The following is a 112,456-nucleotide window of genomic DNA, read 5'->3' as shown; positions in this document are numbered from 1 at the left end:
CAAGCTGGTCATCAATTCCGACCAGCCGTTCCGTTCGCTCCGCCTGCGCTCCACGGGCTATGACATCGAGATGCTGGAGATGCTGGTGATCTATGGCAACGGCTCGCGCGACAACTTTGTGATCCGCCAGGTGATCCCGTCGGGCGCCGTGACCCGTCCCATTGACCTGCGCGGTGAACAGCGCCGCATCAGCCAGATCAACTTCCTCTACCGCTCGACGGCGATCGGCACCGCCAAGACACGGCTGTGCGTGGAAGGCCTCGCCGCCCGCGACAGCCGGGGCGGCGACGGCGAGGAAGATTTTGGTGACGGGCAGTAAGGGTTGATCCGTTACGCCTCGTAGACGACGCGGCCGTCGCAGATGGTCATCACCGGCTTGACGGTGGCGATTTCGCCGGCCGGCAATTTTTCCATGTCGGCATTGAGAACAGCGACGTCAGCGAGATAGCCTTCGCGCAGCATGCCCTTGCGGGCTTCCATGAATTCCATGTGCGCACCTGCAAGGGTGAAACCGTGGATCGTGTCCATCAGGCTCTGGGCCTGGTTGGGGCAGTCCGGCTTCAGGGGACGTGCGGTCATGGCTGCCTGCATGCCGAGGAACGGGTCGAGCGGGGCCACCGGCCAATCCGATGAGAAGGCAATGGCGGCACCCGTGTTGCGGAGCGTCTGCCAGGCATAGGCATAGGGCAGCTTGTCACCGACGCGGCTGAGGATGGGTTCGGGTGGGGCGCCGGGCACGCCGATTCCCGCGATGGGCTGCAGCGAAGCGACGACGCCGAGGGCGGCGAGGCGCGGAATATCGGCAGGGTCGATCAACTCGATGTGCTCGATCCGATGGCGGGAGTCGCGCTTGCCGTTGACGCGCTGTGCATTCTCGTAGGCATCGAGGGTGGTGCGCACGCCGCCATCGCCAATCGCATGGGTGGAGACCTGCAGGCCGTGGGCATCGGCGCGGGCCACGATGGCGAGCATCTCGTCGTGGCTGTAGAGCGGCGCACCCTTGTTGCCGGGATGGCCTGGATAATCCTCCAGCATCTGGGCCGTCAGTGTTTCCATGACACCGTCGATGAACAGCTTCACGCGGCCTGAATGCACCATGTCCGTCTGGTAGTCGCGGCGGAAATCCACCGCTTCGTCAACGTCGGCCAGCTTCATGGTGTTGCGGAAGTGGAAGGGCACTTCCAGCCGGGCGTTGAGTTCGCCGCGTGTTTCGAGATCGTGCAGCAGCTCCAACTGGTAGCGGTTGCCATCCATGTTGTGCATGGTGGTGATGCCGAGGGCATTGGCGTGGGCGATGCCGGTGCGGATCGTTTCGCGGTCGGCGTCGCGTTGTGCAGGGTCACCTTGTCGGGGTCGCGCCCGGTGACAATGCCCAATGACTCGCGCCCGCCGCTGGCTCCCATGGCGAGGATGGGGGCGAAGGCTTCGAATTCGCGCAACTCGCCGGTGGCCAGACCATCCGCGCCCATGACGATTTCATTGCCGGTGTTAAGCGTCCGCCCGTTGAGGATGCCAGCCACCTCCAGCGCCTTCGTGTTGGCCCAGCAGGTGTGATGATCAAAGCAGCCGATGGCGAAGGGAACGTCCGCCACGATGCGGTCCAGCAGGTGGCGGGTTATGGGCGTGCCCGCACCGAAATGTTCATGCGTGGCCCCGATCACATGGAGAAAAACCTGACGCGGATTGCGGGCCCGGTAGTCACGAACCGCCGCGGCAATCGCATCGAAGCCGTGGATGCCATAGATGTTGAGCAGCGGCAGTTCGGCGGCACCGATGAAGAGGTGCACATGTCCCTCGATGACGCCGGGAATGACCGTGTTGCCCTTGTTGTCGTGAACGCGCGTGGTGGCACCCTTCAGTTCCATCACCGCCGCGGCGCTGCCCACGCGGAGGATGGAATTGCCACGGATGGCAAGGGCCTCGGCGAAGGGCTTCTCCCTGTCCATGGTGATGACGCGGGCGTTGGTGATGATGAGATCGGCAATCATGGGTGGTGTGTTCCTCTGCGGTGACTTTGCCGCCTTGACCTGTCTGCTTCAAGGGCGCAGCATGGAGCCAGTTTCAACAAGCGGAAGGAGGTGATCTGATGTCGAGTGATTTCACTGTGAAGGAAACCTTGGTTCGGATTGCCCACCTTGGAGGCCAGTGCTTCTAAGGGGGAACCTGACGCGGGTTCAGATCGTACGGCCCGCGTTTCCTGCCACAGGATGATTACGGAAGGGCCGCCAGAAATGGCGGCCCTTTTCGTTCAGGCCTTCAGCACGTCCATCTGGATGGGGCCTTCGGCGCGGCCGTGGATGAACTGGTCGACGTAGGCGCTGCCGGACATGTTCACCTTGTTGGCTTCGCCCTGCCAGATGATCTGGCCCTTGTGGATCATGGCGATGTCGTCGGCGATCTTGCGGGCAGAGGCCATGTCGTGGGTGATGGAGATGGTGGTGGCGCCGAGGCGCTTCACGCAATCCACGATGAGGTTGTTGATGACGTCGGCCATGATCGGATCCAGACCGGTCGTCGGTTCGTCGAAGAAGATGATCTCGGGGTCGGCTGCGATGGCGCGGGCGAGGGCGACGCGCTTCTGCATGCCGCCGGAAAGTTCCGCCGGATAAAGCGCGCCCACATCGGCGGACAATCCCACCTGGGCCAGCTTGTCGGTGGCGATGTCGCGGGCCTGGGCGCGCGCCACCCCGCGGCCCTGGATCAGGCCGAAGGCCACGTTCTCCCAGACGGGGAGCGAGTCAAACAGGGCCGCACCCTGGAACAGCATGCCGAAGCGGGAGAGGAAGGCGTCACGGTCCTTGCCACGCAGGCCGATCACGTTTTCACCACCGACGGTGATGTTGCCGGCATCAGGGCGGATGATGCCGAGGATGCATTTCAGCATCACAGACTTCCCCGTCCCCGACCCGCCGATGACCACCAGCGAACGGCCTTTCTTCACGGAGACCGACAGGCCGCGCAGCACCTTCTTGGGGCCGAAGCTCTTCTGCACATTGTCGAGGACGATATGGCCTTCCATCATCAATCCCCGAACAGCAGCGAGGTGAGCAGGAAGTTGGCGGCGAGGATCAGGATCGCTGATGAGACCACCGCGTTTGTAGTGGCACGGCCCACGCCCTGCGCACCGCCCTTGGAGTTGAAGCCGTGGTAACAGCCCATGAGCGCGATGATGAAACCGAAGACGGCCGCCTTGATGAGACCGGAGGTCACGTCGCTGGTGTGCAGGAAGTCGGCGGTGTTCTTGAGGTAGGCGTACTCATTGAAGCCAAGCGAACGCGTGCCGACGATGTAGCCGCCGAAGATGCCGATGGTATCGCCGATGCCGACCAGCAGCGGCAGCGAGATCACGGCGGCGAGAAGGCGGGGGCCGACGAGATATTTCTGCGGATTGGTGGAGAGCGTCACCAGCGCGTCGATCTGTTCGGTCACGCGCATGGTGCCGAGTTCGGCGGCGATCGAGGCGCCGACACGGCCAGAGACCATCAATCCCGCCAGCACCGGTCCCAGTTCGCGGGTGATGCCCAGCGCCACGATGCTCGCCACCAGGCTTTCGGCATTGAAGCGGGACGAGCCGAGGTAGATCTGCAGCGCCAGGGCGCCACCGGTGAAGAAGGCCGTCAGCGCAACGACCGGCAGCGAGGTGTAGCCGATGCGGAAGAACTGCAGCGCGATCTGGCGGATATAGTAACGCGGCGTCAGTCCCTGCAGCAGGGCAACACGGGCGAAAAGAGAGATGCGTCCGGTCTCGGTCATCACGCCGAGCGCCATCCGACCTATGCCTGCGAGTGGATTCATGATTCCCCTGGATTCGCCGTGCCTGAGTACAGTCTGGCATAGCGGCTTCCGAGCCTTGTGAGCAACTCATAGGAAATGGTGCCGGCCCAGCCTGCCGCCTCGTCGATGGGAAGGCGGGGGCCGAGGATTTCGGCGCGGGTGCCGCGCGTCACCTTCGCCTTGGGAAGGGCGGTGACATCCACGCCCATCATGTCCATGGAGATGCGGCCCACGATGGGGCAGCGCTTGCCAGCCACAACGACCTGTGCCGGGCCATCCTTCTGGCGCGAGGAGAGATGACGCGGCACGCCATCCTTGTATCCGGCACCGAGGATGGCGATGCGGCTGTCGCGCGGCGCCTTCCACGTGGCGCTGTAGCCGACGCTCTCACCCTTCTTCACGTCGCGCACCTGAAGCACCGCGCCCTCAAGGGTCGCCACCGCCTTCATGGGGTTCTTTTTTCCGGGCGTGGGGTTACCGCCATAAAGGGCGATGCCGGGGCGGCAGAGGTCGTTGACGTAGTCTTTGCCGAGGAAAATTCCCGAGGAATTTGCGAGGCTTGCTGGAACATCCGGAAGCAATTTGCGAAGTCGCCCGAAGCGCTGCATCTGCACCTTGTTCAGCGCATGGGGCGGATCATCGGCGCAGGCGAGGTGGCTCATGAGGAGGGCGATGCCAAGGCCCGAACGGAGGCCCGCATCTTTCACGAGGACGTCGAATTCCGGCAGCGTCAGGCCGAGGCGGTTGATGCCGGTGTCCACATGGATGGCGCAGGGCAGGGCACGGCCATAGCGGCGGCCAAAAGCAGCCCACTCGCGGGCTTCCTCAAGCGAAATCAGAGCCGGCCGCAGATCATTGCGGGCATAGAATTCGGCCTGGCCGGGAAAGAGTCCGTCGAGCACGTAGATGACCGCCTGCGGCAGGAGGGCACGCAGGTCTTCGCCTTCCTTGGTGCGCGCCACGAAATAATCGCGGCAGCCTGCGTCCCACAGGGCGCGCGCCACGGGTTCGAGGCCAAGGCCGTAGGCGTTCCCCTTCACCGCCGCGCCGCAGGTGGCCTTGCCGGCCTTCTTGCTGAGCGCGCGGTAATTGTCCTGCAGGGCAGCGAGGTCAATCGAGAGCACGGCGCCGGCAAGATCGGTCGGAATGGCATTGGTCATCATGGCGCGCCGCCCTTACGGCAGGGCTGGACCTGTTGCAACCGCTGATCTGGCTGCACCCGCTATTCGCCGTAGCGCTCCCGCAGATGGGCGATGAAGTGCCGGGCTGTCAGCGGCTCGCCGGTTGCGGCGGTGATGAGATCGGGAGTCGAGAGCGTCGATGCCTTCGACCAGATGTTGGCGCGCCGCCAATCATTGAGTGCCGTCACGTCGCCGCGGCGCAGGGCGTCGTTCATGTCGGGGTGGACGCGGTGGATGGCGGCGGCCTGTTGCGCGGCAAGGAGTGCGCCCAGCGTGTAGCTGGGGAAATAGCCGAAGGCACCCGACGGCCAATGCACATCCTGCATGGGGCCGTCTTTCATGTTGTCGCGGGTGGAGAGCCCGAGATAGACCGTCATCTTCGCATCCCAGGCCGCGGGAATGTGCTGTGCCTCCATGCGGCCGGCGATCAGGTCCTGCTCCAGTTCGTAACGCAGGATCACATGCATGGGGTAGGTCACCTCATCAGCATCGACGCGGATGTATCCGGGCTTCACCTTGTGGACGTGTTGCATGATGTCGTCATGCGTCCAACCCAGCAGTGCTTCCGCACCCAGGTGCTGCTGCACCACGGGCAGCGCCCAATGCCAGAAAGCGGGATTGCGGCCGATCTGCTTCTCCACGAAGAGGCTCTGGCTTTCGTGCACGGTCATGCCGCGCGCCGAACCCACGCTCCAGTGAGACCATGCCTTTGGCAGGTTCTGCTCATAGAGGCCGTGGCCCGTCTCATGCAGCACACCCATCATGGCAGAGAGGAAATCGCCCTCGTCGTAGCGTGTGGTCATGCGCACGTCAGTCGGTACGCCGCCGCAGAAGGGATGATGCGACACATCAAGACGGCCGTGATGGAAGTCGAAGCCCACGGCGCGCATCATCGCTTCGCCCAGCGCCTTCTGGTCGGCGATGGCGAAGCGGGAGGTGAAGGGTTTCGGCGCGTGGCGGGCGTGGCGCTTCGCCTGCACGTCGAGTGCCTGCGGGACGAAGGCGGTGAGGAAGGCCTTCAACTCGTCAAACACGGGTGTGATCTCGGCGGCGCGGCTGCCGGGGTCGAACTGCTCGATCAGCGCGTCATAGGGCGCGAGCTTCAGGACATCGGCGCGCATGGCGGCTTCCTCGCGGGCGAGGGCAATCACGTTGCCAAGCGCAGGGAGGAAGGCGGCCCAGTCGCCCGTCGGACGCAACTGCCGCCAGAGCTGTTCCGAGCGGATGCGCGCTTCCGTCTGTTTCTGCACGAAGGCGGAGGAGAGACAGGTGAGGTTGGTGTAACTGCGCTTCTGTTCGCCAAGCGCCGTGCGTTGCCCGGGCGACAGGTCTTCGGCTTCTGCGGCGGCAAGCCAGTCGCCGACCTGAGGGGCAGAGGCCAGTTCGTGATAGAGGCCCGCGAGGCCCGCCATGGCCTCGGCGCGCTTTTCACCGCCACCATCCGGCATCATCACTGCCTCATCGACGCCCAGCATGGACTGCGCGTGGGACAGGGCTTCGAGTTTCTTCAGATGGGCATCGAGCTTGGCAAAGGACATGGCGCTTCCGTGATGTGGGAATGCAGGCTCTTTAAGGCCATTGCGCGTATGCGTCCATCCAGTCGCTCCGGGGGGCGATGGTTTCGGTGGCGCGGGATGACATGGCGTCGGGCTGCGACCCGGTGGCCGCTTCCATGGCGAAGAGGGCGGCGCCCAGGGCCGTGAGTTCGGGCTCGTGCAGCACGGTGATGGTTTCGCCGAAGATGCTGGCACGGAGTTCCATCAGGGCGCGCGAACGGGCCCAGCCGCCGGTGGCGTACATGGGGCCGTCGGCGATGCCCACACGTTTCATGGCGCGGAAGAAATCCCGGGCCTCCACGCTCACAGCTTCGAGGACGCGGCGGTGACGGTGTTCGCCCGTGTCGGCCAGGGCCTCCGCAATCGTGGGAGCCTTCGCCGCAGGTGCGCCCGGCAACACGGGCTGCGCCAGATAGGCTTTCACGGCAGCGTCATCGCCGAAGGCCTGTCGCAGGGGCGCACTGAACTCGATGGGACCAATGACGGAAATGCCAGGCCCGCCGCGTACAGGAAGCGACAGGTCGATGCCCGCCGTTGCTGCGGTGGACGTCGGCGTCGTGGTCTCGGCAAAGAGCGCGTTGGCGGTGCCGATGGAGTCGATGCGCGCCAACGGGTCCAGACGCATGATGGCGTTGGAGGCGATGGGGTGGTCATGCCCACCCACCACGATCAGCGTGTTGACACTGCCTGCGCCTGCCTCACGCAACGGTCCCGCATGCAGCGTGCCGATCACCGTTCCGGCTGTCAGTCCTTCCGGCAATGGCGGCGCTTCAGCCTTGCGCAGCAGTTCCGGAATCCAGTCACGGGTGAAGACATCATAAACCCCTGTGCGCGGCATCAGCGTGGCGCAGATATAGGCGCGCCGCGCCCACCAAACAGCGGGATAATCCGTCAGCGGCACCCAGGGATCATTGCCGCGCACTGCGTCGGGGCGGTGCTTCCTCAGCCACAGCCATTTGGCGGCGGCAGTGGAGAACCCGAAGTTGATCTGCGGGTGGGCGCGGCCTTCCTCGCTCGCCTTCAATATCCCCGCTTCGGCTCGGTCGCGGTGATCGAACCAGGGAATGGCCAGACCGCGCGGCGTGAAATCCGGCGCCACGCACAGGCCATCCTCGCCGATCCCCGTTGTGGCGATGGCGGCGATGGGCTTTCCCTTGCCCACCGCGCGCCAGCCTTCGATGATCAGGTCTTCGAGTGCGGCGACAAGTTCGAGCCCTTCCGTCACCACGCCATGGCCGTCGTGACGGCGTGGCGAGGGCACGGACTTCACCCACAGGTTCTGTCCCTCGTCATCGAGGAACAGGACCTTGATATTGGTGGAGCCGACGTCGACGCCGCAATACATGGCGGGCCGCTCCGTTCTACCAGAGGCGCTTGAACTTCGCGCGCGAGGCTTTTGCCATCTCGGCGATGAGCCACGACGTTTCCTCGGCGGGGCGCTGCCAGACCTTGCGGCCGACGACGACACCTTGCGCGCCGGCGGCGATGGCGTCGCTCACGTCCTTCAACGTCGAGTTGGCGTCGCCCGACAGGGGGCCGCCGGCAACGACGACCGGAATATCGAGTTCATCGCAGAGCTTTGCCGTCGCATCAGGGCCGGGGAAGGTGATCTTGATGATGTCAGCGCCAAGGTCATAGGCGACGCGGGCCACTTCCATTTCAGCGGTGATGATTTCAGGCGTACGCGGATGATTGAGGAACACCGGTTCCACCATCACCGGCATATCCCACTTCGCGGCGGCGGAGACGACGGTGCCAATGCGCTGGCAGTACAGCACCTTCTCGGCATCGTTCACGTTCCACGGCAGCAGCAGCTTCACGCAATCAACACCAAGGCGCGCGGCGTCCTCAACCGAGGCCACAAGCGTGCCCGTGCCCGTTGCGGGCGCGGAGGTGGGCCAGAAGGCGTCGATCGCAAGGATGCGCGCCATGGCCGGGTTCTGCGCCATGTCCACTTCGGTTGCTTTCACGATTCCGGTGGACACCATGAATCCCGTCACGTCCTCCTTGAGGAAGCGGCGCAACACCTGGGCTGGCGCTTCCAACTGCGGCACGCGGCCCCAGACGAGGCCATGGTCGATCGGCACCACGAGGGCGGCACGGTCGGGGCGGAAAACACGGTTCATGCGGTAGGAAGTGGAAAGGCGGCTGGCCACGTATGGAATCCTCAGGAGAGTTGGTCTTGCTCATGCAAGTGTTCGGCAAAAATCGCAGAGGAACCCCGCAGGTTCAAGCGCGATTATCCGTCATGAATGTGAGCGAAAGGCGGCTCAGATTTTTGGCAGCGGTTTGAGCGCAGGGCCGCTCAGCACCTCGCCGGTGGGTGCGTATTGTGAGCCGTGGCAGGGGCAATCCCAGCATTTTTCGAAGCTGTTCCAGCGCACACCACACCCCGCATGTGTGCAGGTGGCGGAGAGACGGATCACGTCGCCATCTGGCGATCTGTAGACGGCTTCGCGTGCCAGGGCACCGTTGCGCAGGACCGCGCCTTCACCCGGCGCGATCTCGCCGGGCGATGCTACCTCGCCGGGTGCGAGGTGTTGCACCAGTCCCGCCACGACTCCGGCCTGGTCCGCGAGGTAGTGGGCGATGGTCCGCCCCGTCAGTGGTGCGCGGGAGGGATCGAGGATCGGCGCAAAGCGCGCATGCTGGCCCGCGATGAGCGGCGCAATCACCAGTGCACCCGCCACCGCATTGGTGATGCCCTGTCCCGCATCGCCCGTGTGGAGATAGATATTGTCTTCGCCCGGCGCGCGTCCGGAGAAGGGCATGTAGTCCAGCGTTTCGAGAATCTGCCCGGACCAGCGGTGGCTCACCTCGCCCATTGCCGGATAGTGGGCGCGGGCCCAGTCTTCCAGCCGGGCGAGGCGTTGCGCCATGTCGCTCTCCGTGCCGGTGCGGTGGTCTTCGCCGCCGATGATCAGGCGATCCCATATGTCATCCAGCGGCTGGATGCGCATGTGGTGATAAGGATCGAGCATGTCCCAGAAGAGCACGTCATCGACACTGCCCTTGGGAATGGGGGCCGCGATCACATAGGTGCGGTCGGGCCGTTGCTTGCTGTGAAAGGCGCGGCCGGCATTCACGGGTGAATTTGTGGCAAAGACGGCATGGGTGGCCGAGATCACCGCACCGGTGCCGGTCTGAATGAGGATGCGGCCATCGCTCTTGTCGTGAGACTCGTAGGCCGTGTACGCAAAAAGTCGCGTGCCGTGCTCCTGCAGGACCGTGGCGAGGCCTGAGAGATATTTCAGCGGATGAAAGCGGGCCTGGCGGGGGAAGACCAGCGCGGGCCCCTTGCCCAGCCCCGTTGCGGCACTCCGGTCTGCCCAGGTGACATGCATGCCAATGGAGAGGCAGGCCTCGTATTCGTCCTTCAGCTTCGCCTCTTCCTCGGGTGTGGTGGCGGCCATCCAGCCTTCGACGCGCTGGAAATCAACCTCAAGTTTCTCCGCCGCACAGATCGCCTCCACGCGATTGATCGCCGCGACCTGGCTGTCGAGGAGGAGCCGCGCGGTGTCGCGTCCGTGGATGCCGATGAGATTGGTGTAGAGATCATCGAGACTGGACGAGAGATGTGCGGTGGACCTTGCTGTCATGCCGAGTCCGATGGGACCGCGGTCGATCACGATCACCTGCCGGCCAAGACGCGTGAGTTCATAGGCGATGGAGAGCCCCGCGATTCCGCTTCCGATCACGGCAACATCGCAGGCCGCATCGTGCCCCAGTGGAGTCGCCTCCAGAACGGGCCCGTGTTCCATCCAGCACGATATGCTTCTTTCGCTGCAAACACTGGCCATCAGACAGCACAATGCAAAGCTTCAGGAAATGTTTCAGCCCATGCGGAAAAATATGAGACGGGCAGCCTTGCGAAGGACCTTGAGCGTTGCAGGCTGTCCATGACACAGTGCTCCTGTTTTGGCCGCACCGAGGGGAGTTCCGCATGCGGATGATTGATCTCAGTTCCTGGCAAGGCGTTCTCAGCACACTCGCCGGGCTTGCGCTGGTGACGCTGATTGGTGTCGGCATCCGGCTGCTGCTCATGGTCACGGTGCAGCAGCGGCGCGAGCGCATGAACCGGCAGATCAACGAACGCCTGCGCACGCTCATCGCCGCCTACAAGATCCTGGGTGGTTCGATCACGGGAGAGTTGCGGGTTGATCCGGCGCATCTGCGCGACAGGCTGGCGCGTCCCGAAACGCCCGTGGATGAACCGTTGGCACCTGACGATCAATCCGGCGGAGGGGGAAGCGGTGGCGACAGGGCGCGCCGCATCCGGGATGCGGTCGAAGGAGCCTTATCCGACATCCTGCTGCTGGGCACGGAAGAGCATGTGCGCCTTGCCCATAAGGTCGCGGAGGAATTGCTGGCGGGGCGGCCGGTCCATACGCATGCGCTGGTCGTGTCTCTCCGCGCCTTCATTCGCGATGCGCTTGACCTCGATCCGGTGCCGACGGACCTGGAATTGCCCATGCAGGGTCCTGCGCGCATCATCGCACAAGGTGGACGGGGACGGGGTGGCGGTGAGCGGGAGGAGGGCAGGGGTGGACGCGGCGGCGGCTCAGGTGGCGCCGGCGGCGGTGCTGGCGCGATGATGGCGGGCGGCGGCCTCGGGGCCGGGATCGGCGCAGGGCTGGCGTCGGATCATGGCGATGACAATGCGGACGCCGCGCAGACGAAAGGGCCGTAGATCTTTCGCGCGCTCAGGCCAGCAGACCAGGCCAGCAGAAGCCGCTCACGCCTTCTCCATCATCTCCACGAAGCGCTTGAAGAGATAGTGGGAGTCCTGCGGACCGGGCGAGGCTTCGGGATGGTGCTGGACGGAGAAGACCGGTTTGCCCTTCACCTGCAGTCCGGCGTTGGAGCCGTCAAAGAGGGAGACGTGGGTTTCTTCCACGCCGGCGGGCAGGCTGTCGCGGTCCACGGCAAAGCCGTGGTTCATGGACACGATCTCTACCTTGCCGGTGGTGTAGTCCTTCACCGGATGGTTTGCGCCGTGGTGGCCCTGGTGCATCTTCAATGTCTTTGCGCCCAGGGCGATGGCGAGCATCTGGTGGCCGAGGCAGATGCCGAAGACAGGCGTGCCGGAGTCCACGAGCTTCCTGATTTCGGGCACCGCGTATTCGCCGGTTGCTGCGGGATCGCCAGGACCATTGGAGAGGAACACGCCATCCGGCTTCATCGCGAGAATGTCGTCTGCTGCGGTGGTGGCCGGAACAACGGTCACGTCACAGCCGGCGGAGGTGAGGCAGCGGAGGATGTTGCGCTTGAGGCCATAGTCGATGGCGACCACCTTCTTGCCGCCCTCGGCGGTGGTGTAGCCGGTCTTCCAGTCCCACAGCTTTTCATCCCAGTCCATGCGCTGCGTGACGGAGACATCCTTGGCGAGGTCCATTCCGACAAGGCCCGGCCACTTGGCGGCCTTGCGCTTCAGGGCGGCGATGTCGAACTTGCCCTTGGCATTGTGGGCGATGACGCCGTTGGGCATGCCCTTCTCGCGGATGAGGCTGGTGAGGGCGCGGGTGTCGATGCCCGAGAGGCCGACGATGTTGCGGGCCTTCAGCCACTTGGTGAAATGCTTGGCGGCGCGATAGTTGGCGGGGTCCGTCACCGGGGCCTTGACGATGCAGCCAAGGACGGCAGCGGAAGCGGCGAGGTTGGTGGTCTCGATGTCGTCGTCGTTGGTACCGACATTGCCGATATGAGGGAAGGTGAAGGTGACGATCTGACCCGCATAGGACGGATCGGTGAGCACTTCCTGGTAGCCGGTCATGGCGGTGTTGAAGCAGACTTCGCCCACGGCATCGCCCTCGGCGCCGAAGCCCTGGCCTTCGATCACCGTGCCGTCGGCCAGGACGAGCACGCCCGTCACCACGGGGACATCCCAATCCCCGAAGGGGGCACCAGACTGCGGGCGTGACTTTGCGTTGGCCTTTGCGGCCTTCTTGGCGGTTGCCATGGTCGAGTCTCCGGGAATTTGGCGCTGGTTAAGGGAGCAGGGGGCAGGCGTCAAGTTTGCGCTGCACCTGCGAAGGCGGTATGGAGGCGCTTTCCACGCATTTCCAGACGGGAGAGAGCGCCGATGAGCCTCCGCGACACACTGAACGCCGACCTGAAGGACGCCATGAAGGCCGGGGACAAGCGCAAGCTGGCGACCATCCGCCTGATGAATGCCGCCATCAAGGACAAGGACATCAACGCCCGCACCGAAGGCCACGACAGTGAAAAACTGCCCGACTCCGCCTTGCTGGATGTTTTCGCCAAGATGGTGAAGCAGCGTCAGGATTCGATCGCGGCCTACGACCAGGGCGGGCGTCCGGAACTGGCCCAGCAGGAGCGCGAGGAGATGGCCATCATTCAGTCCTACATGCCGCAGCAGCTGTCCGATGATGACACACGCGACGCCATCAAGGGCATCATCGCGGCGGTGGGGGCGGCCTCGGTCAAGGACATGGGCAAGGTGATGGCCGAACTGAAAGCCAAATATTCCGGCCAGATCGACATGGGCAAGGCCGGCGGGCTCGTAAAGTCATTGCTTGGCTGAGGCAACTTTCCGCCATTCCAGGTGTTTAGATGTGGTGACGCCATTTTACGGAATGGCTTTGCTCAAATGCGAATGAAAGGACCAGCATCATGCGCAATACATTGATTGCATTGGCCACAGCCGGAACAATGGCGCTGGGCCTTGGCGCGTCGACCGCCGAGGCCCGGGATCACCGCCATCATCGTAACCCGGATGTCGGTGTCTATTTCGGCTTCCCGTTCTTCGGGGCCTATGACGACTATGGCTACTACGGCGACGGCAACTACCGTCACCGCGGCAATTACCATTGCCATTGGGTGAAAGTGAAAAAGAAGCATCACAAGTGGCGGAAGGTCAAACGCTGCCACTATGGCCACCACCGGAACCATAACGACTGGTAGCCGCCTTTCGATTTCACTTTTATCTGATTTGGAGGCCGCGCCTGCCCGCGCGGCCTCTTTTCGCATGGATCGGGGCGTTCATCTGACGTTCAGGTTGTTTTCGCGAAAGTGGTACCTGTCGTGGGCTCATCAGGGCCTGCGGGCCACTTTCAACGGAAGGACCCAACACATGTTTCGCAAGACTGTTCTCGCCATCGCCGCTGCCGGCACGCTTGCCCTCGGTATCACCGGTGCGGCCTCGACGGCTGAAGCCAGGCATCGTCATGGCCACGTTGGCATCTATATCGGCGTGCCGATGTTCTATGGCCATGGCCATCACTGGCATTGCCACTACAAGAAGGTGAAGGTCTGGAACAAGCATCACACCAAGAAGATCTGGGTGACGAAGAAGACCTATTGCCACCGCGCCTGGCACTGACACCCCATCACGGCGACACGGAAGGGCCGCGCACCAGCGCGGCCCTTTTCGTTTGGCCTCAAATGATCTTGGTCGTGACCTTCACGTTTCTGCGGATGGCGTGCGAATAGGGGCACACCACATGCGCCTTCTTGGCAATGGCGGTGGCCTTGGCCTTGGGAATGCCCACGAGCTTCACCTCCAGCTTGACCTCGATGCCGAAGCCCTTCTTGTCGCTGCGCGGACCGAAGGCGACATGGGCCGTCACGGAATTGTCCGGGTTCCATGGCAGCGCCTTTTTCTCCTTGGAATTGACGAATTTCATCGCGCCCAGGAAGCAGGATGAATAGCCGACGGCAAAGAGTTGCTCGGGGTTGGTGCCTTGGCCCGTTCCACCCAGTTCCTTGGGCCCGGCGATGATCAGGTCCAGCATGCCGTCATCCGTCTTCGCCGTGCCGCCGCCCCGGCCTCCAACCGACGTTCCGTGGGCAGTGTATTTCTTGGTGATTGCCATGTTGCGGTTCCCTTGGTTTGCGCCCGCAAGGCTACACGTGTGTTTGAGATTGGCAAGGGACGGGCCAGACGTGTTATTTGCCGCCCATGCGCTTTCCACCGACCTTCCTTGACCAGATCCGTGCGCGGGTGAATGTTTCATCCGTGATCGGCCGGCATGTGCAGTGGGACCGGCGCAAGACGCAAGCGGCGAAGGGCGACTACTGGGCCTGCTGCCCCTTCCACACCGAGAAATCACCGAGCTTCCACGCCGACGACCGCAAGGGGCGCTATCACTGCTTCGGCTGCAAGGCGAGCGGCGACATCTTCACCTTCCTGGTGGAGAAGGAAGGCCTGCCATTTCCGGAAGCGGTGGAGCGCCTGGCCAGCGATGCGGGCCTGCCCATGCCCGTGATGTCGGAGGCCGAGGTCGAGCGCGAGAAGACGCGGGCCAGCCTCTATGACGTGATGGAGATCGCGGCGAAGCTGTTTCAGGCGGAACTGCAATCCTCGCACGGCGCGAAGGCGCGCGGCTATCTGGCCGACCGCGACCTGGCGCCGGCCGTGCAGAAGGAATTCGGCATTGGCTATGCGCGCGACGACCGCTCGTGGTTGCGCAATGAACTCGCGGCCAAGGGCATTCCGCTTGACCAGATGATCGAGGCGGGGCTCGTCATCGTGAAAGAGGACAATGCGGTCGGCAATGACCGCTTCCGCGACCGCGTGATGTTTCCGATCCGCGACGGGCGGGGACGGGTGATCGCGTTTGGCGGGCGGGCGCTGCGCCCGGACGTTCCTGCGAAATATCTGAACTCGCCGGAGACGCCCATCTTCCACAAGGGCGAGGTGCTCTACAATTTCGACAGGGCGCGCGGGGCGGCGCACCAGAACAGCCGCCTCATTGCCGTTGAAGGTTATGTCGATGTGATCGCCATGCACCGCGCCGGATTTGCCGAGGCCGTGGCGCCGCTCGGCACGGCGCTGACGGAAAACCAGCTCGGCCTCTTGTGGCGCACCGTGCCGGAGCCCATTCTCTGTTTTGACGGTGACGGCGCGGGCCTGAAAGCTGCCTACCGTGCGCTCGACCTTGCGCTGCCCTTGCTCGCTCCCGGACATTCGCTGCGCTTTGCCTTCCTGCCCGAGGGCAAGGATCCGGACGACCTGTTGCGCGCGGAAGGGGCTGATGCGGTGAGGGCGGTGATTGCGGCGGCATCACCGCTCGCCGATGTGCTGTGGAACCGGGCGCTTGGTGAAAACGACAGGAGCAGCCCCGAACGCAAGGCCGCCTTCGAGCGGGACCTCAAGGCGCTGGTGGGCGGGATCAAGGACGAGATGGTGCGGCGGCACTATCTCGATGACCTCCGCCTGCGCCTCCAGACCCTCTGGGGCCAGGGGCGACCCCAGGTTGGAGGTGGCGCGCGGATGGGACCGGGCCGCAGCTTCCAGCCCCGCCTCAAGCCGGGGCAGCGGCCGTGGGAAGTTCCGCAAGCCGCCTCGCCGCAACTCCGGGCAGCGGCTTCGGCCAACACGGCTGCGGCTGCGGCCGAGCGGCGGGAACGGATGATTATCCTCTCCGCCATCAACCACCCCGAGCTTTTGCATGACTTCTGGGAGGACTTTGCCGGTCTGGATTTTACCGCCCGGGCGCTTGACTCCCTCCGTACACTGATTCTAGACGTTGCCTCCTCCGAGGAAGTCCTTGACCGGGCGGCCTTGAAGACCCACCTGAGTTCAAAAGGATTTGGTCCGGACCTGGACCGCCTTGAAGATCAGGCGAAGCGTCTGAATGAGTGGTTCCTTGGTCCCGCGGCTGCACCAGATGATGCCCGGACAGGCCTCCGCCAGATGATCGCCCTGCACCGGAAAACCGTCACACTCGACCGCGAGTTGAAGGCTGCTGAAGCCGCCTTTGCGCGCGATCCGTCGGAGGACACCCAGGCCGCCCTGTTTGCGGTTCGAGACCAGTTGTCGTCGGCCCTCGGGTCCGAAGCCTTGATCGAGGGCTTCGGGGCCGCATCGGGCCGGGGCGGGGGAGAGGCGATGTAACGCCGCAGGCCCCTGCCATGGTTAAGAACCGTTTAAGGGGCAGGGCTTTAGGTGACTGCCGAATCACTCTACCGCAGGTGAGCGAATCACCCGCCTTGAAGGACTTGAGACTGAATGGCCCGCACGCCCGCCAAGACACCTGCCGCTGCCCGCCCCGCGAAGCCGCCGGTGGAGCCTGATGCGCCGACCACGCCCGACGATGCCAGCGCCGAGCCGGAAGCCCCGGAAGCGGGAGCGGATGCGCCTGTCCTCGACATGAACGATGCCGCCGTCAAGCGGATGATCAAGCTCGCCAAGGCGCGGGGTTATGTCACCCTCGACGAACTGAACGCCGTCCTCCCCTCTGACGAGACCTCGCCGGAGCAGATCGAGGACATCATGGCGATGCTCAACGAGATGGGCATCAACGTGGTGGAGAGCGAGGAAGAATCCGAGAACCTCACCGCCAAGGTGGAAGAAGAAGCGTCCGGCGAAACGGCGCTGATGAAAGTGGAAGCGCCCAAGCTTCCCGCCGACCGCACCGACGATCCCGTGCGCATGTATCTGCGCGAGATGGGTGCGGTGGAGCTGCTCAGCCGCGAGGGCGAAATCGCCATCGCCAAGCGCATCGAAGCCGGCCGCGAAGCGATGATCTCCGGGCTGTGCGAAAGCCCGCTCACCTTCCAGGCCATCATCATCTGGCGCGATGAACTGAACGAGGGGAAGATTCTTCTCCGCGACATCATCGACCTCGAAGCAACCTACGCCGGCCCGGACGCCAAGCAGAACCAGTCGGTTGCCACGCCGCAGCCCTACGTGCCGCCCAAGGAAGAAGTGCGCAAGCAGGCGGAAGCCAAGCGCGCCGAACTCCGCCGCAAGGAAGAAACACGCAAGGCCACCCAGCCGGCCCGCCGCCCGCTGGCCGACGATGACTACTCCGATGTTCTCTCGCCGGAAGATTTCGACAAGCCCTCGGCCGCCGAAGAGGATGATGACGACGAGGGTGATGACCTCGGCGTTTCGCTCTCCGCCATGGAGAACGAGCTGAAGCCGAAGGTTCTCGAAGTCTTCGACGAAATCGCCCGCCTCTACAAATCGCTGCGCAAGCTGCAGGACCAGGAAGTGACGGATGGCGAGGGCCTCTCGCCTTCGCAGGAGCGCCGCTACAAGAAGCTGCGCGAGGAAATCGTCGGCCTCGTCAAGTCGCAGTCGCTGAACAACGCCCGCATCGAGGCGCTGGTGGACCAGCTTTACGACATCTCCAAGCGCCTCAACGTGCTCGAAGGCCGTTTGCTGCGGCTCGCCGAAACCTACAAGGTGCCGCGCGAAGAGTTCCTGCGCGAATATCAGAGCAACGAACTCGACGGCGAGTGGCTGAAGCGGGTGGGCCGCCTCACCAAGCATGGCTGGAAGAAGTGGGTCAACGACGAGAAGGAATCGATCAAGGTCATCCGCGACGAGATCTTCGAACTCGCCTCCGCCACCGGCCTGCAGATCCAGGAATTCCGCGGCATCGTCGCCAAGGTGCAGAAGGGTGAGCGCGAGGCGCGCATCGCCAAGAAGGAAATGGTGGAAGCAAACCTTCGCCTCGTCATCTCCATCGCCAAGAAATACACAAATCGTGGTCTGCAATTCCTGGATTTGATCCAGGAAGGCAACATCGGCCTGATGAAGGCGGTGGACAAGTTCGAGTACCGCCGCGGCTACAAGTTCTCGACCTATGCGACGTGGTGGATCCGGCAGGCGATCACGCGTTCGATCGCCGACCAGGCGCGCACCATCCGCATTCCCGTGCACATGATCGAGACCATCAACAAGATCGTGCGCACCTCGCGTCAGATGATGCACGAGATCGGGCGCGAGCCGACGCCGGAGGAACTGGCGGAAAAGCTCTCGATGCCGCTCGAAAAAGTGCGCAAGGTGATGAAGATCGCCAAGGAGCCGATCAGCCTTGAAACGCCGGTGGGTGACGAAGAGGATTCACACCTCGGCGACTTCATCGAGGACAAGAACGCCATCCTGCCCATCGACGCCGCCATCCAGGCGAACCTGCGCGAAACCACCACCCGCGTGCTGGCCTCGCTCACGCCGCGCGAAGAGCGCGTGCTGCGCATGCGCTTCGGCATCGGCATGAACACGGATCACACGCTGGAAGAAGTGGGCCAGCAGTTCAGCGTGACGCGCGAACGCATCCGCCAGATCGAAGCCAAGGCGCTCAGGAAGCTGAAGCACCCCTCGAGGTCAAGGAAGTTGCGCTCGTTCCTCGACAATTGACGGCCGGGAGAACCTACTTCCTCACCCAGCTTTCGCTCTTGCACAGCACCGCCAGCACGCAGCCGGCGATGGTGAGGGTGTTGCCGTTGATGGCGCCTTTGCCGGTGTAGGTTTTGTCGGATTCGAGATCGGTGAGGGTGCCCTTGTAGTGGCCGTCGCCGGTGGGGCTCAGTTTCCCGGCGCTCTTGCCGGCGTTGGGGCCTGTCACGGGTGAAGCGCAGAAGCCGCCGCCGCAAGGCGAGAAGGCGACGATGATGCCGTTGGGCCGCTTCCACTTGCCGACGATGGGATCGCCCGCCTGGGCTGTTCCGGCGCTTGCCAGCAGTGTGGTGGCGAAAATGACAAGTGCCTTGCGTGTGCGTGTCATGGTGGTCCCCCGTTCTGGTTGCGCCAGACTAGGCACGAACCGCGTCGACGGTAAAGTGGCGGCTCGGGGGTACTGCTTGATCCTGGTCAAGGCAGCCGGACGATGCAGGCGTCATTTTTACAGCATGGTCACACGTTTCCCCTCGGGCCGCGAGCCCCACAAACCGGCAGCTGCCCCTCAGCCTGCTCCCGCCGCTGCTTCTGAAAAGCCGAAGCTTCCGGAACCCTCGTGTGGGTGCGGATGCAGCCACAAGAAGGCTGACGACGCCAAGGCCTGAGTTGCGCCGCGCCATACCCCGTCCGCGCCAAAGCGGATGGAAGCGGGGCATGTGCCGCATCGGCAAGACCTGAAACTCGCTTCCACGGGCAGGGCCTGGAATTGCCGCCGCTTCCCGAACATGCAATGTTTTCCCCGCGGGACGCGCAGCCTGAACCGCGATCGTCGGCCTATGGGCCCCAGAAAGTGGGCGGCACCGTCCGCCCACCCATCGCTGAGGCCCTTGTATCTGTAACTCATGTAGTTATATATATCGGCGAAAGGAAACTCGATCATGACCACGCGGATGCCGACCTATTTCATCTCTCACGGCGGGGGCCCATGGCCCTGGTTGCCGGACATGCGGCAGATGCTGAAGAGCCTTGAAGTTTCACTGGCGAACATGTCGAAGGAAATCGGCGTCACGCCCAAGGCGATCCTGATGGTGTCCGGCCATTGGGAGGAAAAGGACTTCGCGGTGATGTCGGGCGATGCGCCGGGCATGGTCTATGACTACGGCGGCTTTCCGCCCTTCACCTACGAGATCAAATATTCCGCGCCGGGGGCACCTGCGCTGGCGAAGCGCATTGCCGAACTTCTGACGGCGGCGGGGTTGCCGACGCACCTCGATCCCGACCGGGGCTTCGACCACGGCGTCTTCGCGCCCATGCAGGTGATGTATCCCAATGCGGATGTGCCCCTGCTGCAGGTTTCCATGCGCCATGGCTATGATCCCGAAGAGCACCTTGCGCTGGGCCGTGCGCTTGCACCCTTGCGCGATGAAGGCGTCGTGATCGTCGGCAGCGGCCTCAGCTATCACAACCTCAGGCTCTTCGGTCCCGGCGCGAAGGAGCCATCTGCGGCGTTCGATGCCTGGCTCGACGATGCGATGCAGTCTGATCCCAAGACGCGTGTTGCGAAGCTGAAGGCGTGGGAGCAGGCCCCGTCTGCGCGCATCTGCCATCCGCGCGAAGACCACCTCATTCCACTGATGGCGGCGGTAGGGGCGGCGGAAAACGAGAAGGCGACGCGCGTCTATCATGACGCCAATGTCTACGGCGGCGTCACGGCATCGAGCTATCGCTTCGGCTGAGCGGAACGGGGTGGCGCGGACTGTCAGTTTCGCGTCAGCCACACTGGATTACAGAAGAGCCTGAAATGATTGGGTTCTTCTGTAATCATGCAAGTATCAATTCAACGCCCTGATGTGCCCGTGTGGGATTTGCCGGTGCGGCTGTTCCACTGGGCGCTTGTGGCGTGCGTGACGGTCGCGCTGGTGACGGGGCTTTTCTTCCCGGCGAACTGGCTTTCCGTTCATGTCTGGGCCGGTGCCGGCATTGGCGGACTCATCCTTGCGCGGCTTGTGTGGGGCCTCACCGGCAGCACCTATGCGCGCTTTGCAAATTTCACACTCTCGCCATCGGCCGTCATCACCCATCTTCGCGACATCCAGTCGGGGCGTGTGCATCGCGAGGGCGGGCATAATGCGCTGGGCGCCTGGATGGTGGTGACGCTGCTGGTCACGCTGTCGCTGATCCTGCTCACCGGTGTGCTGATGCTGGGTGGTGCCTTCAAGCAGGGGCCGGGCAAGGGCTTCATCTCCTTCGCCACCGGTGATCTCATGCGCGAGCCGCATGAGCTTCTGGCCTACGCGCTCCTCGCACTCGTTGCGGCCCACATTGCGGGCATGGCGTTTGAATCGCGCCGCAGTGGCGAGAACCTGGCGAAGGCCATGGTGACGGGCCGCAAGGTGGCAGGCTTCGTTCCGGCAACACGCAGCTTCAGTGCACGCGCAGGTCTTGCTGCGGCGATGGTGGGGCTTGCGGGTGCGGGTGTGGTGGGGGCTGTCGTTTTCGCCAACGCCCTGCCGCCGAAGGGCGTGCGCGCTGTTGCAGTGGATGCGGGTTGGAAAACGGATTGCGGCGATTGTCACATGGCCTTTCACCCCACGCTGCTGCCCGCGCAGAGCTGGACCAAGCTGATGTCATCACTCGATGATCATTTCGGTGAAGACGCGAGCCTTCCAGCCGACAAGGTTGCGGCCATCACCGCCTTCCTCACCGCCAACAGCGCGGAAAATTCCGACAGCTTCGCCGCCAACCGCTTCCGCCGTGTGAATGCGGAGCGTCCATTGGAAATCACCGCGACGCCATTCTGGACGCGCCGCCACAGCGAATTGGCCGATGCCGTATTCAAGGCACCGCCTGTCAACAGCAAGCAGAATTGTGCCGCCTGCCATGGTGATGCGGAGACAGGCACTTTCGCACCCCAACAGATTTCAATCCCACAGGAGACAAAACAATGAAATGGATGATCCTGCCGCTCGCCCTTGCGGCGGCTGTTTTCGCCACGCCCGCCTCGGCAGGCCCGCGCGACGATATTCTCGCTGCTTATGCCGCAGCGGCCAAAGCCGCTGATGGTGGATTTGCGGGTTTCGATGCGGGCCGCGGCAAGGCGTTCTACGCCCAGCAGTTCACCGCCTCGGCGGAATCGCCATCCTGTTCCAGCTGTCACACAGCCTCGCCCCTGAAAGCGGGAAAGACCCGCGCGGGCAAGAGCATTGATCCGATGGCCGTCTCGGTCACACCGGACCGCTTCACCGATGCCGCGAAGGTGGAGAAGTGGTTCGGCCGGAACTGCAACACCGTTCTCGGGCGTGAATGCACCGCCGCCGAGAAGGGCGACTTCATCACCTACCTGTCCGGACTTTGAGGAGAATTCACATGCGTATCCTGCTTTCTGCGGCCTGTCTTTTCGCCGTTGCAACCGTGGCTCTGGCGGACGGCGCCCGTGGCGTCGTCACCGACGAGTTGACGAAGAAGGAGTGCAGCGCCTGCCACATGGCCTATCCGCCCGGCTTCCTGCCGGCGCGGTCATGGGAGGCTCTCACCGGCAATCTCAAGGATCACTTCGGCGAGGATGCCTCGCTTGCGGCGGATGCGACCACCGCCATCCGGGACTACCTTGTGGCCAATGCGGCCGATGCTTCGGACAAGATGCGCGGCTTCCCGCGTGGTATCCCGGCAGACCAGACGCCGCTCCGGATTACCGAACTGCCGCGCTTCAAGGGCGAACATGGCCGCTTCTCGGACGCCACCATGAAGAAGGTGGGCAGCTTGAGCAATTGCGTGGCCTGCCACCAGGGCGCCGAGAAGGGCTATTTCGAAGACGATTGAGACGCAACTGCGGGCTCCGCGCCCTGCACCCGCGCCATGGCGGTCTCAGGCATGTCCTCTGCCAGGGACCGCCGCCCGCTGACACGGGTGGGAGCAGGCCGCCGGTACCGTGCCTACTTCTTCTTCCCGTTGCCCGGCCGCAATGTCTTTCCGAGGATGTGTTCGTCGCGGCCGATCACGTGAGCAGTCGTGCCGACGAGCAGGGGATCGGGGCCGGCCACGATCTTCTTGTTCTTCTCGGGGTAGGGCAGCGACGACAGGAAATACTGCATGCAGGCGATGCGGGCGCGCTTCTTGTCGTCTGACTTGATGATGGTCCACGGCGCATCGGCGGTATCGGTGTAGAAGAACATCGCCTCTTTCGCCTCGGTGTAATCGTCCCACTTGTCGAGCGAGGCCTTGTCGATGGGCGACAGCTTCCACTGTTTCAAGGGATCATTCTCACGCGACTTGAAACGGCGATGCTGTTCATCGCGCGTGACCGAGAACCAGAACTTGAAGAGATGCACGCCGGAGCGGACCAGCATGCGTTCAAGGTCGGGACACTGGCGCATGAACTCCAGGTATTCGTTGGGCGTGCAGAAGTTCATGACGCGCTCCACACCGCCCCGGTTGTACCAGGAGCGGTCGAAGAACACGATCTCGCCGCCTGACGGCAGGTTGGCGATGTAGCGCTGGAAATACCATTGGGTGCGCTCGCGTTCGGTGGGCTTTTCAAGGGCCACCACGCGGGCGCCGCGCGGATTGAGATGCTCCATGAAGCGCTTGATGGTGCCGCCCTTGCCCGCGGCGTCACGGCCCTCGAACAGGATCACGATGCGTTCGTTGTTCTCCTTCACCCAGCTCTGCACCTTGAGCAGTTCCACCTGCAGTTCCTCCATCTCCTTTTCATAGGTCTTGTTGGAGATTCGGTTCTGGTAGGGGTAGGCGCCTGTTTCGAAGGCATGGCGAATGGCTTCCGGGTCATGGCGAAGCTGGCTGGGCGAGAGGCGCGGCAGCCGGTCCATGCCTGGCGGCGGCGCGGCGGGGGCGGCCTCTTCGGTTTTGATCTCGGCGGCTTGCGGTGCTTCTGGCGCGTTCATCGTGACGTCGTTCATGGAATCCCTCCTCGCAGTTACGACGGGGAAGGCTCCCCGAACGAAACTCGAAGTGTATGACTGAAACGCCGTGCAACCTTGATTCATGTCAAAGTTCCTCCACGGGCCGGTGCCAGAATGTCAGCATGGTTACACATTCTTCTTCCGCGCCCGGACCGGCTGATGCGGCCTCCACGCTGCCCTCGCTGTTCCAGTCTGGCGCGCTGGCGACGCTTGAGGACAGTGCCCGCGCGCTCATTCTCAAGCAGATGATCCCCCTTCACTTGCATGCGGGCGAGCGGGCCTTCCGTCCGGGCCATGCGTGCAGCAACTACATCGTGGTGAAACGCGGCTCGGTGAAGGTTTCGGTGCTCACCGAAACCGGACGGGAAATCGTGCTCTACCGGGTGCAGGATGGCGAGACATGCATTCTGACGACGGCAGGTCTGCTCTCCGGTGAACACTACGATGCGGAAGGCGTCGCGGAAACGGAGACCGATGCCGTCATCCTCCCCAAGCCCGTGTTCGAGGACCTGCTGGCGACGTCACCGGGCTTCCGGCGGTTCGTCTTTTCTTCGTATGGAGAGCGTGTGCAGGCGCTGATCGGGCTGGTGCAGGAAGTGGCGGTGCGCCACGTGGACCGGCGGCTGGCGCGGCATTTGCTGCGGATGGCGCGGAACGGTGTCGTCGAGGCCACCCATCAGGTGATGGCACAGGACCTCAATTCCGCCCGGGAGGTCGTGACCCGCCTTCTCCATGATTTTGCCGACAAGGGCTGGGTGGAAATCGGGCGCGGCCGCGTTGTCCTGAAGGACGAGGCAGCACTTGAACATTTTGCCGATGTTTGGTGACGAAGTCACTGACAGCGGCGGAACTGCACGCTAAGGTTTGGCACAGCGCATAAGGTTTGCGCAGTTGGAGATTGACGCAGAATGAAAAAGAACGTGGGAAAGATTGATCGCGCGCTCCGCGTGCTGTTTGGCCTGGCGCTGCTGGCCTTCGCCTTCTTCTCGGGGCACCCCTATGCCTGGATCGGTTACATCGGCATCGTGCCGCTTCTGACGGCCGCCATGGGCGTGTGCCCGGTCTACAGCATCTTCGGTCTCTCATCCTGCCCGATCAAGACAGGCTCCCGCGCCATGCGCTGAGGTTTGGACAGATCATTCGTGGACGCCGGGATAGCTGTTTCCCGGCGTTTTCTTTTGCTCATCAAGCCGGTTCCGTTTGGCGGGCCGCCGCGTTAGACTCGCCACTGGCAATGGGAGAAGAGACATGTCGATCTGGAGCAAACTGTTTGGGGGCGGGCGCAGCGAGGCTCCTGCGGTGGCGAAGACAGCCGAGTACAATGGCTATGCCATTTCCGCCGAGCCCTTCAAGGAGGGCGGCCAGTGGCAGCTCGCGGGCCGCATCAGCAAGGACGGCAAGGAGCACCACTTCATCCGCGCCGACAAGTTCAGCGACCGGGATGATTGCGCCGACATCGCCCTTGCCAAGGGCCGGCTGATCGTGGACCAGCTGGGCGACAGGATGTTCAAATGAAACGCCACGGGCAGCTTGCCTCCCGCGCCGTGCTGGCGGCGCGCATCTGGGCCAATGGCCTGTGGGCGCTGGGCATCGTTGCCGTTTCACTCGTGGTTGGCATGGCGGGCTATATGGCGCTGGGACCCATGGGACCGGCGCAGGGCTTCGCCAACGCGGCCATGATCCTTTCGGGCATGGGTCCGCTGGACAAGCTCGACTCCACCGCCGGATACGTCTTCGAAGGCATCTACGCGCTGGTCTGCGGCCTGCTGTTCTTCGCCGTCGCCGGACTCGTGCTCGCGCCCATGCTGCACCGGCTCCTCCATCGCTTTCATCTGGAGGATACGGCAGGCGAAGAGGACGCGCCGCGCCGGCGCTGAGCGCTTACGGGTTGACGCAGAAAGGTTGCGTCACCGTGCAGCGCGCCGGACCGACGATCTGGTTGCCGTTGGCGTCAATGGCGACAGCCCCGCCCACGCATTCGCTCGACCGCTGGTCGAGCACCAGCTTGCGGCGATACTGGTGTTTGAGGGCGCGCACCTTGCGGTCCACCATGCGGGTCGCCTTCGGATTTGCAAGCATGGGATTCTGTGATTGCGCGGTTTCCTGGATCACGCCGCAAAAGGCGACTGCCTGCGGAGCCCAAAGCAGGCTTGCCGACGTCATTGCAGCCAAGATGATTGCAGGGGTGCGAAGTTTCATTGCCATCCTCCATCGCGCCCCCGCGATGAAGATTGGCACAGCTCAACGCGCCTGTCTTGCGTCGTCTTTGTTGCCGATGACGTAGTTGAAGCTCACCGAAATGCGTTCGCCCTCGGCGCGGTTCAGCGGAACCTCGTGACGCAGCCAGCTTTCCCACATGAACATCGTGCCCGGCACGGGGCGGAAGCTGACATGGGACTGGAAATCCTGCGGGGCATTCTTCTTGCGCGGCGGCACCGCCATCATGCGGGCAAGGCGTGGATCTTCGTAGACGATGGGACCTGCGCCTTGTGGCACCTTCACGTAGTAGGTGCCGCTGATGACGCTGTTGGGATGGATGTGCCCGGTATGGCTGCCGCCCTCCGGCAGCACGTTCACCCAGAGCGAGTCGCACACTGGGCGGCCGCCCTTGATGTCCCAGTGCAGGTGCCGGGCGAAGGCCAGTGCGTGGCGGTCGAGGATGCGTTCCAGCTTGGCGAAGACGCGCATGCGCCGGGAGAGATCGTTCAACGACCCATAGGACGTGTATCCGGCATAGCCGTGCTTCTCGCACCATTTGATCCCGGCCATGTCGTCGCGGCTGAGCGACAGGGCAGCCACTTCCAGTTCGGCCGTCAGGGTGCCGGGGCCGGCCTTGTCGGCGCGGTAGATGTGGGTGGGGAAGAGGGATGTGATGGTACTCATGGTGGCAGCGCATAGCGCGACTTTGACACGCCTGCCAAGCGGGCTATCGTCGCGGACGGGGCAAACCGGAGACTTTCATGAAGCGACTTCTCATCGCCGGCCTCTGCCTGATGCCCATGGCGGCCCACGCCCAGGAGGCAGGCACGGACGGGGGCGTTGCCTTTGCCGCCGCCATCGCACCCGAACAGGCCTTCGAGGTGTGCCTCAAGGCCGATGCCATCACCGCCGCACAATGCGCGATGCAGAAATGCAAGGACGCATCCGGCGGCAGCGACGAATGCATCATCACTTCGGCCTGTGGACGCGGCTGGTCCGGCTCCATGGGGGTCACGACCGGCGAGGTTCACTGGACGGAAACCGTGTGCGGCGCGCCCAACGAGGCTGCCGTCCTCGCCGCACTCACGGCCTTCTGCAAGGGGCAAGCCAAATATGCCACCGAATGCTTCCTCGCTTCCGTGTGGGATGAGAAGGGAAAAGGAAAAGACCATCGAAAAATCCCTGAACCCGAAGAAGCTGAAGTGAGGCTTGAAGGCTGCGGCGGTTTCTGATTAGTGCGGCGGCACAAGGAGAATCCGATGTCCGCCGCCCAGACCCGCAAGCTCATCACCCGCTACTACGACGCCTTCAACGCCCAGGACGTGGACGGCATGCTCGCCTGCCTCGGCGCGGGGTTCGTGCATGATGTGAGCCAGGGCGAAGCGCGCAAGGGCAAGGACAAGTTCGCGGCCTTCCTCGCCCACATGAATGCCTCCTACAAGGAAACGCTCTCCGACATCGTCATCATGACGAACAGCGATGGCAGCCGTGCCGCCGCCGAGTTCAAGCTGAAGGGCAAGTATCTCAAGACCGATCCCGGCCTGCCCAAGGCCAAGGGCCAGAGCTACAAGCTGCGTGTCGGCACGTTCTTTGAACTGAAAAACGGCAAGATCAGCCGTGTCACCACCCACTACAATCTCAAGGACTGGACCCGGCAGGTGCTGGGGACGTGAGACTCGTTGCGCATGCTTCGACGCTCGCGTGCCGCGAGCACCTCGGCATGGGGGATGATCAATTTGTCCTCACTCTGAGTTGCCCGCGCAGCGGACGTCGAAGGGCAAGCGAGCGGCACCCATGCTGACCTACGCCTCCCTCACCGGACCTGACGTCGCCTCTGTCATCGAGGATGTGGCGCGGTTGCGCATTCGCGTGTTCCGCGATTTCCCCTATCTCTATGACGGCACGCTTGCCTATGAGCGCGACTACCTCGCGCGCTTTGCCGCCAGTGCGGGCGCGGTCGTGGTGGTGGCGCGCGACGGTGCGGATATTGTGGGTGCCGCCACGGGTTGCCCGCTGGCGGCGGAGCATGAAGCGTTCCAGGCGCCATTCCTTGCCCGCGGGCTGGATGTGGCCAGCATCTTCTATTGTGCCGAGTCCGTGTTGCTGCCGGACTATCGCGGGCAGGGGGCAGGGCACCGCTTCTTTGACCTGCGGGAACAACAGGCCCGTGCGCTGGGTGCCAGCCACGCCGCCTTCTGCGCCGTCGCGCGCCCTGAGGATCATCCGGCGCGGCCTCCCAAATATGCCCCGCTCGACCCGTTCTGGCGCAAGCGCGGCTATGCGCCCGTGCCGGGGCTCGTCACGGAATTTTCATGGCGTGATCTGGACCAGCCCCATGATACGTTGAAGCCCATGCAATTCTGGATGAGAGACCTGTGAGCCGCACCGTCACCATTGCCGCCGCGCAATATCCGCTGGATGAAATCGCCTCGCTGGCGCAGTGGCGCGCCAAGGTCTCGCGCTGGTGCGAGGAGGCCGTGGAGCAGGGCGCGCAGATCCTCGTCTTCCCGGAATACGCCGCCATGGAACTCTCGGCCATCGGCGGGCGCGGACTCGATCTGCAGGGCAGCATTGAGGCCGTATCGGATTTCACCGGCGAGATTTCCGCCCTCACCTGCGACCTGGCGCGCACGCATGGCGTGATGATCGTCGCCGGCAGCGGTCCCTGCGTCAGCAATGGCACGCGAAACAATATCGCCCAGCTTGCCGGACCCACCGGCAAGCCCGCCAGCTTCACCAAGATCATGCCGACGCCGTGGGAGCGCGACCCGTGGCGCATCAGCGGTGGCCGTGACCTTTCGGTATATGACATCGGCATCGCCAAGGTGGGCCTGCTCATCTGTTACGACATCGAATTCCCGCTCCTCTCGCGGGCGCTGGCGGAAGCGGGGGCGGAGATCATCCTCGCGCCCTCCAACACCGAAACCGAATGGGGCTACTGGCGGGTGCGCACCGGGGCTGCGGCGCGGGCCCTCGAAAACCAGGTCTACACCGTGCATTCACCCTGCGTGGGGCCCGCACCCTTCTGCACGGCGGTTGAAAACAATGTGGGCATGGCCGGTATTTTCGCGCCGCCCGACAGGGGCTTCCCGGCCAATGGCGCCATGGCGCTGGGCGAGATGAACGCGCCGCAATGGGTGACGGCGACGCTCGACCTCGACCTGCTGGCGCAGGCGCGGGCGAACGGCGGCGTGCGCACCTATGCCCATTGGCCGGAACAGCCGGGCGCTGCCGCGCTGCCAAAAGCCCGGTTGATTGATCTCCGCTGATCTGGTGAGGAACAAGACATGACATTCCCCAAGCACCTTCTCGATGGCTATCAATCGTTCCGCGGCGGCCGCTACGCCGATGAAAAGGAACGCTACGCGCGTCTTGGCACGGGCGTGCAGAAACCCACTGTCATGATCATCGCCTGCTGCGATTCCCGCGCCGCGCCGGAAACGATCTTCGATGCGGGCCCCGGCGAGATTTTCGTCCTGCGCAATGTCGCAAACCTCGTGCCTCCCTACGCGCCGGATGGCCGCCACCACGCCACAAGTGCGGCCATCGAGTTCGCCGTCATCGCGCTCGGCGTGAAGCATGTGGTGGTGATGGGCCACGGCCGCTGCGGCGGCATCCGCGCCGTGGTCGAAGGCGGCGATCCGCTGTCGGCGGGAGATTTCATCGGCAAGTGGATGTCGGGCGTGAAGGACGTGGCGGAAACCGTGCGCCATGACCACGACCACAAGGACGTGCAGACGGCGGTGGAACATGCCTCGGTCGAACATTCCCTCGCCAACCTCCGCACCTTCCCGTGGCTCCGCCTGCGCGAAAACAAGAACGACCTCACCGTGCACGGCGCCTGGTTCGACATCTCGCTGGGTGAACTGCATGTGTATGACGAGATGGCGCGGAGCTGGGCGCTGATGTGAGCTGGCGCAGCGTGGATCTCACTCCGGCAACATCACCTCAACTCCCGGAAACGCCGCGGCCAGGGCTATTCTCGCGGCGAAGCAGGCCTGCAAGTCCCAGCCGTTGACGATGCCCAGGCGGAAGCCGCCCGGTGGCATGGGGTGGGCTTTGCCGTCCTTGGCTTCGTGATAGGTGACCTGCAGGCTGGAGACGTGCGGCATGGCTCGGATGCGGGCCTGCACCTCGGCCGGCGGGTGCGGTGGCACCGCGCCGTGACGGGCGAAGAGTGGCACCGAGTAGCCTTCGCGCGTGTGGGGCTGCTGCAAATCCCACACGCCCTTTCCGTATAACTCCACCACGGCATCAAACCAGGCGCGGCCATAGAGGTCGCACCACTGGTCGGCGAAGCGGATCTGCGCCTCGATGATTTTGCCGCCGATGGTTTCGATGTTGATCATGCCGGTGTAGCCGGGGAGTTCGCGCGCCACCCACTGCGTGAGGAAGCGGGTGAGGGGGCCGTCGTCCTCCGCGCGGATGATCCAGTGCTTGAACATGCCTTCGGTCCAGGCAATGCCCTCGGCATGGCGGATCCAGGCGACGGCGCCTTTCACCACCGCGGCGTCGGTGGAGATGTGGGGGCCGGTGAACAGGTCCATCCACATCATGTCTGGCGTCATGTGGCGGCGGAAGTCCGCTTCGCTTTGGAGCACGCAACTGCCCAACCCCATGCCCTTCAGGTTCACGCGGGGCTTGGCGAAGACGGGAAAATGTCCTGGCACATCGGTGGCCGTGCCGCTCTCCACGCCCTGGCTCCGCGCCACGTGGAGCTTGTCGTAGATGTAGCGATAGTCGGGAAACCACTCCCAGCAATCAATGTCGTCAATGGGAACGTGCACGTCCGCGGGGCAGGGCACGGCGTCGAAATATTGAACGCGCCAGGGGTCTCGGACGTGGAAGGGCATGGCCTGAAACTATCAGGCCATCGCATTTGTTCCAGTCGCGTTTACTTGATCGACCACACGATGCTGACATCGATTGTCAGGGCCTGCTCACCCTGGGCCACCGGAACGGGGGCGGCATCGGCGGCCATGGCTGATTTCATCATGGGCATGGGCGGGCGGTATCCGCCGCCTTCGCTGAGCGACACGATATCGCCGAGGGTGAAGCCACCGGCGGTGGCATAGATTTCGGCTTTGTGACGCGCGTCCGCCACGGCGTTCTGGCGCGCGGTATCCAGCATCGCGTCGGGCTTGGAGACCGAGAAGGCAATACCGTAGACCTGGTTGGAGCCGGCCGTCACGGCCTTGTCGAGCAGGTCGCCCAGTGCGGCGATCTTGCGCACGGTCACGGTCACGGTGTTGGAGACGTCGTAGCCCGTCACCTTCGGCTGCTGCGTGCCGCCCTGGCCATAGTCATAGCGCGGCGAGATGTTGAAGTTGGACGTGGCGATGTCGCGGTCCTCGATGCCCTGCTGCTTCAGCAGCGCCATCACATCGGTCATCGCCTTGGTGTTGGCGGTCAGCGCCTCCTGTGCCGTCAGCGCGTTGGACATCACACCGAGGGTGATCGTCGCCATGTCGGGAACGGCGCGCACTTCGCCCGTGCCGGTGATGGAAATCGTGCGGTTCAATTTGGCCTCGTCAGCAAGGGCGGGAGTGAAGAGCAGGGTGGCGGCGGTCAAAGCGGCAAACAGGCGGGTCAGCATCGAAGTTCGTTCTCCTTGGCGGAAGCAGATAGGAATAAATTGCGGCAGCAAAAGGGCGGACCGGATCAGCGGAACGGCGGCTCGTCGAAACTGCGCAGCTTGCGCGAATGCAGTCCGGCGCGGTCGACACGCAGGCGGTCCACCGCCGCCAAACCGATCAGCAGGTGTTCACCCACGGCGCGGTCGTAGAAGGCATTGGCCGCACCGGGCAATTTGATTTCACCATGCAGCGGCTTGTCGGACACGCAGAGAAGCGTGCCGTAGGGCACGCGCAGGCGGTAGCCTTGGGCCGCGATGGTTCCGGATTCCATGTCGACGGCGATGGCGCGCGAGAGGTTGATGCGCTTCCGCTCCGGCGTCCAGCGCAGTTCCCAGTTGCGGTCATCGTTGGTGACGACGGTGCCGGTGCGCAGCCGCGATTTCAGGGCCTCCCCCTGTTCGCCCGTCACGTCTGCGGCAGCGGCCTGCAGCGCCACCTGGATCTCGGCGAGTGCGGGAATGGGAATGTCCGGCGGCACCAGTGAATCGAGGATGTGATCCTGGCGGAGGTAGGCGTGGGCGAGAACGTAGTCGCCGATCCGTTGCGACTGGCGAAGCCCGCCACAGTGGCCGATCATCAGCCAGCAATGGGGCCTGAGCACCGCAAGATGATCCGTGATCGTCTTTGCATTCGAAGGCCCGACACCGATGTTCACCAGCGTGATGCCATCATGCCCATCCTTGCGGGTGAGGTGATAGCCCGGCATCTGGAAGCGGTGCCAGGGGCTGCCGTCGATCACCTTCAGCGCATCCGGTTCACGCATGTCGCGGGCAATGACGCCGCCGCCGGGAAGATAGAGCGCTTCGTAGGGCCCGTCCTCGCGCAGGCGCGCCAGACTCCACTGCACGAACTGGTCCACATAGCGGTGATAGTTGGTGAGCAGGATCCACGGCTGGACGTGGGACCAGTGCGTGCCGGTGTAGTGCTGCAGCCGCTTCAGCGAATAGTCTATGCGTACGGCATCGAACAGCGCCAGCGGCAGCGGATCGCCGCGCTCCTGGGCAAAGGTGCCATCGGCAATCTCGTCACCCACGAGGGAAAGCTGCGGAACAGGGAAATGCAGCGCCAGTTCCGCGGCCGAGACACCGCCCGCGCCGAGGTCGTCGCCCTTGTCGAGCACGTAAGGATAGGGGATCTCCTGCGTCGAAGGCCGCACCCGCAGCCTGGCGCCGTAGTCCCGCACCAGATAACGGAGTTGTTGCAGCAGATAGGGCGCGAAGTGCGTGGGCTGCGTCACGGTCGTGGCATAAACGCCGGGTCCGGTGAACTTGGCAAAGGCGCGCGAGATGTTCGGTTGCAGGCCCTGCGACTCATAGGTGACGAGGAGTTCGGGGTAGCAGAAGGCCGCGCGCTCTTCCGCCGTGGGCACGGTGCGCGTCTTGAAATAGTGGTCCAGCGCATCCTTCAGGCCTGTCGTTGCTTCGGCGTGGAGCGCGATGAGGGCGTCGACGGCGGCCTCGGGAGTCAAATCCTGATATATCATCAGCGGCCTATAGCACGGCTTGTTGCGGGTTCAAAAACGGGCGGCACCGGCCCTTCCGCGCCAGCCGGACTGGCCTTCTCCCTGCAAATCGGTTAGTGAGCGGCGTCCCAACTGTCCGGGGCAGGTGGGGCCTGTAGCTCAATGGTTAGAGCTGACGGCTCATAACCGTCTGGTTGCAGGTTCGAGTCCTGCCGGGCCCACCACATTCCCCCGAACCCATCACAGATCCGGAAACAGCATGTCCTGTTTGGGCGTGTCGTCGGTTTCGAGGACCTGGTCGCAGGGGCAGGCCATGGTCCAGAACACGCCTTCGGGGCGGTAGTCGAGTGTCACGTCAGCGGCGAATGACGTCTGGATCATGCGTTCGGTGACGGCGGTGCCGAAACCGCGGCGGCGCGGATGCACGACGCGCGGTCCGCCGCTTTCCGTCCAGCTCATGCGGAAGGTGCAGGGCACATCGGGCTTGCCGGTGTCTTCCATTTCCCAGCGCACGTGAATCTCGCCCTCCGGGGTGGCGAGGGAGCCATACTTGCTGGCGTTGGTGGAAAGCTCGTGCAGGGCCATGCCCAGTGGCTGGGCGGCGGAGGCGTTGATTTTGAGATCGGGGCCTTCGAGGAAAATGCGCTTGCCGATGAGGTCTTCGAAGTGCGCGAGTTGCAAGCCGATGAGCTGGTGCAATTTCACGCCGGTCCACGCATTGTTGATCAGCACGTCATAGCCTGCGGCGAGCGCATGGATGCGCGCCTGGAAGCGCTGCAGGAAATCGTCCGGTGCATCGGCAACGGTGTTGCGCGCGACGGCCAGGACCACGGCGAGCAGGTTCTTCTTGCGGTGGCTCGATTCCCGCATGAGCATGCGCAGGCGCTGCTCGTGGGTCTTGCGGAAGGTGATGTCGAGAAAGATGCCGGACAATCCTGTCGGTTTCTCGCCCTGCTGCTGAATGATGCGGCCCACGGTCAGGAGCCAGCGGTCGCCTACCTCGGGGTGGCGCACGCGGTATTCGCTTTCCCAGGTGTCCGATGTTGCGGGGCTGTTCAGGCGTTCGAGCTGGGCCCGCACCCGCTGCTGGTCGTCCGGGTGAATGGCATGGATCCAGGTGTCGATGGTGACGGGATCACCGGGCTTGATGGCGTGGGCGTCCTGGAAGCGGGTGTCCCACACCGGCACCTGCGTATCCAGATCGAGCGACCATGTGCCGGAGCCGGCCGCGTCGAGGGCGAGTTGCAGGCGCTGTTCGCTCTCCCGCATGCGCATGGTGCGCTGCTCGACATTGCGTTCCAGGTTGCGGTTCGCTTCCTGCAGGCTGGCCAGTGTCTCCGCATATTGCTGCGCCAATGCCGCCACGAGCAGCGATACAAGGGCGGAGATGCCGAGGAAGGATTGCACGAAGACGATGCGGAGTTTCACCGTGTCTGGATCGGCGAAGAGTCCCAGACGGTGCGAACTGATGTAGCTCGCGGCGATGGAAAGGACGGTGATCGCCACCGTCACGCCGGCAAAGCGCGTGCGCACCGCCAGCCACACGAGCAGCGGCAAGGCGGCATAGGCAAAGTGCTGGAAGGTGTAGGCGGCGGTGAAGAGCACCACTACAACACCGGCGATCAGCAGGACCGGTTCGACGATACGCACCGCATCAATGTCGTGACGTGTCTTCCAGAGTTGCGCGGTCACCAGCATGAGCGGCGCAATTGCCAGAATGCCGGTGCTGTCGCCGAGCCAGACAAGCCCGAAGGTTTCCACGAAGGAATGCTTCATGGCGAGGAAGGCATCCACACTGGCGATCACGGTGGCGGACACAACGGGGGCGACGCCGGCGCTGATGATGAGCGACAAGCTGGTCTGGAAGGATTCGATCCTGCGCGGCCGTTCCGAGAGTTTGCGGAACAGCAATGCACCGAGCAGCACTTCCCCCACGTTTCCGAGCGCATAGATCATGGTGTAGTGGGCGGGATTGTGGAACCAGAATGCGTTGGCCGAGAACTCTCCCGCGACGCCGACCATGAGCCACCAGGGCCAGCTTGCGCTGCGGGTGAGGAGCAGGGTGCCCATCATCAACCCCGCGGGCGGCCAGAAGGTGATGTCGATGCCGGGAATGATGGCGAGACCCTGGCCCACCCACGCCGCGTAGAGATAGGACAGGTACAGCAGCACAAGGCGCTGCAGACCGGGGAAGGCGGCGCGCGCCTCGGCCCAGCGCTGAGACAGGTTGCGCTGCGATGCAGATGGGGAGTCTGTGGAGCCGGAGGAACTCAGCTTCGCCTCGCGAGGTATGTTGAGTTCGCCGGATGATATTGAAATCCTTGGGCGCGGCAATGAAAATACTTTTGCTTTCGGGCGCAAAAACCGCGCAAGACGTGGAACCCGGGCGCCCCACCGGGCGTTTTGCGCCGCTTTCGGGCGCGGAGAATTTTGCAGCGCAAAACCTGTTTTGACCGCGTGGACAGCATTTTGGGGGAGTGCAATAGTCCAGGCAGGGCGCATCGCCTGCCAGGGAGAAACGCAATGTCCAACCAATTCATCTCGCTCAATCGCCGGCTGCTCTTGAAGGCCGGTGCAACCTTGCCGCTGGCAGGGTTGCTGCCGCAAGCCGCACGCGCCGACGGACCGATCAAGATGGCGTCGGTCTACACGGTGCCCGTGGAGCAGCAGTGGGTGAGCCGCATTCACAAGGCCGCGAACACGGCGAAAGACCGGGGCGATATTGAGTACGTGTTCTCGGAAAAGGTGGCGAACACGGACTACGAGCGCGTCATGCGCGAATATTGCGAGGCGGGCCATCAGTTGATCGTCGGCGAGGCTTTTGCGGTGGAAGATGCCGCGCGCGCGGTGGCGAAGGATTATCCGGACCGCGCCTTCCTCATCGGCTCGTCCTTCAAACCTGATGCCGCGGCCAATCCCAACTTTGCGGTCTTCGACAACTACATCCAGGACGCGTCCTATCTGTCCGGGATTGTTGCCGGTGCCATGACCAAGTCCGGCAAGATCGGCATGGTGGGCGGCTATCCCATTCCGGAGGTGAACCGGTTGATGAACGCCTTCATGGCGGGTGTGAAGGAGACGCGGAAGGATGCGACATTCCTCGTCGCTTTCATCGGCTCGTGGTTCGATCCGCCCAAGGCCAAGGAAACGGCGCTGGCGCAGATCGATGCGGGCGCGGACCTGCTCTATGCCGAACGCTTTGGTGTTTCCGATGCGGCGAAGGAGAAGGGCGTGCTTGCGGTAGGCAACGTCATCGACACGCAGGCCGACTACCCCGACACGGTCGTTGCTTCGGCGCTGTGGCACTTCGAACCGACGCTTGATGCGGCCATCGCCGCCATCAAGGGTGGCAGCTTCAAGGCCGACGACTATGGCCAGTATTCCTTCATGAAGGCCGGCGGCTGTTCGCTGGCGCCGCTCGGCACATTCGATGCCAAGGTGCCGGACGATGTGAAAAAGCTTGTGGCGGAGAAGGAAGCGGCCATCAAGGACGGCAGCTTCACCGTCGCAATCAACGACAACGAACCGAAGTCGTCGTAACGCCTGCACTGGCACCTCCTCCGCGACGGGGGAGGTGTCGCCCTGATGTCCGCGCCCGTTCTTTCCATATCCCGCGTCAGCAAACGTTTTGGCCCGCTCCTCGCCAACGACGCGATTTCGCTTGAGGTGGGGCCGGGTGAAATCCTGGGGCTACTCGGCGAGAATGGCGCGGGGAAGACCACGCTCATGAACATCCTGTTCGGTCACTACGTGGCGGACGAGGGTGAGATACGCGTGAACGGCAAGGTGTTGCCGCCGGGAGAGCCTCGCGCGGCACTGGAGGCCGGCATCGGCATGGTGCACCAGCACTTCACGCTCGCTGACAATCTCACGGTGCTGGACAACATCATCCTGGGGACGGAGCCGCTGTGGCGCTGGCGGTCGGATCATGGCGCGGCGCGGGCGCGCATCAGGCAACTCAGTGAAGACTTTGGTCTCGCCGTTCATCCCGATGCCGTGGTGTCCACGCTCTCCGTCGGTGAGCGGCAGCGCGTCGAGATCCTGAAGGCACTTTACCGGCAGGCGCGCATTCTCATTCTCGATGAACCGACGGCGGTTCTCGCCCCGCAGGAGGCAACGGCACTCTTCGCCACGCTGAAACGTTTCGTGGCGCGCGGCCTCTCGATCATTTTCATCTCGCACAAGCTGGGCGAGATCATGGATGCCTGCCACGGCGTTGCCATCCTGCGCAGCGGAAAGCTGGTGGCGCAAAAGGACATTGCAGATGTGACGCGCGCCGAACTGGCCGAGTTGATGGTGGGGCGGCTTGTTCCGCAGCCGAAAGCGCTGGCGCGGGAGCCGGGTGCTCCGCTGCTCGATCTCGCGCATGTGAGTGCACGGCGGGGCGCGGCGTCTCTCCGGGATGTGATGTTGCGGGTGCGTGCCGGTGAAATTGTCGGCATCGCGGGCGTTTCGGGAAATGGGCAGAGCCTGTTGGCCGATGTGGTGGGTGGCCTGCTGCCCCCGGAGACCGGGACCGTTGAGGTGAACGGCGTGCCGCTGTCTGCGATTTCGCCCCGCCTGATGGTGGAGCGTGGCGTGGCCCGCATTCCGGAGGACCGCCACGCGGAAGGGCTCATCGGTGACATGAGCATCACGGAGAATGTGGTGTCGGAGGCGTATCGCAGCCGCTTCTCGTCGCATGGTCTCATCGACTGGGCAGCGGCGGACGCGTTTGCGCGCACGGTCATTGACAACTACGGCGTCAAGTGTCCGGGGCCCCAGGCGCGGGTGCGGCTTCTCTCGGGCGGCAACATGCAGAAGCTGATTCTCGGACGGGTGATGAACGCCAATCCATGCGTGGTGCTGGCCAATCAGCCGACACGCGGGCTGGATGTCGGCGCGGTGGCTTACGTGCATGAGCAACTGCTGAAGGCGCGGAGCAATGGCGCCGGTGTGTTGCTGATTTCCGAGGACCTGGACGAGTTGCTGGCGCTGGCTGACCAGATTGCCGTCATCTACCAGGGGCAGGTTTCACCTCTCATGGCGCGACCCATGGTCGACATTGGCAGGCTCGGACTGATGATGGCGGGGCAGGGGTTCATTCATGTGGAGCAAGACCATGCGGCTTGAACCGCTGGAGAAGCGCTCCACCTCGCGCATGATCGCCCTGCCGGTGCTGGCGCTCATTTTCGCGATGGGGGTTTGCGCCGTGCTGGTGATGCTGTCGGGAGCCTCGCCTTTCCAGGTGTTCGGGCTGATGGTGAAAGGTGCCCTGGGTTCGCGCTTTGCGGCACTCGAAACATTGACACGCGCCACGCCTCTCATTTTCACGGGTCTCGCTGCGGCAGTGGCCTTCCGCGCCAAGCTCTGGAACATCGGCGCGGAGGCGCAACTCTATATCGGCGCCGTGATGACGGTGGTGATGGGAACGGGGCTGCTGCCTCTGCCCTGGCCGATCCTGTGGCCGGTGCTGATGATCTCCGCCATGCTGGGCGGTGCGCTGGTTTTGTCCGTTCCGACGTTCCTGAAAACGCGGTTTGGCGTCGATGAAGTGGTGACGACCTTGCTCCTCAATTTTGTGGCGCTGCTGTTTGTCAGCATGCTGCTGGAAGGCGTGCTGAAGGATCCCATGGGACTGGGGTGGCCGCAGTCGAAGAAGGTGGTGGCGGATGCAGTGTTGCCGCGGCTTGTGGCGGGCAAGCGGCTGCATCTTGGTTTTGTGATCGCCATCCTTGCGGCCGTGCTGGTGTGGATCATCGACCGGCGCTCGGCATTGGGGTACGAGATGCGCGCCGTCGGCCACAACGCGAAAGCGGCGCATTTCGCAGGCATTCCCGTGAACACCGTTCTCGCCAAGACGGCGCTGCTCTCTGGCGGACTGGCGGGGCTTGCTGGCTGGTCGGAGGTGACCGGCCTCAAGGGCAATCTCACGCTCGATCTGTCGCCGGGCTTTGGGTACACGGGCATTGTTGTCGCCATGCTGGCGATGCTGCATCCCCTCGGCGTGATTGCTGCTGCGATCTTCGTCGCCGCCGTGTTTGTCGGCGCCGACGCCATGAGCCGCACGGCGGGCGTGCCCAGCTACATCGCTCAAGTGATGGTGGCGATTTCACTCCTCTCCATGGTGTCGGCGATCATGCTGACGCGTTATCGCGTGCGGTGGAGGTGAGTGATGGAAGCGCTGGACATCCTGTTTACCGCATCCCTGTGGGCCGCCGTCATTCGCATCGCCTCGCCACTCATCTTCGGGACGCTGGGTGAATTGATCTGCGAGCGGGCGGGTGTGCTCAATCTTGGCATCGAGGGCATCATGACAGCGGGCGCGTTCGCCGGCTGGCTTACGGTCTATCTTGGCGGCGGGTTGTGGATGGGTGTTGCCGTGGCGGCCCTTGCCGGTGCCATGTTCGGCTTGCTGCATGGAACGCTGGTGGTGCCGCTCGGCCTGTCGCAGCATGTCACCGGCATCGGCGTCACGCTGTTGTCGACGTCGCTCTGCTACTATGCCTACCGCCTGGTTTTTCCGGAGGTCACGTCGCCACCGAAGATCGAGCCGTTCCAGCCGCTCAGCGTTCCGCTGCTCAGTGACATTCCGTTGCTGGGGCCAGCGCTGTTCCAACAAACGCCGCTCACCTATCTGGCCTTTGCGATGGTCGTAGCCGTGTCGTGGTTTCTCTATCGCACGCCTGCAGGCCTCGCGGTGCTAACGGTTGGCGAAAATCCCGCTGCCGCAGAGGCACAAGGAATGAACGTCACCGCAATCCGCATGCTGGCCGTGATGGCGGGAAGTGCGCTCATGGGAGTAGGCGGCAGTTTCATCACGCTGTCGGCCTTCAATTCCTTCTTCTTTGAAATGATGAACGGCCGGGGCTGGATCTGCATTGCGCTTGTCGTGTTCTCGGCCTGGCATCCCGGCAAGGCGCTGCTGGGGGCCTTGCTGTTCGGATTGTTCGATGCCTATCAGTTGCGCCTGCAGCAACTGGCGAGCGCGGCGGTGCCCTATCAGGTGTTCCTGATGATGCCATATGTGCTGTCGATCATCGCCCTCATTGTCATGTCACGGCGCGTTGCCTATCCTCGCGCCCTGATGGTGCCCTATCGCAAGGGTGAACGGTAACGGAGCGAAAGATGCTGACCGAAAGCGACAAGAAATTCCTGCGTGTGGCCTATGAAGAAGCGAAGGCCGGCTATGACGAGGGCGGATGCCCCATCGGCTCCGTGCTGGCGCGGGATGGCAAGCTGGTCTCGCAGGGGCGGAACCAGCGCGTGCAGGGTGGAGACCCCATTGCCCATGGCGAGATGGATGCGCTGCGCAAGGCCGGGCGGCAGAAGACCTACAAGGACACCACGCTCTACACCTCGCTCAGCCCGTGCATGATGTGCACCGGCACGATCATCCAGTTCGGTATTCCCCGCGTGGTCGTGGGTGAGAACCAGAACTTCGGCGGCAACGAGGAATTCCTCCGCTCCAAGGGCGTTGAAGTGATCGTGGTGAACGATGCGGACTGCATCGACCTGATGTCGCGCTTCATCCGCGAGAAGCCGCAGCTGTGGAACGAGGATATCGCGGAGGATTAGGCGCGGGCCGCGGCCGAAGGGGCCTTTGCTGGCGCGCTTGCCTCGATCTTCCGCACTGTTGCAAGGACGGTGGCGGGGCGCTCCGGGCGGGCGATGCCGAAACCCTGGATCTGATCCGATTTCAGCGTGCGCAGTACGTCGATCTCGCCCGTTTCTTCCGCACCTTCGGCCACCACTTCCATGCCCAGCGAATGCGCCATGACGATGATGGAGCGCAAGATTTCACGGCGGCGTGGAGAGGTGTGGGCACCGCTGACGAACGAGCGGTCGATCTTCAGCTTGTCGAAGGGAAGTTGCGAGAGGTAGCTGAGAGACGAGTAGCCCGTGCCGAAATCGTCGAGTGCCAGCGTCACGCCGAGGGCGTGCATGTCGTCGAGAATGACACGGACGGAATTGAGCGAGCGCCCGAGGAACAGGCTTTCGGTCAGTTCGACGCAAAGCAGATTGGGCGCCAGGCCCGTGTGTTCCAGGCACTGGCCGACCTTGCGCACAAAGCCGGATTGCAGCATCTGCGCAGGTGACACGTTGACGGCGATGGGGCGGGGCCTTTCGCCGGCATCGATCCAGGCCTTGGCCTGGCGGCAGCTTTCCTCCATCACCCAGTCGCCGATGGCACCAATCATGCCGCTCTTCTCGGCGATCGGCACGAAGAGTCCGGGCGAGACGTAGCCGAGTTGCGGATGCTTCCAGCGCAACAGGGCCTCAAAGCCCACGATGCTGCGCGACGCCACGTGGTATTGCGGCTGGTAGTGCACCTCGAATTCCTGATTGCCGATGGCGGAGCGGAGCGCCTGGCTCAATTCCGTCTCGCGCTTGACGACATCATCCATGTCGGGCGTGAAGAACATGGCGCGTCCCGGGCCCAGCTTCTTTGCGGCATTTCCGGCGAGATCGACGTGGCGCAGCGCGTCGCTGACGTTGCGGCTGTCGCGCGGCATGATGGTGGCGCCTGCCGACAGGCTGAGGTGCAATTCATAGTCGAGGATCATGACGGGCTGGTAAAAGGCCGATTGCACGCGGGCAATCGTGGCCTCGGTCTGGGTGCCTGTGCCGTTGTCGGGAATGATCGCCGCAAATTCGTCGCCGCCCACGCGGGCGACCATGGTGGCGCTGCCTGCATTGTCCTTGATGATGGCGGCGACGTTCATGAGAATGGCGTCGCCGATGGAATGGCCGAGTGCGTCATTGAAGGTGTGGAAGGCGCTGATGTTGAAGAGTGCCACGCCCAGTGAATCATAACCACCGGTCAGGCCATCGAGGCTGTCCTGCAAGGTGCGCTGGAAGTTCGTACGGTTGGGAAGTCCCGTGAGCGGATCGTAGTAAGCAAGTTTCTGCAGGGATTGGTCGCGAAAGCGGATATCCGAGATGAGGCTGTTGAAGGCATCCACCATGAGGCCCGTCTCGTCGTCATTTTCGGCCTTCAGGTTGGTGTCATACTCGCGGTTTTCCTTGATCTGCAACATCGAAGACGTGAGGTTTCGGATGGGACCGGTGATGCGGCGCTGGAGCGGGATCGAGAGGAGCACACCCACGGCGGCGGCAATGATCGAAGCGGCTGTGACGACCAGCATAGTCTTGAGGAAGCGGTTGCGCAGATCGGAAATGTCGGCGACGATGACGAGCGACCCAACGGGCTGCCCGGATTTGATGACGCTGACGGAAACCGGAATCGTTGCGGTCTGCATCATCTCCCAGAAGCCGGGATCGGCGGAGACTGCGGTGTTGCGCAGCACGGCGCGCTGGCCCAGCGTTGCAACCAGGTTTGCGTTGGAATCGTAGACGGACGCCGAGATGACGCCAGGCACGCGGTCCACGGAGCGCAACACGGACTGAATGGTGTGTACTTCGCGCGCTTCCAGATGATCGGCGACGGCGGAGGCGAAAACATAGGCCGTGCCTTCGATGGCCGCCCGTTTCATGGATGTGTTTTGCATGGCCTGGTAGGCAGCCAACAGACCCGCCACGCAGAGAACGGTTGCCACCACAGCGGTGGAAACAAGCACGCCGATGCGGCGGCCGACGCCCATCTTCACGGATTTCAATTGCACGTCGCGTCCCTCATCACGGCTGTGAAGGTGCGCGTGTGGCCCTTACCAGCCGATAAAGAGGCACTGCACACTTGCAAGATTGGTAAATGACGCGTGGCGATCATCCGTGTGGTCCACGTGCAGATTTCGTTAACCATGCAGGGGTGATGGAAAGGCATCGGTTTTACCGAGCATTAGCTTCGAATTGTCGAACGCTTTGCGTGCGTCAGGCCATTCCACTATCGGTATGGGTGAAAGGTTCTTCTCCTTGAGCAAGTTTTGCAGGAAACGCCGACATTCGAGAGCCGCACTTCGCGGCACCTTTGCGCTGCTGGCGCAACTGATGGCGTCCGTATCCGGATCGACCGCGGTGTCATTCGCGGTGGCCGCACCTGCGTTGCTTGGCGCTGTTGGCATCGCGTCCGATTTCGCGGTTTACACGTTCAAAAAGAACCAGCTTCAGTCTGCTGCGGATTCGGCGGCCCTTGCGGCGACGCGTGAACTATCGGTCATCGCCAGTGGGGCGGCACCGGCAGGGGCGGCTTCCATCGCCGGTGCAAGCACTGGCGCCAGTCCGGTTGATGCCATCGCCCGCAGTTACGTCGAAACGGCGTTGGCCGACAAGAACGGTTCTACGGAAACCAGCGTCGAGATTGATGATGGGGCTGATTCGGTGAAGGTCGTCGTGACCGACTACTGGAAGCCATTCTTTGCACATTTCCTGGGCGCGAAGATCACGCCGATTGTTGTTGATGCGCGCGCCGAGCTTGTGGGCGAGTCCAAAATCTGCGTGCTTGCCCTCAATCCGAGCGGCACATCCGCCGTGTCGATGATGAATGGCGCCCGTCTGCAAGGGAATGGCTGCAGCGTCTATTCGAATTCGACACACTCCACCGGCGTCTACATGGGGGCGGGATCGTCGATCACCGCTGATCTCGTGTGCTCGGCAGGCGGCGTTTACAACAAGGGCGGCACGCAAGGCACGCCCGTGGTCACGGACTGTCCGGCCGTTGCCGACCCGCTTTCAAGCCGCGCTCCGCCTGCGGTGGGATCTTGCGATCACCTGCTGACGATCATTTCCGCCAAGACGGTGACTCTGAGCCCCGGTGTGTACTGCGGTGGCATCACCGTGACGAAAGGTTCGAACGTGACCTTCAAGGCGGGCAACTACATCATCAAGGATGGACCGTTCATCGTCGCAGACACGTCGAAGGTCACAGGCAAGAACGTCGGTTTCTATCTCACCGGAAATTTGTCGCTGATCCAGTTCTTTGACAATGCGACAATCGACCTCTCGGGTGCCGAGACGGGGGCAATGGCGGGACTGCTGTTCTATGAGGATGCCAATTCAACGCTGTTCCGCATCCACAACATCCGCGCGACAAATGCCTTCAACCTGACTGGCACCATCTATCTGCCGCGCGGCTTCCTGCTGGTCGATCCGGCGGCGACGGTCGCGGCCAAGTCGGCCTACACGGCCATCATTGCCAAGCGTCTCCTTGTTGAGAACGGCCCGAGCCTGGTGCTCAACACCGACTACGCTTCGACCCAGGTGCCGGTACCTGACGGCATTCGCTCGTCGGCAGATGTGGTTCTCTCGGAATAGTTCTGTTTGCCGTTCCTTAACCTTTTTCCGAAACGCGCAATTATCACATTCGATGCCAATCTGACACATGCTCCGGTTCTTTCAGGCCGGGCTGGCATTTGATTTTGTTGATGAGAGCCGCTTGGCAAGACGTGGGGTCATGGAACGGGTGAGGCAGTGTTTGCGGGCAGACGCCGGCAACATCGCACTCTCGACTGCGCTGGCTTTGCCTGCGCTGATGGCTGCCGTGGGCATCGCCTCCGACTATGCCCAATTCACCAGCAAACGGTCCGAATTGCAGACCGCTGCTGACCAGGCCGCGCTTGCGGCGACAAAGGAAATGTCGCTCGCCACCTCAAATGCCTCGACCGTCGAAGCCGCGGCCCGGTCATTCGCCAAGGCCGAAACGAATGCACTCATCAGCATGTCGGTCAACATCGACAAGAAGGCTGCAGCCGTCACGGTCGCGATCCGGGAAGACTGGACACCATTTTTCGCCCATTTCCTAGGTGCCGACATCACGCCGGTTCTGGCGCAGGCCACGGCCGAGATGATGGGGCAGGCCAACATCTGCGTACTTGCACTCCACAAGACCGTGTCCGATGCACTGTCCCTCGACAACAAGGGAAAGCTGACGGCGAATGGCTGCGGAGTCTATGTGAACTCGCGTGACAGCGAGGCGATTGCCGTCAAGAACATGTCTGTCATCAAGGCGGATATCACCTGTTCCGCCGGCGGGATTTCCAACAAGGGCATGATCACGCCAGCGGCAATGACCGATTGTCCCGCGGTTGAAGATCCGCTGTCCAGCCGGGCCGCACCGGCGGTGGGGGCCTGCAACTTCACGAAGCCGAGCTACAGTTCGGGAACCGTCACGCTCACGCCTGGCGTCTATTGCGGTGGGCTGGTTGTGAAAGGTTCGGCCAAAGTCACTTTCGCAGAGGGAACCTACATCCTCAAGGGCGGGCCGTTGACGCTCGGTGGCAATGCCATTGTTTCCGGCACGCATATGGGATTCTATTTCACAGGCAGCGGCGCGAAACTTGATGCCCAGGGAAGTGCGGTCATCAATCTTTCGGGACCAAAAGACGGCGATATGGCGGGCCTGTTGTTTGTGTCCGACCCTGCCAGTACGGAAGACCACAGGATCAGCAGCAGCAACGTTCAATCGCTGACCGGAACGCTTTATTTTCCGAACGGAAAGCTGCGCGTCGACCCGGGCGCGAAGGTTGCCGGCAACTCGGCCTACACCGCCATCGTCGCCAAGGAAATCGAGATCGACCAGGGCCCGGAGCTCATTCTCAACTCCGACTACGGCGCCACGGATGTGCCAGCACCCGAAGGCATCCGTTCCACCGCGCAGGTTGTCCTGACGGACTGATCACCGTCGTTCATTTCTCATTGCATGGCTCAAACAAAAACGCCCCGCTTCTCAGCGGGGCGTCGTGTTTGCGGGATGACGATGTTACGGCCGCCAGTAGCTGAACCAATCGGTGACACCAACGTCTTCGAAGTTGCCGCGCATGTCGATGAGCGGGGCATGCTTGTGGGCGAGGGCGCGCAGGCTCTCGGCGTCGAACTGCTGGCGGAAACAGGTGTGGGCCAGCGTCACAATGACGGCGTCATAGGGGCCAGCCGCCGCCGGATCATCGATGATCTTGGCGCCGCGGCCACCTTCGAAGTGATCATCGAAGGCGATAGGATCGAAGTTGTAGACTTCCGCACCACGGTTCCACAGGGCATCCATGAGCGGGAAGGTCTTGGAGTTGCGCGTATCGGGGCAATCTTCCTTGAAGCTGCGGCCCAGCACGAGCACCTTCTTGCCATCGAGGCCGTGGCGGCTCGCCGGCATCAGTTCTTCCACCTTCTCGACGAGGAAGCCCGGCGTCTGTTCGTTCACGGCGCGGGCGGAGGCCACGAGTTCCATGGCGAGGCCATGACGGCGGCCCGAGTCCACGAGGTAGTAGGGGTCCACGGCGATGCAATGGCCGCCCACAAGGCCGGGGCGATAGTGGTGGAAGTTCCACTTCGATCCCGCCGCTGCAATCACGTCGGTGGAGCGGATGCCCATCTTGTCGAAGAGCATCATCATCTGGTTCATCAGGGCGATGTTCACGTCGCGCTGGGTGTTTTCGAGAATCTTGGCCGCTTCCGCCACGCGGATCGATGCGGCAGGGAAGAGGCCCGCCTTGATGACGCGGCTGTAGAGCTTCTCAAGGAATTCGGTGCCCGCTGGCGTCGAGCCAGCGACGATCTTCTTGATGTCGGGCAGCTTGCGGGTGGGATCGGCGGGATTGATGCGCTCGGGCGAATAACCGAGATGGAAGTCCACGCCTTCCTTCATGCCGGAATGCAATTCGATCACCGGCAGGCAACGGTCTTCCGTAGTGCCGGGATCAACCGTGCTTTCGAACACGACGACAGCGCCGCGCTTCATGTGCTTGCCGATTGTCTTCGAGGCCGCGATCAGCGGGCCATAGTCTGGGCGGTTGTGGCTGTTCACCGGCGTCGGCACGCAGACGATAACAACATCAGCCTGTGAGAGAGACTCGGGGCTTGTGGTGAACTCGGCATCTGCCCCACGCAGTTCCGTGTTGGAGACTTCGCCTGTGAAATCGATGCCCGACAGCAGTTGCGCGATCTTCGGTTCGTTGATGTCGAAGCCGATTGCACGTGACGCCTTGGCAAAACCCAGGATCAGTGGAAGTCCCACGTATCCCAGACCGATGACGGCCACGCGTGCCGTCGCGGGATCAGGGAAGGCCACCGGCTCGCTTCTCACGAGCCGAACGGGCTTCACGCCTGCATCCTGCACAATATGTTGTTCCGTCCCCTTAACCGCCGTCATACCCATCGCCGTCCCCACTGTGTTTGTTTCGGGTTGTGGCCCAGACAAACATTTCCCGCGTGGAGAGCGGCTTAAAGAACAGGGTAAACGGATATGAGGGTTAACGGATGGATTCCGAATTTGCCGCGAGTGTCGGCGTTCCGCGTCTCAATACATTGATAAATCCTGAATTTAACCGGGCAGAAAGCATTCGTTGCTATCGGGAAGGGTGGCCGAACGTCCGGCCGGTGGGTGTGTTTGTACGGCGTATGCTTTCCCTGGTTGCTATCGAGTATCTGTTTGCGTTGCTGGTGTTGGTTGTTTTCACCAACCGGTACGTGCTGGGCAGTCTGTTGCGCCTCTCCGATAAGCGCACGCAGACGGCGTATGGGGACGACCCCCAGATCTGGCCGACGGTGGCCATCGTCGTTCCTGTCTATAACGAAGGCTCACACGTCCTGCAGACGGCGGCGTCGTTTGAGGCGCTGGATTATCCGCGCGACCGCCTGAGGGCGGTGTTCATCGATGACGTCTCGACGGACGACACCTATCAACATCTCCTGACGGTTGCGAAGACCTATCCGTGGATGCAGGTCATCCGCAACGAGAAGAACGTCGGCAAACGCATCGGCATCAAGAATGCGGTTCTCAAGACCCATGCTGACCTCATCCTGTCGGTCGATTCCGATGTGATCGTCGACAAGGACGCGCTGCGTGAACTGGTGCGCCACCTCTGCACCGCAGGCGTGGATGCGGCTGGCGGTTGCGTGTTCGTGTCGAATGCCGACACCAACTGGCTCACACGCATGCAGGCCGTGAAATACTGGATCGGCTACCAGTTCCTGAAGAACGTCGAGAACTATTTCAGCCACATCATGTGCTTGTCGGGTTGCCTCACGCTCTATCGCCGTGCGGCATTGCTGGCCGTAGACCATGACGTGGAGAGCCGCACATTCCTCGGCGATGAAGTGAAATACGGCGAGGATCGATTCCTCACACGCAAGCTGGTGGAGCGTGGATACAAGACGCGGCTGTGCTTCAAGGCGCGCTGCTTCACCAAGGCACCGCCCACCTTTGCAGGCTATATCAGCCAGCAGTTGCGCTGGCGCCGGTCGAACATCGTCGATTTCATCACGGCGCTTCCGTATCTGGGGCGCTTTCACCCGCTTGTGGTGGTGCATTACGTCTCGATGGCACTGCTGCTGCTGTTTTATCCGCTGACTTTGGCCAGCCAGGTGGTGCGCCTCGGGTTCATCATCCCGATGATCGAACATGCACTGCTCGTCACCACATTTGCGCTGGCCTATGAGCTGAACAAGCACAAGCTGCCGGAGATGGCGCGCACTTCCGGCCTGTGGTTCATGTCCATGGCCTTTGTGTTTCCGGTGATGTACCTCACGCTGACTCCGCTCGCGATTGCGACGCTGGGCACATCGTCGTGGGAAACGCGCGGCGGCGCCAAGAAGAAGACCATGCCGGCCAAAGTCTCATCCGCAACGGCGGGGGCGGGCTGATGGCGACGATCCAGCCGCGCACACCTCCAGCAGGACTGCCCGCTCCGGCGCGGCGGGTGCTTTATGTCGGGCCAGCGGCAGACGAGGTCTGCACCATCGTCACGCGGCATATCGGCGAGATCGACATCCGCTACGAATCGAGTGTGCGTGCGGCGCTGGACCTTGCGCGCCAGGTGCGTTTCGATACCGCCATCATTGACCAGCGTGACGAACAGCTGGCGACGAAACTGATCGTGCCGCTCTTTGCCGATCTCGGGTATCCGCTGCGCCTGGTGGTCGTCAGCGGATTGAGCGACGTCAGCCAGTATCTCAATGTCCCCGGTGTGGCACGGGTGCTCACGGCGCCGGTCCGCGAAGGTCAATTGTTGCGAGTCCTCGGGCTGGCGCCCCGCCCGGCACCGCGGCCCCATGGCCGACCCCCAGATGAAGCACAGCCAGCTCCAGCTGCGGCAGACACAGGTCCCGCGCGGCAGAGTCTCAGTCAGGCGGTGTTCAACCCGCTGATGGGGTTTGTCTCCAACCTCTACAAGCGCGCGGCGTTTCTCCTGCTGCTCGCGCTGTTCTGTGCCTTCGCCTTCTACGCCTTGCTGATCGCCTATTTCCTGCTGTCAAGCTCATGGGGTGCGCCCATGACGCTGACGCGCGGCCACGAGATGGTCAACAAGATCGACCGGGACCTCACGGAACTCCGCGTCTCCCTCGGCAAGATCGACCAGGAGATGACCGAGAATGCCATGCTGAAGACGCGGGCGACGCGCGACCTGCATGATGCGGAACTGCTGGTGAAATATTCGCTTGGAACCGTGAACAAGGAAATCAAGGCGAGTGCCCGCCGCCACAAGATGCTGAACGACAACATCGCGCGCATGACCAAGGTGCGGAAGGTGATGCAGGCGCAGATCTCGCATGGCGGCATGGAAGCCGACCTCGAGAAGCTGTACAAGAAGCGTCTCATCGACAGGAAAACCTACAATGCGGGTACGCTGGGCCTTGTGGAAGCAAGCCAGCGCCTGGCCGGTATGGATGCCGATATTGAAGCCATGCAGGGCGACGTGGCGACGCTGGATGGCAATGCCGATCTCTTGACGTCGCTGCGGGACGGACTGGAAAAGGGCGGTCCCATCGCTTCCATGGCGGCGGCCGATGCAAATCTGATGCTGCTGGTGAAGCAGGCGGTGGATGCGAAGGCGGCCATGGACCTGGCGCGCTCGTCTCTCGAGTCCTCTGCGGTGAAGACAACGCAATTGCAGGATAGCGCCGCCGTGCTGAAGCTGCAGATCTCGGCGCTCGAGTCTTCCGCGCTGGCGCGGGCCCTCAACGGACGCGTGGATGTGATCTTCGTGCCCTACACCAATCTCGCCAGCTTCTCGCCGGGCACGCCCTTGCACACCTGCGCCTTCACGTTGTTCTGGTGTGAACAGGCCGGTTTCGTAGGCGATCCGCAGCCTGGTGAATTCACCTCGGTCCATCCCTTCTTCGGGAAACCCATCCGCGGCATTTTCGTGGAGGCAAAACTGACCAAGCCTGTCGCCGCCACCCGGGAGATCGTGCATGGCACGCGCGCGCCGTTCTTCTTCTAGGTCGGTGCGGCCCGTCCTCGCGCTGTGGCTCGGCATGGGCGGGATGCTGGCGCTGGCAGGCTGTGCCACGCAAGGCCCGTTGCTCGACCAGTTCGGCGGCCTTCGTCTGGGCACCATCAACAGTGAACCGAAGGTCGTTGCCGCGCCGCCGCTCCGAAACACCATTGTCGAACCAGCCGCGTCGGTTGGGGCGCAGGCAGGCGATGTGACGGCGACGGCCAAGCCCGTTCCGGCCAGTGCGGAAATGCCCCGGTCGCATTGGTGCGATTATCTCCGCGAGGACACTGCGGCGCAGACCACCATTCTTCGTTCACCCACCCTGAGCGGAAGCGTGAGCGACGATGCCAAGACATCGGTCAGCCTGGGCATGTCGTTGACGGGCATCGCCAAGGCGGGGCTGATGGAACAGGCCGCCGAGGTGCGCTGCCAGAAATACCTTGCCGAAAATGGCCTGCAGAAACTCGTCTTCGTTTCGCCGCAGGGCCTGACGGCGGCGGGGCACCGGGCTCGGCTGAAGGCCATCGAGGGACAGAAGAAGGAAATCGCGCGGCTTCGTAAGAAAGTTGCCGGCGCGCTCAACACTGGTGCCATCAACCGCGAACTTGCCACGGCTATCAACGTGCTGGCGGATGAAATCCTCGCCGAAGCGGAAGCCTCGCGTTCGCAAGCCGACCGCCGCCTCGATGCGGCGTTGATGCCTTCATCATCGGCGGAAGCCTATGGCTCGGCCCTGCTGGCCGCGGAGGCGGACCTTGAAGATCTCAGCAGCCGCATGCGCACGTTCGACTCCATCGACGTGTCGGCCTCGGTGGGCTGGAACGATGACGTGAACGCGGATGGTCTCGATGCCAATGACCAGTCGTTCAATGGCAAGCTCAGCTTCTCGATGAAGCTCGGCGCGGTGATGCCCCAGCGTTTCAAGCATGAAGCCGCTGCCAAGGACGCGAAGTTGCGGGCGATCAGGAGCGAGGAGGGCGGTGCGTTGTGGCAGGTTGCGGTGCTCCGCCGTGCCCACGAGCGCGCCATCGAAGGGCTTGTGCAACAGGAGGCGCAGCTTGATGCTGCCATCCACAAGGCCGAGTCCCTGGCGCAGACGCTTGCCAGCGTCGACAATCCCGAATTTGAACCCCCGTTGATCCAGGCGAAGCTGCAACTGATCAAACTGCGCGCCGACCGGGCTGCCGTGGCCGGATCGATCACGGAAATCCGGGGCAACATGAAGAAGCTCAAGGCGGGCTGAAGCCGTTTCCGCCGAGGTGAGGACATCTCACCCCTGGCGCGGTGCTTGATCTTCCCATGCGGCACCATCAAAGGCATTCTCACACCATGAGCAAGAGCAACATCATCCTCGGCATCGACACGGGCGGCACCTATACGGATGCTGCAGTGATCGACGCCGGCGTGCACCGCATCCTGGCCTCGGCCAAGTCCATCACCACCAAGGGCGACCTGTCGATCGGCGTCGGCAACGCCATGGCGGCGGCGGTAGGCCAACTGGCCGGACAGGTGACGCCGCAGGATATACGCCTCGTCTGCGTCTCCACCACGCTTGCCACCAATGCCGTGGTCGAGGGCCACGGCAATGCGGCGGGGGTGATCCTGATCGGCTTTGATGATGCCATGGTGGCGAAGACCGGCATTGCCAGCGCCTTCCCGGGCGTACCGATTGCGCGCATCGCGGGCGGGCACGACCACAATGGCGACGCCGTGCGGTCACTCGATATCGCGGCGCTGACGGCCAGCATCGAAGCCATGTCGCCGTCCGTCACGGCGTTTGCCATCGCCGGGTCTTTTGCCGTGCGCAACAATGGACATGAAATTGCAGCGCGCGATCTCGTGACCAAGCTCACGGGAAAGCCCGTCACGCTTTCGAGCGAGTTGTCCAACGCGCTGGATGCGCCGCGCCGCGCGTTGACCGCGCTGCTGAACGCGCGGCTCATCTCGCGCATCACGCACCTGATCGAGGCGGTGCGCGCGGCGATGGACGGGCTTGGCATCGCGGGTGGCCTCATGGTCGTGAAGGGCGACGGCACGCTGGCGAATGCGGAAAGCGTGGCTCTCCGTCCCATCGAGACCGTATTGTCCGGTCCGGCGGCGAGCCTCGTCGGCGCGAAGTGGCTTGCGGGCTGCGATGATTTCATCCTGTCGGACATCGGCGGAACGACGACGGACGTGGCGATTCTTTCCGGCGGGCGGCCCATGGTCGCAACGCAGGGCGCGGAGGTGGGCGGTTGGCGCACCATGGTGAAAGCCATTGACGTCCGCACCGTGGGGCTTGGCGGAGACAGCGAGGTGCAACTCGATGGTCTCGGCAAACTTGTGATCGGTCCGCAGCGGGCCGTTCCCATTTCACTCCTCGCCTCGCGCCACCCCATCACCAACGATCTGCTCGATGCTGATCTCGCCGAAACAGAGGGCGGGTCCATGCTGGGCAAGTTCGTGGTGCGGCCTTTCGGCGACAAGGGTGGCGTTGCGTCCGGCGTAACGGAACGCGAGGCGGAACTTCTGGCCCGCATCGGCCAGGAGCCCTTACAGCTGCGGCGTATCGCGGTGTCGAGTGCCGATCAGCGGGCGGTCACCTCGTTGCGGCGCAAGGGGCTTCTGCAATACTGCTGCTTCACGCCATCGGATTCCGCCCTTGTGCTCGGCCTGCAAGACAACTGGCCCGCGAGTGCCGCCGTGAAGGCCGCGCGGTTGATGACGCGTTTCCGCTCCATGCGCATGCCGACGGACAGCGAAACCGATGCCTTCTGCCGCGAGGTATGGAGCAAGACCGTGGCGCTCTCTGCAAGCGTCATTCTCGAAACGGCGATGGGTGGGCGGGACAAGGCCAGTGCGGCCTGGGATGCCGTGTGTGAAGGCACGGGCCGGGTGGGCTTGGCCAAGGTGTCGCTGGCGCCCGCCGTGCCCATCGTGGCCGTGGGTGGACCGGCAAAGGTCTATTATGGTGAAGTTGCCGCGCGCCTCGACTGCGAGGTCATCTTCGCGCCCTTCTGCGATGTGGCGAATGCCGTGGGGGCGGCGGCGGGGCAGGTGGCGGACCGCATCACCATCAGCGTCGAAGGTGATGGCAACGGTGCATTCCGTGTGCATGGCGATGGTGCCATGCAGATCTTCGGCAGCGGCAAGCTGGCCTTGGCGGAAGCGCTCCGCCTTGCGGAAACACAGGCGCTGGGCCATGCGCGTTCGCGCGGTGCGATTGATCCCAAGGTGACAATCAGTGTCGAGAAGGCGCATCTGCCCGACGCGCGGGACGACGACGGCCTTCTCACCGCGCGCGTCACGGCGGAAGCCATCGGCCAGCCGGCGGGCTGATCAGGCGGCGGCGATCGCTGCCGTTGCACGCTCCGCCCCGAAGGCCTCGCGGATGTGGCGGGCCAGTGCCTCGGTCGCAGGTGTCGGCAAGCCATGGCGGCGCATCAGACCGATGCCGAAAGCACCGAGGCGCGGGAAACCTTCTTCCGGTGTGAGCACGCGCATGCCGGGGCGCACGCAGATGTCGGCAATGGCTGCCACGGCCAGGCCCTGAAACACAGCGGCATCCACGGCGTTGCGGTTGGGGCTGGTGTAGGCCACGCGATAGCGGCGGCCCACGGAATCCAGGGCCTTCGTTGCAATGCGCCGCCAGGAGCAGCTTTCATCCGCCGTGGCGATGGGCAGGGGATCGAGCGTGTGGGTGGAGTGGCGTGCCGATGTCACCCACACCAGTTCCTCGCGGCGCAAGACTTCGCCTTCGCCTTCGTTCTTGAAGAACGTGACGAGGGCGAGATCAATGTCGCCGCGGCGGATCTTCTCCATCAGCCGTTCGCTGGGCAGGCATTCGACGTCCACCGTCACCTGCGGATGACTGCGGGCAAAACGGGCGAGGACTTCCGGCAGGAAAAGATCGGCGTAATCATCAGGCGTGCCGAAGCGCACCGAGCCTGTGAGTTCGGGCCGCATGAAAGTTGCGACGATCTCGTCGTTCATGGCCACCAGTTTGCGGGCCTGCTCGACGAAGCGTTCGCCATCGCTGGAGAAGCGGCTGCCGCGCCCGTCGCGCACAAACAGGTTGCGCCCAATCGCTTCCTCCAGGCGCTTCATCTGCATGGAGACGGCCGATTGCGTCTTGTTCACCTCTTCCGCCGCGCGGGTGAAGCTGCCGGTGTCGGCAATGGCGAGGAAGGTTTTCAACTGGTCAATGTCGAGATTGGGGATCATGGACGTCACCATCAATTTTCGTGATCACATCATAAAATACATTCGTTGGAGTGATCAATGATTTTGTCATATATCTGGAGCATCAAAGAACACGACAGGCCACCCACCGGGGCGACCAACACACCGAAAACATTACGTTTTCTGTGAACGAGGAGATATTGCCATGAAGAACTATGCCCTCCACCAGGCTGAAGCCGAAGGTTTTGCACCGGGCGCGGCGAACCTCGGTACGCTGTACCGCAACTGGCAGGCCCGCCGGTCGGTTCGCAAGCTGCGCGACCTCGACGATCACATGCTCCACGACATGGGCCTCACCCGCACGGACGTTGATCTCGCCTCGCACCAGCCGCTGACGCGCAACCCCACCCTGTTCCTGGAAACCCGCATGCGCGGCTGAAGTCCACTTCAGCTTTTGCAATGACCAAGGGCGGCTTCGGCCGCCTTTTTCATTTCGCGGGCCCGCGCAATGATCAGGGGCGGCTTCGGCCGCCTTTATCATTTCTTCACCATGATGGAATTCTGAAGCGAAGATTGTATCCGCGAATGGCATTTGAACTGTAGCGGCAATGCGCCGTTAACCGCGTCCGCGATAGTTTCTCCAGACGTAGCAGGAGAGTTTCCGGATCATGAATGCGCCTTTCAAGAGCGAGTGGGATGAACAGGCCGCGCGTGCCCCGAGCTGGCGCATTGAAAAGCCAGAGTTGCGCCGCGCCACCACGGCTGCGGGTTTCTTCCCCGACCAGAACGGCGGCGTGTTCGAGCAGTTGCTGACACAGCTTCCGGTGATGCTGCATTGCATGGATGGATCGGGCCGCCTGCTTGCCGTCAACAATTCCTGGTGCGAGGCACTGGGATATGAGGCGCATGATGTGGTGGGCCGCCCGTTCAGCGAATTGCTGCCGAAAGAATCGCGCAGCCGGCTCGTCACCGAGATCTATCCGAAATATCTCGTCACCGGCACCTGCCGCGGTGAAGAGATCCTGCTGATCCGCAAGGATGGCGCATTGGCGACGGTGCTCTTGTCGATGACCGCCTATCGCGGCGACAAGGGCCGGCTGGAGCGTTCGGTCTGCACCATTGAAGACATCACGAAGCAGAAGCTCGCGGCCATTGCCTCGCAGCGCAGCGACCAGCGCTTCCGCAGCGCCTTCAGCGCTGCCGTGCATGGCATGGCGGTGGTTTCGCCCACGGGCCACGTGGAAGTGGCCAACGAGGCGCTCAAGTCCTTCCTCGCCAACCCCGGCGTGGAAACCGATCCGCAGGGTTTCGAGGATTTCCTCCACAAGGATGACCGCGGCCAGTTCCTCAACGGCATGCGGCAACTGCTGACGGGCGAAGCCCCGTCGCTGCAAATGGAACTCCGCTTTATCACGCCGGACAACCGCGTGATGCATGGTGCAACATCGGTTGCGCTGGTGAAGAATGAAAAGGGCGACACCGAACAGTTGATCGTTCAGGTGGTCGATACGACCGAACGCAAGACCGTGAACCAGCGCCTGCAGAAGGCGCAGAAGATGGAAGCCATCGGGCAACTGACCGGCGGCATCGCCCATGACTTCAACAATCTCCTGACCATCGTGATCGGCAACCTGCAGCTTCTCGACGGCAAACTCGCGGATGAGAAGGCCAAGAAGCGCCTGGCGGAATCCATCGACGCAGCGCAGAAGGGCTCGGACCTGACGCGCCAGTTGCTGGCGTTTGCGCGCAAGCAGGACCTCGCTCCCAAGGACGCGGAAATCAACGGCCTCGTGCGCGGCATGGAACCGCTGGTGAAGCGCGCCGTGGGTGAGAACATCGATGTGCACATCGAGACGATGGAAGGCGAGCCCCATGCGCTCATTGATCCGTCGCAGCTGGAATCGTCCATCCTCAACCTCGCCATCAATGCGCGCGATGCGATGCCCGATGGCGGGCGTCTGACCATCGAGACGCAGGCCGCCTATCTCGACCGTTTCTACGCTGAGAAGAATCCCGAGGTCGTGCCGGGACATTACGTGATGGTGGCGGTGTCCGACTCGGGCACGGGCATGTCGCAGGAATTGCTGGAGCAGGTGTTCCAGCCCTTCTTCACGACAAAGGCCAACGGCAAGGGATCGGGCCTCGGTCTTTCCATGGTCTATGGCTTCATCAAGCAATCGGGTGGCCACATCTGTATCTATTCGGAAGTGGGCCACGGCACCTCGGTGAAGATGTACCTGCCGCGCCGCATGCGCGCGGGCGACTCCACTCCTGCGCCTGTCGACGTGCCGGCGCCTGCGCCAACGGCTGCTCTTCCCGCAACGAATTCCACCAGCGAACCCGAGGCGGTGCGCCGCCCGAAGATCCTCGTCGTCGAAGATCAGGAGGCGGTGCGCATGGTGGCCTGCGGCTTCCTGGAAGACTTCGGATACGAGGTCGTTGAAGCCGGCGACGGGTTCGAGGCGCTTTCCAAGTTGCAGGAACATGACGACATCGACCTCATGTTCTCCGACGTGGTGATGCCCGGCGGCATGAATGGCTTCGATCTTGCGCAGGCCGCCCAGAGCCTGAAGCCCGCGCTCAAGATCGTCCACACTTCCGGCTATCCCAAGGGTGCCATGGTGCACCAGGACGAGCCGCGCTTCCGTGAAGGCTTCATCATCATGAAGCCCTATCGCCGCGAAGACCTGCAGAAGATCATCAAGGATGCGCTCGAGCGGCAGTGACGGGAGCCGGCCTCATCTGCCAAGATGAGGCATGGTGATTCACACGTTCTTCGACCTGCTGGCCGCCGTTGCTTCACTCGGGGTGACGGCGTTCTGCTATCGCTGGCGCCTGTCGGATGCAGCGGCCCGCATTGAAGCCGGCGGTGCGGGGTATGTGATGGCGTTGCTGCTGGGCGCGGCCGCGGGCGGATATGGCCTCGGCTCCCTCAACATGGTGCTGTCGGGAACGCCCATGGTGGCGCGCAGCGTTGTTGGTGCACTCGCTGGCGCGATCACGGCGATTGAACTCTTCAAGTGGATGCGCGGGCTCTCCGGATCCACGGGCCTCATCTTCGTCCCGGCTTTCGCCACAACTGTGATCGTGGGCCGGTGGGGATGCTTCCTGTCGGGACTTGCGGATGAAACCCACGGCACGCCGACCACGCTGCCCTGGGGTGTTGATCTCGGCGACGGGGTGGCGCGCCATCCCGTGCAACTTTACGAGAGCTTCACGATGGCGGCGTTCCTCCTTGCTGCCCTGGTGCTGATCGGGCGGCGAAATCCGTGGTTCATGCGCAACGGATTTTATGCGCTGGTGCTGGTATATGCGGTGCAACGCTTTGCATGGGAATTCCTCAAGCCATACGCGCAGGTTGCGGGGCCGTTCAATCTGTTCCATCTTGTCTGCGGCGGACTTGCCGTTTACGCCGTCACGATGATGCGGAGAAATCATGAACGCACCACTGCGTAAGGTCTCGCCCTATATCTTCCACGGGCAGACGACGTCGCTCTGCCCGGAGTGCCTCGCCCTTGTGCCGGCCAAGATCATCTTCGACGACGGAAATGTCTATTACCTCAAGCGCTGCAAGACCCATGGCGTATCGAAGGCGCTGGTCTCCACGGATATTCCCTACTTCAAGCTGATGCAGGACTACATCAAGCCGGGCGACCGGCCGCATGTGTTCCAGACGCGTACGGAGGAGGGTTGTCCCTATGATTGCGGCTTGTGCCCGGACCATGAGCAGCATTCCTGCCTTGGCCTCATCGATGTGAACGAGGCGTGCAACCTGTCGTGTCCGGTGTGTTTTGCAGAGTCCTCAACGGCCCGCACCTTCCATCGTCCGCTGGCGGAGATCGAGAGGATGATGGATGCGCTGGTGGCGAGCGAAGTGGAGCCGGACCTCTTGCAGATTTCTGGTGGCGAACCCACCATCCATCCCCAGATCATCGACATCCTGGAGGCGGCGCGGCGGCGGCCCATCCGCCATGTGATGCTCAACACCAACGGCATCCGCATTGCCCAGGACGAGGATTTCGTGAAGCAGCTTGCGTCGTTCAAGCCCGGCTTCGAGGTCTATCTCCAGTTCGACTCGCTCAGGCCCTCAGTGCTCAAGAACCTGCGCGGCGCAGACCTCACCCGAATTCGCAGGGAGGCGCTCGAAGTGCTTGAAAAATATAATATTTCAACCACGCTTGTGGTGGTTGTCAAGCGTGGCCAAAACGACGACGAACTGGGCGATATCATCCGCCATGCCCTGCAGTGGAAATGCGTCCGCGGCATCACCTTCCAGCCTGTGCAGGACGCTGGCCGCAATGAAGGATTTGATCCGTCCACGGATCGTTTCGTGCTGTCGGACATCCGCAAGGCGATCATTGCGGCGGGCACGCCCTTCACGGCGGGCGACATCATTCCGCTGCCCTGCAACCCGGAGTCCATCGCCATCGGCTATGCGTTGCGGAACGGAGACAAGATCGCGCCGATCACCTCCTACTTCCCCAAGGACATGCTGGTGGAGGCGCTGCCGAATGCCATCACCTTCGAGAAGTATCCGGAGCTTCACAAGGAGATCCTGAACTTCTTCTCGCTGGCGACGGTGGAGTGCAACAATCCGGAACGGCTCGATGCGCTGCTCTGCTGCCTGCCGCAGGTGCCGGTGCCGGAGGGCATGGGCTACGAGAACATCTTCCGCATCGCCATCGTGGAATTCCTTGATCCGCACAATTTCTGTATCAGCCGGGTGAAGCGCTCCTGCGTTCATTTCGTGACGCCGGCGGGGCAGATCATTCCGTTCGATACCTACAACCTTTTCTACCGGGACGAGGCGGCGCGGAAGCGGATGGCGCTGTCGAAGGGGGCAGCATGAAATATGTCCTCGCTGCATTGTGCGGCATTGTCGTTCTGTTCATGGGCGGGTGCGCCATTGTTTCGGTTGCGGCGATGCCGCTTCCCATCATTCCGGGCGGCATTGCCTTCCTGAATATTCTGATCCTCGGCGCACTGTTCGGCTGGAAGACGCAATGGCGTCCGGCTTTCTATATCCTCGGCGTCGTTGACATCCTGCTCGCCATCGGCGCGTTCGTGGGCGGCGCCAGTGCCGGGCCAGATGCTTCGTTTTTCCTGACGGCAGGCGCCGTGATCGGGCTGAAGGGCCTGCTCAGCCTGCTCTATGCCCGGCGCGTGGGAGAGGCTGCATCATGACGGCGCTGTTCTTCATCGGCTTGATTGCCGTAGGCGGTGGGTTGTTCTTCTGGCTGTTCCGCCGGGAAGAGAACCGCAGGGCTGCCGGATTGCCGCGCTTGTCCACATGGCGGCTCGTCATTGCGGCGATCTTCGGCCTTGTGGCGCTGTTCAGCGGCGGCTGTTCGCTGGTGTTTGTGCCGGATGCACTCAAGGGGAACCAGTACATCGACCCCGTGGCGGTTCTCGTGATCGGCGGCATTCCCTTCGCCGTGGCGTGTCTCATCGTGTGGCTTTCTCTGCGGCGCGGAAACGGCTAAGGCGGCGGACCGGAAACAAGAGGACCAGACATGTTCGCAGAACTGTCGCGCGAATTCGCCGAGCTTTTCACCTTCGGCGCCATCACCACGCTGATCATCCTGACGGCGCTGGAAACGGTGCTGGGATTCGACAACCTCTTGTACATTTCCATCGAGGCCAAGCGGGTGCAGCCGGACCAGCAGGCGCGGGTGCGCAAGCTGGGCACGCTGCTCGCCATCGTTCTGCGCATTGTGCTGCTGTTCGTGGTGCTGCTACTGATCCAGATGTTCCAGTCCAGCTGGTTCAAGATCGACTTGCCGTTCGTGCATGGTGATTTCAATGGCCACAGCCTGATCGTGCTGGCGGGCGGCCTGTTTCTCATCAACACCGCGCTCAAGGAAATCCGCCACATGCTTTCGGTGAGCGATCTGGAACATGAGGAGGGAGCAGGACCGAAGCATCGCAGCGTCGCTTCCGCGATCTTCTGGATCCTCGTCATGAACATCGTGTTCTCGTTCGACACCGTGCTTTCCGCGGTGGCGCTCACCAAAAACTTCATCGTCATGTCGCTGGCGATCGTGCTCTCAGGCGCGATGATGGTGCTGCTTGCCGACCATGTGGCGCGCTTCCTGCAGAAGAACCGGCTCTATGAGGTACTGGGCCTGTTCATCCTGCTGCTCGTTGGCGTAATGCTGACGGCGGAGGGCGGTCACATCGCGCATCTGGCCTTCTTTGGCTACGAGATCACCCCCATCGAGAAATCCACGTTCTATTTCATCGTGGTGGCGCTCGTGGTGGTCGATGTGTTGCAGGGGCGCTACCAGAAGCGGCTCGACCTGGAATCAGCCAAGGGGCCGCCCAACCCGTAGTTCAAAGGCTGGTTTACAGTCTGCCGAAACCTCTCTAAACCGCGCGCCAACTCACCCATTTGCGCAAGGTTTTTCCGACGTCATGGCACGCCAGTTCATCTATCACATGCAAGGCCTCTCCAAGTCCTACGCGGGCGGAAAGAAGGTCCTCGACAACGTTCATCTCTCTTTTTATCCGGACGCGAAGATCGGCGTGCTCGGCCCCAACGGTTCGGGCAAGTCGACGCTGCTGCGCATCATGGCGGGGATCGACACGGAGTGGAATGGCGAGGCATGGCTCGCCGATGGTGCAACCTGCGGCTACCTCGAACAGGAACCGCATCTCGATCCCGACAAGAGCGTCTTTGAAAACGTGATGGAGGGTGTTGCGGCCAAGAAGGCGATCCTCGACGAGTACAATGCCTTGATGATGGACTACACCGAGGAGAATGCCGACAAGGCTGCCAAGTTGCAGGACGTGATCGACGCGCAGAACCTGTGGGACCTGGACTCGCAGGTGGAGCAGGCGATGGATGCCTTGCGCTGCCCGCCTTCGGATGCCGATGTATCGAAGCTCTCCGGTGGCGAGCGCCGCCGTGTGGCGCTGACACGTCTGCTGCTGTCGAAGCCTGACCTGCTGCTGCTCGACGAACCGACAAACCATCTCGATGCCGAGTCGGTGAACTGGCTGGAGCACCACCTGCGGGATTATCCCGGTGCAATCCTGATTGTTACCCACGACCGCTACTTCCTCGACAATGTCACGGGCTGGATTCTCGAACTCGACCGCGGCCGCGGCATTCCCTACGAGGGCAACTATTCCGCCTACCTCGCGCAGAAGGCCAAGCGCTTCGCGCAGGAACAGCGCGAAGATGCGGCGCGCCAGAAGGTGCTGGAGCGTGAATCGGAATGGATGGGCAAGTCCCCGCAGGCCCGCCAGGCCAAGAGCAAGGCGCGTATCAAGGCCTATGACGAGCTTCTCAAGATCAACGAGGCGCGCGTGCAGTCTCATTCCGCACAGATCATCATTCCGAGTGGAGAACGCTTGGGCGACACGGTGATCGAGGTCGAAAACCTGAACAAGGCCTTTGGCGACCGGTTGCTGATCGAGAACCTGTCCTTCAAGCTGCCGCCGGGCGGCATCGTCGGCATCATCGGGCCGAATGGTGCGGGCAAGACCACGCTGTTCAAGATGATCACTGGCCAGGAGCAACCGGATTCGGGCACGATCAAGGTCGCGCCTTCCGTCAATCTTGGCTACGTGGACCAGAGCCGCGATGCGCTCGATCCGAACAAGACGGTGTGGCAGGAGATTTCCGGCGGCAACGATCTCGTCATGCTGGGCAAGCGCGAGGTGAACAGCCGCGCCTATGTGGGGGCTTTCAACTTCAAGGGCGGCGACCAGCAGCAGAAGGTGGGCACGCTCTCGGGCGGCCAGCGCAACCGCGTGCACCTCGCGAAGATGCTGAAGGCGGGTTCCAACGTGCTGCTGCTCGACGAACCGACCAACGACCTCGACACGGAAACGCTGGCAGCACTCGAAGAGGCGCTGGAAGATTTTGCCGGCTGCGCCGTCATCATCAGCCACGACCGCATGTTCCTTGACCGTCTCGCGACGCATATTCTCGCCTTTGAAGGCGACAGTCATGTGGAATGGTTCGAGGGCAACTTCCAGGACTACGAGGCCGACAAGATCCGCCGCCTCGGCGAGGACTCGGTGATGCCAAAGCGTATCAAGTACAAGCAGTTCGCGCGCTAATCCGTACGGTGGTGAAGGAGGGGCATGAGTGCGAACAGCACTTGCCCCGCCAGCCCCAGTTGCACGGGCAAAGTGCGGTAGCTTGCGGCGTATTCCGAAGGCGTGACGCCGCCCAGCGTCACGGCCAGCAGGAGTTCCGCGAGCAGAAGCAGGGTCAGTGCGGCGGCTCCCATGACGATCCGTCTGGAAGCCACCGGCGGGATATGGGTGCGCGCAATCGCCAAGCCGCAGGTCACCCATGACCATGCCAGCATCAGCGGGAGTTCGGCAGCAACGGCCAGCGTATGGCCCAGTGCCGGAGCGATCCAGAGGGTTCGGACGGTTCCCAGGACAAAGCCTGCTGCAAATACCAGCGAGGCATAAAGGCAGGCGGCGCGGAGCGAGGCGTACATGCCCTGATTTTGCGCAAGCCTGATTCAGGTGCAAGGTCGCTGTTGCATTTTCGTGATTGCACCACAATGTGAGCCACAGCAGCATAGGGAGCGGCAATGGCAAAGGGCAGGGGAACGGGAAGGCCACCGCGCAACGCTGCGCGGTCATTGCGATCAGCGCTTGTGGTGGTGAATGCGAAGGCAGGCACAGTCCGGTCCCGCGGGGCGGATTCCGTCAAAGCGCTGGTGCAGGAAAAACTCTCTCCGCATTATTCGCCGCTCGATGTGGTGCTGGCGGATGGTGATGTTCTCCCCGCCGTGCGCAAGGCGCGTGATGGCAAGACCCATGACGTCATCATTGCGGGTGGGGGTGATGGCACCATCACGTCGGTTGCATCGGAACTGCTGGAGTCCGGCGTGGTGATGGGTCTGTTGCCACTGGGCACCATGAACTTCTTCGTGCAGGCGCTGGGGTTCTCGCCGGTGCTTGAAACAGCGCTGGACCAACTGGGCACGTCGGTTGAACGCAAGGTTGACGTGGGGGTCGCGAACGAACGCATCTTCCTGCATCAGGTGTCGTTCGGGCTTCAGCCGCGCATGGGGCGCATCCGGGAGAGGATCGGATACAGTTCACGTTTCACCAAGATGCTGGCGGGGGTGCGGGCGTTCCTGCTGCTGGCGGCGCGGCCCAAGCTGGTGCGGGTGATCGTGGATGCAGATGGCGAGGTGCGGCGGGTGAAGTCGCCGCTGCTGGTCATCAGCAACAATCCGCTGGAGGGGGGCGAGAAACCGACGCTGCCTGCTTCGCTGGAGGACGGGCTGGTGGGCATCTATGCGCTGGGGCCACTGTCGTTCGGCAGCGTGTTCAGGCTTGGGCTGGACTATCTGGCAAACCGTGTCGTCAAGAATCCGGCGGTGGAGGCCCGTACGGCGGGCAAGGTCACGGTGGCGCGCACGGGCTGGCGGCAGCGGCGCAAGATCAGCAAGGGGCTGCTCGTCACCATGGATGGCGAGGTGATGGTGCTGGAAAATCCGGTGACGATCACCATCAAACCGAAAAGCCTCGCCGTGCTTTCACCCGCCGCTGCGGATAAGCCAGCAACCGCCTGAAACCTTCAGCGGAATAAACCCACCAATGCTGCGGAACCGGAGCCCCGCAGTGACGCTCGGCCTGACGGTCAGGACCGCTCAGGCGGCCTGGTTTGTCTTGGCCTTCATCGTCTCGATTTCATCCTTCAGCTTCAGCTTCTTGCGCTTGATGGCGGCGATTTCGGCGTCGGACGAGGCCGGATGGGCCATCGCGTCGGCCAGCTCGGCCTCAAGCACATGATGCTGTTCGATAAGTTCGCTGAGGGAAGAAGTGGGGTTCATGTAACGCCTCCAGAACGAGAGAGCCGACCCGTGCAGAGCCAGATCCGGCTCTTCATCAGTATGTCACAGAAGTGGGGGCTTGTCGAATGCGGCACAAGGGCATAGTGGAGAGCCGCGGGTGGAGTGCTGCCGTTTCATGGATGCGCTGGAACAAGTTCAACTGAGAACAAAATTGCGGCTTCTCGAGCAGGAGCATCGTGACCTTGATGTGGCCATCCTGGCGCTCGAAACGGCGGGGAACGTCGACCAGCTGCAGCTCCGCCGCCTGAAGAAGAAGAAGCTCAGTCTCAAGGACCAGATCATCCTGGTCGAAAACCAGCTCATTCCCGACATCATCGCATAAGGATCACTTTGACCGCTCCTGTCGCCATCATCATGGGCAGCCAGTCTGACTGGGCGACCATGAAGCACGCCGCTGACATGCTGGACCAGCTCGGCATCGCGCACGACGACCGCATCGTCTCGGCCCACCGCACGCCCGAGCGGCTCTATGAATTCGCCAAGGGCGCAAAGGCTGCGGGCTTCAAGGTCATCATCGCGGGAGCAGGGGGCGCGGCCCATCTGCCGGGCATGACGGCCTCCATGACGGCGCTGCCGGTGCTGGGTGTGCCGGTGGAATCCAAGGCGCTCTCGGGCCAGGACTCCCTTCTCTCCATCGTGCAGATGCCTGCGGGCATTCCCGTTGGCACGCTGGCCATCGGCAAGGCGGGCGCGGTCAATGCGGCGATCCTTGCGGCATCGATCCTGGCGTTGTCGGATGCGGCGTTGGAAAAGCGGCTGGAGGCGTTCCGCGGCAAGCAGACGGGTGCGGTTGCCATTGCGCCGAAGGACGAGGCGTGATGCCGGGCAAGCCTCTTCCGCCAGGCTCCATCATCGGCATTCTGGGCGGCGGCCAGTTGGGCCGCATGCTGGCGCTGGCCGCCGGGCAACTGGGCCTCAAGTGCCACATCTTCGCGCCAGAAGCCGACTCGCCGGCCTTCCCTGTGTCGGCGGCCCACACGGTTGCCGGTTACGATGACGAAGGCGCACTCGCGCGGTTTGCAGCGACTGTCGATGCCGTCACCTATGAATTCGAGAACGTGCCCGTTGATTGTGTCCGCTTCCTCGAGCAGCGGGTGCCGGTGCGGCCGGGTGCCAGGGCCCTGGAAGTGGCGCAGGACCGGTTGAAGGAAAAGGCACTGGCCCGGCAACTGGGAGCGGCCACGGCGGAGTTTGCCGCTGTGAATTCGCTCGCCGATCTTCAGGCGGCGGTGGCGGCGATCGGCACGCCCGCGATCCTGAAGACGACGCGCTTCGGTTATGACGGCAAGGGCCAGGCCAAGATCAATTCTGTTGCCGACATCGACGCCGCGTGGGCCCAGATGAAGGGGGCGCCGTCGATCCTGGAAAGTTTCGTCCGTTTCGAGCGCGAGGTCTCGGTGATTGCCGCGCGGGGGCTGGATGGCCGGATGGCCGCCTTCGAAGTGACCGAGAACGTTCACCGCAACCACATCCTCCATACGTCCACGGTTCCCGCCAATGTGCCTGAGGAACTGGCGGCCGAGGCCGTGTTCATCGCCCAGCGTTTTCTGGAGACGCTGGACTATGTGGGCGTGATGGGGGTGGAGTTCTTCGTGGGAGCGGACGTCATCTATGTGAACGAGATCGCGCCCCGCGTGCACAATTCCGGACACTGGACACAGGACGCCTGTACGGTGAGCCAGTTCGAGCAGCACATCCGCGCCGTGGCCGGATGGCCGCTGGGGGCCACGCTCCGCCATTCGGATGTGGTGATGACCAACCTGCTGGGCGCCGAGATTTTCAGCTGGGAATCGCTGGCGCGCGAGCCCGGTCTGGCCTTTCATCACTACGGCAAGGCGGAGGCCCGTCCGGGCCGGAAAATGGGCCATATCAACAGGGTCAAACCCCGTTGATAAGCGTCCAAAACCCCTCTCGACAGGGTATTTGGCCTATGCTAGGACGCGCGCAATTCCGGGGCCCTCGTGGCCCCTCGTTCCAACCTATTCTGCTCTGAGGTATCCGCTTGCAAGTCGTCGTTCGTGACAACAATGTTGACCAGGCCCTGAAGGTTCTCAAGAAGAAGATGCAGCGTGAAGGCATCTTCCGCGAGATGAAGCTCCGCGATGCGTATGAAAAGCCTTCGGTGAAGAGGGCTCGCGAACAGGCTGAAGCCGTGCGCCGCGCCCGCAAGCTGGCCCGCAAGAAGTTGCAGCGCGAAGGCCTGCTGCCGGCCCCGAAGAAGATCGAAAAGCCCCGCCGTCCGGGCATGGGTGCGGGCCGCGGTCCCTCCGCGCCGACCACGTAATTTTCCGCCGATAGCGGAACAGAAAAGCCGCGAAGGGTGACCTTCGCGGCTTTCACTATTTGGAATTGGGCTGATCTCTATTTGGTCAGCGCGCGCGGATCTTCATAGCGGACGCGGTGGCCCAGGAATTCGCGGCCGCCCTTGCCGAACTCGTCGCGGCCGCCGTGCGGATGGAGGTGGAAGGATTTGATGTCGAAGTCCTCCATGCAGGCCATTTGCGGTTTGAGATGGTCGTGCAACCACTTCCTCTCGCGCTGGTGGGCCGTCCGCTTTTCATCCTTTTCCGATTCGATCTTGGCAACAGGAATGATCGGCGTGTGACGCATAGATCTCGACATAAGCGACTCCTTTGCTGTCTGAGCGGTGACATCCTCGCCCGACAAAAGTTAATGTGTCGCTACTGACGCTGCGCCGCAAGGGTACAAAAAAAGTCAGTCAGATTGGCTGACTCATTTGCGGGTCTTCTGCGTCTTCATGAACTTCAAAGTGTGTTCAAAATCAACGACTCCGGCCTGCGAACCGAGGCCCGTTGCATTGAGCGCGGAGGTGGCCTGAGCAAAGCGCACGCGCGTTTCGGCGTCGAAATCCTTGACCAGGCCCACGGCATAACCGGCGTTGAAGGCATCGCCGCAGCCGCAGGTGCATTTCACCGTGATGTCGAAGGCCGGGATGGTGAACGTCACGCCGTCGCGGTCGTGGTAATAGGCACCGTCGCCACCCAGGGTGAGGACGCAGGCGCGCACGCCCATGTCGAGGAAGTACTTCGCTGTGTCGCCATAGTCGGTCATGCCGGTCAGGGCCTGGGCTTCCTCGATCGACGGAATGAAATAATCCGTATACGGAAGAACATCGGCGACGGCGGGGAGGTCTTTCTTCGAGCCGGCGAAGATATCGAGAGTGGTGAGCGCGCCCGCGGCCTGAGCCGCCTTCATGACTTTCGCGTTCTGGCTCATGTCGCCCTGGCGTGCGTCCATCGCTTCCGTGAGGCCCACGCCGCCGAGGTGGAAGACCTTGGCATCGGTCACCTGCGCGAACATGCTTTCATCCACGAAGAAATCCTTGGTGGCGCCGCGCATGTGCAGCGCCGGGCGTGAGCCGTTGGCCCGCGTGAGCACAATCGATGACGAGGTGCGCCAGCCGGGCTTGCGCTGCATGGTGGAGACATCGACGCCGAAGTGGCGGAGGCGTTCAAGTACCCAGTCGCCCATGATGTCGTCGCCGACGCCGCCCACGGCCAGCGTGCTGAGACCCATCTTTGCTGCCGCAATGGTCGCTGTTCCCGCCGCACCCGAAACCGCAAGCGTGATCTCATCGAGGAAGACGGTGCCGCCGCCGGGCGGGACTTCGGAGAAGGGCCAGCCCAGGCAATCGTAGGTGTAGAAGCCCATCGAGGAATAGTCGTAGCGCGGCATGGCGAGTCTCCCGGTTCGTTTGCTGTTCCGTCTGACATGAAAAGGCCGGGACATGTCCCGGCCGTCGTATACGTGATCAGGCGGCCTTGGCCTTCAGCATATTGTCCTGCCGCTGGCGCAGTTCGTAGATCTTGGAGGCCGTATCCACTGCGCAATTGGCCGTGGTGAGGAGTTCGCCCATCTTGATCGGTTTCGTGACCTTGCCACCTTCGAGGAGACCGCAAGGCACGGCCTTGGCAACCGCTGCCTCGCCGCGCTCCATGATCCAGGCGCGATAGGTATATTCGCCGATGGCATCGAGACGTTCGCCGGGGACAAGGTCCTTCTTGGCGACGGCGCAGACTTCCGAGACGGGCGCATCCAGCGGCACCATGTCGGCCGACTTGTAGAGCACGGCGCGAGCGCAGGAGAGCGGCACTTCGAGGCTGGTGAGGTGATAGGGGCGGATGAACTTGAAGTAGGGACCCTTGCCCATCTTCAGGTCGGTGAGGCGTTCGTGGATGCGCGCATGCGGAGCCTTGGTGATGACGAAGACACCCGGCGCCACGCCCTTGCCGATCGAATAATCCACAACACCGGTGCGCGAGAGCACGCCGCCGTCCTCCTTGGGGCACAGGGTTTCGGCGAGCACGTCCAGTGTCGCTGCGGGGCCGTGCATGCCGGGGCAATCCGGCACGAGGCCGGTGGCGTTGGAAATTGCGGCCATTTCGACCATGGTCTTCGAGCCGTCCACGAACTCCACCAGCATGCGGGCATTCATGTTGCGGGCCTTGGCTTCGGCGGCATACTCGTCGGGCGTGGCCTTGATGTTGAGCGGGTTGTTCTTGCCCTTGCCAGCCGCCACGATGGGGTAGCCAAGGCTCTTCACGAAGTTGATCAGTTCGATGCAGGACGACGGTTCATCGCCCGCGCCCAGCGTATAGACGACGCCGAGACGCTTGGCCTCGCGCATGAGATAGGAGCCGATGGTGACGTCGGCCTCGACGTTCATCATCACCAGATGCTTGCCGTGTTCCATGGCGGTGAGGCCGATCTCGGCGCCGACGCCCGGCCTGCCGGTGGCATCGATCACCACATCCACATGCGGGCTGGAGCAGACCAGTTGCGCATTCTCCGTGAGAGCGGTCTTGCCAGACTCGAGCGCTGCATCAAAGCTGGACTGCGTGTTGGCATCGCGGTGGCTGGCGGAATCGCGGCCTGCGATGTGCAGTGCCTTTGCCGCAGCCCCAGGACGGACCTCGGCGATGGCGGCAACGGTGATGCCCGTCATCTGGTCGCATTGGGTCACGATGTCGGTGCCCATTTCGCCGGAGCCGATCAGGCCCACGCGGATGGGACGCCCCGTGGCCGCAAGGCGGGCGGCGAGGTCGGCGGGCAGGTTGCCCGTGTAGGCCGGAGTCTTGGATGACGTCATGGGGTGTGTGTCCGCTTCCTTGAAAAAGTGGTCATTAAGATACTTTTGTTTTTACAAGTGTCAATATGTGCTATAAAGCGATCGGCAAGGCCGATTTGTGTGGTCCCGAGAGGCGGACGTTCGCCGTCCAATAGGGGCTCACCGGAGGCCGCTCAAGAGCAAGACGTCCAATGCGGCGGAGTTGGGAGGGAATAGGGACATGGCATCCATCAGCCTGAAGAAAGTCACCAAGGCCTGGGGCAGCGTCGTGGGCGTCGACGCCATCGACCTGGAGATCAAGGACAAGGAATTCATCGTGTTCCTCGGGCCGTCGGGCTGTGGAAAGACGACCACCATGCGGATGGTGGCTGGCCTCGAAGATCTCACCGGCGGCGACATCTTCATCGACGGCGAACGCATCAACGATGTGGATGCGCGCGACCGCGACGTGGCGATGGTGTTCCAGAGCTATGCGCTCTATCCCAACATGTCGATCTACGAGAACATCCGTTTCCCGCTGCGCATGCGTAACGTGCCGAAGGACCAGCACGAGAAGCTGGTGCGCGAAGCCGCAGCCATGGTGGAACTCGGCGACTACCTGGAACGCAAGCCCAAGGCCCTCTCGGGCGGACAGCGCCAGCGCGCGGCATTGGCCCGCGCCATCGTCCGGCATCCGCGCGTGTTCCTCATGGACGAGCCGCTGTCCAACCTCGACGCCAAGCTTCGTCTCACCATGCGGGCGCAGTTGAAGCACATCCAGAAGCGGCTGCAGACAACAACCATCTATGTGACCCACGACCAGATCGAAGCCATGACATTGGCCGACCGCGTGGCCGTCATGGACAAGGGCCGCATCCAGCAGCTCGGCACACCCGACGAAGTGTACAACGATCCGGCCAATGTGTTCGTCGCCGGTTTCATCGGATCACCGCCCATGAACCTCATCCAGGGCTCGCTGGAAAACGGCACGTTCATCGCGCCGGACATCCGCGTTCCGGGCGCCGGGAAGGGCAGCCTCGCCAAGGTCACGCTCGGCATCCGTCCGGAAGACGTGAGCGTCGCCAAGGACAATGGGCATGTGACCACGCGCGTCTATTCCGTGGAGCCCACTGGCGACCAGACGCTGCTGGCCGTGAACCAGGGCGGCAAGCTGCTGGTGGCGCGGGCCGACCGCAATTACCGCCAGGCCATCGACACGCCCGTGTCACTGAACTTCGACACCAGCCGCATCTATCTGTTCGCCGCGGACTCGGGGCAGCGCATTCGGGCGTAAATCCGTTGGCGTGAGATTAACACTCCGCCCGGTTGAGGTTTTTTCGGCACATGCCACCTTGAGATGGCGCGCGGCTTCAGACACAATGAAGCCATGACAACGCTCGTTTCCAGTTCCGATCCGCTCCTTCAGCCCTACACGCTCAAGCATCTGACGCTCAAGAATCGTCTGATGATCACATCCCACGAGCCGGCGTATCCGGAAGACGGGATGCCCAAGGACAAATACCGCGCCTACCATGTGGCGCGTGCCAAGGGTGGCATTGCATTGACCATGACGGCGGGCTCTGCCGCCGTGTCGAAGGATTCACCGCCGGTCTTCAACAACGTGCTGCTCCATCGCGACGAGGTGGTGGGCTGGCTGAAAAAGATGACGGACGAGGTGCATGACCAAGGCACCGCCGTGATGATTCAACTCACGCATCTTGGCCGCCGCACCGGCTGGTCCAAGGGCGAATGGCTTCCCGTCGTTTCTCCCTCGCACAACCGCGAGCCCTCGCACCGCGCCTTCCCCAAGGTGATCGAGGACTGGGACATTGCGCGCATCATCAAGGATTTCGGCGATGCCGCCGAGCGGGTGAAGGCCTCCGGCATGGATGGCATCGAACTCGAATGCTACGGTCACCTGCTGGACCAGTTCATCTCTCCCGCGACCAATGAAATGGACGGACCCTACGGCCGCGGCTCGCTCGATACGCGGCTGCGCTTCCTGTTCGACACCTTGCGCGAAATCCGCAAGCGCGTGGGCGAGAAGATGCTGCTGGGTGTGCGCTTCACGGCGGACGAAGCCATGGAGAACGGCATCACCAAGGCAGAAGGGCTGGAGATCGCCCGCCGCCTCAAGGCCTCGGGCCTGATCGACTTCCAGAACATCATCCGCGGACACATCGAAACGGATGCCGCGCTCACCGATGTCATTCCCGTGCAGGGCATGCCCAGCGCGCCGCATCTCGACTTCGCTGGTGAAATCCGCGCGGGCACCGATTTCCCGACCTTCCATGCAGCGCGCGTTCCTGACGTTGCCACCGCCCGCCACGCCATCGCCTCCGGCAAGGTTGACATGATCGGCATGGTGCGGGCGCACATGACCGATCCGAACATCGTGCGGAAGATCATCGAGAAGCGCGAGGACGATATCCGCCCGTGTGTGGGGGCCACCTACTGCCTCGACCGCATCTACCAGGGTGGTGATGCCTACTGCATCCACAATCCGGCCACGGGCCGCGAAGTGAGCATGCCGCATGACATTCCCAAGGCGGCGGTGAAGAAGACCGTGGTTGTCGTGGGTGCTGGCCCTGCGGGTTTGGAAGCGGCGCGCGTGGCGGCGGAGCGCGGCCACAGCGTCACCGTGTTCGAAGCTGCGGATCAGGCCGGTGGCCAGATCCGTCTCACCTCGCTCTCCAAGCGCCGTGCGGAGATGATCGGCATCATTGACTGGCGCATGGCCCAGTGCAACCGCCTGGGGGTGAAGTTCCGCTTTAACACCTATGCAGAAGCCTCTGATGTGGAATCACTTTCTCCCGATGTCGTGATCATCGCCACGGGTGGCCTGCCGCACACAGACGTGTTGAAGGACGGCAACGAACTCGTGGTTTCGGCCTGGGACATTCTCTCGGGCGACGTGAAGCCAGGCAGCAATGTGTTGCTCTATGATGACGCCGGCGACCACACGGCCCTGATGGCCGCGGAAACGCTGACGCAGGCTGGCGCCAAGGTGGAGATCATGACGCCGGACCGCTCCTTCGCGCCGGAAGTCATGGGCATGAATCTCGTTCCCTATATGCGGGCACTCCAGAAGCATGACGTCACCTTCACGGTCACGTTCCGGCTGGAGAGCGTGGTGCGCGACGGCAACCAGTTGCGCGGCATCATCGGCAGCGATTACGGCGGTGTGCGCAAGGAGCGGATGTTCGACCAGGTCGTCGTCAACCATGGAACGCGGCCGCTTGATGAGCTGTATTTCCAGCTCAAGCCAAAGTCGCGCAACAGGGGTGAGGTGGACTACACGGCACTGATCGCGGGCCAGCCGCAGACAGTCGTCACCAACTCCGCTGGCGCGTTTCAGCTGTTCCGCATCGGTGATGCCGTTTCGGCGCGCAACACACACGCTGCAATCTATGACGCGCTGAGGTTGATGAAGGACATCTGACCCGTTGCGAAGCGGCGCGGCTTTGTGCAACCTCCGGTCAGGAGGATACAATGCTCAAGTCGATCGATCCGCTTCTCAATGCAGAACTGCTGCATGCGCTGGCCAGCATGGGCCATGGCAACGACCTCATCCTGTGTGACTCGAACTTCCCGGCGGATGCCGTGGGACGTCTCACCACCTATGGACGGGCGTTGCATATCGCCGCCGATGCTCCCCGCGCTGCGCGTGCCATTCTCTCGGTGATGCCGCTCGATACGTTCGTGGATGGTGCGGCGATCCGCATGGAGATGGTGGGAACGCCGCAGGAAGTGCCGCCCGTGCAACAGGCGGTGCAGAAGGAGATCGACCGGGCGGAGGGGCGATCATGGCCGCTCGCCTCCATGGAGCGTTTCGCCTTCTATGAGCAGGCGAAGAGATCCTATTGCGTGGTGCAATCGCAGGAGCGCCGGTTCTACGGCTGCTTCCTGTTCAAGATGGGCGTCGTCACGCCCGATGCGAAGATGCCCGGAGATTCGTGATGACGGAGAAGTCGGGCGTCTGTGTTCTCGGGGTCTACAATGCCGACCTGATTTTCCGGGCGGACCGGCAGCCGGTGCTGGGCGAGACGCTGCTCGGCACGTCCTTCGGCATGGGGCCGGGCGGCAAGGGTTCGAACCAGACGGTCGCCGCCGCGCGCTCCGGCGCCAAGACGACATTCATCAGCAAGATGGGCCGGGATGATTTCGGCGCGGCGGGCATTGCCATGTTGGAGCGGGAAGGCGTCACGGTTCTCGTCGAACGGGTCGCCGACAACTCCACGGGTGCGGCCTATATCTTCGTGCAGAACGGAACCGGCTCCAATGCAATCATCGTGGTGCCGGGGGCGGCGGGCACGCTGACGGCTGCCGACATCGACCGTCATGCGGATGCCATTCGTGGCGCCAGCGTGTTTCTCACGCAGTTGGAGCAGCCCATTCCGGCGGCGGTGCGCGGGCTTGAAATCGCCAAGGCCTCGGGCACCATCACCATCCTCAACACCGCGCCAGCGGCGCCGCTGGATGATGCGATCTTCCGCCTGTGTGATTACGTGACGCCGAACGAGAGCGAGACCACGGGCATCACGGGCGTGGAGGTCACGGACCTTGCATCAGCCCGGAAAGCGGGTGACGTGCTGCTGCGGAAGGGCGCGGGTGCGGCGCTGATCACGCTCGGTGGTCAGGGGGCCTTGCTGCACAGCGCGGCGGCCTCAACCCATATTCCCATCTTCAAGGTTGGCAAGGTGGTGGACACCACGGGCGCAGGCGATGCTTTCAACGGCGGTTTTGCCGCCGCACTTGCGCGGGGTGAAGCGCCAGAGGATGCCGCCCGCTTCGGAGCGGCGGTTGCCGGCATTTCCGTCACGCGGCCCGGTGCCGCTTCATCCGTGCCGTCCTTGCAGGAAGCCCTGGCCTTGCTGGCGCGGGGCTAGCCGCCAACCGCTGCATCAACGCTGCCGACATCGATGCCGCGCCAGTTGGTGAGGGTGGTGTGCGCGTGAGATGTGAGAGCCTTGCGTTCGTCCGCCGTCCACACGTCCAGGGCAAGCAGCATCTCCGAAACGGCGGCCTCCGCGGCGCGGAAGGAACCGTCATCGCATTTCAGGGCAAAGCCCAGACCGGCGTGGGCAATGCTGCCGCAATAAACGCCCTCCGCCCCGACCTTGATGAAGAGGCGCGGCACCTGTTGCATGATCGTGGTGTCGTAACGGTTGCTGCCGGCGATCATGAAGGGATGGGCGCGGGCGGCGCGGATGATCCACTGTGCGCCCGCGTTGGCGGGATCCGTGAGGCGGGCGAAACCAAGCGCCATGTTGCGCAAAGGGAAGGCCCAGGTGGGAACGGAACAGCCGTCGATGCCCACGGGCGCTTCGGCGACATTCACATCGCAATAGCGATTGATGGCCTCCGCCACGGCCTGCTGCACGGGATGATCCTGCAGCACGTAGCCGTTGGGATCACTGCCCAGTTGCCGCGCCAAAGCCAGCATGCCGGCGTGCTTGCCCGAGCAGTTGTTATGAATGGCGCGCGGCTCCTCGCCTGCGAGCGCGAGGCCGATCACGTCCTTACGCTCATGGGGCCAGTGGACGCCGCACTCGTAGAGCGCTTCGCTGTTTCCCGCCTTGGCGAGGATGGAGGCGGCGACGCGCAGGTGTTCCGGCTCGCCATTGTGCGAGGAGCAGCACAGGGCAATCTCCTCGTCGGTGAGGCCGTAGCGCGCGGCGGCTCCGCTTTCGATGAGCGGCAGGCACTGGAAGGCCTTGATCGCCGAACGCGGGAAGACCGGGCTTTTGATGTCGCCTGCCTGGCGCACAATCCTGCCGCTGCGGTCGCTCACGGCGAAGGCGCCGCGGTGGCGGCTTTCCACAGTGCTGCCGCGTTTCACTACGGCGATGACGGGGTTGTCGGTCATGCGTTCTCCTTGCGGGGCAAAAGGTACCAGAGCAGGGCCGCCAGCTGCAAAGCAAGGCAGAGGCCCATGGCCCAGGCATAGGCGCGCGGGTCGTAGCCGGCAGCCACGGGCGCGAAGAGGCTGATCACCACGCCTACACCGTACTGGATGAGGAAGGCGCAGACGAACATGGAGAAGTTGATGGTGGCGTTGGCACGGCCTGAGAGGCTCTCGCCCACGTGTCTTGCAAACCACGGGAAGGCGAGGATCGCCGATTGTCCCACGGCGGCCAACACCAGCCAGGCGGGGAATGCCAGTGACTTCACCTGCAGCACGATGAGGGCTTGTGCCGCCGTGTGGAGGGCGAGGCAGCCGAGCATGGTCGTCATGGGGCCGATGCCGCGCCGTTGCAGACGGTCGGCAACGAAGCCCACCGTGAGGATTCCGCCCATGAAGGCCACCGCCATCCAGAAGAGGTGGCGGGCCACATCCAGTGGCGCAAGGCCCAGCACGTCGCGGTACCAGGGGCCGGCCCACAGCGTCTGGTAGGCGATGGGAATGCCTGCGGTGAGGCCGAGGAGTGGCGCCACACGCCAGAACAGGGGCAGCTTCATGATGTTGAGGAGATCGCGCCACTGCTGGCCAAAGCCTGCGGCCGCTGTTTTCTCCGTCCGCTCCGGCACGGCGAAGAAAATGAACATCGACGATGCCACGATGCAGGCGGCGAAGAGCAGGAAGACGTTGCGCCAGCCGATCGCGGCCGAGAGGAGTGCGGTCGGTTCGGTGGCGACCACAAGACCGAGCGCGCCCATGGACATGATGGTGGCATTGGCGAGCGAGCGCCGCTCAAGCGGCACCCAGAGCGAGCTTGCCTTGTAGCTGGCCATCAGACCGGCCGAGAAACCGAGGCCGATCACGGCGCGGGCGAGGACGAGGGTGACGAAGCCGGGGGCCACGGCGAAGGCGGCGCAACCCGTGGCCGCGACCAGCAGCAGGGCTGTTTGCACCCGGCGGGGGCCGAAGCGGTCCAGCAGCACGCCCAGCGGCAATTGGAAGGCGCAGAAGGCCAGCAGATAGGCTGCGGTGAGGAGGCCGAGTTCCGCGGGGCCGATGGCGAATTCCTTTACCAGCTCCGGGGCAACGACGGCATTCACAGCGCGCAGCAGGTAGCTGAGGAGGTAGCCCAGGGCGAAGGGGAAGAGGGCGAGGAAGAGGGTGCGGCGGGTCGTCGTCATGATTTGTTTACAGGTTTGGCGGAAGGACGGCGGAGGTCAATCGAATCCTTGCATTCTGATTCGTTCGCCCTATGTAGCGCGTTCCCGTTTTCGGATTGGACAGCAATGATCTCACGCGCCCTTTGCTTTCAACACATGGATGATGAGCCGCCCGGCCTGTTCGGCGCGTTTCTGGCCGCCCGCGGCGTGTCCCTGGATACCGTCATGCTGCACCGGGGCGAAGCGATCCCATCGCTTGCGCCGTATGATTTCCTGCTGGTCATGGGCGGGGCCATGGACGTGTGGGAACACGACGCGCACCCTTGGCTGTTGGCGGAAAAACAGGCGATCCGCGAGTGGGCGCTGGAGCGCAACCGTCCCTATTTCGGCGTGTGCCTGGGCCTGCAGCTTCTGGCGGAAGCCGCGGGCGGAACCGTCGGTCTCGCGCGGGCGGCGGAGGTTGGCATTGGCCGCATCAAGGTGACGTCGCGCCATCCCTTCGTGGCGGGCCTGCCGCGCACCATCCGCATGATGCAGTGGCACCACGCGGAAGTGAGTGCGCTGCCGCCGGGAGCCGAGGTGCTGGCCTCGTCCACCATCTCGCCCGTGCAGATCATGGCGCTGGGTGATTGCATGGTGGGCACGCAGTTCCATGGCGAGTTGACGCCTGCACTGGTGGATCGCTGGGCGCACCTGCCGCAATATATCCAATGGCTGGAAGCAGCGCTTGGCCCCAACGCCTATTGGCGGGTGCGCGCGGAGGCCCTGCCGCTGATGCCTGCGATGCGCCGGGTCAGCCAGTCCATGTTCGATGCGCTGGCGGATGGTGTGAGCCTGCGCAAGGCCGCCTAGACCGCCTTCATCGTCTGACGGTATTTCTCTGCGTCCCAGTTCAGGAGCTGGTCGATTTCGCCTGCCGTGAGAGCCTTGAGCGGTGCCGTGGCCGGAAGGCGGCGGAAAACGTCGCCGGCGCAGCGCACCATGGGTTCGATCGAGGGCTTGGCCGCGACGTTCACCAGCACGCCCTTGCCCGGTATGGCGACGGCGGCAGCGCCGGAAGCCATGTCATCCGGAATGGATGTGCCCAGAAACACCACATGGTCGGGGTAATAGACATTGGTGCAGGCGGCGCGGCGCGATGGCTCGTCGAGGGCGATGGCGTGGCATTCCGGGTCTTCCGGCAGGCGGTAGGCGCTTCCCGCGGCCATGGCGGCGAGGGCGGCCAGGTCGGGTTTGCCGAAGTCGCGGACAGGGGCTTCGAGGGCGGCCACGACGCGGTTCAGCAACGCTTCCGCTTCCATGACGCTTCCGGCGGCGACGGCAAGCCCATGGTTGCCGAGGACGAGGACATCCACGCCGGGGCGATAGGCCTTGCGGATGGCCCGCGAGAGCATGAGGCCGGGGCGGGCATAGGGCACGAAGGCCCAGTTGAAGGCCTTGAGCCTTGCGCCCAGCACTTCTTCCGCATCGCTGCGGATGGCAAGCGCGATGGTGTTGACGCAATGGACATGGACCACGATCTTCTGCGGCATCAATCCGTGGACGGATGTTTCGATGGACGGACGCAAGCCCAGCGGGTTGATGTCCTGTCGCACGAAGTCGGTGCAGGATTCGCAAGCCGGGTCATCGGCTGCGAGCGCCGCCGACAGGCGCGCCATGTCCAGCGGTACGAAGATGTCCTTGGCGGCGGCGTCGCGCAGCCAAGTGCCCGACGCCTTGATCCACATGACGTCGCCCTGCTTGATGGAGGTGTTGCCACCGGCGGCCTGGACCAGGAGGGGATCGCTGCCCACCTTGGCGGAGAGGCGGCGGAGGGCGTGGAATTCGGGGCTGTTCACGACAAGAGTTTCCTGACTGCATCTTTCCAGCCGGCGTACTTGGCGTCGCGCTCGGCGGATTTCATTTTGGGGGAGAAGCGCTTGTCACGGGACCAGCGGGTGGCGAATTGTTCGGGAGGCGGCAGCAGGCCGGCGTGCAGGCCTGCGAGATAGGCGGCACCCAGGGCCGTTGTTTCCAGCACCTTGGGACGGTCCACGGGAGCATCGAGCATGTCGGCAAGGTTCTGCATGGTCCAGTCGGAGGCGGTCATGCCGCCATCGACGCGCAGAACGGTGCTGCCGGTGGAACCCCAGTCCTTCTGCATGGCCTCCAGGAGATCGCGCGTCTGGTAACAGACAGCTTCCAGCGCGGCCTTTGCCAGTTCGCGGTTGGTGGTGCCGCGCGTCAGACCGAAGATGGCGCCGCGCGCCTCGGCATTCCAATACGGTGCGCCAAGCCCCACAAAGGCGGGCACGAGATAGACCTGCTGGGTGGCATCCGCCGCCTTGGCCAGCGCGCCCGTGTCCTTTGCCGATGAGATGACCTTGAGTCCATCGCGCAGCCATTGCACGGCGGCTCCGGCGATGAAGATCGCGCCTTCCAGAGCATAAGTGCGCTTGCCGTTGAGCTGATAGGCGACGGTGGTGAGGAGGCGGTTCCGCGAAGGCACGGCCTTTTCGCCCGTGTTGAGGAGCGCGAAGCATCCCGTGCCGTAGGTGGATTTCATCATGCCCGGTTCGAAACAGGCCTGGCCGATGGTGGCAGCCTGCTGATCGCCCGCCACGCCACCGATCGGAATGGCGGCGCCAAGGAGTTTCGCGTCGCACATGCCGTAGTCGGCGGCGCAATCCCTGACCTCCGGGAGGAGGGACCGGGGAATGTCGAGGAGGCGGAGCAAGGCGTCATCCCACGCGCCGGTGTGAATGTTGTAGAGCAGCGTGCGCGACGCATTGGTTGCGTCCGTGGCATGCACCTTGCCGCCCGTGAGCCGCCAGATGAGGAAGGTGTCGATGGTGCCGAAAGCCAGTTCGCCCGCTTCGGCCTTCGCCCGCGCGCCCTTTACATTGTCCAGAAGCCAGGCGAGCTTCGTGCCGGAGAAATAGGGATCGAGCAGCAGTCCTGTCCTGGCGGTGAAGAGGTCTTCGTGGCCCTGGTCCTTGAGGTCCTTGCAGGCCCCGGAGGTGCGGCGGTCCTGCCAGACGATGGCCTTGTGGATGGGTTTGCCCGTCTTGCGGTTCCACACCACCACGGTCTCGCGCTGGTTGGTGATGCCGATCGCGGCGATGGCGGAGGCTTTCACTTTCGCCTTGCGCAGCGCTACCTTGCAGGTGGCGAGAACGGAGGCCCAAATTTCTTCCGGATCGTGTTCCACCCAACCGGCCTTGGGGAAGTACTGCCTGAATTCCTGCTGGCCTGATCCCTTCGGCTTCAGGTTCTTGTCGAACACGATGGCCCGCGACGAGGTGGTGCCCTGGTCGATGGCGAGGAGATGCGTGCTCATGACGTTTCCTTCACCTTTTTCTTCTTGGCGCCTTTCGCGGCGCTTTCGAAATAGTCGCGCAGGGCCTGCTGTTCTTCCGGCTTCATGTGAAGGCCAAGTTTCGAGCGCCGCCAGAGAATGTCGTCGGCAGTTTCGGCCCATTCCCTTTCGCGGAGGTGCGCGACTTCGCGCTCGCTGAGCGGCCCGAAGCTCTGGCCCAGGTCGGAGGCGAAGCGGGCGCCTTCGAGAATGCCTTCCGCCTCCGTGCCATAGGCGCGGAAGAGGCGGCGGATGATTGCCGGCTTGAGGAACGAATAGGCTTTCTGCAAGGCGCTGATGCGCTGCTCGACTTCATTCCACGGAAAGTCTCCGCCGGGCAGGGCGGCATTGGCGGTCCATGATCCCTTCATGGTGGGGAAGAAGGGCTGCAGTTCCTTCATCACGGCTTCCGAGAGTTTGCGCGCGGTCGTGATCTTGCCGCCGAAGATCGAGAGCACGGGCGCGGTACCTTGCGGATTGTCGAGCTTCAGCACGTAGTCGCGCGTGGCTTCCTGGGCCTTCGATGCGCCATCGTCATAGAGCGGGCGGATGCCCGAATAGGCCCAACGCAACTGCTCGCGCGTCACGGGGCGGCGGAAATATTCGCTGACGGACTTGAGCAGGTAATCCGTCTCCTGTTCTGAAATTTCCGGTTTTCCGGGGTCGCCGTGGTGATCCATGTCGGTGGTGCCGATGAGCGTGAAATTCTGCTCGTAGGGAATGGCAAAGCAGATGCGCCCGTCGCCATTCTGGAAGATGTAGCAGCGGTCGTGGTCATAGAGGCGGTCAACGACGATGTGGCTGCCCTTCACCATGCGGATCTTGTCGGGGTCGTTGCGGCCCACTACCTCGCCCAGAACCTGGCTCACCCACGGGCCGGCGGAGTTGACCAGTACGCGCGCCGAGATGGTTTCCGTCTTGCCGTCGCGCTCAATGCCGATCTTCCACACGCCATCCTCGCGGCGGGCAGAGGTGCATTTCGTCCGTGTACGGATTTCGGCGCCGCGCTTGGCGGCGTCGCGGGCGGAGAGGACGACGAGGCGGGCGTCCTCCACCCAGCAATCGGAGTATTCATATCCCACGCTGTAGTCGGGCTTCAGCGGCTGGCCGGTCACGTCCGATGTCAGGTCGACGGTGCGGGTGGGCGGAAGAATCTTCCGGCCGCCCAGGTGATCGTAAAGAAACAGGCCAAGGCGGAGCAGGGCGCGTGGGCGCAGGCCGTCGTGGTGAGGCAGGACAAAGCGCAACGGCCAGATGATGTGGGGCGCGGATCTGAGCAGCACCTCGCGTTCGATCAGCGCTTCCCGCACCAGCCGGAATTCATAGTGTTCGAGATAGCGCAAGCCGCCGTGGATGAGCTTCGTCGACTTGGACGAGGTGCCGGAAGCCAGATCGTTCTGCTCGGCCAGGAAGACGCTGAGGCCCCGTCCCGAAGCGTCACGGGCGATGCCGCAGCCATTTATGCCGCCGCCGATGATGAAGAGATCGTACGTCTTTTCCTGTGTCATGTCAGGGGCTTGCCTCGGTCTTTTCTGTTGCCAGTTCAAGGTTCACACCCTTGCTGCGGCAGATTTCCATGATGGGGTCGGGGGGCTCGCGGTCGGTCACGAAGGCATTGGTCATCGACATGTGGCCGATGCGGACTGGCGCGGAGCGCGTGAATTTGGTGGCGTCGGCCACGAGGATGACGTTGCGGGCGTTTTCCATGATGGCCTGCGCGGCGCGCACTTCGCGAACGTCGAAGTCGAGGAGCGAGCCGTCTTCGTCGATGGCTGACACGCCCATCACGGCATGATCGACCTTGAACTGGCGGATGGTGTCGACGGTCGACTCGCCCACGATGCCGCCATCGCTGTGGCGGATGGAGCCGCCAACGATGATGACTTCGATGCGGGGCGAAGGCAGCAGCGTCTGGGCCACGTGAATGTTGTTGGTGATGACCAGCAGCCCCTCGTGGTGGATGAGGGCGCGGGCCACTTCCTCGGTCGTCGTGCCAATGTTGATGAAGAGCGACGAATTGTTGGGAATGAGTTGTGCGGCGCGGCGGCCGATCATCGCCTTCTCCAGCGACGCGATCTGGCGGCGGGCCTCATAGGCCATGTTCTCCACACCCGACGACAGCATGGCGCCGCCATGGGTGCGCGAGAGGAGCCGGCCATCGCAGAGTTCGTTCAGGTCCTTGCGGATGGTCTGGGGTGTGACTTCGAAGCGCTCGGCGAGTTCGTCCACGCCGACGGCGCCGGTCTGGCGGGCGAGGATCAGGATCTGTTGCTGGCGGGGTGAGAGAGCAAACATGACAGTGAAAACATCAAGACGAGAGAGGTCATACTTTCATTTCCTTTCGTTTGCACCAGGAAATTTTCATTTCGTCTTTGTTTTGTGCGTTGCAGCACGTCGGGGCGTTCGTTTGTCTTTCCATTCCGCCGCGGCAGGCCAGCCTTGCGGTTCTGTATTCTGATACATATTGACGTTGCGGTGCGAAAAGGAACATAAGGGTCGAAATCTTCAAACCGGGCTTTTGGCCCGCCACGCGAAGGGCACCCATGGCAAGCAAATCCTCCGGACCTGCGGCAGCGCAAGGCAAGAACGCGCGTCCGTTTTACGCGAAACATTCCACCGCGCAGCTCAAGGACGCGCTGCGTCGCATGCACCTCATCCGCCGCTTCGAGGAAATGGCGGAAGAGAGCTACGTGCGTGGCCTCACCCACGGCACCATGCATCTTTCCGTGGGGCAGGAAGCAACGGCGGTGGGGGCCTGCATGGACCTCAGCAATGCCGACTACATCACCTCCACGCACCGCGGACACGGCCACTGCATCGGCAAGGGTGCCGACGTGAAATTCATGTTCGCCGAATTCTTCGGCAAGGAAGAAGGATATTGCCGCGGCCGGGGCGGCTCCATGCATATCGCTGATCCTGCGACGGGGAACCTCGGCGCCAACGGCATCGTGGGCGGCGGGCTGCCGCTGGCCACCGGTGCCGCACTTGCCATCAAGCAGCGCAAGGGCAAGGATGTTGCGGTGTGCTTCTTCGGCGACGGCGCGCAGAACGAAGGGGCCTTCCATGAGTCGCTCAACATGGCGGCGGTGTGGAAGTTGCCGGTCGTCTATGTGTGCGAGAACAACCAGTACGGCATGTCGGTTTCGACGGCGCGGTCCACCGCGGTGAAGGACGTGGCCATGCGGGCCGCTGCCTACAACATGCCGGGCACGATCGTGGACGGCAACAATATCGCCGATGTGAACGAAGCCGTTTCCGCCGCCATCGAGAGGGCGCGCAACGGAGAAGGCCCGAGCCTGGTTGAATGCAAGACCTACCGCACCAAGGGCCATTCGCGCTCGGACCGCAACCGCTACCGCAGCAAGGACGAGATCGAGGAATGGAAGGGCAAGGACCCTATCCCGATGTTCGAAAAGGAACTTGAGGCCCACGGTATTGCGTCGAGCGACGAGATCAGCGCCATCCGTGAGTCGGTGGAGAAAGAAATCCAGGACGCCTTCACCTTCGCCACGCAGGGAACCAATCCGGTCACCGACAGCCTGCTGCGCGGCGTCACCACAACAGATGATATTGCGATGGGAGTTGAGGCATGAGCGAGGTTCGTGAACTCAGCTTTTCCGCCGCCGTGCAGGAAGCACTGGCGCAGGCCATGGAGGCCGACGAGCGCGTGTTCCTCATGGGCGAGGACATCGGTGTCTATGGCGGCGCGTTCCAGGTGACGGGTGATCTCGTCCAGAAATTCGGCGAAGACCGCGTACGCGACACGCCGATTGCCGAACTGGGCGGTGCCGGCCTTGCCGTGGGCGCGGCGGTTGCGGGCGCGCGTCCCGTGTATGAATTCCAGTTCTCCGATTTCGCCACGCTGGCGATGGAGCAGATCGTCAACCAGGCCGCCAAGATGCGCTTCATGCTGGGTGGCAAGGTTTCCGTGCCCGTGGTGTTCCGCATGCCCTGCGGCTCGGGCACCGGTGCGGCGGCCCAGCATTCGCAATCGCTGGAGGCGTGGTTCGGGCATGTGCCGGGTCTCAAGGTGGTGGAAGCCTCCACGCCGGAAGACGCCAAGGGCCTGCTGCTGGCGGCAATCGAGGATCCGGATCCGGTTCTCGTGTTCGAACACAAGCTGCTCTACAAGGTGAAGGGCCATGTGCCCGCCGAAATGTACCGCACGCCCATCGGCAAGGCGGTCGTTCGCCGCCCGGGCAAGGATGCCACGGTCGTTGCCGCCGCCATCATGGTGCACAAGGCGCTTGAGGCGGCGGAGGAACTCGCCAAGGAAGGCATCGACATCGAAGTGATCGACCTCCGCACCATCCGTCCTATCGACGGCGCAACCATCATCGAAAGCGTGAAGAAGACCTCGCGCCTCGCCTGCATCTATGAAGGCGTGAAGACGCTGGGCATCGGCGCGGAAATTTCTGCACTGGTGGCCGAGAGCGAAGCCTTTGACTACCTCGATGCGCCGATCCTGCGCATGGGCGGGGCGGAAAGTCCGATCCCCTACAGCCCTATCCTGGAAAAGGCCGCCGTGCCGCAGACCGATGGCATCGTCGCGGCCTTGCGGGACCTCGTGAAGGGCAAGATCTGACATGGCCACCGAAGTCATTCTCCCCAAGGTCGACATGGACATGAGCACCGGCACCATTGCCGTATGGCATGTGAAGGACGGGGACACGGTGAAGAAGGGCCAACCTCTCTTCGACATCGAGACCGACAAGGCGGCGATGGAAATCGAAAGCCCTGCCGAAGGCGTGATCAGGATTGGCAATGCGCCGGTGAAGGCCGTGGTACCGATCGGCACCGTCGTCGCGATGGTCTATGGCGCGGGCGAAGAGGCCAAGCCGTTCACCGGTGGTGTGGCCGCACCTGCTGCCGCTGCGCCCGCTGCGGCCGAGGTTGCGAAGACTGCGGCGGCACAGCCTGCCGCTGCCGCCCCAGCGACTGATGCGAATGGCAAGGTGCGGGCCACTCCGCTGGCGCGAAGGCTGGCGAAACAGCAGGGCATCGCCCTTGCTGCGCTCTCGGGCTCGGGTCCGCGCGGGCGCATCGTGTCCGCCGATCTTGCAACGGCCAAGGCAGTATCGGCGAAGGCCCCGGGTGCCACGGCGCTTGCGGCCGGCATGGACGGCGATGCCGTGCGTGCGCTCTATCCGCCCGGATCGTTCAGCGTCACGCCGCTTGACGGCATGCGGCGCACCATTGCCCAGCGCCTGGTGCAATCGAAGCAGACGGTTCCGCACTTCTATCTGACGGCAACCTGCACGCTGGATGAATTGCTGGCGGTGCGCGAGCGGCTGAACGCCCATGCGCCGAAGACAGCCGACAAGACTCCGGCCTGGAAGCTGTCGGTCAATGATTTCGTCATCAAGGCCTTGGCGCTCGCCTTGCAACGCGTGCCCGCCGCGAACGTCACCTTTACCGATGAGGGCATCCTGCAGCATCAGGTGAGCGATGTGGGCGTTGCGGTGTCGGTCGACGGCGGCCTGTTCACGCCCGTCGTGCGCGCTGCCGAAACAAAATCCCTGTCGCAGATTTCCATCGAGATGAAGACGCTGGCGGCCAAGGCGCGGTCGCGCCAGTTGAAGCCTGCGGATTATCAGGGCGGCACCACGGCTGTTTCCAACCTTGGCATGTTCGGCGTTGAGCAATTCAACGCGATCATCAATCCGCCGCATGCGACGATCCTCGCGGTGGGTGCCGGTGTTGAAACCTTCGTGCCGGTCAATCGCCAGCCCGTGCTCAAGACGCAGATGAAGGTAACGCTCTCGTGCGATCACCGCGCCGTTGATGGCGCGGTTGGCGCGGAGCTGCTCAAGGCGTTCCGTGAATTCGTGGAAGAGCCGGCGCTGATGATGGCCTGATCAGGCCGTCTCGGGCAGGCGCCAGTCGATTTCCGGCTGGCCATGGTCGCGCAGGAATGCATTGGTGCGCGAGAAGGGCCTGGAGCCGAAGAAGCCGTTATAGGCGGAGAGCGGCGAGGGATGCGGTGACTTGATCACGTGATGGCGCGACGTATCCACGAAGGCCGCCTTCTTCTGCGCGTATGATCCCCACAGGATGAACACGACCGGGCGGCCGAGATTGTTCACCTGCTTCACGACCTCGTCGGTGAACGTCTCCCAGCCCTTGCCTTGGTGCGAGGCGGCGCGGTTTGCTTCCACCGTCAGCACCGCATTCAGCATCAATACGCCTTGCCGCGCCCAGTGTTCGAGATGGCCGTGGCGCGGTGGCGGGTAGCCCAGGTCGGATTGCAGTTCCTTGTAGATGTTTACCAGCGAGGGCGGCGGGGGCACGCCCGGCTTCACCGAGAAGCACAATCCGTGTGCTTGTCCCTCGCCGTGATAAGGGTCCTGCCCGAGAATGACGACGCGCACCTGGTCCAGCGGCGTGGCATCGAGCGCATGAAACCATTCGCTGCCCTTGGGAAAGATGCGCTTTCCGGCCTCGCGCTCCTGCGCAAGGAATGCGCGCAGGTTCACCATATGCGGCGCGTCGAATTGCGGCTGCAACACCGAAAGCCAGCTGGGGTGCAGGTTGACCATGGAGCGCGCCCTCAGGCCGCCGCCTCGCCCTGCGCGGGCGCACCAAGGCCCAGCACGCGGCAGATGGCATAGACGAGGTCGGAGCGGTTGAGCGTGTAGAAATGGAAATCCGTGACGCCTTCGCGCTGGAGTGCAGTCACCTGTTCGGCCGCCACCATCGCGGCCACGAGATTGCGCGTCTCGGGATCCTTGTCCAGTCCGGCGAAGCGCTGTTCCAGTTCCGGTGGAATATGTGCGCCGCACTTCGCCGCAAACTCGCAGACGCGGGCGAAGTTGGTGATGGGCAGGATGCCGGGCACCAGATTGATCTTGATGCCGCGCGCGGCGATGCGGTCGCGCAGGCGGAGGAAGAAAGCGTTGTGGAAAAAGAACTGCGACAGCGCCCGGGTGGCGCCATTCTCCGCCTTGTCGGCCATGAAGGCGAGGTCTTCCTCGATGGAAACGGAATCGGGGTGGCGCTCCGGATAGGCGGAGACGGAGATGTCGAACTGGCCGATCTCGCGGATGCCGCGCACGAGGTCTGCGGCGTTGCGGTAGCCGTCCGGGTGCGGGGAGAAGCGCGTGCCGACGCCGCCCGGCGGATCACCGCGAAGGGCGACGATATGATTGACGCCCGAGGCCTTGTAGGCGCGGATGACGGCGTTCACCTCGTCCCTTGATTTGCCCACACAGGTGAGATGGCCGGCGGCGCGGAGCGTTGTCTCCCCCGTCAGGCGGGCGAGGGTCGCGAGCGTCCGGTCCTGCGTGGTGCCGCCCGCGCCATAGGTGACGGAGACGAAATCCGGCCCGATCGTCTCCAGGCGGCGCACGGTCGCCCAGAAACTGTCCTCGGCATCGCCCACCTTGGGCGGAAAGAACTCGAAGGAGACGCGCAGCGTGTTGGTCATCGCGAAACCTCCGCAAGCGAGGGGAATGACGTGCGTACCGGCGTGCCTGCTTCGGCCAGCCAGAGCGACACTGTGAGACCCTTGCGTGACTTGAGCCAGGGCGGATCGAGGACGACGTGGCGCGTCAGTTTCAGGCTGGCGCGCTTGAGCCATGCGGTCATCTGTTCGGCAGAAATGCCAAGCCTGCGGTGAGCATGGTGCTCGCGCAATTCATCAAGGTCATGGGGTGCGAAGTCGACGATCAGCAACTTGCCGCCGGACCTCAGGATGCGGCGGGCCTCCTGGATGGCGCGTTGCGGTTCATCGAGGAAGTGCAGCACCTGATGGATGGTGACGAGGTCGGCCATGCCATCGGCGAGGGGCAGGGCATAGATGTCGGCCTGGCGCAGTTGCGCCTGGCGGAAGCCGTGCTTCTCGAGGTTGGAGCGGGCGATGGCGAGCATCTCGCGGCTGGCATCAATGCCATAGAGGTCCTGCGCCAGCGGACCGAAGAGTTCCAGCACCCGGCCGGTGCCGGTTCCCAGATCCACCAGCGTGTTGATGCCGCGCGCGCCCGCCAGGTCCTGCATGGCGGTCTCGACGCTCGCTTCATCCACGTGGAGCGAGCGGAGGTTGGACCAGTGTTCGGCATTGGCGCTGAAATAGGCCTGGGCGCGTTCCTCGCGCTGGCGGCGTACTTCGTCGAGACGGGCGAGATCACCCGTGAGGATGGCGTCGCTTCCCGGCAGCATGTCCACGAGGGCACGGGCGAGGGCTCCGCCCAATCCTTCGTTGCGCAGGCGGAAGAGCACCCAGTTGCCTTCCTTGTTTCGCGACAGCAGTCCGGCCTCCGCCATGAGTTTCAGGTGGCGGCTGACGCGGGGCTGGCTTTGGCCGAGGATGTGGGTGAGTTCGGTCACGTTCAATTCGCCGTGGGAGAGGACGAAGAGAATGCGGATGCGAGTCGTCTCCGCAATCGCCTTCAGGCCGGCCAGCAATTCATCCATGTCATCCTCCAAAACGACATAAACATATCCTTATATGAATTGCAAAGCATTGTTCGCATTTGTCGGAAAAGTGTCGCAAACGCACTACGCCGTGACGGTGGCTTGATTTCGACGCAATAACCCCTGTAACTTCGCTGGGCGAGTTCTGAAGCGGGGCAACCGGATCAGAGGCAGTAACGTAGGATGATCATGACCACGCTTTTTTCGCGCCGTGCTGCGCTTTCTCTTATGGCAGCTGCGGCGGCCTCCGCTGTGACCGCCGGCGATGCCACCGCCGATGCGGTGGCCGAAACCTATGTCGCCAAGATCGGCAAGGAAGTGTTGCGTCTCGCCAATGCGGGGACGCGTGGCAAGGCCACCCGGAACAAGTTCGCGGCAATGCTCAGCAAGTATGTGAACCTGCGCGGCATCACCATGGCCTCGCTCGGCACCTACCAGAAACAGCTTCCTCCAGGCGACAAGGACAAGCTGAACGATCTTGTCACAACCTATGCGGCGGCGCTGTTTGCCTGGTTCGTGGATGACTTCAAAGGCCAGGATTTCGTGGTGGACCGCACCGCGCAGCAGGGCAAGTACCTGCTGGTCTACAGCAAGATCGTCAAGCCCGGCGCGGATGAGCCGATTGTCTGGTACCTCTCGCCCCAGGGGGACGGCTACCGCATCGTTGACCTGAGCGTGCTGGGGGTTCGCCTGTCCAGCGCCATGCGCCAGCGTTTCAGCGACGAACTGAAGAAATCCAAGGGCAACTTCGAGCCCCTCTATGCCATGCTGCGGGAAGCCGAGACCTGGTAGGTCTGCCGCCCGTTCAACATCTGTTAACCCTAGCACCGCCACAGTTCCGGCGTTAGAAACCGAATCATGCTCACTCGCCGTTCCGTTCTTGCGGGGTTCGCCACCGCATTGCTCGCCGCACCGGCCTTGGCCGAGGATCACCCGTCGCTTGTCTACATGCGTCAGGTGGCCAAGGACATGCTTGCCGCCCACCGCCAGGGAACGGTCGCCGCCTTCCTGCGCGTGGTGCAGCGCCATGCCGACATTCCCGATATTGCCCAGGACGCGCTGGGGAAATACAGCGGCAGCCTGCAGGCCTCGCAGCGCGGGCGTTACCAGAAGGGCGTGGCGACCTATCTCGCCCGCTATTTCGCGCTGAGCTCGCGTGACTACACGGTGGCGAAGTATGAACTGGGCGACGCTTCGGTGAACAAGGACAAGGACGTGCTGATTTCCAGCCGCGTCTACCTGATGACGGGGCAGACCTACACGGTGTCGTGGAAGCTGGTCTGGCGCGGCGGGCACTACAAGGTGCGGGACGTGAGCGTGCTGGGCTTCTGGCTCACCAATTTCCAGCGCAAGGACTTCACCGACTACCTCGCCAAGCGCAACGGCAACATCAACATGTTGATCACTGCCCTCTACGGCTGAAGTCACCCTCCCTTAACCATATCGCGGCATGGTGCAGCCACGTTCCCGGGGGTGGGGGCGGTGTGAGTTGTGTCCATGCGTCGTATTATGTCTGTGGCAGGAACGATCCTGCTTGCGGTGGCCCTTGTCGCCTGTTCGGGCGGCCGTGAAAGGCCCCGTTCTTCCCGTCAGGTTGAAACGCCGCCGCCGCCCATGGCGTGCGCGGTTGATCCGCGCCAGTTCGCCGAGGCCGAGAAGGTGCGCGATTTCGGCAATGGCCGCGGCTGTGGCGTGCGCAATGCCTGGCGAGTCTATTCCATCAATGGTGTCCGTCTTTCGCAGCCCACCGTCGTCAATTGCGCCGTGGCCAACACCCTTTCGCACTGGCTGACGGACATCGTGCAGCCCGCCGCCGAGGACCGTTTCGGTGAGCGCGTGACGGAGATCGCGGTTCCCGACGGTTACTCCTGCCGCACCCGCAACAATGTGCGGGGCGCGAAGCTCAGCGAACATGCACAGGGCAATGCCATCGACGTCTCCGGCTTTACCTTCGAGGGCGGGGACAAGATCACCGTGGAGCAGGGCTGGTTCGCGGGCCGCAAGACGCGGAAATTCCTTGCCGACGTGCGCTCAGAGGCCTGTGGTCCCTTCAAGACGGTGCTCGGACCGGGAGTGGCCTACCACAAGGATCACCTGCATTTCGACCTGCAGCGGCACCGGAGCGGCGGCAGCTACTGCCGCTGAGCTGGCCGGGAGACATTGCAATTCCGGGGCCGGACGCGCATATGGGCGCCATGGACCAGGAAATCATCACGCCCCCCAACACCCCCAAGGGCCAATCCCACGCTTTCGGCCCCGTGGCCTGCTTTCTCGCGGCAGCGGGCGCGACGCTCATGACCCTGAGCCTTCTGGGTGCGGCGGCGGCTGCCTCCGTCTGGGCTTTTGCCAAGTTGCTGGGTCTGCCGGACATGGTGCTTTACGCCGTCCTCGCCGCAGCCTTCCTGCCGGTGCTGTGGGCGACAGTCTGGATTGCCGGGCGCTCGTGGCACGTGGAACAGCGGCTTGCCAACAACCTGGACGTTGATACGCCGGTCTTCCGCGTCACCCACTACTTCAAGGCCATGCGCAAGGCCTGAGGGCCTTTTTGCCCCAGAACGGCGGCTTCGAGCCCCTTTCTTGCGGCTCCGAATCCGGTAAAATGTTTTCATGTCCATCTGGTCAAACATTGCCGGGGCGGCGCAATCGCTTGGCTCCTCAGTCGGTGATTTCTTTGCGGGGTTTTCCGGCAAGAGTTCCGTTCCCGAAAAATCCGTTGCCTTCACCATCGGCATGATTGCCCTTGGCGCGAAGATGGCCAAGGCCGATGGCGTCGTCACGAAGGACGAAGTGCTCGCCTTCAAGCAGGTGTTCCACGTTCCCGAGAAGGACATGGCGGCGGTGCAGCGGGTCTTCGACCTCGCCAAGCAGGACATCGCCGGATTCGAAAGCTACGCCGAACAGGTGGCCCGGCTCTTCGTGCCCAAGTCATCCGTGCTGGAAAACGTCCTGGACGGCCTGTTCCACATCGCCAAGGCAGACCACGCCATTCACGAGCGCGAGTTGGAATACCTTGAAGCCGTGGGCGTCATCTTCGGGTTCAAGGGCGAGGAGTTCGCGCGCATCCGGGCGCGGCATGTGTCGATCGCGGAAGACCCCTATGACGTACTCGGCGTGACGCGCGGCGCATCGGCGGATGAAATCAAGAAGCACTACCGCAAGCTCGCCCGTGACCTGCATCCCGACAGGCAGATCGCCGAGGGCGTGCCTGAGGAAATGGTTGAACTGGCCAGCAACCGGCTGGCGCGCATCAACGTCGCTTATGAGCAGGTCATGAAGGGACTGCCGGCGTGATCGGCACGAAATTGCCGCGCCGCGCCGTTCTCTCTCCCAACATCGAACCGCGCGCCGCCGGAAAATTTCCGAAGTTCCTCATCCTGCATTATACCGGCATGGAAACCGCCGACATTGCCTGCAACTGGCTGTGCGTGCCGGAGTCGCGGGTGTCGTGCCACTATCTCATCGACGAGCAGGGCGGCATCGTCCAGATGGTGGGCGAAGAGATGCGGGCCTGGCATGCCGGCGTTTCAAGCTGGGAGGGAGAGACCGATATCAACTCCTGCTCCATCGGAATCGAGATTCACAACAGCGGCCACGGGGGCGACTATGCCGATTTCCCGGCCACGCAGATGCGGGTGGTGGCCGCGCTGAGCCGGGACATCGTTCAGCGTCACGGGATTTTGCCACAGCATGTGCTCGCCCATTCCGACATCGCACCGGGGCGCAAGATTGACCCCGGCGAAAAATTTGACTGGCGATTTCTGCACGGGGAAGGCGTGGGACACTGGGTTCCACCCGCAGCGATTTCCAGCGGCGCCTATCTTCAGCAGGGTGACGGCGGCACCACGGTCCTCGCCTTGCAGGGATTGTTGAAGATGTACGGCTACGGGATTGACTTGACTGGAGAATACGACGAACGCACGCGCGTGGTGGTGGAGGCGTTCCAGCGCCATTTCCGGCCCACCCGGGTGGATGGAGTAGCAGACCAATCGACCATCGCCACCCTGCATGCGCTGTTGCAGGCACGGCCAGCCGGTGCAGCGGCGTGAGCGGATCTATTTTGTGCGGCAGAGTTTGAACAGGTCATCCAGATTGGCATCGAGCAAGGGATACGTTGCCTCGTGCTTGCCGATCTTCACGCTGAAGCGGTCGGCCTTGTTGAGTGCGATCATCACCGGATCATCAAGCGCGAGTTCGGTCTCGATGGACGTTGCACCGGTGTTGGCGTTGGCCGTTGTCTTGCCCTTCAGCGTGTGTGCTGCCTTGTCGATGGTCAGGACAAAATCGGCCGAGGTGTCGGGCTTCAGATCAGCCGAGCCTTCGGGGAAGAAGATCTTCACCTTGCCGCTGGCGAGCTTGCACCAGAAACTCACGCCCACATCATCTGATTCCGGAACACCGAAGACGAGGAAGGCATCCTCATCGGCGGCATCGAGCAGCCATTCCCGCTCCTGGGCCCGGACGGGCTGGGGCAGGGCGATGGCGCAGGCCATGAAGACGGCTGATAGAACGGGTCGCAGATATCGCATGAAACAATCCAGTCGCGGCGTCTTAGCTGATGTCGGCTGGAATTGCACCATGGCAAGAGGGCCGCGTGCAATCGGAAAACCTCCAAGGGAGTGCACGGCATGGCCGAACTGATCATCACCAATGGCAAGGTCCTCACCATGGACGAGGCGCGGCCTTCAGCCGAGGCGGTTGCCATGGCGGGAGGGCGCATCATCAAGGTCGGGCGCAGCCGGGACGTGATGGCCGAACGGGGCCGCAGGACGCGGGTCGTCGATGCAGGGGGCAAGACGGTGCTGCCGGGGCTGATCGAGGGGCACATGCACATCGTGCCGGGGTCGCTTGAACTGTCCATGCTGAATGTGACGGGCTTGAACGGACTTGAGGCCGTGCGCTCCGCCGTTCAGGCCTACGCTGCTGGCCATCCCGGCGGGGCGCTGATCGTGGGCAATGGCCTCTCCTATGTGGCCTTCGGCAATGGCCGAGCCGCGACCCGTCACGACCTCGACCACTGCCTGCCCGACAGGCCGCTGGTGCTCTATGCGCCCGACCATCACACCGCCTGGGCCAATACCAAGGCGCTGGAACTTTCAGGAATCCTGCAGGGCCGCGCATTGCCGCCAGGCCATGAGATCGTCATGGGGCCGGATGGGCTTGCGACGGGCGAACTGCGCGAGCCTCTGGCCATTGCACCCGCCGTTGCCGCAGCGACCGACTATACCCGGGCGCGAGCGGGGCTGGAGGGATTGGAGATCGACCCGCATCCGGGTGAAGACGCGTTCGCGGCGGATCTCGCCGTGGTGAAGCGCGGCCTCGTCCATCTCGCCGAGCATGGCATCACCTCGTTCCACAACATGGACGGCAATATCTACACAATGCAGTTGCTCCATGCGCTGGAGCAGCGGGGAGAACTGACGGCACGGGCGCGGGTGCCGTTCCACTTCAAGCCCTTCATGGCACTGGCGGCGCTGGACCGGGCGCGGATGCTCTCGGCTGCCTACCAGTCCGACATGCTGCGGGGCGGAGCCGTGAAGATGTTCATGGATGGTGTTCTGGATTCAGGCACGGCGGTGGTGCTGGACGATTACCCCGATGCGCCGGGGTGGCGGGGTGATCCGCTGTTCTCGCAGGAGCGCTTCAACGCGGTGGCGATTGCCGCAGACAGGCTCGGCCTGCAGATCGCGGTTCATGCCATCGGCGATGGCGCAGTGCGCATGACGCTCAATGGCTACGAAGCCGCGCGCAAGGCCAACGGCAAGCGCGACAGCCGCCACCGCATCGAGCACATCGAAATCCACCATCCCGATGATCTCCGCCGCTTCAGGTCGCTCGGCGTGCTGGCGTCCATGCAGACGTGTCACGCGCCGGGGACCTCCGGGCTTTCGCTGGAACCGACGATCAGCAAGATCGGCAAGGACAAGTGGCCTTACGCCTTTGCCTGGCAGACGATCCGCAAGGCGAAGGTGCCGCTTGTCTTCGGAACGGATTGGCCAGTCTCCGACATCAACCCCCTGCGCGCCATTCACGCCGCCGTCACCCGGCGGGAATGGGGTGACAGCATGAAACCGCAGCGGCAATCCCTGCACGACAGCTTGCACAGCTACACCGTGATGGGGGCCTATGCGGAGTTCGCCGAGGGCCGGAAGGGTGTGCTGAAGCGCGGCGCAATGGGTGATGCGGTGGTGCTTGATGCCGACCTTGAAACAATCGCGCCGGACGACATCGAACGCGTCAAGGTGCAGGCAACCGTGGTGAATGGCCAGGTTGTCTACGAACGCTGAGTCTTCTTCGATTTTTCAAGGAATTCAGAGAGAAGCCTGAGGTTTCTCGTGTTCGCCTTGAAGAAGAGATCGAACACGTCTCCGGCCACGGGGATGCTGCCGACGCCTGCATCGATGGCGGCATTGGCGAGCATCTTCACGAGCAGCGCAGGTGGTGCTCCCATGCGGTGCGCGAGGATGACGGCGTAGGCGGAAATGCCGAAGCCGATGGCATCGCCCGCTCCCGGCACAAGACCCAGCACCGAGTCCATGCCGAAGCGCAGGCGCGTGAAGGGAATGCCCCAGGCCGTGTCCATGAGGCGGGCCAGCCGTTGCAGTCGTTGCAGTTGCTTTGCGTGGTCGATGGTCTTGGTCATGGTGCCCCCCGGACCGGGTGTTGCCGGCGCGCGATAGATGGTCCCGCGGCGGCGCAATTCAAGTGCGGACGCGGACGTTGTTGACGGGAGCAGCGGCCACGCCTAACGGAGGCGCGCCAGTCGGCCGGATGACCGCTGCCGCATCAGCCGAAAGGCTGCGGGAGAGGAAAGTCCGGGCTCCACGGAAGAACGGTGCCGGATAACGTCCGGCGGGGGCGACCCCAGGGACAGTGCCACAGAAAACAAACCGCCGGAGCATGCTCCGGCAAGGGTGAAACGGTGCGGCAAGAGCGCACCGCGCGCCTGGCAACAGGAGCGGCAGGGCAAACCCCACCGGGAGCAAGACCGAATAGGGACGGCACGGCGGCTTGTCCGCCAGGGCTTTTTCCGGCCTGCTGTCCGGGTTGGTTGCGAGAAGCATCCGGCGACGGATGTTCCAGATGAATGGTCATCCAGCGTCCCTGCCTTCGCGGGCGGGGGCGCGGACAGAACCCGGCTTACAGGCCGACTGGCACCTTTTCCTGTAGAACAGCCTTTGGGCGGCCGTTTTTCGCCCCATTTGTGGGTGGAAATGAATCGCCCCTGAAACTGTTTGTTAAGATTCGCCGGAGCATTGTCGGGGTTCCGTTAACATCTTGTTCACCCTGTTGCTTTTGCCCGTGTCAACGTCTCCCCACTCCCCCGGTCCGGCACCTGAGGCCCATCCCGCGCAGCACATTCCCGTGCTGCTGGATGAGGTGTTGCAGGCGCTTGCGCCTGTGGCAGGCGAGGTTTTCATCGATGGCACATTCGGGGCGGGCGGATATACGCGGGCCATTCTTGGCCACGCCGATTGCCAGGTGATTGCTATCGACCGCGATCCCGCTGCCATCCGTGATGGGCAGGGGCTCGTTGCCGTTTCCGGCGGGCGGCTCAGGCTGGTCCACGGCACCTTCGCCACAATGGAAGACATCGCCGCCGGGAAGGTGGATGGCGTTGTCCTGGACATCGGCGTGTCCTCCATGCAGCTCGACCAGGCGGAACGGGGATTCTCGTTCCTGCGCGATGGTCCGCTCGACATGCGCATGTCGGGGGAGGGGTTCTCCGCGGCGGATGTGGTCAACACGCTGCCAGCGGAGGCGCTGGCCGACATCATCTTTGTGCTGGGCGAGGAACACAAGTCGCGCAGCATCGCCCGCGCCATCGTGAAGGCGCGCGAGACGGAACCGTTGCGCACGACCTTCGACCTTGTGCGCGCCGTGGAACGCGCCACGGGGCCGCAGCGCGCCAAGGACCGCACGCATCCTGCCACGCGCACCTTCCAGGCGTTGCGCATTCACGTGAATGGCGAACTTGACGAACTGGCGGCGGCGCTGTTTGCAGCCGAACGCATTCTCAAGCCCGGCGGGCGGCTGGTGGTGGTGACATTCCATTCGCTGGAAGACCGGCTGGTGAAGCGCTTCTTCGCCCTGCGGAGCGGCCATGTTCCGTCGGCCTCGCGCCATGCGCCGGGCCTGGAGCAGAAACCGGATCCTTCGTTTACGTTGCCGTTCAAGGGTCACGTCGATGCCTCCGCTGCTGAATGCGCCCGCAATCCGCGCGCCCGCTCCGCCAAGCTGCGCGCCGGTGTTCGCACTGATGCTCCCCCGATGGCAGCCGATGCGGTGCTGATCGGCAATCCCCAACTGAAACCGGTGAGACACTGATGCTCAAGATCATCAATGCGTTCCTCGTGATGACCGTGCTGGTGTCTGGCTACGCGCTCTATGGGCTGGAACATGCCACACGCGGCGAAGAGCGGCGCATCGCCGCCAGCAAGCGCAAGATTGATGAAGCGCGCGAGGCGATCAAGCTGCTCAAGGCGGAATGGAGCAGCCTGACGCGGCCGGAGCGCATCCAGAAGCTCGCCCAGCAAAGCCTCAACCTCGAGCCCACGCGGGCGCAGCAATTCGTGAGCCTTGACGACCTCCTGACGAAGGTGCCGGAAAGTGTGCCGGTGAAACTGGAGGAAGACGGCAAGGACCCCATTGGTGACATCCTGAAGAAGATGCAATGATGTTGCGACACAAGACCATTACGCCCCTTGCAGGTACACCGCGTCTGGCGGGGCAGAACCGCATCCGCCTGCTGGGCCTCGGTTTCGCGCTGGCCTTCACGGCGATCGGCGGGCAACTCGTCCGCATCAATGTGCTGAAGCCCGCGGAAGACGTGAACACCGAACTTGCGAAACACCAGGACCGGATCCCGCGGCCCGACATCGTGGACCGTTACGGCAATGTGCTGGCGACCGACATTGCGGTTGCTTCGCTCTATGCCGATCCGCGCAAGGTTCCTGACGTGGATGAAGCGGTGGAATTGCTGAGTGCTGCCTTGCCCGACGTAGATGCCGCCGACCTGCGGCGCAAGTTGCTGAAGCCAAAGAGCGCCTTTGCCTGGATCAAGCGCCAGGTGAGCCCGGAAGAGCGCGATGCCGTTTACAATCTCGGCATTCCCGGCGTTGCCTATATCAACGAGCGCAAGCGCGTCTATCCGCAGGGACGGCTTGCGGCCCACACGGTGGGCTATGTCGACATGGATACAAAGGGCATCGCCGGTATCGAGAAATACCTCGACAATGCAGGTGCGATCTACACCGCGTCGCTCGCTGATCCGCAGAAGCAGATTGCAGCACCGGCCGAGCTTTCGCTGGACATTCGCGTGCAGCACGTGATGACGGACGAGATCGGCAAGGCCATCGTCAAGTTCAAGGCGATTGCCGGCGGCGGCATCATTCTTGACATCGAGACGGGCGAGATCGTGGCTCTGGTGTCCCTGCCGGATTACAATCCAAATGCCGAGCCCAAGGTCTTCACCAAGGACCAGCAGAACCGCATGCTGAGCGGTGTCTATGAACTCGGTTCGGTCATCAAGGCCGTGACCTTCGCCATGGCCTTTGACTACGGCACGATCACCATGAGTTCGAAATTCGATGCGCGCTTCCCGCTGGCGATCGGCAGTGCGCGCATCAACGACTTCCATGCGCAGCGCCGCATCCTGACCGTGCCGGAGGTTTTCACCAATTCGTCCAACATCGGCACCGCCAAGATGGCGCTGGATGTGGGGCTGGAGCGTCACCAGGCGTTCCTGCGCAAGGTCGGCCTGTTCGACAAGCTGGAGACGGAAGTGCCGGAGACGGCCCATCCGCTGCTGCCGAAACGGTGGAGCCGGATTGTGTCGGCCACGGCTGCCTTCGGCCATGGTTTTGCCGTGCAGCCCTTGCAAGGCTTGTCGGTGGTGGCGGGCATCCTCAACGACGGGAAGCTCATTCCGCCCACATTCATCAAGCGCTCAAAGGAAGAGGCTGAAGTCTTGGCGCAGCAGATCATCAAGCCATCCACCTCCGAGAAGATGCGGACGTTGTTCCGCCTGAACGCCGACGAGGGTTCGGCGAGCAAGGCCAATGTCATCGGCTACCGCGTGGGCGGCAAGACGGGCACGGCTGAAAAGGTTGTGCACGGCCGCTATTCCAAGGACCGCCGCCTGTCCTCCTTCATCGGGGCCTTCCCGATGGACAAGCCAAAATATGCCGTGTTCGTGATGCTGGACGAGCCGCAAGCCCTGCCGGAAACCTATGGCTTTGCCACTGCCGGCTGGAACGCTGTGCCGACGGCGGGAACAATCATCGAGCGCATCGCCCCCATGCTCGGCATCGAACCCACCTTCACGGAAGCCGATCTCGAAAAACTCGCCAAACTGGAAAAGCAGAAGAAGAACTGAAATGCCGCGCAGCCTTTCCAGACTCGTCGCCCATGATGCCGCGCTGCCTGCTGCGGCGGCCTCGCTTGCCGTGACGGGACTGACGTCCGACAGCCGCGCCGTGACGCCAGGCACGGTCTTTGCCGCGTTGCCCGGAACGAAGGCCGATGGCACGGCTTTCATTCCGCAGGCATTGGCCAATGGCGCCGCTGCCGTCATTTGCGCGCCGGGCCGTTACACCGGACCAGGTGTTGTCATCACCAGCGACAACCCACGCTGGCTTCTGGCGCGCATGGCGGCGCGCTTCTACGATCGCCAGCCAGACACTGTCGTTGCCGTCACGGGTACAAACGGCAAGACATCCGTCACCGTGTTCGTGCGGCAGATCTGGGAGGCGATGGGCTTTCGCGCCGCGAGCCTCGGCACCATCGGTGTTGTCGGTCCGCAAGGGGCGGAATACCTGCAACATACGACACCGGATCCGGTGCAGTTGCAGGCGCTCGCCGCAAGGCTCAGCGAAGACCACGTCAGCCATCTCGCCATCGAGGCCTCCAGCCATGGGCTTGCGCAATACCGGCTCGACGGCTTGCGGCTCACCGCTGCGGCCTTCACCAACATCACGCGCGACCATCTCGATTATCACGCCACCTTCGACGAATATTTCGAAGCGAAGATGCGGCTGTTCACGGAATTGACGCCTGCGGGTGCGCCGGCCGTGATCAACATGGATTCGCCCCATGGCGAGGAAGTGCGGATGCGGGCCGAAGCGCATGGCCTCGCCACCTTCACGGTGGGGCACAAGGGCCACAATATCCGGCTCGCCTCGGTGACGCGCGAAGGGCTTGAACAGCATTTGTTGCTGGAGACGCCTGCGGGCATGCATACCGTCACGCTGCCGCTGGTCGGTGACTTCCAGGCGTCGAATGCGCTGGTTGCCGCGGGACTCGTGATCGCCGCCGGTGGCGAGGAAGAAATTGCGCTGCGCTCGCTCAGCCTTCTCAAAGGCGCCACAGGCCGGCTCGACCTCGTGAGCACGACGCCTGCGGGTGCATCGGTCTTCGTTGATTATGCGCACACGCCTGATGCACTGGAAAATGCGCTGCAGGCGTTGCGGCCCTATGTGAAGGGGAAGCTCATCACCGTGTTCGGCTGTGGCGGCGACCGCGACAAGGGCAAGCGTCCCCTGATGGGTGCTGCGGCGGTGCGCCTTGCCGATGTGGCAATCGTGACGGACGATAATCCGCGCACGGAGGATGCTGCCGTGATCCGCCGCGAAGTGTTGGCGGGGGCGGTGGGTGCGACCGAGATCGGCGACCGTGCCGCGGCCATCCGCAAGGCGGTAGCGATGGCCGGTGCCGGTGACATCGTGCTGGTGGCGGGCAAGGGACACGAGGAGGGGCAGATCGTGGGCAAGGAGGTGCGGCCGTTCAGCGACCACGCCGCCGTACGCGCCGCCGTCCGGAATGAGGACTATCATGGCTGAGTCAGAGATGAGCCCGCTGTGGACTGAGGACGAGTTGGTGGCCGCAACGGGTGGCCGGCTGACACGGCCGATCACGCGCGTGATGCGCGACGTTTCAATCGACTCGCGGAGCCTGGGAGACGGAGACATCTTCGTCGCCATCAAGGGCGAGAAAATGGATGGCCACGATTTCGTAGTGAAGGCGCTGAAGGCGGGAGCCGGGGTTGCCATCGTCTCGCGGACGTCGCCCGAGATGGAAGCAGCAGGCCCCCTGCTGGTGGTCGAGGGCGATCCGCTCTCGGCACTCGAAAAAATGGGCCGCGCCGCGCGGGCCAGAAGCGCTGCCCAAGTGGTGGCGGTGACGGGAAGCGTCGGCAAGACCAGCACGAAGGAGATGCTGCGTTCCGCACTTGGCGCCTCAGGGCTCACGCATGCCTCGGCCGCTTCCTTCAACAATCACTGGGGCGTGCCGCTGACGCTGGCGCGCTTTTCGCCCGACGCGGCCTTCGGCGTGTTTGAAGTGGGGATGAATCATCCCGGCGAGATCACGCCGCTCGTTGGTTTCGTGAGGCCGCATGTGGGGATTGTCACGACCATTGCGGCAAGCCATCTCGGCCATTTCAAGTCGCTGGACGAGATCGCGGAGGCCAAGGCGGAGATCTTCTCCGGCATTGTGCAGGGTGGCGCTGCCGTCATCAACCGCGACACACCCTATTTCGACCGTCTCGCGGCTGCGGCGCGGGCCGCCGGCGTGAGCCGCATCTTTGGTTTCGGACGGCATGCGGATGCCGACGTGCGCATGACCCAGCTGGTGTTGCACCCCACGTGCTGCTGCATCACTGCCTCGGTGTTCGGCGAACAGGTGATCTACAAGCTCGGCCTGCCGGGTGAACACATGGCGGTCAACAGCCTTGCCGTGCTTGCGGCGGTCAAGCTCATGGGTGCCGACCTGGCGCGTGCGGCGCTTGCCCTCGCGGAGGCCAAGCCGGCGAAGGGCCGTGGCGTGCAGCAGGCATTGCGCATGCCGCAGGGCGAACTGTTGCTGATCGACGAGAGCTATAATGCCAACCCCGCCTCGGTGCGCGCGGCGCTGGCGCTGCTGGGCCATGCCAGGCCTGGCAAGAACGGCCGCCGCGTCGCGGTGCTGGGCGACATGCTGGAACTGGGAGAAACCGGTCCGGCCCTGCATGCGGGCCTGGCGGAAGCATTGGACTCGGCTGGCGTCGATGTCCTATACGCCGCAGGCCCTCTCATGGCCCACCTGTGGCAGGCCACGCCGGAACAACGGCGCGGTGCTCACGCGGCCCAATCCGAGCAGTTGAAAGACGCATTGCTCGCCGGACTCAAACCCGGTGACGTGGTGATGGTGAAAGGCTCGCTCGGCAGCCGCATGGGACCCCTCGTCGAGGCAATGAAGGCACAGTGGCCCGCGGCCAAGGATACATGACCGGATGCTTTATTTCCTTCTCAGCTTCTTCTCGACGGAAATCCAGGCGCTCAATGCCTTCCGCTACCTGACCACGCGGACGGGCGGCGCCATCCTGACGGCGTTGCTGTTCATCTTCATCTTTGGCCCTCGCATCATTTCGCTTCTCAAGGTGAAGCAGGGCAGGGGACAGCCCATCCGCACCGATGGGCCGCAACGTCATATCGTCGAGAAGCAGGGTACGCCCACCATGGGCGGTCTGATGATCCTCTCCGGCGTCTTCGTCGCGACAATCCTCTGGGCCGACTTGCGGAACCTTTATGTGTGGGGCGTTCTGTTCGTGACGCTCGGTTTCGGCGCCATCGGCTTCTATGACGACTATCTGAAAGTGACGCGCGCCTCGGTGCGTGGCTTCTCCTCGCGTCTGCGCCTCTTCGCGGAATTCGCCATCGCCGGAATCGCCGTGGGCTGCTTCATGTGGATCGGCGACAAGCCGCTGTCGATGTCGCTTGCCGTGCCGTTCTTCAAGGACGTGCTGATCTATTTCGGGCCGTTCTTCCTTATCATCGGCGTGCTCGTCGTGGTGGGCGCGGGCAATGCCGTCAACATCACCGATGGACTCGACGGTCTTGCCATCATGCCTGTGATGATTGCCGCTGCGAGTTATGGCCTCATCGTCTATCTCGTCGGCAATTTCGTGTTTGCCGAATACCTGCAACTGCATTTCGTGCGCGGCACCGGAGAATTGGCGGTGATCTGCGGAGCCTTGGTGGGGGCAGGGCTGGGCTTCCTGTGGTTCAACGCGCCACCGGCCATGATCTTCATGGGCGATACGGGCTCGCTCTCGCTGGGCGGCGCCCTGGGTGCCATCGCGGTTGCCGTGAAGCACGAGATCGTGCTCGCCATCATCGGCGGGTTGTTCGTGCTCGAAACCGTCTCGGTGATCGTGCAGGTCATTTCCTTCAAGATGACGGGCAAGCGCGTCTTCGCCATGGCGCCGCTGCATCACCACTATGAACAGAAGGGCTGGAAGGAACCGACCATCGTCATCCGTTTCTGGATCATCGCCTTCGTGCTGGCCCTCGTCGGCCTCTCAACCCTGAAGCTGAGGTGATGGCCTGATGTTTCCCGTCAAGCAGTTCATGGGCAAGCGCGTCGCCATGTTTGGCCTGGCCCGGTCGGGCATTTCGTGCGCGCGGGCGCTTGCGTCCGGCGGCGCCGAGGTTTTGGCCTGGGATGATTCCGAACCGGCCGTTGAAAAGGCGCGCGCCGAGGGCTTGCAGGTGACCAACCTGCACACAGTCGATTTCAAGACGCTTGCTGCGCTGGTGCTGAGCCCCGGCGTGCCGCTCACCCATCCCGAGCCGCACTGGACTGTCGTCAAGGCGAAGGCGGCCGGCGTCGAGGTCATTGGTGACACCGAAGTGTTCGCACGCGCCATCCAGGGCACGGGGGCGCGCATGGTGGCGATCACCGGCACCAACGGAAAATCCACGACGACTGCGCTGACGGGACACGTGCTGAAGGAAGCGGGACTCGATGTTGACGTGGGCGGAAACATCGGCCAGGCCGTGTTCAACCTCCGCTCGCCCGCGCGCGAGCGCATCTATGTGCTCGAGCTGTCGTCTTTCCAGATCGACCTGATGCCCGGCCTGTCGCCGGACGTGGGCGTGCTCACGAACCTCACGCCCGACCACCTCGATCGCCATGGCAACATGGAGCACTATGCCGAGGTCAAGGCCCGCATGTTCGGCAAGCAGCGCGACGGGCAGACGGCACTCGTCGGCGTTGATGATGACTGGTGTGCTGCGATTGCGGACAAGATTCACGTGGGGCCGGACGTGCGCCGCGTGTCGGTGACGCGTGCACTCGGTGATGGCATCTGCGCGCCGGACGGCATCCTGCGCGACATGCGGAACGGCGCTGTCGATGCGACCATTGACCTGCGCGCCATGCCGGCGCTGCGCGGCCGCCACAACTGGCAGAACGCTTGCATGGCCTATGGCGTGGCGCGGGCGATGGGCGTGGATGCGCCGGCCATCGGTGCTGCCATGCATAGCTTTCCCGGTCTTGCACACCGCATGCAGGAAGTGGGACGGGCGGGTGCGGTTTCCTTCGTCAATGATTCAAAGGCGACCAATGCCGATGCGGCGGAGAAGGCGCTTGCCTCCTACAGCAACATTCACTGGATCGCCGGCGGGATCGCGAAGACTGGCGGCATCGCGCCGCTTGCGCCCTATTTCCCGCGTATCCGCAAAGCCTACCTGATCGGAGTCGCTGCCGCGGAGTTCGCCGCCACGCTGGACGGCAAGGTTGCCTACGAGATTTGCGAGACGCTGCCCCGCGCCGTGCAGGCCGCCGCGCGCGATGCGCAAGCCGCGCAGGAGGCAGACCCCGTGGTGCTGCTATCGCCGGCCTCCGCGTCCTTCGACCAGTACAAGAATTTCGAGGTGCGCGGCGACGCCTTCGTCGAGCTCGTCTCTCGCCTTCCCGGCATTCACATGACAACAGAAGGGAACAGCTGATGCTGATCTCGCGCAGTGACCGCGGCACGCTGGCCCGCTGGTGGTTCACGATCGACAGGCCGCTGATTTCGGCGGTGTTGCTGCTCATGTCGATGGGCGTGCTCATCAGCATGGCGGCAAGCCCGCCGGTGGCGGAGCGCATCGGCCTCGACAGCTTCCACTTCTTCAAGAGCCAGCTGTTCTATCTCTTTTTCGCGGTGATCTGCCTCATCACCCTTTCGTTCTTCGATACGGGATGGGTGCGGCGAGCCTCTTTCCTCGGTTTTGTCGGCGCGCTGATACTGATGGCGGCGGCGCTGTTCTTCGGGCCCGAAATCAAGGGCGCGCACCGCTGGATCAATTTCGGCCCGATCAACCTGCAGCCCTCCGAATTCGCCAAACCCTGCTACGTGGTGGCGGCAAGCTGGTTCCTCGCCGAGAAGACGCGGCGGCCCGACATGCCGGGCCACATCATTGCCTATGCCATGGCTGCCGTGTTCCTCGGCATGCTGGTACTTCAACCTGACTTCGGACAGGCGGCACTGGTGGTTGCCACCACGGGTGCGATGCTGCTGGTCTTCGGCATTCCGTGGGTGATCGTGTTCGGCCTTGCGGGCTGCGGCGTGATCGCGGGCGTTTTCGCCTACCTCCTGGTGCCGCATGTGGCTTCGCGCATCGACCGCTTCATGAGCCCGGAGAAGGGTGACACCTTCCAGACCGATACGGCGATGGAAGCCTTCCGCAACGGCGGCCTGATGGGCACGGGGCCGGGCGGCGGGCAGGCCAAGCTCGTGCTGCCGGACGCGCATACGGATTTCACCTTTGCCGTCGTGGGCGAGGAATTCGGCATCATTGCCTGCCTCGCCATCATGGCGCTGTTCATCTTCATCGTGATGCGCGTGCTGCGCCGCGCCAAGACGGAGCAGGATCCGTTCTCGGCGCTGGCGATGGCGGGCCTTGTCACCATGTTCGGCTTGCAGGCGGCGATCAACATGGGCGTCAACGTGGCGCTGCTGCCAGCCAAGGGCATGACGCTGCCCTTCATCTCCTACGGCGGTTCGTCGCTCCTTGGCACGGCCATGGCGATGGGCTTTGTGCTGGCACTGGCGCGCGGCATGGCAGCGCCGCAACCGGCACCGCTCGCCCTGTCAGACCAGGTGGGGTGACGTGGCGGTTCACGGACAAAACAATCTGGTGATGCTCGCCGCCGGCGGGACTGGCGGACATCTCTTTCCAGCGCAAGCCTTGGCGGAAGAACTGGTGGGGCGCGGCTACCGCATCCACCTGATGACCGACGAGCGCGTGCGCGACTACGGCAAGTCGTTTCCAGCGGAGAAGGTGCATATCGTGCCGTCGGCGACACTCTCGCTCTCGGACCCGTTGCGCTTGCCGGGGCGCCTGTTGCGGCTGGCATCGGGCTACAGGCTGTCGCGCCGGCTCATCCGTGAGAGCGGAGCGGTCGCGGTCGCGGGCTTTGGAGGCTACCCCTCGCTGCCGCCGCTGATGGCTGCGGCGCGGATGGGCGTACCGTGCCTTGTGCATGAACAGAATTCGGTGCTGGGCCGGGCCAACAGGCTGCTGGCCTCGCGCGTCACGGCGGTTGCGACGTCCTTCGACGAGGTGCGGCTTGTTCCCGATGCGGCGCGGGCCAAGGTCACGCTCACGGGCAATCCGGTGCGCGGCGTCGTCAAGTCCGTGGCCGCGGCGCCCTATCCGGCACTGGTGAGCGACGGCGATATCCGACTTCTCGTTTTCGGTGGCAGTCAGGGTGCACGGTTCTTTGCCGACATGATGCCGGGCGTGGTGGCCGCCTTGCCGGATGATGTGAAGCGCCGCCTCGTGCTCACGCAGCAGTGCAGGGAGGAAGACCTTTCCCGCACCACGGAAGCCTATCGGGCGTCCGGCGTCCGGGCCGAACTCAATCCCTTCTTCATGGACATGCCGCAGCGCATGGCGGCCAGCCATCTCGTGGTGGCGCGTTCGGGAGCATCCACCATTGCGGAACTGGGCGTCGTCGGGCGGCCGGCTGTTCTCGTGCCGCTGCCGCATGCGCTGGACAACGACCAATTGCGCAATGCCGAGAGTTTCGAGCGCGCAGGCGCCGGCTGGGTGAAGCCCCAGGGAGGCATTGATTCCGCTGGTTTTGCGGCCTTCCTTGCGGGATTGCTGTCGCAGCCCGAACACCTTAAGGAGGCCGCCGCGGCGGCGCTCCGGCATGGCAAACCGGATGCCGCCCGCCGCCTTGCCGACCTCATGCAGAGCATCATGGCCCGCTGACGCAGGGCTGACCGGAGACTTGAGACTGATGAAACTTCCACGCGACGTAGGCCCCATCCACTTCATCGGCATTGGCGGCATCGGCATGAGCGGCATCGCCGAAGTGATGGCGACCCTGAACTACAAGGTGCAGGGCTCCGACATTTCAGACAACTACAACGTGGCGCGCCTGCGCAAGCACGGCATCGCGGTCGCCATCGGCCACGAGGCCAAGAACCTCGGCGAGGCCCAGGTGGTGGTGATCTCGTCGGCGGTGAAGCCGGACAATCCCGAACTGGTGGAGGCGCGGCGCCGTTTCCTGCCCGTTGTCCGCCGCGCCGAAATGCTGGCGGAACTCATGCGCTTCAAGTCCTGCGTTGCGGTGGGTGGCACGCATGGCAAGACCACCACAACGTCCATCGTCTCGGCGCTGCTGGATGCGGGCGGCCTTGATCCGACGGTCATCAACGGCGGCATCATCAATGCCTATGGCACCAATGCGCGCCTCGGGAAGGGCGACTGGATGGTCGTGGAGTCCGATGAATCGGACGGCACCTTCGTCAAGCTGCCCGCCGATATTGTGATCGTCACCAACATTGATCCCGAGCACCTTGATCACTACGGCACCTTCGACAAGGCCAAGGAAGCCTTCCTCGCCTTCGTGGAGAACATTCCCTTCTATGGCTTTGCGGTGATGTGCATCGATCATCCTGTTGTTCAGGAGATGATCGGCCGGGTGCAGGACCGCCGCGTCATCACCTATGGCCGCAGCCCGCAGGCCGATTATCGCCTGCTGGATGTGGCGTTCTCCGATGGCGCCACGCGCTTTGCCGTGCGCGTGACTGACCGCGTTTCCGGCAAGGCGACCGAGATCAGGGACCTGGCGCTCCGCATGCCGGGCGACCATAACGCGCTCAACTCCACCGCCGCCCTCGTGGTGGCGCGCGAGCTCGGACTGACGGATGACCAGATCCGCAACGGCCTCAACAGCTTCGAAGGCGTTAAGCGCCGCTTCACCCGCACGGGCGAACACAATGGTGTCACCGTGTTCGATGACTACGGCCACCATCCCGTCGAGATCGCGGCCGTGCTGGCCGCGGCGCGGCGCGTGACCAAGGGCAAGGTCGTGGCGGTCATGCAGCCACACCGCTACACGCGGTTGTCGAGCCTCTTCAATGAATTCTGTTCGTGTTTCAACGATGCGGACTCAGTCATCCTTGCGCCCGTCTATGCGGCTGGCGAGAGCCCCATCGAGGGCGCCTCGCACACGCATCTGGCGGAGGGCATTCGCGCCCACGGCCATCGTTCCGTCCTGCACATCGACGAGCCCAAGCAGTTGGCGCCGCAGGTGAAGCATCTGGTTGAGCCGGGTGACATCGTCGTCTGCCTCGGTGCCGGAACGGTGACGCAATGGGCCTATGCCCTTCCGGGCGAACTCGCAGCATTGGACCAGTGATGACCAGGATCAATGGTGAAGCCCTTCTGAAGCAGCTGCCGCAGGTGCGCGGGCGGCTGGAAGCCAACGCGCCTCTCGCTGATCTCACATGGTTTCGCGTCGGCGGGCCGGCGGAGGTGCTGTATGCGCCGGCGGACGAAGCCGACCTTGCGCACTTCATGAAGAACACGCCCACGTCTGTTCCGATCTACCCGATCGGCGTCGGTTCCAACATGCTGGTGCGCGATGGTGGCGTGCCGGGCGTCGTGATCCGGCTGGGGCGCGGCTTTGGCGATGTCAGCGTGGAGGAGGGGCACCGCATCCGCTGCGGCACGGCGGTTCCGGATATCCGCGTGGCGCGGTTTGCCGCCGACAATGGTATCGATGGGTTAACCTTTCTGAGAGGTATACCGGGCACGATTGGCGGCGCGCTTCGCATGAACGGCGGTGCGTACGGCGGCGAAACCAAGGACGTGCTTGTGGAAGCGCGGGCCGTGGACCGTGAGGGAAACATCCGCGTGCTCAGTAACGCCGACATGAAATACACCTACCGCCACAGCGGCGCGCCTGATGACCTGGTGTTTACCCAGGCGCTTCTGCAGGGCCGGCCTGGCGTGACGGCGGATATTCTCGCCGCCATGGACAAGATTACCGAAAGCCGCGAAGCGACGCAGCCCGTGAAAAGCCGCACTGGCGGATCGACCTTCAAGAATCCGCCCAACAACAAGTCATGGCAACTGATCGACAAGGCCGGAATGCGCGGATTTGCCGTTGGTCCCGCCAAGGTGTCGGAGATGCATTGCAATTTCCTCATCAACGAGGGCGGCGCCACGGCGGCGCAGATTGAAGAATTGGGCGAGACGGTGCGCCGCAAGGTGAAGGAGACCTCGGGCATCGATCTCGACTGGGAAATCAAGCGCATCGGCCTCGCAGCGGAGGAGGCGGAATGAACACGACGAAGCCACGCCTTCATCCGGACGAAACGACAGTCGCGGTGCTGATGGGCGGCTGGTCGGCGGAGCGCAACGTGTCGCTCGCGTCGGGCGAGGCCTGTTTCGGGGCGCTGCGCCGGGCAGGATTCAACGCCATCATGGTCGATGTGAAACGCGAGACGATTCACAGCGTGCTCCTCGACATGAAGCCGGAGGTGGTGTTCAACGCGCTGCACGGCAAATGGGGCGAAGACGGCTGTGCCGCTGCCCTGTGCGAGACGTTGCGCATTCCCTACACCCATTCCGGCGTGCGCGCTTCGGCGGTGGCGATGAACAAGGAGATGTCCAAGGTCCTGTTCCGCGCGGCCAACATTCCGGTAGCCGAGAGCAAGCTCGTCGACATTGAACTGGCTGCGGAAGAGCATGCTCTGCCGGTGCCCTACGTGATCAAGCCGGTGGCGGAAGGGTCCAGCGTCGGCGTTCACATCGTGACGGAATCCAAGAACGGGCCGCCCAAGATCATCCTGGAGCAGCGCGAGATTTTTGGCGAGCGGGTGATGGCGGAGCGCTTCGTTCCGGGCCGCGAACTCACCTGCGCGGTGATGGGCGATGTGGCGCTGGGTGTCATCGACATCGTGTCCAAGGCCTCGGGCTGGTATGACTACCAGTCGAAATATGCGCCAGGTGGTTCGCAGCATATCCTGCCGGCGGAGCTTTCGCCCGATCTCTATCGCAAGGTGCAGCTTTATTCGCTGCTGGCGCACCAGGCGCTGGGCTGCCGCGGCATCTCGCGTTCCGATTTCCGCCTTGATGACGGGCCCGGCAAGGAGCCGGAACTGATCATCCTCGAAACCAACACCCAGCCCGGCATGACGGGAACATCGCTCGTGCCGGAAATGGCGGCACACGCCGGACATTCATTTGAGGAACTCGTGACATGGATGGTGAACGACGCTTCGCTCGACCGGTGAAACGTGCCCGCAAGGGCCGCATCGAGACAGCACTGACCAGCCTCACCACGCGCATCGCGGTGCGGGGCTTTGCCGTACTGTTCCTCGGCGCCAGCCTGATCGTGGGTGGCGTGGATGGCGGCGCATTCACCTATCCCGAAAGCCCATTCAACAATTTCAACGGGCGCGTGGCTTCGATCTTCGGCATGGCGGCGCAGGACATTCGCATCTCGGGCCTGATGCACCATGATCCGGAAGACGTGCTCGCCCATATCGGCGTGAAACCCGGCGGTAGCCTTGTCGGCTTCAATGCGGACGATGCCCGCATTCTTCTCGAATCACTGGATTGGGTGGCGGATGCCGAAGTGCGGCGCAACTTCCCCAACTCCTTGCAGATCACCCTCAACGAACGTGAACCCTTCGCCATCTGGCAGAAGGACGGCAACTATTCGGTGATCGACCGTGCAGGCGTCGAGATGAGTGGCCTCAACCCGCTGTCGCTCCGCCAGCTTCCGCTGGTCTCGGGGAAGGGCGCAAATGTCGCCGCGGCCGACTACGTTAACCAGATGGAAGCCATACCTGCCTTAATGCTCAAGGTTCAGGCGGCAGCACGTGTGGGTGAGCGCCGGTGGACACTGTACCTCGACAACGGCGTCAAGATCGACCTGCCGGAGGAAAATGTGGACGCCGCTCTCAAGCGGGTTGCCGAGCTGGACGCGACACAGAATATCCTCTCGAAGGGCATTCGCGAAATCGACCTGCGGACGAACGACCGCATCGTGATCGCCCTGGCGGAGGCCGTCGACCCCAAGAAGGCCGGCGATCAGACTTCGCAGCTCCAGCACTGACGTCCTGCCGGCCGTTGCCGGCGCTGTTGGGTTCGAGTTGGGAGCAGTTCGTATGACGCGTGGCAGTCCATTGGGATTCCGGACAAAGGGGCGGGATGCCGTCGTCGCAGATGGCCCGGTCGCCGCGCTTGATCTCGGTTCCACCAAGATCAGCTGCGTCATCGCCGAGCCCTCGGAGCGCTTCGTCCAGGGCCAGGACTATCGCAACGCTCTGCGCATCACGGGTCTTGGCACCACGGCGTCGCGCGGCATCAAGAACGGCGCCATTTCCAATATCGAGGAAGCCGAGCGTGCCATCCGCATTGCCGTGGATGCAGCCGAACGCATGGCGAAGCAGGCGGTACGTGCCGTCCACGTGAATGTGTCCGGCGGGCGTCCCGCCTCCATGTCGTCCTCAGGTCATGTGAAGACACAGACGGGCGTTGTGTCGCCGCGTGACATCGAACACGCTGTCTCGGCGGCGATCGGCAAGGCCGACATCGGCAAGCGCCATATCCTGCATCTCAATCCGGTCGGTTATTCGCTCGATGGTGTGACGGCAGACCGTCCGCCGCTCGGCATGCACGGTGAAGTGCTGGGCGTCGATATCGGCATCGTCACCCTTGATGCCTCGCACCTCCGCAATCTGACGCTGGCCATCGAACGCGCCCATCTCAAGGTCGCAGGCGTCGCGCTTTCGGCCTACGCCGCGGGGCGCGGCACGCTGCTCAACGATGAACTGGCCATGGGCACCGTGGTCATCGACATGGGGGGCGGCACCACGAGTTACGCGCTGTTCCGCAACGGAAACCTTGCCGCCTCCGGGAGTGTCGCCGTCGGTGCGGCCCATGTGACGGCCGATATTGCGCAGGGCCTCGCCACCACCATCGCCCATGCCGAGCGCCTCAAGACGATGTTCGGGTCGGTGCTTCCCTTCGCCCATGAGGACCGCGAGATGCTGGCGGTTCCGCTTCTGGGCGAACGCGGGGTCGATGCGATCCAGCAGGTTCCGAAGCATGTGCTGAACGGCATCATTCTGCCGCGCGTGGAAGAACTGATCGAAATGGTTCGCGAAGACCTTTCCCGCCATGCTCCGCCGGAAGCGATCACGCGCGTGGTGCTCACGGGCAGTGGTGGTCAACTGCAGGGTGTGCGCGATCTTGCCGCCCATCACTTCGGTTGCCCGGTGCGGATTGGCCAGCCGATCCTGGGGCAAGGTGCACCGGAGGCCGCCCAGCAAGGCGGAATGGCCGTCAGTGCGGGTCTTCTCGCCCTGTCGCTCAAGCCGGACCGCCGCATTTCCATGCCCACGGAAGCGCGGGAAATGCTGGAACGGCAGCAGATGGGTTACGCCCGCCGGGTGGGCCGCTGGCTCAAGGAAGCGCTCTGAGAGTGAACAACCGGCAACCAACCTGACCCGACCTGACTCACTTTGAACAGAATATTGTTCTCCATGGTTAGCATTCGTTAACCATTTCTTAGGGCTTTGAGAAACAAAGTCTTATCAGCCCAAATCAGTACCGGAATCGACTCATGTCCATCAATCTCACTGTCCCCAACCTGCACGAGCTCAAGCCGCGGATCACGGTCTTTGGCGTAGGCGGCGCGGGCGGCAATGCCGTCAACAACATGATCGAAAGTCGCCTCGAAGGCGTTGAATTCGTTGTGGCAAACACCGATGCGCAGGCGCTCCTTCAGAACGCCGCACAGCGCCGGGTCCAGATGGGCACGGCCCTCACGCAAGGCCTTGGTGCCGGTTCGCAGCCGCAGATCGGTGCAGCCGCCGCCGAGGAAGCGCTTCCGGAGATCCTCGACCATCTCGCGGGCTCGCACATGGCTTTCATCACCGCTGGCATGGGCGGCGGCACGGGCACGGGTGCAGCGCCGATCATTGCGCGCGCCGCCAAGGAGCAGGGCATCCTCACGGTGGGCGTTGTCACCAAGCCGTTCCATTTCGAAGGTGCGCGCCGCATGATCACGGCAGAGCGCGGCATTGACGAACTCGCCCGCTACGTGGACACGCTGATCGTCATTCCCAACCAGAACCTTTTCCGCGTCGCCAACGAAAAGACAACCTTCGCTGCGGCCTTTGCCATGGCAGACCAGGTGCTTTACTCGGGCGTGGCCTCGATCACGGAACTGATGACCAAGGAAGGCCTCATCAACCTCGACTTTGCCGACGTCCGCGCCATCATGAGCGAGATGGGCAAGGCGATGATGGGCACGGGCGAAGCCTCGGGCGAAAAGCGCGCCATCGAAGCCGCTGAAGCCGCGATCTCCAATCCGCTGCTCGACGATGTGTCGATGCGCGGTGCGCGTGGCCTTCTGATCTCCATCTCGGGTGGTCCCGATCTCACGCTCTACGAAGTCGATGAAGCCGCAACCCGCATCCGCGAGGAAGTGGATCCGGAAGCCAACATCATTCTCGGCGCCACCTTCGATGACTCGCTGGAAGGCACGATGCGCGTCTCTGTCGTTGCGACAGGCCTGACGCCGGAAGCCATTCACGGCGCGGACGAAGACACCTCCGCC

113 protein-coding genes, 1 tRNA gene and 1 other RNA gene (2 of these 115 running past the window's edge) are annotated in these 112,456 nt (G+C 63.3%); 76 read left to right on the top strand and 39 right to left on the bottom strand.

The window, feature by feature from the left end; translation table 11 throughout:
- Positions 1–319, top strand: partial view of a hypothetical protein gene (locus IPM06_01385; protein ID MBK8769065.1) — the 3' portion only. The gene continues 476 nt to the left of window position 1, outside the view; 319 of the gene's 795 nt are visible here — the last part of the coding sequence; its start codon lies beyond the left edge, outside the window; its stop codon occupies positions 317–319.
- 11 nt (positions 320–330) lie between these two features.
- Here the strand turns inward: IPM06_01385 and IPM06_01380 are convergent, their stop codons facing one another.
- From IPM06_01380 to IPM06_01340, 9 genes are all read right to left on the bottom strand, one after another.
- Positions 331–1,263: an amidohydrolase family protein gene (locus IPM06_01380; protein MBK8769064.1), complete on the bottom strand. Its 933-nt coding sequence runs from the start codon at positions 1,261–1,263 to the stop codon at positions 331–333.
- Positions 1,152–1,988 (bottom strand): amidohydrolase family protein, encoded by an 837-nt coding sequence (locus IPM06_01375; protein ID MBK8769063.1) that lies wholly within the window; start codon positions 1,986–1,988, stop codon positions 1,152–1,154. Before IPM06_01375 ends, IPM06_01380 begins: the two co-directional genes overlap by 112 nt.
- Positions 1,989–2,248: 260 nt before the next feature.
- A complete protein-coding gene (locus tag IPM06_01370) occupies positions 2,249–3,022 on the bottom strand; it encodes an ATP-binding cassette domain-containing protein (GenBank protein ID MBK8769062.1) in 774 nt (257 codons plus the stop codon).
- A complete protein-coding gene (locus IPM06_01365) occupies positions 3,022–3,795 on the bottom strand; it encodes an ABC transporter permease (GenBank protein ID MBK8769061.1) in 774 nt (257 codons plus the stop codon). The genes IPM06_01370 and IPM06_01365 overlap by 1 nt, the downstream gene beginning before the upstream one ends.
- Positions 3,792–4,934 (bottom strand): alanine racemase, encoded by a 1,143-nt coding sequence (alr, locus tag IPM06_01360; GenBank protein ID MBK8769060.1) that lies wholly within the window; start codon positions 4,932–4,934, stop codon positions 3,792–3,794. Before alr ends, IPM06_01365 begins: the two co-directional genes overlap by 4 nt.
- Before the next feature lie 62 nt (positions 4,935–4,996).
- The gene (locus IPM06_01355; protein ID MBK8769059.1) at positions 4,997–6,493 is read right to left on the bottom strand and encodes a carboxypeptidase M32; all 1,497 of its coding nucleotides are present in this window, start codon (positions 6,491–6,493) and stop codon (positions 4,997–4,999) included.
- Between the two features lie 31 nt (positions 6,494–6,524).
- Positions 6,525–7,856 carry a hypothetical protein gene (locus IPM06_01350; GenBank protein MBK8769058.1) on the bottom strand — a complete coding sequence of 444 codons (1,332 nt, stop codon included), beginning with the start codon at positions 7,854–7,856 and terminating at the stop codon, positions 6,525–6,527.
- A gap of 16 nt (positions 7,857–7,872) precedes the next feature.
- On the bottom strand, positions 7,873–8,637 hold the full coding sequence (locus IPM06_01345; GenBank protein ID MBK8769057.1) for a deoxyribose-phosphate aldolase: 765 nt from the start codon (positions 8,635–8,637) through the stop codon (positions 7,873–7,875).
- A 144-nt stretch (positions 8,638–8,781) separates the two neighbouring features.
- The gene (locus tag IPM06_01340; GenBank protein MBK8769056.1) at positions 8,782–10,272 is read right to left on the bottom strand and encodes an FAD-dependent oxidoreductase; all 1,491 of its coding nucleotides are present in this window, start codon (positions 10,270–10,272) and stop codon (positions 8,782–8,784) included.
- A gap of 182 nt (positions 10,273–10,454) precedes the next feature.
- Here IPM06_01340 and IPM06_01335 point away from each other — a divergent pair, with 182 nt between their 5' ends.
- Positions 10,455–11,201: a hypothetical protein gene (locus tag IPM06_01335; GenBank protein ID MBK8769055.1), complete on the top strand. Its 747-nt coding sequence runs from the start codon at positions 10,455–10,457 to the stop codon at positions 11,199–11,201.
- Positions 11,202–11,246: 45 nt separating this feature from the next.
- Here the strand turns inward: IPM06_01335 and carA are convergent, their stop codons facing one another.
- Positions 11,247–12,470: a glutamine-hydrolyzing carbamoyl-phosphate synthase small subunit gene (carA, locus tag IPM06_01330; protein ID MBK8769054.1), complete on the bottom strand. Its 1,224-nt coding sequence runs from the start codon at positions 12,468–12,470 to the stop codon at positions 11,247–11,249.
- Positions 12,471–12,593: 123 nt separating this feature from the next.
- Here carA and IPM06_01325 point away from each other — a divergent pair, with 123 nt between their 5' ends.
- The 3 genes from IPM06_01325 (at position 12,594) to IPM06_01315 (ending at position 13,853) form a co-directional block, all read left to right on the top strand.
- Positions 12,594–13,055, top strand: a complete 462-nt coding sequence (locus IPM06_01325) for a GatB/YqeY domain-containing protein (GenBank protein ID MBK8769053.1) — start codon at positions 12,594–12,596, stop codon at positions 13,053–13,055.
- Between the two features lie 89 nt (positions 13,056–13,144).
- Positions 13,145–13,435: a hypothetical protein gene (locus IPM06_01320; protein MBK8769052.1), complete on the top strand. Its 291-nt coding sequence runs from the start codon at positions 13,145–13,147 to the stop codon at positions 13,433–13,435.
- A gap of 169 nt (positions 13,436–13,604) precedes the next feature.
- Positions 13,605–13,853, top strand: a complete 249-nt coding sequence (locus tag IPM06_01315) for a hypothetical protein (protein MBK8769051.1) — start codon at positions 13,605–13,607, stop codon at positions 13,851–13,853.
- Between the two features lie 58 nt (positions 13,854–13,911).
- Here the strand turns inward: IPM06_01315 and IPM06_01310 are convergent, their stop codons facing one another.
- Positions 13,912–14,346, bottom strand: a complete 435-nt coding sequence (locus tag IPM06_01310; protein ID MBK8769050.1) for an Ohr family peroxiredoxin — start codon at positions 14,344–14,346, stop codon at positions 13,912–13,914.
- 86 nt (positions 14,347–14,432) lie between these two features.
- On the opposite strand from IPM06_01310, the gene IPM06_01305 reads away from it, so the two are divergent.
- A complete protein-coding gene (locus IPM06_01305) occupies positions 14,433–16,370 on the top strand; it encodes a DNA primase (protein ID MBK8769049.1) in 1,938 nt (645 codons plus the stop codon).
- Between the two features lie 114 nt (positions 16,371–16,484).
- The gene (gene rpoD, locus IPM06_01300; protein ID MBK8769048.1) at positions 16,485–18,623 is read left to right on the top strand and encodes an RNA polymerase sigma factor RpoD; all 2,139 of its coding nucleotides are present in this window, start codon (positions 16,485–16,487) and stop codon (positions 18,621–18,623) included.
- A 13-nt stretch (positions 18,624–18,636) separates the two neighbouring features.
- On the opposite strand, the gene IPM06_01295 is transcribed toward rpoD, so the two are convergent.
- Entirely contained in the window at positions 18,637–18,990 is a 354-nt protein-coding gene (locus IPM06_01295; protein MBK8769047.1) for a DUF2147 domain-containing protein, read from the bottom strand.
- A gap of 562 nt (positions 18,991–19,552) precedes the next feature.
- Between IPM06_01295 and IPM06_01290 the strand changes: the two genes are divergently transcribed.
- The 4 genes from IPM06_01290 to IPM06_01275 all read left to right on the top strand — a co-directional run bounded on the left by IPM06_01290 (position 19,553) and on the right by IPM06_01275 (position 22,421).
- Entirely contained in the window at positions 19,553–20,338 is a 786-nt protein-coding gene (locus IPM06_01290; protein MBK8769046.1) for a dioxygenase, read from the top strand.
- Between the two features lie 87 nt (positions 20,339–20,425).
- Positions 20,426–21,550 carry a cytochrome b/b6 domain-containing protein gene (locus tag IPM06_01285; protein ID MBK8769045.1) on the top strand — a complete coding sequence of 375 codons (1,125 nt, stop codon included), beginning with the start codon at positions 20,426–20,428 and terminating at the stop codon, positions 21,548–21,550.
- Between the two features lie 5 nt (positions 21,551–21,555).
- Complete coding sequence (locus IPM06_01280) at positions 21,556–21,957, top strand: DUF1924 domain-containing protein (GenBank protein MBK8769044.1); 402 nt, start codon at positions 21,556–21,558, stop codon at positions 21,955–21,957.
- Positions 21,906–22,421 (top strand): diheme cytochrome c, encoded by a 516-nt coding sequence (locus IPM06_01275; GenBank protein MBK8769043.1) that lies wholly within the window; start codon positions 21,906–21,908, stop codon positions 22,419–22,421. The genes IPM06_01280 and IPM06_01275 overlap by 52 nt, the downstream gene beginning before the upstream one ends.
- Before the next feature lie 113 nt (positions 22,422–22,534).
- Here the strand turns inward: IPM06_01275 and ppk2 are convergent, their stop codons facing one another.
- Positions 22,535–23,518: a polyphosphate kinase 2 gene (gene ppk2, locus IPM06_01270; protein ID MBK8769042.1), complete on the bottom strand. Its 984-nt coding sequence runs from the start codon at positions 23,516–23,518 to the stop codon at positions 22,535–22,537.
- Positions 23,519–23,643: 125 nt separating this feature from the next.
- Here ppk2 and IPM06_01265 point away from each other — a divergent pair, with 125 nt between their 5' ends.
- The 4 genes from IPM06_01265 (at position 23,644) to IPM06_01250 (ending at position 25,398) form a co-directional block, all read left to right on the top strand.
- Positions 23,644–24,348, top strand: a complete 705-nt coding sequence (locus IPM06_01265; protein MBK8769041.1) for a Crp/Fnr family transcriptional regulator — start codon at positions 23,644–23,646, stop codon at positions 24,346–24,348.
- Between the two features lie 81 nt (positions 24,349–24,429).
- Positions 24,430–24,645, top strand: coding sequence for a DUF2892 domain-containing protein (locus IPM06_01260; protein MBK8769040.1), 216 nt, complete (start codon positions 24,430–24,432; stop codon positions 24,643–24,645).
- A gap of 124 nt (positions 24,646–24,769) precedes the next feature.
- A complete protein-coding gene (locus tag IPM06_01255) occupies positions 24,770–25,036 on the top strand; it encodes a hypothetical protein (protein MBK8769039.1) in 267 nt (88 codons plus the stop codon).
- The gene (locus IPM06_01250; protein MBK8769038.1) at positions 25,033–25,398 is read left to right on the top strand and encodes a hypothetical protein; all 366 of its coding nucleotides are present in this window, start codon (positions 25,033–25,035) and stop codon (positions 25,396–25,398) included. Before IPM06_01255 ends, IPM06_01250 begins: the two co-directional genes overlap by 4 nt.
- A 4-nt stretch (positions 25,399–25,402) precedes the next feature.
- Here the strand turns inward: IPM06_01250 and IPM06_01245 are convergent, their stop codons facing one another.
- Both IPM06_01245 and IPM06_01240 read right to left on the bottom strand, forming a co-directional pair.
- Positions 25,403–25,720: a hypothetical protein gene (locus IPM06_01245; GenBank protein ID MBK8769037.1), complete on the bottom strand. Its 318-nt coding sequence runs from the start codon at positions 25,718–25,720 to the stop codon at positions 25,403–25,405.
- Positions 25,721–25,762: 42 nt separating this feature from the next.
- Positions 25,763–26,404, bottom strand: coding sequence for a hypothetical protein (locus IPM06_01240; GenBank protein ID MBK8769036.1), 642 nt, complete (start codon positions 26,402–26,404; stop codon positions 25,763–25,765).
- Positions 26,405–26,481: 77 nt separating this feature from the next.
- On the opposite strand from IPM06_01240, the gene IPM06_01235 reads away from it, so the two are divergent.
- From IPM06_01235 to IPM06_01215, 5 genes are all read left to right on the top strand, one after another.
- Positions 26,482–26,952, top strand: a complete 471-nt coding sequence (locus IPM06_01235; protein ID MBK8769035.1) for a hypothetical protein — start codon at positions 26,482–26,484, stop codon at positions 26,950–26,952.
- 27 nt (positions 26,953–26,979) lie between these two features.
- Complete coding sequence (locus IPM06_01230) at positions 26,980–27,393, top strand: nuclear transport factor 2 family protein (GenBank protein ID MBK8769034.1); 414 nt, start codon at positions 26,980–26,982, stop codon at positions 27,391–27,393.
- 121 nt (positions 27,394–27,514) lie between these two features.
- Complete coding sequence (locus IPM06_01225) at positions 27,515–28,099, top strand: GNAT family N-acetyltransferase (GenBank protein MBK8769033.1); 585 nt, start codon at positions 27,515–27,517, stop codon at positions 28,097–28,099.
- On the top strand, positions 28,096–28,989 hold the full coding sequence (locus IPM06_01220) for a carbon-nitrogen hydrolase family protein (protein MBK8769032.1): 894 nt from the start codon (positions 28,096–28,098) through the stop codon (positions 28,987–28,989). The genes IPM06_01225 and IPM06_01220 overlap by 4 nt, the downstream gene beginning before the upstream one ends.
- A gap of 18 nt (positions 28,990–29,007) precedes the next feature.
- Positions 29,008–29,631 carry a carbonic anhydrase gene (locus tag IPM06_01215; GenBank protein ID MBK8769031.1) on the top strand — a complete coding sequence of 208 codons (624 nt, stop codon included), beginning with the start codon at positions 29,008–29,010 and terminating at the stop codon, positions 29,629–29,631.
- A gap of 18 nt (positions 29,632–29,649) precedes the next feature.
- Here the strand turns inward: IPM06_01215 and IPM06_01210 are convergent, their stop codons facing one another.
- From IPM06_01210 to IPM06_01200, 3 genes are all read right to left on the bottom strand, one after another.
- Positions 29,650–30,573, bottom strand: a complete 924-nt coding sequence (locus tag IPM06_01210) for a hypothetical protein (protein ID MBK8769030.1) — start codon at positions 30,571–30,573, stop codon at positions 29,650–29,652.
- A gap of 41 nt (positions 30,574–30,614) precedes the next feature.
- Positions 30,615–31,316, bottom strand: coding sequence for an SIMPL domain-containing protein (locus IPM06_01205; GenBank protein MBK8769029.1), 702 nt, complete (start codon positions 31,314–31,316; stop codon positions 30,615–30,617).
- A 65-nt stretch (positions 31,317–31,381) separates the two neighbouring features.
- Positions 31,382–32,839, bottom strand: coding sequence for an AMP nucleosidase (locus IPM06_01200; protein ID MBK8769028.1), 1,458 nt, complete (start codon positions 32,837–32,839; stop codon positions 31,382–31,384).
- 127 nt (positions 32,840–32,966) lie between these two features.
- On the opposite strand from IPM06_01200, the gene IPM06_01195 reads away from it, so the two are divergent.
- Positions 32,967–33,042: transfer RNA gene (locus tag IPM06_01195), tRNA-Ile, on the top strand.
- 16 nt (positions 33,043–33,058) lie between these two features.
- Here IPM06_01195 and IPM06_01190 read toward each other — a convergent pair.
- The gene (locus IPM06_01190; GenBank protein MBK8769027.1) at positions 33,059–35,152 is read right to left on the bottom strand and encodes an MASE1 domain-containing protein; all 2,094 of its coding nucleotides are present in this window, start codon (positions 35,150–35,152) and stop codon (positions 33,059–33,061) included.
- Positions 35,153–35,341: 189 nt separating this feature from the next.
- Here IPM06_01190 and IPM06_01185 point away from each other — a divergent pair, with 189 nt between their 5' ends.
- The 5 genes from IPM06_01185 to IPM06_01165 are packed head-to-tail and all read left to right on the top strand — an operon-like array spanning position 35,342 to position 40,375.
- Positions 35,342–36,358: a BMP family protein gene (locus IPM06_01185; GenBank protein MBK8769026.1), complete on the top strand. Its 1,017-nt coding sequence runs from the start codon at positions 35,342–35,344 to the stop codon at positions 36,356–36,358.
- 45 nt (positions 36,359–36,403) lie between these two features.
- The gene (locus IPM06_01180; protein ID MBK8769025.1) at positions 36,404–37,930 is read left to right on the top strand and encodes an ABC transporter ATP-binding protein; all 1,527 of its coding nucleotides are present in this window, start codon (positions 36,404–36,406) and stop codon (positions 37,928–37,930) included.
- A complete protein-coding gene (locus IPM06_01175) occupies positions 37,920–38,969 on the top strand; it encodes an ABC transporter permease (protein MBK8769024.1) in 1,050 nt (349 codons plus the stop codon). The genes IPM06_01180 and IPM06_01175 overlap by 11 nt, the downstream gene beginning before the upstream one ends.
- Before the next feature lie 3 nt (positions 38,970–38,972).
- Complete coding sequence (locus IPM06_01170) at positions 38,973–39,914, top strand: ABC transporter permease (protein MBK8769023.1); 942 nt, start codon at positions 38,973–38,975, stop codon at positions 39,912–39,914.
- Positions 39,915–39,925: 11 nt separating this feature from the next.
- Positions 39,926–40,375, top strand: a complete 450-nt coding sequence (locus IPM06_01165; protein MBK8769022.1) for a nucleoside deaminase — start codon at positions 39,926–39,928, stop codon at positions 40,373–40,375.
- Here the strand turns inward: IPM06_01165 and IPM06_01160 are convergent.
- Complete coding sequence (locus tag IPM06_01160) at positions 40,372–42,423, bottom strand: EAL domain-containing protein (GenBank protein MBK8769021.1); 2,052 nt, start codon at positions 42,421–42,423, stop codon at positions 40,372–40,374. The genes IPM06_01165 and IPM06_01160 overlap by 4 nt on opposite strands.
- Before the next feature lie 322 nt (positions 42,424–42,745).
- Between IPM06_01160 and IPM06_01155 the strand changes: the two genes are divergently transcribed.
- The gene (locus tag IPM06_01155; protein MBK8769020.1) at positions 42,746–44,008 is read left to right on the top strand and encodes a hypothetical protein; all 1,263 of its coding nucleotides are present in this window, start codon (positions 42,746–42,748) and stop codon (positions 44,006–44,008) included.
- 160 nt (positions 44,009–44,168) lie between these two features.
- Positions 44,169–45,368 carry a hypothetical protein gene (locus IPM06_01150; protein MBK8769019.1) on the top strand — a complete coding sequence of 400 codons (1,200 nt, stop codon included), beginning with the start codon at positions 44,169–44,171 and terminating at the stop codon, positions 45,366–45,368.
- An 84-nt stretch (positions 45,369–45,452) separates the two neighbouring features.
- Here the strand turns inward: IPM06_01150 and IPM06_01145 are convergent, their stop codons facing one another.
- Positions 45,453–46,787, bottom strand: coding sequence for a nucleotide sugar dehydrogenase (locus IPM06_01145; protein MBK8769018.1), 1,335 nt, complete (start codon positions 46,785–46,787; stop codon positions 45,453–45,455).
- A 296-nt stretch (positions 46,788–47,083) separates the two neighbouring features.
- Between IPM06_01145 and IPM06_01140 the strand changes: the two genes are divergently transcribed.
- From IPM06_01140 to IPM06_01125, 4 genes are all read left to right on the top strand, one after another.
- Positions 47,084–48,328 carry a glycosyltransferase gene (locus IPM06_01140; protein MBK8769017.1) on the top strand — a complete coding sequence of 415 codons (1,245 nt, stop codon included), beginning with the start codon at positions 47,084–47,086 and terminating at the stop codon, positions 48,326–48,328.
- Positions 48,328–49,908 (top strand): hypothetical protein, encoded by a 1,581-nt coding sequence (locus tag IPM06_01135; GenBank protein ID MBK8769016.1) that lies wholly within the window; start codon positions 48,328–48,330, stop codon positions 49,906–49,908. Before IPM06_01140 ends, IPM06_01135 begins: the two co-directional genes overlap by 1 nt.
- Complete coding sequence (locus IPM06_01130) at positions 49,880–51,148, top strand: hypothetical protein (GenBank protein MBK8769015.1); 1,269 nt, start codon at positions 49,880–49,882, stop codon at positions 51,146–51,148. The genes IPM06_01135 and IPM06_01130 overlap by 29 nt, the downstream gene beginning before the upstream one ends.
- Positions 51,149–51,234: 86 nt before the next feature.
- Complete coding sequence (locus tag IPM06_01125) at positions 51,235–53,223, top strand: hydantoinase/oxoprolinase family protein (protein MBK8769014.1); 1,989 nt, start codon at positions 51,235–51,237, stop codon at positions 53,221–53,223.
- Here the strand turns inward: IPM06_01125 and IPM06_01120 are convergent, their stop codons facing one another.
- Positions 53,224–54,108: a LysR family transcriptional regulator gene (locus tag IPM06_01120; protein ID MBK8769013.1), complete on the bottom strand. Its 885-nt coding sequence runs from the start codon at positions 54,106–54,108 to the stop codon at positions 53,224–53,226.
- A 163-nt stretch (positions 54,109–54,271) separates the two neighbouring features.
- Between IPM06_01120 and IPM06_01115 the strand changes: the two genes are divergently transcribed.
- From IPM06_01115 to ettA, 8 genes are all read left to right on the top strand, one after another.
- The gene (locus IPM06_01115; protein ID MBK8769012.1) at positions 54,272–54,505 is read left to right on the top strand and encodes a DUF1127 domain-containing protein; all 234 of its coding nucleotides are present in this window, start codon (positions 54,272–54,274) and stop codon (positions 54,503–54,505) included.
- Positions 54,506–54,734: 229 nt separating this feature from the next.
- The gene (locus IPM06_01110; protein ID MBK8769011.1) at positions 54,735–56,792 is read left to right on the top strand and encodes a PAS domain S-box protein; all 2,058 of its coding nucleotides are present in this window, start codon (positions 54,735–54,737) and stop codon (positions 56,790–56,792) included.
- Between the two features lie 31 nt (positions 56,793–56,823).
- Positions 56,824–57,522 carry a prolipoprotein diacylglyceryl transferase gene (locus tag IPM06_01105; GenBank protein MBK8769010.1) on the top strand — a complete coding sequence of 233 codons (699 nt, stop codon included), beginning with the start codon at positions 56,824–56,826 and terminating at the stop codon, positions 57,520–57,522.
- The gene (locus IPM06_01100) at positions 57,503–58,915 is read left to right on the top strand and encodes a radical SAM protein (protein MBK8769009.1); all 1,413 of its coding nucleotides are present in this window, start codon (positions 57,503–57,505) and stop codon (positions 58,913–58,915) included. Before IPM06_01105 ends, IPM06_01100 begins: the two co-directional genes overlap by 20 nt.
- The gene (locus tag IPM06_01095) at positions 58,912–59,250 is read left to right on the top strand and encodes a hypothetical protein (GenBank protein MBK8769008.1); all 339 of its coding nucleotides are present in this window, start codon (positions 58,912–58,914) and stop codon (positions 59,248–59,250) included. Before IPM06_01100 ends, IPM06_01095 begins: the two co-directional genes overlap by 4 nt.
- Positions 59,247–59,549: a hypothetical protein gene (locus tag IPM06_01090; GenBank protein ID MBK8769007.1), complete on the top strand. Its 303-nt coding sequence runs from the start codon at positions 59,247–59,249 to the stop codon at positions 59,547–59,549. Before IPM06_01095 ends, IPM06_01090 begins: the two co-directional genes overlap by 4 nt.
- A gap of 30 nt (positions 59,550–59,579) precedes the next feature.
- Positions 59,580–60,398, top strand: coding sequence for a tellurium resistance protein TerC (locus IPM06_01085; protein MBK8769006.1), 819 nt, complete (start codon positions 59,580–59,582; stop codon positions 60,396–60,398).
- 82 nt (positions 60,399–60,480) lie between these two features.
- On the top strand, positions 60,481–62,136 hold the full coding sequence (ettA, locus tag IPM06_01080) for an energy-dependent translational throttle protein EttA (GenBank protein MBK8769005.1): 1,656 nt from the start codon (positions 60,481–60,483) through the stop codon (positions 62,134–62,136).
- Here the strand turns inward: ettA and IPM06_01075 are convergent.
- Positions 62,133–62,528, bottom strand: a complete 396-nt coding sequence (locus IPM06_01075) for a hypothetical protein (protein ID MBK8769004.1) — start codon at positions 62,526–62,528, stop codon at positions 62,133–62,135. The genes ettA and IPM06_01075 overlap by 4 nt on opposite strands.
- 96 nt (positions 62,529–62,624) lie before the next feature.
- On the opposite strand from IPM06_01075, the gene IPM06_01070 reads away from it, so the two are divergent.
- Complete coding sequence (locus IPM06_01070) at positions 62,625–63,617, top strand: hypothetical protein (protein ID MBK8769003.1); 993 nt, start codon at positions 62,625–62,627, stop codon at positions 63,615–63,617.
- Between the two features lie 78 nt (positions 63,618–63,695).
- On the opposite strand, the gene IPM06_01065 is transcribed toward IPM06_01070, so the two are convergent.
- Positions 63,696–63,878 carry a DUF465 domain-containing protein gene (locus tag IPM06_01065; GenBank protein ID MBK8769002.1) on the bottom strand — a complete coding sequence of 61 codons (183 nt, stop codon included), beginning with the start codon at positions 63,876–63,878 and terminating at the stop codon, positions 63,696–63,698.
- A gap of 136 nt (positions 63,879–64,014) precedes the next feature.
- On the opposite strand from IPM06_01065, the gene IPM06_01060 reads away from it, so the two are divergent.
- The 4 genes from IPM06_01060 (at position 64,015) to IPM06_01045 (ending at position 66,183) form a co-directional block, all read left to right on the top strand.
- Positions 64,015–64,221: a DUF465 domain-containing protein gene (locus IPM06_01060; GenBank protein MBK8769001.1), complete on the top strand. Its 207-nt coding sequence runs from the start codon at positions 64,015–64,017 to the stop codon at positions 64,219–64,221.
- Between the two features lie 8 nt (positions 64,222–64,229).
- Positions 64,230–64,718 carry a 5-(carboxyamino)imidazole ribonucleotide mutase gene (purE, locus tag IPM06_01055; protein MBK8769000.1) on the top strand — a complete coding sequence of 163 codons (489 nt, stop codon included), beginning with the start codon at positions 64,230–64,232 and terminating at the stop codon, positions 64,716–64,718.
- Positions 64,718–65,791 (top strand): 5-(carboxyamino)imidazole ribonucleotide synthase, encoded by a 1,074-nt coding sequence (locus IPM06_01050; protein ID MBK8768999.1) that lies wholly within the window; start codon positions 64,718–64,720, stop codon positions 65,789–65,791. Before purE ends, IPM06_01050 begins: the two co-directional genes overlap by 1 nt.
- 110 nt (positions 65,792–65,901) lie before the next feature.
- Complete coding sequence (locus IPM06_01045) at positions 65,902–66,183, top strand: 30S ribosomal protein S21 (GenBank protein MBK8768998.1); 282 nt, start codon at positions 65,902–65,904, stop codon at positions 66,181–66,183.
- 77 nt (positions 66,184–66,260) lie between these two features.
- Here IPM06_01045 and IPM06_01040 read toward each other — a convergent pair whose 3' ends face one another.
- The 3 genes from IPM06_01040 to IPM06_01030 all read right to left on the bottom strand — a co-directional run bounded on the left by IPM06_01040 (position 66,261) and on the right by IPM06_01030 (position 69,009).
- Positions 66,261–66,521, bottom strand: coding sequence for a hypothetical protein (locus IPM06_01040; protein MBK8768997.1), 261 nt, complete (start codon positions 66,519–66,521; stop codon positions 66,261–66,263).
- Between the two features lie 111 nt (positions 66,522–66,632).
- Positions 66,633–67,595: a sugar kinase gene (locus IPM06_01035; GenBank protein ID MBK8768996.1), complete on the bottom strand. Its 963-nt coding sequence runs from the start codon at positions 67,593–67,595 to the stop codon at positions 66,633–66,635.
- Between the two features lie 76 nt (positions 67,596–67,671).
- Positions 67,672–69,009 (bottom strand): homoserine dehydrogenase, encoded by a 1,338-nt coding sequence (locus IPM06_01030; GenBank protein ID MBK8768995.1) that lies wholly within the window; start codon positions 69,007–69,009, stop codon positions 67,672–67,674.
- A gap of 199 nt (positions 69,010–69,208) precedes the next feature.
- Between IPM06_01030 and IPM06_01025 the strand changes: the two genes are divergently transcribed.
- The 4 genes from IPM06_01025 to rbsK all read left to right on the top strand — a co-directional run bounded on the left by IPM06_01025 (position 69,209) and on the right by rbsK (position 73,856).
- Entirely contained in the window at positions 69,209–70,261 is a 1,053-nt protein-coding gene (locus IPM06_01025) for an ABC transporter ATP-binding protein (GenBank protein MBK8768994.1), read from the top strand.
- 93 nt (positions 70,262–70,354) lie between these two features.
- Positions 70,355–72,409, top strand: a complete 2,055-nt coding sequence (locus IPM06_01020; protein ID MBK8768993.1) for an NADH:flavin oxidoreductase — start codon at positions 70,355–70,357, stop codon at positions 72,407–72,409.
- A gap of 50 nt (positions 72,410–72,459) precedes the next feature.
- Positions 72,460–72,927 (top strand): ribose ABC transporter, encoded by a 468-nt coding sequence (locus IPM06_01015; GenBank protein ID MBK8768992.1) that lies wholly within the window; start codon positions 72,460–72,462, stop codon positions 72,925–72,927.
- Positions 72,927–73,856 carry a ribokinase gene (rbsK, locus tag IPM06_01010; GenBank protein ID MBK8768991.1) on the top strand — a complete coding sequence of 310 codons (930 nt, stop codon included), beginning with the start codon at positions 72,927–72,929 and terminating at the stop codon, positions 73,854–73,856. Before IPM06_01015 ends, rbsK begins: the two co-directional genes overlap by 1 nt.
- Here rbsK and IPM06_01005 read toward each other — a convergent pair.
- A complete protein-coding gene (locus IPM06_01005) occupies positions 73,853–74,836 on the bottom strand; it encodes an asparaginase (GenBank protein ID MBK8768990.1) in 984 nt (327 codons plus the stop codon). The two genes, rbsK and IPM06_01005, sit on opposite strands and share 4 nt — an antisense overlap.
- Positions 74,833–76,050, bottom strand: a complete 1,218-nt coding sequence (locus IPM06_01000) for an MFS transporter (GenBank protein ID MBK8768989.1) — start codon at positions 76,048–76,050, stop codon at positions 74,833–74,835. The genes IPM06_01005 and IPM06_01000 overlap by 4 nt, the downstream gene beginning before the upstream one ends.
- A gap of 135 nt (positions 76,051–76,185) precedes the next feature.
- Here IPM06_01000 and IPM06_00995 point away from each other — a divergent pair, with 135 nt between their 5' ends.
- A complete protein-coding gene (locus IPM06_00995) occupies positions 76,186–76,881 on the top strand; it encodes a type 1 glutamine amidotransferase (GenBank protein MBK8768988.1) in 696 nt (231 codons plus the stop codon).
- Here the strand turns inward: IPM06_00995 and IPM06_00990 are convergent.
- From IPM06_00990 to IPM06_00970, 5 genes are read right to left on the bottom strand one after another with little or no spacing between them, the layout of a single operon-like run.
- A complete protein-coding gene (locus IPM06_00990) occupies positions 76,878–77,867 on the bottom strand; it encodes a class II aldolase (protein ID MBK8768987.1) in 990 nt (329 codons plus the stop codon). The genes IPM06_00995 and IPM06_00990 overlap by 4 nt on opposite strands.
- Positions 77,864–79,348: a glycerol kinase GlpK gene (glpK, locus tag IPM06_00985; GenBank protein ID MBK8768986.1), complete on the bottom strand. Its 1,485-nt coding sequence runs from the start codon at positions 79,346–79,348 to the stop codon at positions 77,864–77,866. Before glpK ends, IPM06_00990 begins: the two co-directional genes overlap by 4 nt.
- Entirely contained in the window at positions 79,345–80,874 is a 1,530-nt protein-coding gene (gene glpD / locus IPM06_00980) for a glycerol-3-phosphate dehydrogenase (protein ID MBK8768985.1), read from the bottom strand. The genes glpK and glpD overlap by 4 nt, the downstream gene beginning before the upstream one ends.
- A 1-nt stretch (position 80,875) precedes the next feature.
- Positions 80,876–81,661, bottom strand: a complete 786-nt coding sequence (locus IPM06_00975; protein ID MBK8768984.1) for a DeoR/GlpR transcriptional regulator — start codon at positions 81,659–81,661, stop codon at positions 80,876–80,878.
- A 28-nt stretch (positions 81,662–81,689) separates the two neighbouring features.
- On the bottom strand, positions 81,690–81,911 hold the full coding sequence (locus tag IPM06_00970) for a hypothetical protein (GenBank protein MBK8768983.1): 222 nt from the start codon (positions 81,909–81,911) through the stop codon (positions 81,690–81,692).
- Between IPM06_00970 and IPM06_00965 the strand changes: the two genes are divergently transcribed.
- The 3 genes from IPM06_00965 to IPM06_00955 are packed head-to-tail and all read left to right on the top strand — an operon-like array spanning position 81,910 to position 85,224.
- Positions 81,910–82,959, top strand: coding sequence for a thiamine pyrophosphate-dependent dehydrogenase E1 component subunit alpha (locus IPM06_00965; GenBank protein ID MBK8768982.1), 1,050 nt, complete (start codon positions 81,910–81,912; stop codon positions 82,957–82,959). The two genes, IPM06_00970 and IPM06_00965, sit on opposite strands and share 2 nt — an antisense overlap.
- Positions 82,956–83,951, top strand: a complete 996-nt coding sequence (locus tag IPM06_00960; GenBank protein MBK8768981.1) for an alpha-ketoacid dehydrogenase subunit beta — start codon at positions 82,956–82,958, stop codon at positions 83,949–83,951. Before IPM06_00965 ends, IPM06_00960 begins: the two co-directional genes overlap by 4 nt.
- A 1-nt stretch (position 83,952) precedes the next feature.
- Positions 83,953–85,224, top strand: coding sequence for a 2-oxo acid dehydrogenase subunit E2 (locus tag IPM06_00955; GenBank protein ID MBK8768980.1), 1,272 nt, complete (start codon positions 83,953–83,955; stop codon positions 85,222–85,224).
- Here IPM06_00955 and ung read toward each other — a convergent pair whose 3' ends face one another.
- From ung to IPM06_00940, 3 genes are read right to left on the bottom strand one after another with little or no spacing between them, the layout of a single operon-like run.
- The gene (gene ung / locus IPM06_00950; GenBank protein ID MBK8768979.1) at positions 85,225–85,905 is read right to left on the bottom strand and encodes a uracil-DNA glycosylase; all 681 of its coding nucleotides are present in this window, start codon (positions 85,903–85,905) and stop codon (positions 85,225–85,227) included.
- Between the two features lie 11 nt (positions 85,906–85,916).
- Positions 85,917–86,792 carry a methylenetetrahydrofolate reductase [NAD(P)H] gene (metF, locus tag IPM06_00945; GenBank protein MBK8768978.1) on the bottom strand — a complete coding sequence of 292 codons (876 nt, stop codon included), beginning with the start codon at positions 86,790–86,792 and terminating at the stop codon, positions 85,917–85,919.
- Positions 86,789–87,778: a metalloregulator ArsR/SmtB family transcription factor gene (locus tag IPM06_00940; GenBank protein ID MBK8768977.1), complete on the bottom strand. Its 990-nt coding sequence runs from the start codon at positions 87,776–87,778 to the stop codon at positions 86,789–86,791. Before IPM06_00940 ends, metF begins: the two co-directional genes overlap by 4 nt.
- Positions 87,779–87,967: 189 nt before the next feature.
- Here IPM06_00940 and IPM06_00935 point away from each other — a divergent pair, with 189 nt between their 5' ends.
- The 6 genes from IPM06_00935 to IPM06_00910 all read left to right on the top strand — a co-directional run bounded on the left by IPM06_00935 (position 87,968) and on the right by IPM06_00910 (position 91,824).
- On the top strand, positions 87,968–88,570 hold the full coding sequence (locus tag IPM06_00935) for an ABC transporter substrate-binding protein (GenBank protein ID MBK8768976.1): 603 nt from the start codon (positions 87,968–87,970) through the stop codon (positions 88,568–88,570).
- Positions 88,571–88,636: 66 nt separating this feature from the next.
- Complete coding sequence (locus tag IPM06_00930; GenBank protein ID MBK8768975.1) at positions 88,637–89,200, top strand: ABC transporter substrate-binding protein; 564 nt, start codon at positions 88,637–88,639, stop codon at positions 89,198–89,200.
- A gap of 75 nt (positions 89,201–89,275) precedes the next feature.
- Positions 89,276–89,923 (top strand): extensin family protein, encoded by a 648-nt coding sequence (locus IPM06_00925; GenBank protein MBK8768974.1) that lies wholly within the window; start codon positions 89,276–89,278, stop codon positions 89,921–89,923.
- Positions 89,924–89,973: 50 nt separating this feature from the next.
- The gene (locus tag IPM06_00920; protein ID MBK8768973.1) at positions 89,974–90,315 is read left to right on the top strand and encodes a hypothetical protein; all 342 of its coding nucleotides are present in this window, start codon (positions 89,974–89,976) and stop codon (positions 90,313–90,315) included.
- 70 nt (positions 90,316–90,385) lie between these two features.
- The gene (locus IPM06_00915) at positions 90,386–91,069 is read left to right on the top strand and encodes a DnaJ family molecular chaperone (GenBank protein MBK8768972.1); all 684 of its coding nucleotides are present in this window, start codon (positions 90,386–90,388) and stop codon (positions 91,067–91,069) included.
- A gap of 98 nt (positions 91,070–91,167) precedes the next feature.
- On the top strand, positions 91,168–91,824 hold the full coding sequence (locus tag IPM06_00910; GenBank protein MBK8768971.1) for an N-acetylmuramoyl-L-alanine amidase: 657 nt from the start codon (positions 91,168–91,170) through the stop codon (positions 91,822–91,824).
- Positions 91,825–91,830: 6 nt separating this feature from the next.
- On the opposite strand, the gene IPM06_00905 is transcribed toward IPM06_00910, so the two are convergent.
- Positions 91,831–92,304, bottom strand: a complete 474-nt coding sequence (locus tag IPM06_00905; GenBank protein MBK8768970.1) for a hypothetical protein — start codon at positions 92,302–92,304, stop codon at positions 91,831–91,833.
- Between the two features lie 99 nt (positions 92,305–92,403).
- Between IPM06_00905 and IPM06_00900 the strand changes: the two genes are divergently transcribed.
- On the top strand, positions 92,404–94,062 hold the full coding sequence (locus IPM06_00900; GenBank protein ID MBK8768969.1) for an amidohydrolase: 1,659 nt from the start codon (positions 92,404–92,406) through the stop codon (positions 94,060–94,062).
- Here IPM06_00900 and IPM06_00895 read toward each other — a convergent pair.
- The gene (locus IPM06_00895; GenBank protein ID MBK8768968.1) at positions 94,050–94,418 is read right to left on the bottom strand and encodes a DUF4112 domain-containing protein; all 369 of its coding nucleotides are present in this window, start codon (positions 94,416–94,418) and stop codon (positions 94,050–94,052) included. The two genes, IPM06_00900 and IPM06_00895, sit on opposite strands and share 13 nt — an antisense overlap.
- A gap of 116 nt (positions 94,419–94,534) precedes the next feature.
- Here IPM06_00895 and rnpB point away from each other — a divergent pair.
- The 16 genes from rnpB to ftsZ all read left to right on the top strand — a co-directional run.
- Positions 94,535–94,934, top strand: an RNA gene (gene rnpB, locus IPM06_00890) — RNase P RNA component class A.
- A 143-nt stretch (positions 94,935–95,077) separates the two neighbouring features.
- On the top strand, positions 95,078–96,103 hold the full coding sequence (gene rsmH, locus IPM06_00885) for a 16S rRNA (cytosine(1402)-N(4))-methyltransferase RsmH (GenBank protein MBK8768967.1): 1,026 nt from the start codon (positions 95,078–95,080) through the stop codon (positions 96,101–96,103).
- The gene (gene ftsL, locus IPM06_00880; protein MBK8768966.1) at positions 96,103–96,453 is read left to right on the top strand and encodes a cell division protein FtsL; all 351 of its coding nucleotides are present in this window, start codon (positions 96,103–96,105) and stop codon (positions 96,451–96,453) included. Before rsmH ends, ftsL begins: the two co-directional genes overlap by 1 nt.
- Complete coding sequence (locus IPM06_00875; GenBank protein MBK8768965.1) at positions 96,450–98,153, top strand: penicillin-binding protein 2; 1,704 nt, start codon at positions 96,450–96,452, stop codon at positions 98,151–98,153. The genes ftsL and IPM06_00875 overlap by 4 nt, the downstream gene beginning before the upstream one ends.
- Before the next feature lies 1 nt (position 98,154).
- Positions 98,155–99,615, top strand: coding sequence for a UDP-N-acetylmuramoyl-L-alanyl-D-glutamate--2,6-diaminopimelate ligase (locus IPM06_00870; protein MBK8768964.1), 1,461 nt, complete (start codon positions 98,155–98,157; stop codon positions 99,613–99,615).
- Between the two features lie 7 nt (positions 99,616–99,622).
- Positions 99,623–101,041, top strand: a complete 1,419-nt coding sequence (locus IPM06_00865; protein ID MBK8768963.1) for a UDP-N-acetylmuramoylalanyl-D-glutamyl-2,6-diaminopimelate--D-alanyl-D-alanine ligase — start codon at positions 99,623–99,625, stop codon at positions 101,039–101,041.
- A gap of 4 nt (positions 101,042–101,045) precedes the next feature.
- Positions 101,046–102,134 (top strand): phospho-N-acetylmuramoyl-pentapeptide-transferase, encoded by a 1,089-nt coding sequence (locus IPM06_00860; protein ID MBK8768962.1) that lies wholly within the window; start codon positions 101,046–101,048, stop codon positions 102,132–102,134.
- Between the two features lie 7 nt (positions 102,135–102,141).
- On the top strand, positions 102,142–103,545 hold the full coding sequence (locus IPM06_00855; protein MBK8768961.1) for a UDP-N-acetylmuramoyl-L-alanine--D-glutamate ligase: 1,404 nt from the start codon (positions 102,142–102,144) through the stop codon (positions 103,543–103,545).
- Between the two features lie 2 nt (positions 103,546–103,547).
- Positions 103,548–104,690, top strand: a complete 1,143-nt coding sequence (gene ftsW / locus IPM06_00850) for a putative lipid II flippase FtsW (protein MBK8768960.1) — start codon at positions 103,548–103,550, stop codon at positions 104,688–104,690.
- Between the two features lie 31 nt (positions 104,691–104,721).
- Positions 104,722–105,801, top strand: coding sequence for an undecaprenyldiphospho-muramoylpentapeptide beta-N-acetylglucosaminyltransferase (gene murG, locus IPM06_00845; protein MBK8768959.1), 1,080 nt, complete (start codon positions 104,722–104,724; stop codon positions 105,799–105,801).
- A 28-nt stretch (positions 105,802–105,829) separates the two neighbouring features.
- Complete coding sequence (locus IPM06_00840; protein MBK8768958.1) at positions 105,830–107,236, top strand: UDP-N-acetylmuramate--L-alanine ligase; 1,407 nt, start codon at positions 105,830–105,832, stop codon at positions 107,234–107,236.
- Positions 107,236–108,165 (top strand): UDP-N-acetylmuramate dehydrogenase, encoded by a 930-nt coding sequence (murB, locus tag IPM06_00835; protein ID MBK8768957.1) that lies wholly within the window; start codon positions 107,236–107,238, stop codon positions 108,163–108,165. The genes IPM06_00840 and murB overlap by 1 nt, the downstream gene beginning before the upstream one ends.
- Positions 108,162–109,118 carry a D-alanine--D-alanine ligase gene (locus IPM06_00830; protein ID MBK8768956.1) on the top strand — a complete coding sequence of 319 codons (957 nt, stop codon included), beginning with the start codon at positions 108,162–108,164 and terminating at the stop codon, positions 109,116–109,118. The genes murB and IPM06_00830 overlap by 4 nt, the downstream gene beginning before the upstream one ends.
- Positions 109,085–109,945: a cell division protein FtsQ/DivIB gene (locus IPM06_00825; protein ID MBK8768955.1), complete on the top strand. Its 861-nt coding sequence runs from the start codon at positions 109,085–109,087 to the stop codon at positions 109,943–109,945. The genes IPM06_00830 and IPM06_00825 overlap by 34 nt, the downstream gene beginning before the upstream one ends.
- Positions 109,946–109,997: 52 nt before the next feature.
- Entirely contained in the window at positions 109,998–111,314 is a 1,317-nt protein-coding gene (ftsA, locus tag IPM06_00820) for a cell division protein FtsA (protein MBK8768954.1), read from the top strand.
- Between the two features lie 143 nt (positions 111,315–111,457).
- On the top strand, positions 111,458–112,456 hold the 5' portion of the coding sequence (gene ftsZ, locus IPM06_00815) for a cell division protein FtsZ (protein ID MBK8768953.1). It continues 510 nt past the right edge of the window; 999 of the gene's 1,509 nt are visible here — the first part of the coding sequence; its start codon is at positions 111,458–111,460; its stop codon lies beyond the right edge, outside the window.

It is taken from the genome of Hyphomicrobiales bacterium (assembly GCA_016710435.1).
Lineage (GTDB): Bacteria > Pseudomonadota > Alphaproteobacteria > Rhizobiales > Aestuariivirgaceae > Aestuariivirga.
This window is presented reverse-complemented; position numbering and strand designations above follow the sequence as displayed.

Coding starts and splice junctions, on each gene's coding strand:
- IPM06_01380 (MBK8769064.1), bottom strand. CDS start 1,263: ATGCACAACATGGATGGCAACCGCTACCAGTTGGAGCTGCTGCACGAT.
- IPM06_01375 (MBK8769063.1), bottom strand. CDS start 1,988: ATGATTGCCGATCTCATCATCACCAACGCCCGCGTCATCACCATGGAC.
- IPM06_01370 (MBK8769062.1), bottom strand. CDS start 3,022: ATGATGGAAGGCCATATCGTCCTCGACAATGTGCAGAAGAGCTTCGGC.
- IPM06_01365 (MBK8769061.1), bottom strand. CDS start 3,795: ATGAATCCACTCGCAGGCATAGGTCGGATGGCGCTCGGCGTGATGACC.
- alr (MBK8769060.1), bottom strand. CDS start 4,934: ATGACCAATGCCATTCCGACCGATCTTGCCGGCGCCGTGCTCTCGATT.
- IPM06_01355 (MBK8769059.1), bottom strand. CDS start 6,493: ATGTCCTTTGCCAAGCTCGATGCCCATCTGAAGAAACTCGAAGCCCTG.
- IPM06_01350 (MBK8769058.1), bottom strand. CDS start 7,856: ATGTATTGCGGCGTCGACGTCGGCTCCACCAATATCAAGGTCCTGTTC.
- IPM06_01345 (MBK8769057.1), bottom strand. CDS start 8,637: ATGAACCGTGTTTTCCGCCCCGACCGTGCCGCCCTCGTGGTGCCGATC.
- IPM06_01340 (MBK8769056.1), bottom strand. CDS start 10,272: ATGGAACACGGGCCCGTTCTGGAGGCGACTCCACTGGGGCACGATGCG.
- IPM06_01335 (MBK8769055.1), top strand. CDS start 10,455: ATGCGGATGATTGATCTCAGTTCCTGGCAAGGCGTTCTCAGCACACTC.
- carA (MBK8769054.1), bottom strand. CDS start 12,470: ATGGCAACCGCCAAGAAGGCCGCAAAGGCCAACGCAAAGTCACGCCCG.
- IPM06_01325 (MBK8769053.1), top strand. CDS start 12,594: ATGAGCCTCCGCGACACACTGAACGCCGACCTGAAGGACGCCATGAAG.
- IPM06_01320 (MBK8769052.1), top strand. CDS start 13,145: ATGCGCAATACATTGATTGCATTGGCCACAGCCGGAACAATGGCGCTG.
- IPM06_01315 (MBK8769051.1), top strand. CDS start 13,605: ATGTTTCGCAAGACTGTTCTCGCCATCGCCGCTGCCGGCACGCTTGCC.
- IPM06_01310 (MBK8769050.1), bottom strand. CDS start 14,346: ATGGCAATCACCAAGAAATACACTGCCCACGGAACGTCGGTTGGAGGC.
- IPM06_01305 (MBK8769049.1), top strand. CDS start 14,433: ATGCGCTTTCCACCGACCTTCCTTGACCAGATCCGTGCGCGGGTGAAT.
- rpoD (MBK8769048.1), top strand. CDS start 16,485: ATGGCCCGCACGCCCGCCAAGACACCTGCCGCTGCCCGCCCCGCGAAG.
- IPM06_01295 (MBK8769047.1), bottom strand. CDS start 18,990: ATGACACGCACACGCAAGGCACTTGTCATTTTCGCCACCACACTGCTG.
- IPM06_01290 (MBK8769046.1), top strand. CDS start 19,553: ATGCCGACCTATTTCATCTCTCACGGCGGGGGCCCATGGCCCTGGTTG.
- IPM06_01285 (MBK8769045.1), top strand. CDS start 20,426: ATGCAAGTATCAATTCAACGCCCTGATGTGCCCGTGTGGGATTTGCCG.
- IPM06_01280 (MBK8769044.1), top strand. CDS start 21,556: ATGATCCTGCCGCTCGCCCTTGCGGCGGCTGTTTTCGCCACGCCCGCC.
- IPM06_01275 (MBK8769043.1), top strand. CDS start 21,906: ATGCACCGCCGCCGAGAAGGGCGACTTCATCACCTACCTGTCCGGACT.
- ppk2 (MBK8769042.1), bottom strand. CDS start 23,518: ATGAACGACGTCACGATGAACGCGCCAGAAGCACCGCAAGCCGCCGAG.
- IPM06_01265 (MBK8769041.1), top strand. CDS start 23,644: ATGGTTACACATTCTTCTTCCGCGCCCGGACCGGCTGATGCGGCCTCC.
- IPM06_01260 (MBK8769040.1), top strand. CDS start 24,430: ATGAAAAAGAACGTGGGAAAGATTGATCGCGCGCTCCGCGTGCTGTTT.
- IPM06_01255 (MBK8769039.1), top strand. CDS start 24,770: ATGTCGATCTGGAGCAAACTGTTTGGGGGCGGGCGCAGCGAGGCTCCT.
- IPM06_01250 (MBK8769038.1), top strand. CDS start 25,033: ATGAAACGCCACGGGCAGCTTGCCTCCCGCGCCGTGCTGGCGGCGCGC.
- IPM06_01245 (MBK8769037.1), bottom strand. CDS start 25,720: ATGAAACTTCGCACCCCTGCAATCATCTTGGCTGCAATGACGTCGGCA.
- IPM06_01240 (MBK8769036.1), bottom strand. CDS start 26,404: ATGAGTACCATCACATCCCTCTTCCCCACCCACATCTACCGCGCCGAC.
- IPM06_01235 (MBK8769035.1), top strand. CDS start 26,482: ATGAAGCGACTTCTCATCGCCGGCCTCTGCCTGATGCCCATGGCGGCC.
- IPM06_01230 (MBK8769034.1), top strand. CDS start 26,980: ATGTCCGCCGCCCAGACCCGCAAGCTCATCACCCGCTACTACGACGCC.
- IPM06_01225 (MBK8769033.1), top strand. CDS start 27,515: ATGCTGACCTACGCCTCCCTCACCGGACCTGACGTCGCCTCTGTCATC.
- IPM06_01215 (MBK8769031.1), top strand. CDS start 29,008: ATGACATTCCCCAAGCACCTTCTCGATGGCTATCAATCGTTCCGCGGC.
- IPM06_01210 (MBK8769030.1), bottom strand. CDS start 30,573: ATGCCCTTCCACGTCCGAGACCCCTGGCGCGTTCAATATTTCGACGCC.
- IPM06_01205 (MBK8769029.1), bottom strand. CDS start 31,316: ATGCTGACCCGCCTGTTTGCCGCTTTGACCGCCGCCACCCTGCTCTTC.
- IPM06_01200 (MBK8769028.1), bottom strand. CDS start 32,839: ATGATATATCAGGATTTGACTCCCGAGGCCGCCGTCGACGCCCTCATC.
- IPM06_01185 (MBK8769026.1), top strand. CDS start 35,342: ATGTCCAACCAATTCATCTCGCTCAATCGCCGGCTGCTCTTGAAGGCC.
- IPM06_01180 (MBK8769025.1), top strand. CDS start 36,404: ATGTCCGCGCCCGTTCTTTCCATATCCCGCGTCAGCAAACGTTTTGGC.
- IPM06_01175 (MBK8769024.1), top strand. CDS start 37,920: ATGCGGCTTGAACCGCTGGAGAAGCGCTCCACCTCGCGCATGATCGCC.
- IPM06_01170 (MBK8769023.1), top strand. CDS start 38,973: ATGGAAGCGCTGGACATCCTGTTTACCGCATCCCTGTGGGCCGCCGTC.
- IPM06_01165 (MBK8769022.1), top strand. CDS start 39,926: ATGCTGACCGAAAGCGACAAGAAATTCCTGCGTGTGGCCTATGAAGAA.
- IPM06_01155 (MBK8769020.1), top strand. CDS start 42,746: ATGGCGTCCGTATCCGGATCGACCGCGGTGTCATTCGCGGTGGCCGCA.
- IPM06_01140 (MBK8769017.1), top strand. CDS start 47,084: ATGCTTTCCCTGGTTGCTATCGAGTATCTGTTTGCGTTGCTGGTGTTG.
- IPM06_01135 (MBK8769016.1), top strand. CDS start 48,328: ATGGCGACGATCCAGCCGCGCACACCTCCAGCAGGACTGCCCGCTCCG.
- IPM06_01130 (MBK8769015.1), top strand. CDS start 49,880: ATGGCACGCGCGCGCCGTTCTTCTTCTAGGTCGGTGCGGCCCGTCCTC.
- IPM06_01125 (MBK8769014.1), top strand. CDS start 51,235: ATGAGCAAGAGCAACATCATCCTCGGCATCGACACGGGCGGCACCTAT.
- IPM06_01120 (MBK8769013.1), bottom strand. CDS start 54,108: ATGATCCCCAATCTCGACATTGACCAGTTGAAAACCTTCCTCGCCATT.
- IPM06_01115 (MBK8769012.1), top strand. CDS start 54,272: ATGAAGAACTATGCCCTCCACCAGGCTGAAGCCGAAGGTTTTGCACCG.
- IPM06_01110 (MBK8769011.1), top strand. CDS start 54,735: ATGAATGCGCCTTTCAAGAGCGAGTGGGATGAACAGGCCGCGCGTGCC.
- IPM06_01105 (MBK8769010.1), top strand. CDS start 56,824: ATGGTGATTCACACGTTCTTCGACCTGCTGGCCGCCGTTGCTTCACTC.
- IPM06_01100 (MBK8769009.1), top strand. CDS start 57,503: ATGAACGCACCACTGCGTAAGGTCTCGCCCTATATCTTCCACGGGCAG.
- IPM06_01095 (MBK8769008.1), top strand. CDS start 58,912: ATGAAATATGTCCTCGCTGCATTGTGCGGCATTGTCGTTCTGTTCATG.
- IPM06_01090 (MBK8769007.1), top strand. CDS start 59,247: ATGACGGCGCTGTTCTTCATCGGCTTGATTGCCGTAGGCGGTGGGTTG.
- IPM06_01085 (MBK8769006.1), top strand. CDS start 59,580: ATGTTCGCAGAACTGTCGCGCGAATTCGCCGAGCTTTTCACCTTCGGC.
- ettA (MBK8769005.1), top strand. CDS start 60,481: ATGGCACGCCAGTTCATCTATCACATGCAAGGCCTCTCCAAGTCCTAC.
- IPM06_01075 (MBK8769004.1), bottom strand. CDS start 62,528: ATGTACGCCTCGCTCCGCGCCGCCTGCCTTTATGCCTCGCTGGTATTT.
- IPM06_01070 (MBK8769003.1), top strand. CDS start 62,625: ATGGCAAAGGGCAGGGGAACGGGAAGGCCACCGCGCAACGCTGCGCGG.
- IPM06_01065 (MBK8769002.1), bottom strand. CDS start 63,878: ATGAACCCCACTTCTTCCCTCAGCGAACTTATCGAACAGCATCATGTG.
- IPM06_01060 (MBK8769001.1), top strand. CDS start 64,015: ATGGATGCGCTGGAACAAGTTCAACTGAGAACAAAATTGCGGCTTCTC.
- IPM06_01050 (MBK8768999.1), top strand. CDS start 64,718: ATGCCGGGCAAGCCTCTTCCGCCAGGCTCCATCATCGGCATTCTGGGC.
- IPM06_01040 (MBK8768997.1), bottom strand. CDS start 66,521: ATGTCGAGATCTATGCGTCACACGCCGATCATTCCTGTTGCCAAGATC.
- IPM06_01035 (MBK8768996.1), bottom strand. CDS start 67,595: ATGCCGCGCTACGACTATTCCTCGATGGGCTTCTACACCTACGATTGC.
- IPM06_01030 (MBK8768995.1), bottom strand. CDS start 69,009: ATGACGTCATCCAAGACTCCGGCCTACACGGGCAACCTGCCCGCCGAC.
- IPM06_01025 (MBK8768994.1), top strand. CDS start 69,209: ATGGCATCCATCAGCCTGAAGAAAGTCACCAAGGCCTGGGGCAGCGTC.
- IPM06_01020 (MBK8768993.1), top strand. CDS start 70,355: ATGACAACGCTCGTTTCCAGTTCCGATCCGCTCCTTCAGCCCTACACG.
- IPM06_01015 (MBK8768992.1), top strand. CDS start 72,460: ATGCTCAAGTCGATCGATCCGCTTCTCAATGCAGAACTGCTGCATGCG.
- rbsK (MBK8768991.1), top strand. CDS start 72,927: ATGACGGAGAAGTCGGGCGTCTGTGTTCTCGGGGTCTACAATGCCGAC.
- IPM06_01005 (MBK8768990.1), bottom strand. CDS start 74,836: ATGACCGACAACCCCGTCATCGCCGTAGTGAAACGCGGCAGCACTGTG.
- IPM06_01000 (MBK8768989.1), bottom strand. CDS start 76,050: ATGACGACGACCCGCCGCACCCTCTTCCTCGCCCTCTTCCCCTTCGCC.
- IPM06_00995 (MBK8768988.1), top strand. CDS start 76,186: ATGGATGATGAGCCGCCCGGCCTGTTCGGCGCGTTTCTGGCCGCCCGC.
- glpK (MBK8768986.1), bottom strand. CDS start 79,348: ATGAGCACGCATCTCCTCGCCATCGACCAGGGCACCACCTCGTCGCGG.
- glpD (MBK8768985.1), bottom strand. CDS start 80,874: ATGACACAGGAAAAGACGTACGATCTCTTCATCATCGGCGGCGGCATA.
- IPM06_00975 (MBK8768984.1), bottom strand. CDS start 81,661: ATGTTTGCTCTCTCACCCCGCCAGCAACAGATCCTGATCCTCGCCCGC.
- IPM06_00965 (MBK8768982.1), top strand. CDS start 81,910: ATGGCAAGCAAATCCTCCGGACCTGCGGCAGCGCAAGGCAAGAACGCG.
- IPM06_00970 (MBK8768983.1), bottom strand. CDS start 81,911: ATGGGTGCCCTTCGCGTGGCGGGCCAAAAGCCCGGTTTGAAGATTTCG.
- IPM06_00960 (MBK8768981.1), top strand. CDS start 82,956: ATGAGCGAGGTTCGTGAACTCAGCTTTTCCGCCGCCGTGCAGGAAGCA.
- IPM06_00955 (MBK8768980.1), top strand. CDS start 83,953: ATGGCCACCGAAGTCATTCTCCCCAAGGTCGACATGGACATGAGCACC.
- ung (MBK8768979.1), bottom strand. CDS start 85,905: ATGGTCAACCTGCACCCCAGCTGGCTTTCGGTGTTGCAGCCGCAATTC.
- metF (MBK8768978.1), bottom strand. CDS start 86,792: ATGACCAACACGCTGCGCGTCTCCTTCGAGTTCTTTCCGCCCAAGGTG.
- IPM06_00940 (MBK8768977.1), bottom strand. CDS start 87,778: ATGGATGAATTGCTGGCCGGCCTGAAGGCGATTGCGGAGACGACTCGC.
- IPM06_00935 (MBK8768976.1), top strand. CDS start 87,968: ATGACCACGCTTTTTTCGCGCCGTGCTGCGCTTTCTCTTATGGCAGCT.
- IPM06_00930 (MBK8768975.1), top strand. CDS start 88,637: ATGCTCACTCGCCGTTCCGTTCTTGCGGGGTTCGCCACCGCATTGCTC.
- IPM06_00925 (MBK8768974.1), top strand. CDS start 89,276: ATGCGTCGTATTATGTCTGTGGCAGGAACGATCCTGCTTGCGGTGGCC.
- IPM06_00920 (MBK8768973.1), top strand. CDS start 89,974: ATGGACCAGGAAATCATCACGCCCCCCAACACCCCCAAGGGCCAATCC.
- IPM06_00915 (MBK8768972.1), top strand. CDS start 90,386: ATGTCCATCTGGTCAAACATTGCCGGGGCGGCGCAATCGCTTGGCTCC.
- IPM06_00910 (MBK8768971.1), top strand. CDS start 91,168: ATGGAAACCGCCGACATTGCCTGCAACTGGCTGTGCGTGCCGGAGTCG.
- IPM06_00905 (MBK8768970.1), bottom strand. CDS start 92,304: ATGCGATATCTGCGACCCGTTCTATCAGCCGTCTTCATGGCCTGCGCC.
- IPM06_00900 (MBK8768969.1), top strand. CDS start 92,404: ATGGCCGAACTGATCATCACCAATGGCAAGGTCCTCACCATGGACGAG.
- IPM06_00895 (MBK8768968.1), bottom strand. CDS start 94,418: ATGACCAAGACCATCGACCACGCAAAGCAACTGCAACGACTGCAACGG.
- ftsL (MBK8768966.1), top strand. CDS start 96,103: ATGCTCAAGATCATCAATGCGTTCCTCGTGATGACCGTGCTGGTGTCT.
- IPM06_00875 (MBK8768965.1), top strand. CDS start 96,450: ATGATGTTGCGACACAAGACCATTACGCCCCTTGCAGGTACACCGCGT.
- IPM06_00870 (MBK8768964.1), top strand. CDS start 98,155: ATGCCGCGCAGCCTTTCCAGACTCGTCGCCCATGATGCCGCGCTGCCT.
- IPM06_00865 (MBK8768963.1), top strand. CDS start 99,623: ATGAGCCCGCTGTGGACTGAGGACGAGTTGGTGGCCGCAACGGGTGGC.
- IPM06_00860 (MBK8768962.1), top strand. CDS start 101,046: ATGCTTTATTTCCTTCTCAGCTTCTTCTCGACGGAAATCCAGGCGCTC.
- IPM06_00855 (MBK8768961.1), top strand. CDS start 102,142: ATGTTTCCCGTCAAGCAGTTCATGGGCAAGCGCGTCGCCATGTTTGGC.
- murG (MBK8768959.1), top strand. CDS start 104,722: ATGCTCGCCGCCGGCGGGACTGGCGGACATCTCTTTCCAGCGCAAGCC.
- IPM06_00840 (MBK8768958.1), top strand. CDS start 105,830: ATGAAACTTCCACGCGACGTAGGCCCCATCCACTTCATCGGCATTGGC.
- murB (MBK8768957.1), top strand. CDS start 107,236: ATGACCAGGATCAATGGTGAAGCCCTTCTGAAGCAGCTGCCGCAGGTG.
- IPM06_00830 (MBK8768956.1), top strand. CDS start 108,162: ATGAACACGACGAAGCCACGCCTTCATCCGGACGAAACGACAGTCGCG.
- IPM06_00825 (MBK8768955.1), top strand. CDS start 109,085: ATGGATGGTGAACGACGCTTCGCTCGACCGGTGAAACGTGCCCGCAAG.
- ftsA (MBK8768954.1), top strand. CDS start 109,998: ATGACGCGTGGCAGTCCATTGGGATTCCGGACAAAGGGGCGGGATGCC.